The sequence below is a fragment of the Glycomyces sp. NPDC049804 genome, assembly GCF_040674615.1.
In the GTDB taxonomy this organism is placed as follows: Bacteria; Actinomycetota; Actinomycetes; order Mycobacteriales; family Micromonosporaceae; genus Glycomyces; species Glycomyces niveus.
In genome coordinates this window covers 224,488-336,759 of record NZ_JBFAMQ010000006.1, presented here as the reverse complement: position 1 = coordinate 336,759, position 112,272 = coordinate 224,488, and the positions used below count along the sequence as shown (strand labels likewise).

Here is a 112,272-nt window from a genome sequence, read left to right as displayed (position 1 = left end):
GCCGAGACGACCACCACCAGGAGCGACTCCTCGCGGTACACGGCGAAGACGTCCTCCGAGCCGAGGCCCTTGCCCTGGCCGACCAGGTAGGCGGACACGCCGAACACCAGGCCGACCCCCGACAGGGCCGCCCCGACCAGCGCCAGCGGGTGCGTGCGCCGCTGGGCGTGGTTGCGGAGGAGGTCCTCCTCCGGGCGGCCCGCGCGCGGGTCGGCGAGCTTGGCGAGCAGTTCGGCGCGTTCGGCCCGGCGCTGGCGCCAGTCGAGCAGCATGCCGGCGACCGCGAGGATCGCGGCCAAGGGCAGCAGGACCGCGAAGACCACGAAACCCACGGCGAGGAGGCGTTCGATGAACGAGTTGTAGGTGACCTCGTCGCACTGCGCGCCGGGCCTGGGAGTGGTGCCGCAGCGCATCGCCACTGACGCCTGGAGCGCGACGAAACCCAGGACGAGCAGCGCGGCGGCGGCGAAGAGGAACCGCTCGGCGGGCGTCACGGAGAGGAGCTTCGCCTTGCCCGACGACCGGAACGACCGCTTCCAGGCGGCCGCCTCGTCGCTGGAGCTCCAGTTCGCGGCGATCAGGGCCTGGCGCCGTTCGTGGGCGGGGGTGAGCCACTTGGGGCCGGCGAAGCCGAGCAGGGCCATGAGCGCGGCGTAGCCGATGAGGAGCACGAAGATGAGCACGTCCTCGGAGCTGTCGCCCTCGGCGATCGCGATGCCGAGGGCGACGATCCCGAGGATTCCGGCCATGGCGGCGTTGCCCCAGCCGAAGACGGTCAGCTGGGTCGCCGGTTCGCGGGTCACGGAGATGACCTGGTCGGGCGAGGGGACCTCGTGGCGGGACGCGCCGCCGGCGGCGGCCTTGACGAGCGCCCTGGAGGTGGTCAGTTCGCGCAGGAAGACCGCCAGTGCGAAGGCGGCCCATGCGACCAGCGCGAACACCATGATCATGCCGGCGCTCATGCGCGAGAGGTCGTCGATGGCGTGTTCGAGTCCGGGGTCGTTGAACAGGTGCTCCTCGGCGAGGATGGCGCCGATCATCATGAGGACGAAGGCCGACGCCAAGCCGATGAGGAATGCGAACAGGGCGCGAACGCTGGCGCGCGCGACCTCGCCCCCCAGACCGACGGGGTATTCGTGCCAATGCCAGGACCGTTCGTCGTCGCTCACCGGGGGCTCCGTAACTTTGAGGCGATTTCCGCCGCATCGTACGGGAGCGCCGCCACCGATCTTGTTCAATTCCAGTGACGATGTGACGGGTCTGGTCGGGACGGGTTGGGACGCACAGCTTCTTGACGCTGGTCCGCCCGATGCCGAGCCGCTCGGACAGCACCGGCCGGCGCACTCCGGCCCGGTAGGCGGCGACCCGCGCCTCGATCTCGGTCAGGCACTGTTGCAGGGATTGCGGCCGGTGCGACTCCTCAGCGGCGGCGGAACCGGACGCAACTTCGCCGATCGGCGCATGCAATCGCTGTTCCACCGCCGCACGCATGGCGACGACCTCTTGCGCGGGTTCCGTAGAATTCGCGGCACCATGAGTGCTTTCGGTCCGTCGCGTGAATCGGGCGGGCAAAGACGAGAACGGGTTCGCCGGCAATCCACCAGCGGTTGCGGTTGTGAGTAGGAGCAGCGATGGGGCTTCCGAAGCCGGTCGAGAATTGGGCGCGCAAGACCGATGCGGCCGAAGGCGAATGGGCGCGCGAGGCGGTCGACTCCTGGGCCCGGGACATGACATTCTCGCGGCCGTTCAGCTGGGGCGATGCCGAAGCGGCAGTGCTCGCGCGCGACTACCCGCCGCTGCCCGGATCCTTCGTTGTACGCCTGGTCGGCGTGGTCGCCTGGGTCCTCATCGCGCTCATGGGGCTGCCGACCCTCGGAGGCGCAGTGGTCGGTTTCGCGGTGATCGCGGCCGCCGTCGCCCAGGACAGTCAAGCAGCCGCCGACGTTTGGCTCTCGCCTGCGACGATCCTGTACGGGTTCGGGGTGATCAGCGTCGGCTCGTATCTGAGCATATGGTGGCAGACGCGGCGCCGAAGCCCGGTCACGCTCGTCATATCCGGAACCAGCACGCTCGCCGCCGCGGCCTCGTGGGTGATGCTCGCGCTCTCGCCCTTCACGGCCGAGGGCTGGCTGCCGCTGCTGATCATCGCGACGACGGTCATCGGCACGGCCACGTTCCTGCTCGACGCCTTCTCGAAACCGGAAGGGCGGCCGAAGAACCGCAAGCCCCCGCGACGCGGGCCGAAGGGCGACAAGCGGACGCGCGCGATGAAGGCGCGGCAGCGGCTGCTCGAGGTCGTCGTCCACCGCAGGCTGGTCGACCTCGACGAAGCCGACCGGATTCGGGTCGGCGAGATGCCCCTGGGGTACTGGAACGAGCTTGACGGCCTGAGCGAGCGCGAATGGCGGCGAGTGCTCGAGCGCCGCCACGTCGGCTGGCGCGAATTCGACGCGAAAGGCGGAAACCCCGTGCCCACTGCAACCAAGACCGAGACCGAGACCGAGACCGAGGAAGTCTGATGCCGAAGGCCGCCGCCATCCAGCCCAACGAATGGGCGACGACCCACGACAACTTCTCCCCGTTCGAGATCGAGGCGCTCAACCGCGTCGTGCTCGACTACGCGCACGTGGAGCTGGCCCTCGCGAACCGCTGGTACCGGCGCTCGGCGCTGGGGAGGGCCGTGGCCGGGCTCGGTTTCGCGTTCACGATCTTCTCCCTGTGCGCGGCGGTGTCGCTGGGCATCGTCATGCTCACCGGCGCCATCGACAACGAAGCGCTGCTTCCCGTCGCGTGGGCGGGCACCGGCCTGTCCGCCTGCGCAGTCCTCGGCCTTCTCGTGCCGTGGCTGCTGACGCCGTACCGGCAGTGGGACCGGACCATGCACGGCATCACGGTGATGATCATCGTGATCGCGACGCTGTCGCTCGGGGCGGCGCTCTTCCGCACGTGGGAGTTCGCCTCGAACGCCGTGCTGGCCGTGCCGTTCCTCCTGTTGACCGCGTTCGCGGTCGGCGTCATCGTCGTCCACGTCCGGCTGCGGGTCACCGAGAAGCCCCCGGCGGTGGAGGCCGCATCCTTGTCGCCGCGCGACATCGAGGTCCTCCGGAAGGTCCGGCAACGGGCCCTGAAAATCCTGCGGTCCCGGAACGTCGTGGCGTACAAGGACTTCCGCGGCTTCGACGCGGCTCCCTTCGACACCGCTCCCGGCGACGCCCCGTCCGATGCGACCGGCGGCCAGGCCTGAAACCCAGGCCGCCGCCGTCCAGCCCGACGAACGGATGCTGACCGAGATGCAGCCGAAGTCGACCGATCACGCTGACGCACAGAGGTTCTCGCAGACCCCCGCTGATCGCCACCCCTGCCTGTCCGGTCGTCGGCTAGTATCGACGCCCTATCGAAACCCCCGCCCTATGGGATCAGGTCTCTCAATGTCCGGTAAATCATTCAGCGGTCGGCGCATGGAGTCGCGAATCGGCACCTTCCTCGGCCCCGAGCGCACCTCGGTCCTGGTCCGCCGCACGCGGATCATTGGCGCCTGCCTCGGGTTCGCCCTCCTCGCGGTGTCCGTCGTCCTAGGAACCATGGACGGTGGATTCGAGTGGACCGCCTATCACGGCTCGAGCTTCCGCAGCAGCAGCGGCACCGGACTCTCCTACGAGGGCACCGGCGTCGTGTTCGGCCTCGTCTTCCTTCTCGGCCCCCTCAGCGTCGGCTACGCGCTCCGGGCCGGCGCGGGCGATCTGCTGTACCTCGACGGCACTCAGCTGACCGTCGTGAGGCTCGGACGGCGCGTGCCCAAGACCTTCGACCTCTCCCGGGCCCGTTCGGAAGTGCGCCTGGAGAAGGTGCCCGGTTCCCGGCCTGGCAGCGCCGAGGCACGCGAGAACACCGGCAGCCACCGGCCGGTCCTGGTGCTGCTCTCCGAGACCGGGCGCCGCGAAACCGTCATCGAACTCGCCGACCAGCGCAGCCGCGCCATGCGCCTCCGCGATGAGACCCGGGCGCTCGAAGCCGCGATGCGCTTCGGCCTCGACCCCGCGATCCAGCACACCGCAGGCCAGCTCCGCACCCTGCTCCGCTGGACGAGGCTCCCGGTCATCCACGACGCCGCCCCCGATGCGATCCCGGCGAGTCCGCCCGATGCCGCATCAGCCCCGATCGCCCGGACCCGCGTCACCAGCGGGGTCGAAGGCCCGGAAATCGAGGTCGTCGGGCCGGGTCGCGGCTGAGGAGAGCTCACTCCAGCCGACCCGCATTCGCCCGAGCGCAGGCCGCACCGACGATCACCGCCGGCATCAGGCCAAGGACCGGTGCGCGGCCCCTTGTCTGCGATCGCATCTCGGACACCTCACCCTCCTTTTACCTGGGCTGAGAACCTCGTCCGAGGATGCGGTCCGGCGGTTCAACACCGCCGGACCGCCCCGATCGGGCCGGCTCGGACCGAATTGAGCGATCCGGCTGGCTGGCCCTGCGGCTCCTTAATTCAGGGTGAAGCTGATGAACCGGGGCTTGTAGATGCTCGGGTCCGTGTAGTGCGATCCTTCGGCGGTCATGCGACTGTCGAAGGTGTTGACGTTGTAGGACATGACGAACCGGTTGCCGGAACTGATCGTCGGGTGCAGGTGCGCGTTGTACGCGAAGATCCGCTCGTCGTGGTAGGGCTCGCCGAACATGCCCGTCTCAGGCATCGCGTAGACCAGGCTCTGGTTGGTGAAGGGCCCGGCCGGCGAGCAGGAGGTGTAGGCGAACACCTGGTTGTTGAAGGCCAGGGTCGAGTCCTGGGTGACCAGGACGTACTGGTTGTTCCACTTGGTCACCGAGTACTCGTTGGCGATGCCGTTGAGGCCGATGCCCGTGTCGGACTCGTACGCGGTCCACCCGTCGGCGGTCCAGTACTGCCACTTGCCGGTGGCGCCGAGGTCGGAGCCGTGGACGCGGGCGATCCGCTGCTTCTTGTTCGTCGGGGCGTCGGCGATCCCGTAGATGTAGGTGTAGCCGTCGCCCGACTGGCTGGCGGGCAGCAGCGCCGAGCCCCAGGCCCCGGCCTGCGAGGGCAGGGCCTCGACGCTGATCGGGTCCTTGAGGTTGGAGAGCGAGAAGGTGGCGACGACGTTCTGGTCGAAGCGCCAGTCCCAGTCGCCCGAACCGAACCGCAGGTACTCCTGGAAGATCACCTGGAGGTAGTCGGTGCCGTTCTGGCGCGAGATCATCCCGTCGCCGAGCCAGTACCAGTGGTTGGCCTCGGGCGGCGGCATGATCGCCTCCGGGTTCGCGGCGGTGCCGCCCTGGATGGTGGAGAGGCCGCTCCCGTCCTGTCTGACGAAGGTGCTGTTGATGAGCGGCGCGGTGACCGGTCTGGTGCCGTCGCTGTTGAGCGGCCCCAGGAACGTGTCGGAGAACAGCCACAGCAGGTCGCCGTCGGGCAGGCGCACCGAGTAGGTGGAGTCGCCGCCGGTCCAGCCGTCCGGGGTGGACTCGGCGTAGTCGAGGAACTGCTGCTCAGGGGCGACGCCGTCGTCCTGGAGGTTGCTCACGGTCAGGTTCGAGAGGTTGCACGACGGATGGTCGAGCGGGACCAGGGCCCTGACGCGGAACCGGTACTCGCGGCCGTCGCCGTCGGCCTCGACCGAGTTCGTCTGGAGGTCGGTGCGAGTGGCGATGAGGGTGACGACCATCGGGTAGGCGTAGTCGGTGACGCTGATGGTGTTGTTCGCGTCGGGGTAGACCGCGCGTGCGGCCGTCGGGTACTCCGAGAGGCTGCCGGGGCTGCCCTGCGCCGACCAGACCATCGCCACGTACTCGAGGTCGTCGCGGTCCTCGGTGGAGATGGTGAGCCGGGACTGGTAGCCGTCGGCGGGGTCGCCGGAGTTCTGGACGGCCGAGAAGTCGAAGTAGGCGGAGCCGCCCGGTTCGATGTCGGCCGCGTAGGTCTCCTGCGTGCCCATGGGTACGGCGCGGGTGGTGCGGTAGGGGCGGTACTCCCCGAGAAGGTGGTCGTCGGTGCGCGAGTCGCCCATGAGGAAGTCGCGCCAAAGGTCGCGCTCGGTGTCGTTGTAGCCGTAGCCGGCCATGGGGTTCGGCGGGGCACCGCCCTGCTCGGCGGCGAGGCGGTAGTTCGCCACGGAGTAGCCGAGGAGCGTGGAGGGGATGTCGAGCCCGTACGCGGTGAGCACGGCCTTGATCGCCGTGATCGGCGTCGAGTCGTGGTCCCTGATGTGCTCCCAGGTCTTGCGGACCGCCGAGACGCTCCCGGTCTGCTCGTTGAGGTAGAACGCCAGTGTGAAGGTGCTGTACTGGCGTGAGCTGCCGAGCGCTTCGGCGGCGTTGAGGGCGCGCCCCGGGTCACCGAGGTGCTCGGGGATCGCGTGGGCGTACATCATCGCGGCGGTCGGGTTGCGCGGGTCGTACGGCTGGAGGCGGTAGGACATGAGGGTGGCCCACTCGGCGGTGGACTCCATCCACCAGTTCATGGTCTTGAAGTCGCTGCCGCCCATCCAATCGCGCACGTAGGCCCAGCCGATGTCGCCGGTGTCGTCCCAGTACTGGTACTGGACGATGTGGAAGAACTCGTGCCGGGGCAGGTAGTCGTAGTTGTCCGAGTCGTTCAGGCCCGGGTCCGAGGGCAGGATGATCATCGGCTGGCTGTTCGCGCCGAACGGGAGCGTGAACGCGCCGCCGTTGAACCAGCCCTCCTGGGTGTCGTTGAGCCCCACGATGACCGCCCAAGGGCCGCTGCCGGGGTCGACGTCGTAGCCCATCTGCCGGTAGGCCGCCTGGGCCTCGGCGATGGCGTTGATCATGTCGACGACCGCGGTGGGGCGGCCGTTGGCGCCGGCGGCGGCGGGGACGCCGCGGGTGTCTCCGGGGTTGTCCTTGACGTCGTAGAGGAACACGAAGTCGCCGGCGAACGCCTGGCACTCGTAGTCGTGGAAGTTGTAGTTGTAGGAGGAGGCGCAGTCGTCGGCGGCCGCGGTGGCGGCGTCCTCCATGGCGAACGGCTCCATGTCGAGCGACTCGGCGGTGATCTCCTGGCGCACGGCGCCGTTCTCGGCGGCCCGCGCCGAGCCCGCTTCGTAGGGGCCGAACTCGGCGTCACCGTCGTCGGAGAACGCGTCGAAGGCGGCCTGGTCGAACGGCTGGGGCTCGGGGACGCCCTGCTGCTGGAGCTCCTCGGTCTCCGCCTCGGCGTGGGAGGTGGTCTCAGGGGCCGGTTCCGGTGGGGCGGCCTGGGTGGGCTGGATGACCAGCATGCTGACGAATATCGCTGTAGCGCAAGCGATCGGAAGTCTTCTCAAGACTGTCCTCCGTCCGATGGTATCGATACCAGTGAGTATGGCAGCGACCGCCGCATTCGGATAGAGCTCAGTGGAGGCGAATTTTCGCGCCCGCCGCCGCGCCCCGACTCGATGCCGCATCGACCGACCCGCCCGCCTCGCGCGCGACACCACCGAGCCGCCATCGGAGGCCCAACTCCCTGACGCGGGACGGGCGGTCGCCGCTGATGACCCGCGCACCGATGACGCCGGCGCCTACCGGCCCGGCGTTCATGCCTCCTGCCGGAGACGAATCGCAGGCCCTGCGCGTCACCCTCAGAGATCGCTTGCGGGCCTTGGGAAACGACCGTGAAACCGAGGCTGGGCGCGACAGTTTAAAGCCGGGAGTGCCAACAAACCCCCGTCAAACCATTGACTACACATCGATATCTCTCTATAGTTCGAATCGCCGGAAAATCATCAGATGTTTCGGAGCTGGGTCGCAAGATGTGAGCGATAACAAGTATGCGATGAACCTGCGACTTCATGACCCGACGAATCTCAACTAAGGAGGCCAAGATGGCCTGGATGGAAACTCCCAAGAGCCGCAGGCGGATGCTCCTCGGCGGAGCCGGCGTGCTCGCCGGGGCCGCCGCCGCGACCGTCCTCAACCCGTTCACCGGCACGGCCCTAGCCGCCACGGTCGACACCTCCGCCTGGTATGTGCTGGTGAACCGCAACAGTGGCAAGGCCCTGGACGTCAGCGGCGTGTCCACCGCCGACGGGGCCCTGCTGCACCAGTGGACCCGCACGAACGCCAGCAACCAGCAGTTCCAGTTCGTGGACGCCGGCGGCGGCTACTACCGGATCAGGGCGCGGCACTCGGGCAAGGTGCTCGACGTTTCCGGCTGGTCGACCGCCGACGGTGCCGCCATCCACCAGTGGACCGACCACGGAGGCGCCAACCAGCAGTTCCGGCTGGCCGACTCCGACAGCGGCTACGTACGCCTGATCAACCGCAACAGCAACAAGGCGGTCGAGGTCCAGAACGCGGCGACCAACGACGGCGCGGGCGTCGTGCAGTTCAACGACTGGGGCGGCGCCAACCAGCAATGGCAGCTCGCTCGCGTCGACGGCGGCAGTGGCGCCTGCGCGCTTCCGTCGAACTACCGCTGGACATCGACCGGCCCGCTCGCGGAACCGAAGAACGGACAGGTCGCGCTCAAGGACTTCACCGCAGTCCGCCACAACGGCCAGTACCTCGTCTACGCGACCACGCACGACGCCGGAGACGCCTGGAACTCGGTCGTCTTCAGCCCGTTCACCAACTGGTCCGACATGGCCTCGGCCACCCAGACCAGGTTGACGAGCTTCAACCCGGTGGCCCCGACGCTGATCTACTTCGCCCCGAAGAACATCTGGGTGCTCGCCTACCAGTGGGGCTGGCCGTACAAGTTCTCCTACCGCACGTCGACCAACCCCGCCGACCCCAACAGCTGGGGCCCGCACCAGGAGCTCTTCAACGGGGAACTCCCCGTGAACAACCCCATCGACCAGACCCTCATCGCCGACGACCAGAACATGTACCTGTTCTTCGCCAACGACGAAGGCCAGATCTACCGCTCCACCATGCCCCTCGGGAACTTCCCGAGCAGCTTCGGCACGAACTACCAGCTCGTCATGAGCGACACGAAGGCGAACCTGTTCGAGGCGGTCGAGGTCTACAAGGTCCAGGGCCAGAACCAGTACCTCATGATCGTCGAGGCCATGGGCAGCCAGGGCCGCTACTTCCGCTCGTTCACGGCCACCAGCCTGAACGGCACGTGGACGCCGCAGGCCGCCACCGAGGCCAACCCGTTCGCAGGCAAGGCCAACAGTGGCGCCACGTGGACCAACGACATCAGCCACGGCGACCTGGTGCGCACCAACCCCGACCAGACCAAGACCATCGACCCCTGCAACCTGCAGTTCCTCTACCAGGGACGCGACCCCCGCTCTGACGGCATGGACTACGGTCTCCTGCCCTACCGGCCGGGCCTGCTGACCCTGCAGCGCTAGCGGTACGACGCAGGTCCGTCTCGGGGGTTCCTGAGGCAGCGGGCGGGCTCGGTGCGAGACCGAGCCCGCCCGGATCAGACTGCCGTCGGGATCGGCGACCGCGACGGAACGGCCGAATCGGCGAACCTGCGCTAGCTTCGACCGTTCGCCGACACCGTCACCGACCTCGACCCGCGCAGCCGCGTCAGGGAGCCTGCACACCGGCCGAAAGATCGTCTTCCTGCCAGGCGGGCGCTCAGAAAGCCCTTGGATCGTGTTCGGACCCACGTAACGTCGAGTCATGGCAATGGGAACCACGCGTCGATCGCTGATCGGCGTCGGACTCGCTGTCGGGCTCCTGGCGGCGCGTCGACTTGGCCCCTGGTGGTTGACCGCGCGAACGCACCTGGCCGTCGTCCCGGCCGGCTTCGCGGCGTCCAGCGCCATGACGCGCGGACTCCGAGAGCGAGCCGCCGAAAGAGGGGCGCGCGAACCGTCCGGAACGCGCCGGATCAGCGGTGCCCGATGATGGCCGCGCCAAGTCCTCGACCGCGCCGCCACCCGCTCATCGCCGCAGTGGCGTCGTTCAACACGGTCACCGCGGCCTTCGGCGCGGTCGGCCTCACCTTCGGCTGGCTCTCCTTGGGAGCGACGGTCACCAGCCGCCTCCCATGGGAGAGCACGGTGGTCGCCGGTATCGCACTGGGCGCCATCGTCGCCGTACCGAATGCGGCCCTCGCTGCTGCCGCGCTGCGAGGCAGCGCATACTGCGGCCCGCTCTCGATCCTCGCGGGTGTGCTCGTCGTCGGCTGGATCGTCGTCGAGGTCGCCTTCATCCGCGAGTTCAGTCTCTTTCAGCCGTTCTATGCCGCTCTTGGTCTGTCGCAAGTCTGGTTGGGCCGGCGCATCGGCCGATCCGACACCAGAACTTGAGCGGTCAGGTGCCGACCCGGACGACGACGACCGGGCAGGGGGCGTGGTGGACGCAGTACTGGCTGACCGATCCGAGCATGGCCCGGGCGACCTCGTCGCGGCCGTGCTCGCCCACCACGAGCAGGTCGGCGTGCGCGGACTGCCGCAGGAGCGCCTCTGCCGGGTCGCCGAGGACGACCAGGCGGGTCACGGTGACACCGGTGTCGCCTTCGGCCGCGGCGATCGCCGCGTCGAGCGCGGTGCCGGCTTCGGCGGCGATGTCAACGCCCGGCAGCAGGGGGACGGGCGCGCCGAAGCTGATCGGGTACTTCCAGGCGTAGACCGCTTCGACGTCGGCGCCGGTCGCCTTCGCCTGCTCAATCGCCCAGCGCAGTGCCGACCGCGCCGCCGGCGAGCCGTCGACGCCGACGACGATGCGACGACGGGGCCGTGCTCGGTCTGCCTCTTCCACCCGCGTCCTCCCGCTTTCAGGGTGCCCCAGTTCGGCGTCGGGCGCTGGGCCATTGCCTCTATCGCGTGCGGATGTCGGGCGCGACGGATCGGCGTCGCCCTCCGGCTCGTCCTGATAGCGTCGGCATCGAGGGGCATCGCCGCGCTCCCGCCGGGGTCGGTTCCGTCGGGGGATGCGCCGGAGGAGGTGCGGACGTGGACGCCAAGCGAATCCCGACATCACTGAGTCCGACGCTCGCGCTGGGCCTGCTCGGCCACGAGGAGTTCGGGCGGGTCGCCTTCGTTTCGGAGGGCCTGCCGACCATCAGGCCGATCAACCACGTCCTCGTCGAAGGCCTCATCATCGTCCACACAGGGCATCACACGGCGTTCGCCCGAGCGGTCCTCGCCGACCCCGGGACGCATGTGGCCTACCAGGCCGACGCGATCGACAGGCACACGCGGCTGGGCTGGAGCGTCCTCGTGGCCGGCACCGCAGCGGACATCACCGACAGCCGCCGCACCGAGCGCCTCGGCCCCCGCGTCCGCTCCTGGCTGCAGCGCCCGCACGACACCGTCATCGCCATCACCCCGCAAGAGGTCACCGGCCTGCGCCTCACCGTCGAGCACTGAGCCGAACGCCCGGACCGGGCCGTCGGCTCCCGCTCTTGATGAACCGAGGCTCGGGCGGCAACCCGTCCGGAAACGGGCGCGCGTGCGATATGAACGAGTCGAATGCGGGTCCGTGCTCTTCGAGCTTTGGCGCAACCGGGGCGAGGTCCTGACGGCCGGGTTAGAGTCCGAAAGAAAGGGGGGATCGATATGACCGTTCCTGAATCCAGCGGCGGGGTCGTCATCGTCGGCGTGGACGGGTCGCCTTCGTCGCGTCGGGCGCTGCGGTGGGCGGTGGAGCAGGCCGAGGCGACCGGCAAACGCGTGGTGGCAGTGCAGGCGTGGCAGGTGCCCGCCATGTACGGCACCGGAGCGATGGTGATGCCGGGAGTCGACTGGGGCGAGGAGGCCCGCACCGCACTGGAGTCGACCGTCGCGTCCGCCGTCGGAAAGGAGTCGCGGGCGGCGATCGAGCAGCGGGTCGTCGAGGGTCATCCGGCTTCGGCCCTCCTGGACCAGGTCGGGGACGCCGACTCGGATCTGCTCGTCGTGGGCAGCCGGGGCCACGGCGGGTTCGTCGGCATGCTGCTGGGTTCGGTGAGCCTCCATGTCGTGGCCCACGCGCGCTGTCCGGTGGTCGTCGTCCACGACAAGGTGTGACGGTCGCCGACCGGGATCCGCATTGGCATGCGCCGCTGCTCGACCTGTCGTCATCCCCGTCGCTTCGCCGTGTTGCCGGCGTGTGCTCCCGTCAGGTCGAGGGCGATGGCCAGGATCAACGTCGCGGTCCAGGCGTTGACCGGATCAAAGAGCAGGGGTTCGCGCGTACCCACGAGGTTCGCGATGAGCCAGACGATGAACCATATGAGTGTCATGACCGGCCTCCCTTTCGGAATGGCGCTCGGATTTCCCTGGCCCGGTGGGCCACCAGACCGCTGAAAGCCGACCGTCGCGGTCGGCGGGTTCCGATGCTTCCAGTCTGGCAGGCCCTGCCTTGCGCGATAGCCGCTTGGCGAAACGCGGTCGAGGCGGCCGGTTCAGAGCAGACTGAAAGCGTTCTCCTCTTCCTGGGCGTTGTGCAGCCGCATGATCGCGTGCAGACCGTACAGGCCTGCGCGCAGGTCGGTGAGGTCCTCGGGTTCGGGCCGGTCGCGGATGTCGTCGAGGAGGCGTCGCAGGCGACGCACCTGGTGTTCGATCTCGGCGTGGGTGCGGCTGAGCGCACCGACCGGGTCGGGTCCGAGCGCGCGGGCGATGATCGGCAGGAGCTGCTCCTCCTCGGCTCGTTCATGGGGTAGCAGGTCGCGCTCGAGCCGGTCGAGCAGCTCACGCGCCCGGTTCAGGCCGGTGTCGGTGGCGGAGAGGTCGTCGGCGACGGCCCGGATCTGTTCGATCTGCGGGATGAGGGCGTTGTGCTGCTCGAACAACCGCCGGGCCGCAGTGCGGTCGGCCTCCGAGAGAACGACGGTGTGGGTTCGTCCGGGGAGCAGTACCGCCAGCGCCATCATGATGGCGGCGACGTCGATGACTTCCTGCAGGACGGCGCCCACGGTAGGTGTCAGGAGGCCCGCGGCGGCGAGCGCCATGGCCGCGGCGGAGAGCCCCATGCCGGTTCCGGCCGCGCGGCGGGCGATCCGACGGCTGCGGCGTGCGATGAGGATCGCGTCAGCCAGGCCGTCGACGCGGTCGGAGGTGAGCACGACGTCGGCGGCTTCGGCCGAAGCCGTCGCACCCCGGGCGGCGAGGGCGACCCCGGCGCCCGCGGCGGCAAGAGCGGGAGCGTCGTTGATGCCGTCGCCGATCATGATCGTCGGGGCCCGGGACTGCTCGTCTTGGACGATCGCGAGTTTCTCGGCGGGGTCGCGGTCGGCGTAGACGGCGTCGATCCCCACGATCCGTCCTACGGATTCGGCGATGTCGGCTCGGTCGCCGCTGATGAGCACGGTCCGCTGGATGCCGGCCTGTCGCAGCGCGCGCATCATCCGTGGCGCTTCGGCGCGCAACGGGTCGGTGAGCAGGAGGACTCCTGCGGGCCGCCCGTCGACGGCGACGAAGACCGTCAGCGATCCGTCTGCGGCGGCCCGTCGCCTTGCCCGACGGAGCCAAGCAGGAATCGGGTGGTCGCCGATGATCCAGGTGGCCTTGCCGAGGCGGATGTCGCGGCCGTCGACGTTGCCGCGAAGGCCGTAGCCGGGCACTTCTTCGACTCCGGACACCGGGGTGAGGGCGAGGCCGCGGTCGCGGGCGGCGGTGACGATCGCGGCGGCCAGGACGTGCGCGGAGGACTGGTCGAGTGACGCGGCGAGGCGGAGGAGGTCGTCGCCGTCCGTGTTCTCGGCGGTGATCACTTCGCTGATTGCGGGGTGCCCGCGGGTGAGGGTTCCGGTCTTGTCGAACAGGAGCACCCGCCCGTCGGCGAGCTGTTCGAGGGCGGCTCCGCCTTTGACGATGACGCCGTGGCGCGACGCGCGGGAGAGGCCGGACATGATCGCGATGGGGGCGGCCAGCAGCAGGGGGCAGGGGGTCGCGACCACGAGCACCGCGACGGCTCGCACGGGGTCGCCGGAGAAGAACCATGCCAGGCCCGCGACGGCGAGGGTCAGCGGCACGAACGCCACGGCGAAGCGGTCGGCGAGGCGCACGAACGGCGCCGTTGACGCCTGGGCCTGCTCGACCAGTCGCAGCACACCGGTGTAGGCGGATCGGCTCGCGGTTTCGGTCGCGATCATCCGGGCGGGGCGTCCGGCGTTGACGACGCCGCTGCGCACGTCGCCGCCTGCGTGCCGCTCGACCGGCATCGGCTCGCCGGACAGCGCGGACTCGTCGAACGAAGTGGGTTCGAGGAGGCGGCCGTCGACCGGCACGATCTCGCCCGTGCCGACGAGGAGGTGGTCGCCGACGGCGACCTCGGCCACGGGGATCTCGTGGACGCCGTCGTGGTCCTCGCGGCGGGCGATCCGTGGCGCCCGCGTCGCCAGGGCGCTCAGCTCCCGTTCGGCGCGCGCGGAGGCCCTGGCTTCGAGGACGCCGCCGGTGAACAGCATGACCGCGATGATCGCGCCGGCGAGGGGTTCGCGTACGAGCAGGGCGCCGACGAGGGCCAGCCAGGCGACGATGTCCACGGACGGCTGCCGGTGGCGCAGGGCCACCGCGATCGTGAATGTGGAGTGGATCAGGCCGAGCCCGGTCGCGGCGACCCATAGGCCCGCCGCGGTTGCTTCGGCGCCTGCGATCGCGAATGCGACGCCCGCGAGCAGCAGTGCGGTCGCCGTGAGGAGCAGCAGCGCGTCGCGGTGGGTTCGTGACCTGTCGAGGAGCTGCCTGGGCCCTGCGGAATCCATGCCGTCTTCCCTTCGACTCCATGATCGCACTGATAGGACCCGTCCCGGCGCGTCCGCGCCAGGGAGCCGATGGCTGAGCCCGCGGGTGCGGTTCCCGCGGGCAGCGTCCGCTTCAGGCTGGGCGCGAGTCGGCGCCCTGGGGCCGGGAGGCGCCGAGCGCGCCTCTGAGTCGAGCTGCCGCGTATTCGGGTGGCACGGGGTTGACCGCTATCCCCGTGCCCAGCTCGAATCCGGCCGTCGTGGTGAGCCGCGGGAGCACGTCGAGATGCCAGGAGAAGCGTTCGGCGCGCTCTGCACCGCAAGGGGCGCTCAGGACCAGGTAGTTGTAGGGGACATCGCCCAGCAGTGCGCGCAGCGCAGCGAGGAGGCGGCGGACCGTTCGGGCGGTCGCGGCCAGCGTCGCGTCCGATACGTCCGCGAACGACGCTTCGTTCTCGCGCGGCAGCACGCGCACCGCGTAGGGGGCGGTGGACGCGAAGGGGGCGAGGGCGACCACCTGATCGAGTTCGGCGACGACGCGGGTGCCGTCGGCCAGCTCAGCGGTGGTGACATCGGTATGGAGGCTGCTGCCGCGGTCATCGTGGTAGGCGCGGGCGATGTCGAGCCGCTGTCGATGGCGCGGCGGGACGACGGGGAGCGCGGCGATCTGGGAATGCGGGTGGCGCAGGGAGGTTCCCGCGGCGGTGCCGTGGTTGCGGAAGGGCAGCACGAGGCCGCCCGGCCAAGTGTCGCGCAGCGCCCGGGACCGGTCGCGGTAGGCGTCGAAGACGGCCGTGACGGCGGCGTCGTCGAGGTCGGGCAGGTCGAGGTCGTGGTGCGGCGACTCGATGACGACCTCGTGCGAGCCGGTGCCGTCGGCCGTGATGAACGGGCCGCCGAGGCGGCGCCGGGTCAGCCCCGGCCTGGCCGCCAGGAGGGGGAAGCGGTTGGGCACCACTCGGACCGACCAACCCTCGCCCGCGCTGCGCCACACCTCCCCCGGGGTTCGGTCCTCGTTGCCGGGGCAGAAGGGGCAGTCCGGGTCGGTGGCCGAGTCCTGCGGTTCGGCGGCCGGTTCGGGCGTCCGGTGCGGGCGGAGGGCGCGCCTCGGGGCGATGAGGACCCAGTCTCGGGTGAAGGGATCCTGCCGCAGTTCGGGAACCGGCTCGGCCGCTCCGCTTTCATCCTTCGGGGCCCACTTCATCGCCCGCCCCGCAGTGCCGTGCGAAGGAACAGGTGCGGGTTCTCCGCGAACTCCCGCGCGCAGGACGCCGAGCAGAAGCGGTACTGCCTTCCGTCATGGCTCACCTGGTGCTCGGCCCGGGGGCCGAGCCGCATCCCGCACACCGGGTCGCGGTCCTCACCGCTCACCGCTGCCGCCGCCGGTGTGCGCGGCGGCGTGGGGACCTGCTCGAGCAGGTCCGCGTAAAGGCGGAGCTCGTCACCGATGAGACGGGGCAGCAGGAACCGACGCCGGACCCGTTCGCGCCCGGCGAGCGCGAGGTCGCGCCTTGCTTCGCGATCGCTCAGCAGGTCCAAGACGCGCTCGGCGCACGATTCGATGTCGTCGACCAGGTAACCGCCGACACCGTCGGCCAGCTGCAGCGGAATGCCGCCCGCCCGGCCCGCGACGACTGGGGTGCCCTTCCAGATCGCCTCGGTCACCACCAGTCCGAACCCTTCGCGCAGCGACTTCTGGATCACCACGTCGGCATGGCGCTGGAAGGCGTTGACTTCGATGTTGCCCACACCGGTGAGGTTGGTGAACAGGTAGATGTCGGGGTCGTCGGCCGCATCGGTGCTGATCTCGCGGTAGACCTGCCAGCCCTGGGGGTCGTCGAGCGCCATCGAGCCGACCAGTGCCAGTTGGACGTGCGGCATGCGGCGCTTGACGATCCGGTAGGCGGCGATCACGCCGAGCGGGTCCTTCCAGTGGTCGAACCTGGACACCTGCACCAGCAAGGGCCGGGTGACGTCGACGCCGATCCAGTCGAGCACCTCGGTCGCGAGCGCGTCGTCGAGGTTGAGGTTCTTGGGGCTGATCGGGTCGATGGCGGGAGGGATGACCTCCACGCGGCGGGGCGGCGCGTCCGGCGGGGCGAACGAGCCGAGGGTGTACACCGCGGCGTCGTACTCGCTCAGCAGCGGCTTGAGCCTCTCGAGCACCGCCGGGTCGGGTGCCGAGCTGTCGATGTGGCAGCGCCAGACCCACACCGCGTCGCGCCGACCCACGAGGTTGCGCAGCATGAGCGGTTGCGGGTCGTGCACGACGACGATGTCGTAGGACTCAGCGACATGGGCGGCCGCCTTCGCCGAAGTCCGCTCGTAGATCTCCCACTCCGCCCGGGTGACGCCGCGCGTGCCGCCTTGGAGGGCGTTGTGGATCGCTTTGGTCACCGAGAAGAACTCATTGGAGCCGGGGATGGTCTTCCACCTCGCGACGATGCCCAGGTCGCGCAGGAGCGGGATCTCCGACCGCAGGATCTCTGCCACGCCGCCGCCGTAAGCGGTGGCGTTGAGGTGCAGCACGCGCAGCCCCTGGAGGCTCCGCGCCAACCGGCGCAGTTCGTCCACCGCCTCATCGCCCGCACTGGCACGGTAGGTGTCCAGGCTGCTTCGGCCCACTGCGACGTTCTGAAGCATCGCGATTCGCCTCCGGCGCCCGTGCCGCCGAGCCCGCACGCTGCGAGGCGGCTCACGTGGCTGGTCTTGATTCTCACCCTGGACGGTGCGCTGGAAGCCCGCTTCGGCCGGTTGTCCGAATTCGAGCGGATCGCCGGGCCGGGGCGTGCCAGACCGCCTCCACGTTGTTGCGTCCTCACCGTGGGCGGATGTCGTGCCGTATGGGGGTTCACCTGCCCCAGGCCGGCTCGCAGCAGGTACCAAGGCGGAAGGGCTCCTGGGGGCTTTGCCGCTACCGGTACCGCGGCGCTCGCACTCGGGTTAGGGTCCGGGAAGGAGGGCCGTTATGTCCGATCGTGAGACAGCGCACGGGATCATCGTGGTGGGCGTGGACGGATCGACGTCGTCGCGCGAGGCGCTGGAGTGGGCCGTCCGGCAGGCCGGCGTGACCGGAGCGAAGGTCGTCGCAGTACAGGCCTGGCTGGCGCCCACCGACTACGCCACCGGTGGACTGCTGGTCCCCGAGGAGGAATGGGCGACCGAGGCGGAAGCATCGCTGGCGTCCCTCGTCTCCCATGTCGCGGCCGACCAGCCGCAGGTGGAGATCGAGCAGCGGGTCGTCAAGGGGCACCCGGCCGCGGCACTGGTGGAAGCGGCCCGGGACGCCGACTTGCTGGTCGTGGGCAGCCGGGGTCACGGCGGGTTCACCGGGACACTGCTCGGCTCGGTGAGTCACCACGTCTTGCACCGCGCCGGCTGTCCGGTCGTGGTCGTCCGCGGCACTGACGCTCCGGTGGGACCGTCGCACTGAAGTCCGCCCGCCTGCCGTCGGTCGGGTTCTTTGCCGGTGCCGGCCAGGCGCGACTGCACCTCGATGTGCAACGCCGCAGCCCGGCGGGTTCGGGCAACGAGGGGGGATCAGGTTGACCCGGCCTCAAGCGTTGTCGTTGACGACGACCACGGGGCAGTTCGCGTATCGGATGCAGTGGAGGCTCACCGATCCGAGCAGCGCGCCGGCGAACGCGCCCCGGCCGCGGCTGCCCACGACCAGCAGATCGGCGTGCTCGGCCTCGTGCAGCAGCACCGCGGCCGGGTGCCCCTCGACGGCTCGCAGCTCGACCGGCACCCGCGGCCGCGCCTCGCAGGCGGGCGCGGCACTCGATTCGAGCGCCGCCTTGGCATCTGCCGCCCATTGGGCGCCCCGCGGGACCAGCGAGCCGGTGCCGTACCCGCTCGGCGCCCTCCAGGCGAGGACGGCCACGACATTCGAACCGGTCCTCTCGGCCTGCGCAAGGGACCACTGGAGCGCGCGCAGCGATGACGCCGACCCGTCGACGCCCACGACGATCGTGCCCACTGCGGCCTTGCGATCGGACATTCCGCCCCCTCGTTCGGACTCTAACCCGGCCGTCCGGGCGGCCACCCCGATAGCGGTGAAGATCCATGCGGGCTCACCGTCTCGGGATCGGCCGATTCCCGAGACGGGAATCCGGCGGCGGGCCACCCTGGGTAGATGGAAGCAGCACCGAAACGTGATACTGAACGGCTGCGGGGGCGGGTCGCGCTGGTGACCGGCGCTGCGAGCGGCATCGGACGGGCGACCGTCGAACGACTGAGCGCCGAGGGCGCCTCGGTGGTCGCGGCCGACATCCAGGACGCCCCCGGGGAGACGATCGCCGCGAACCTGCGTGAACAAGGCGCACGCGCCGTCTTCCAGCACCATGACGTGGCCGACGAAACCTCTTGGCGGTCCTGCGTCGAGCGGGCCCTCACCGAATTCGGCGGTCTCGACATCCTGGTCAACAACGCTGGCATCGGCGATATCGCCACCATCGAGGAGACCACCGCCGACGACTGGGAGCGCACGATCGCCGTCGACCAGACCGGCGTCTTCCTCGGCATGAAGACCGCGGCCGAAGCGCTCAAGCAGTCAGGGCACGGCTCGATCGTCAACATCAGCTCCATCTTCGGCGCCTCAGGCGGGTTCGGAACCTCGCCGGCGTACCACGCCGCCAAAGGCGCGGTGCGGATCCTGACGAAGAACGCGGCCCTGCACTGGGCGAGGGAGGGGGTGCGCGTGAATTCGGTGCACCCCGGCTTCATCGACACCCCGATGCTGCAGGCCGCCAAAGGAACCGAGTACGAGACCGCGATGATCGACCTCACCCCGGTCGGACGCCTGGGCAGGCCCGAGGAAGTCGCGGCTTGCGTGGCGTTCCTGGCCGGCGACGACGCCTCGTTCATCACCGGCTCCGAACTGTACGTCGACGGCGGGTACCTCGCCAGGTAGCGACCGGAGGCCCGGTCGCGGACCGGCGCAGTGCGGCCCCGCGCCGCGGGAAGCTCCGGGAAGTCCCGGCACCGCCGAACTCGATCCGATCGAAACCGTTACTCCGCCGGCAAGGCCGGAGGAGACTGGAGAGGCCCTGTAGAAGGAGGCCCGCATGGAACAGGGAAAACGCGAGCGCGTCATGGTCGGTATCGACGGCTCACCGACGTCGCTTCGGGCGCTGCGTTGGGCGCTGCGGTACGCCGAGCGAACCGGCGCGAGGATCGAAGCGGTCCACGCGTGGCAGATCCCGACCTCCTATGGAGCGCCGGTGGCGGTGCTGCCCGGCGAGGACTTCGCCGCGACGGCCGAGCGAGCACTGAACGCGGCCGTCGACCGGGAACTCAGTGGTCGGGAGAACCTCGACGTGGAGCGCGTAGCCGAGATGGGGTATCCCCCGAAAGTCCTGGTCGAGCGTTCCAAGACGGCCGATCTCCTGGTCGTCGGCAGCAGGGGCCGCGGCGGCTTCGCCGGGACGTTCCTGGGTTCGGTCAGTCTTCACTGCGTCGCGCATGCGGCCTGCCCAGTCGTGGTGGTGCGCGCGAACGACTAAGGCCGGCCCGCCTGCAGCGGGCCTTGCCGGCCCGGCGAGGTCAAGGCAGGTCCGGGTTGCCGCCTTCGAGCCGGGCTCGCGCTTTGTCGTAGGTCGCCGCGTCGATCTCCCCCGCGGCGTAGCGGCGGTCGAGCGTCTCGCGCGGTGTCTCCCGATACGTCGGCATTCGAGCACCGGATTCCTGATGCGATTCGATCGCTCGGCTGATCCTGATCACCGCCCAGACGAACAGCACCAGGACGGCGGCCCAGAACAGCATCATGAAGCCCATCCACCACCAGTCGCCGCCCGACATCTGGTCGTCCTGCCAATTCATCATCGTGCCCACCCCATTGCTGTTATTCGACTCAAATCCACACTGACCCATCCCGAGCGCATATTCTGGAGATCGGGACTATCGAACAGCCTGTGCGAAGCCGGGACTGCACCGCTGAGACGACCATTCGGGACCTTCGCCCTCATTGGAGGCGGAAATTCGTCCCCGTCGTTCCTTCAGAACGGTCGCGGTACTGAAATCGTGCGGTGCACGGCGATAGGAGCCACCGTTGAGTTTCACGAACCATGAGTTCTGGACCCTGGTCCACGGCATGGTCTTCGGTGCGGTCTTCCTGCTGGGGTTCGCGGGAGGCCTCGAAGGCCTGTGGGCGATGCGCCCGCACCAGCTCACCGCCGCCGGGATCCGCTCCCGGGCCCTGCGCCTCAAGATCGGAACGACCGCCATGGCGATCGCCGCCTGGGGCACCGTGCTCACCGGGACCTGGATCGTCTACCCCTGGTACCGGGAGGAGACGCCCGACAGCCCGAAGTCGGTGCTCCTGGCCGACCCCGCGACCGCGGACTGGCACGAGTTCGGCATGGAGTGGAAAGAGCACATCGCCTGGCTGAGCCCGCTGCTGGCCACGACGGTCGCGTTCATCGTCCTCTACTACGGCGCCGGCCTCATCCGCCACGACCGCCTGCGCCGGACCACGCTCGTCCTGTTCGTGCTCGCGTTCGCCGCCGCGGCGGTCGCCGGGCTGTTCGGCGCGCTCATCACCAAGAGCGCGCCCGTCGTCTAGGAGAATGATCCATGACCGTGCAACCGGACGGCGCCGACGCCCCGGTCCCCGAGCTCGAGGGCCGCATCGACAAGCCCGAGGGGCCCATCAAGGCCGCCCTCCTCGCGGTCGGCATCGGCGCCTTCACCCTCGGACTCCTGACCACGTGCGCCGAGGCCAACGAGGCCGTCAAGGACTTCCTCGACTTCTACGGTCCGGTCGGCCCGCTCTCGGGCAAGACCACCGTCACCGTCGTCGTGTGGCTCGTCGTCTGGGGCGTCCTGCACCTGGCGTACCGGAAGCAGGAGGTCGAATCGCGGAAGGCGCTGGCCGTGTCGCTGGTCCTGATCGGACTAGGGTTGCTGGGGACGTTCCCGGTCTTCTTCACGGCGTTCGCACCATGACCTGACCGTCCATGCCACGGCGACGACAAGACTGGAACCTGAGGAGAGGGCAATGTCAGACCGCCTGCATTCGAGCCGCCCGATCGTTGTCGGCGTCGACGGATCGGCCCCGGCACGCAGAGCGCTGGACTGGGCGATGGCATACGCCGAGTTGAAGGGGGCGCCGGTCCTCGCAGTGCGCGCGTGGCAGGTCCCGTTCTCCTCCGGAGTCGACTCGACGGTGATGACGACGACCGAGTACGTGGCAGCCATGCGACGCGACCTCGAGAAAGCGGTCGACGAAGCCGAACTCGAACACCCCCGGGTACACGTCTCCGCCCTCCTCACGGAAGGGCGCCCCGGCCGGGTCCTGGTCGACCAGTCCGAGCACGCCGACCTCCTCGTGGTCGGCAGCCGCGGACACGGCCGCCTGGTAGGCACGGCCATCGGCTCGGTCAGCCAGTACTGCGTCACCCACGGACACGGCCCGGTCCTCGTCATTCGCGACGACGACTAGTACGGGGCGTCCTGCAACCGCGTGACTACGCCGACTGGTGCAGCACTCGCGCTTTCTCGGTCTGAAACTCCTCTTCGGTGAGTTTCCCGCGATCGTGCAGATCGGCGAGCACCCGCAGCTGCTCAGCGGTGTTGTCCGGGCTGTATTTCGCGACGAACGCGCGACTGCCCTCATCGATCGCCTGCCGCTCGGCCGCGGTCGCACCGGCCGGGCGGGCGATGAGATAGATCAGCGTGCCGAAGAAGGGCAGGAGGATCACGACCACGACCCAGAGGGCCTTGAGCCAGCCCTTGAGGTCGTCCCTGCGGAAGACGTCGAACAGCGCGAAGACCCACATCATCACCAGCGGCAGCCAGATCAGCAGCAGCCAGAAGACATCCCAGAACGACATGTCGTCCCCCTCATTCCAGGTGCGGGACATCCTGTCCCGAGAATCCGGTATGTCAAAACCGCGAGGCGCCTTTCGAGAAACCGCGCTTCCGCCCCCGCAGCGCCGGCTTTCTCACTCCGATACGGCATTCGTCGCGCGAAGTCGCTGCGACCAGGCCTCGCGTTCGCTACGTTGGCATCGAATCCCGAACGGTTGGGGGAGCCGGTGGACGATGAGCCTTTGTCGCGGAGCGAGCGTGCCGAGCTGGAGCGGCTGCGCGCCGAGGTCGCGGCGCGCAAACCGCATGCGAGATCCGGCCGTCGTGGCGCGCGCTGGCTCGGCGCCGTGGTGGTGCTGGTACTGGCCGCGCTGATCGGGATGCTGTCGATCGTGGTCGTCTATGCGCGCGACCAGCTGCTCGACACCGACCGCTACGTGGCGACGGTGGCGCCGCTGGCGGAAGACGACGACGTCCGCGCGGCGGTGTCGGCCCGTGTCGCCGACACCGTGAACGAGAAGCTCGACATCGAGTCCTACGTCGACCAGGCCATGGACGCGATCCAGACACGCGGCGCCCCCGAAAGGCTGGACGCGCTGGCCGCGCCGATCGCCTCGGCCCTCGAGGGGTTCGTGGCCGACCAGGTCCACGCCGTCGTCTACAGCGACCGGTTCGCGCAGCTGTGGACGAGTGCCAACACCACCGCCCACGAGGCCGTCGCCGCGATCTTGCGCGGGGAGACCTCCGAGACGCTCCAAGTGCAGGGGGACACGCTCTACATCGACCTCGGACCGCTCGTCGAGCAGGTCAAATCGGCGCTCGTCGACCGGGGCCTGACGATCGCCGAACGGATACCCGCGGTATCGGTGCAGTTCGCCCTCATCGAGGTCCGCGGTCTCGCGAACGCGCAGGGCGCTGCCGAACTGCTTGATGTGCTCGCATGGGCGATGCCGCTGACGGCGATCGCATTGCTGCTCGCAGGCGTCTACATCGCCCCGAACCGGCGCCGGGCGCTCCTGATCGGGGCCGTGCTGCTGGCCGCTGCCATGCTCGTCCTGCTGATCGCGGTGGCCGTCGCGCGGACGATCACGCTCGCGAACCTCCCTGAGGAGGTCCGCTCGCCCGAAGCGGTGGCTTCGGTCTATGACATCGTGGTCCGCTTCCTGACCGCGGGAGCGCAGACCGCCATCGTCGTGGCCCTCATCGTCGCCCTTGCCGCCTGGCTCGCGGGCCCCGGCGTCGGCGCCGCGGCGATCCGCCGGGCGGCCTCCGGGCTCCTCGACCTCGCCGCCACGGGCCTCGCCCGAAGCGGTCTGCCGCTCGGCCCCGTCCCGGCGTTCCTGGTCAGGAACCGGCGGGCCTTGGAATGGGCAGCGGTCGCACTCGCGCTGGTCTGGCTGATCCTGTGGCCGCACCGAGGCGTCTCGGGGGCGCTGTGGGTCACCCTGACACTCGCCGCGGTCGTGGCCGTCATCGAAGTGCTCGCGAGAACGGAACAGCGGAAACAGATGCCACTCACTGCGGCGCACCCCTGAGCCCACGAGTCGCGAGCGGAGGCGGTGACGGGCCAGGCGGGGGCCGCAGCCTCGGCCGGACCTCTGCAGTCGGGATCCTGCTGGGCGGCCTCTGCGGGTTTCCAGTTTTCCGGGATATCCGCGTTGGTGCGACTTAGCCTCAGGAGGTCATTTTCCAACTCTGGAGGGGGCTTTCAAGCCGATGACCATCATCACCACCAAGAAGCAGCAGCGGGCGAGGACCGTTCGCCATGTGACGGCAAGTGTGGCCGCGGGCGCGGTCGTGGGCCTGGCGGTCGCGGGGGTCGCCGTGGCCGCCAAGCGCACTGAGCGGGTCCTGCCCAAACTGCCGGCGCCCGGCGCGACCATCGAGGCCGAACTGATGTCGAAGGGCATCGAACTGAACGTCGCGAACGAGCGGCTCCGCACCGGCCCCCTCCAGGGCCGCGCCGTCTTCGAGATCGAGGAGCACGGGGTCGAACTGGCCGCCGTGCGAACGAAGATCAAGGAGTTCCGGCTCTCTTCCGCCGACGACCGCGGCGAAATCGCCATCACGGTCGAGCCCCGCCAAGGGGCCGAGCGCGAATCCTCGGCGCTGCGGCGCGCGTCCGCCCAGTCGCCCCGCTTCCAGCACACGCTGACGCTCGCGTGCGTCATCACCATCGACAACCCGCGAGCATTCGGGCTGGATGCCGACAAGCCGCTGAAGCTGAAGTCGAAGTTGCCGGTCGAGCTCTCCGGAAAGCCGTTCGGCTTCCCCGACGACCGTGCGCGATACGGGCTCAAGGGCAAGGCCGCCCTTTCGGTGGTGGGGAGCCCGGCCCGCGACGCCTCGCTGGTGAGGTTCCCGTTGCGGATCCAGCAGTTCTAGCGAACAGACGCGGTGCTGCTGGACCCTCGGGTGCAGCAGCACCGCTGGCTCCGCAATGCCCGCGCCGCGCGGTCCCCGGGCCAGTCGAGCGCCGCCATCCCAACAGGGCCGAGTGCGGACCATCGGCTCGCTTCGCTGGAGGCCCCGGACGCGATTGAGCGTTCCGCACGCCGGCGGAGTACCGTTGCGGTAGAGGTCCTGGCTCATGGATAGGACGCATGTGGTGCCACCGCAGTCGGCGCTGGACGAGATGGACTACGCGGCGCTTTTCGCGGCGACGCCGAGCCCTTACCTGGTGCTGGGATCAGACCTCGTGATCGTGGAGGTCAACCAGGCGTATCTGGCGGCCACCGGCCGCACCCGCGACGACCTCATCGGACAGCACATCTTCGACGCCTTCCCGCCGAACCCGGACGACCCTGAGGCCGACGGCGTGCAGAACCTGAACGCCTCGCTCCATCGCGTCCTCGTCTCACGCAAGCCCGACACGATGGCCCTCCAGAAGTACGACATCCCCATCATGGACCGGCCGGGCGAGTTCGAGGAGCGCTGGTGGTCACCCGTCAACACGCCGCTCCTGGCCCCGGACGGGACGGTTCGGTGGATCATCCACCGCGTGGAGGATGTCACCGCGTTCATCCGCGCCCACGCCCCCGGCAGTCGGTCCTCAATCGAGCGGGAGGCCTTGGAGGCCGAGCTGTACGCTCGGGCACTCGAGCTCCAGCGCGTCAACGAGGAGCTCCGGCTGGCCAACAAACGCGAGCGCCAGGTCGCGCTGACCCTCCAAGAAGCCATGCTGCGCTCCCCCGACCTGCGCCACCACTCCAACGTCGCGGTGCGCTACCTGCCCGCCACGGAGTCGCTGAACGTGGGCGGGGATTGGTACGACCTGGTGGACCTCAGCGACGGCTGCTTCGCGGCGGCCGTCGGCGACGTCGCGGGCCACGGTCTGGAGGCCGCCGCCGTCATGGGCATGCTGCGGAGCGCGCTCAGTGCCGCCATTCGCGCCGTGGAGCGGCCCGCCCAGGCACTGGAGGTCGTGAGCCTGTACTCCCGCTCGGTCGACGAGGCGTTGAACACCACCGCAGTCAAGGTGATGGTCGATCCCCGCAGCAGCCTGATCACCTACAGCAACGCCGGGCATCCGCCACCGGTCCTGGTGCGTCCGAACGGCGACTGCGAGCGGCTGAACAAGGCCGTCGACCCGCCGCTGGGCGCGCTCCCCCTGCACGTCCCCCGCTCCCAAGCCGGGCATTCCTACGCCTCCGGCGACACACTCGTGCTCTACAGCGACGGGTTGATCGAACGTCACGGCGAGGACATCGACGTCGGCATCGACCGCCTCGTCGCGTCGTTGGCGCGCCACAGCGCCAACACTCCCGAGCGCCTGGCCGACGCGGTACTCGCCGACCTCGGCGTCGAGGGCGGCGCACCCGACGACATCGCCCTGGTCGTCATGCGGCTGTGACCGCCGATCGCCACCGGGCTTCCAACGGGCGTCGCCATTCGTGCGGCGCCGACCGGTGCGCGCATCGGCCGGCCGGCCGGGTCACTTCCCCACTGTGAGCCGCAATCCCGTGATCGTCTGCGGTTCGATGGCGATGACCATGTCCAGTGGGTGTTTCATCCAGGACTGGACTTGCAGCCCGATCTGCGTCGCATGCGGTTCGCGGGAGACGTCGGTGGCGGTGCCTGTGACGAGCACGCTCCATCCGAGCCGGGTGCGCGGCTCGATTTCGTCGACCTGGTAGGCCACCTGCAGGCCTGCTCGGCGCCGCACCGCCCTCCCGAGCGCTGAGGTGTGTCGCGTGTAGAGGATGATCCGGCCGTCGAGCAGGACGTGGTTCAGTGGCCTAATGGTCGGGGTGTCGTCGGCGAGAAAGGCGACGCGGCCGAACTCGGCACGGTCGAGCAGGCCGAGCGCGACCTCCGGGTCGAGTTCGACGGGGACTCGCTCGTTCTCCACCGCTTCCCCTCCGAGACGACCAATGCGGATGCGGTCTCCACTGCCGCCGCGGGTCCGCCGCTCCGTGAGTCGACCGTACCAAGGTTCCGGGCCGCAGGCCGTCAAATGTTCGAGCGCGCACCGGCAGCGAGCGCGTCCTTCCTCTGCTTCACTCTCGATTCAATTCGAGAGCGCCGCCGATGCGAGTTCGGTCGCCCAGGAGCGGGCTCGGTCGAGTTCGCCCGGTGCCAGTGGACCGAGGGTCTTCTCGACCTTGAAGCTCGCCGGGCGCGCGAAGATCGTGAATCCGCTGCGGCGCAGTCGGCGAGCTGCGGCTCGAGCGGCCCACCCGGGCACGTGGCTGATCCGCGTGTCGAAGACGACCGCCCGCGTGCCGGGCGCGGCTTCGGCCGCCTCGAGCCATTCCCGGATGCCGATACCGGGGGAGACCAGTCGGTCCGGCGTCATGCCCGCAGCCTCTTGGCGTGAAGTCGGGCGGCTCAACGTGAACCCGTGTGTGGGGGCGCCGAGCACCACCAGGCCGATGGAGGCGTCGATCGACGCCGGTGCCTCGCCGACTTCGTGGAGCTCGACCTCCATGTGCCTTGCGAGCTCCTCGGCGAGGGTCTCGGCGACGGCCCTCGTGTTGCCGAACATCGATTCGTAGATCACCGCGGCTCGCATGCGACCGCCTTTCTGAAGACGAGGAATGAACTTCGGCCGGGACCGGACCTGGAACCGGGCCCGGCCGGATCCCCGAGCGGGGATCCGTGCCGCGCGGATCAGCGCGTGTCGGTGGCCTCCTGCTGTGCGGCGACGGCTGCCCGGCCGGCCTCGAGGCGGGCGATGGGGACGCGGAACGGCGAGCAGGAGACGTAGTCGAGGCCGATGCGGTCGAAGAAGCGGACTGAGGACGGGTCGCCGCCGTGCTCGCCGCAGACGCCGATGGCGAGGTCGCGGTTGGCAGCCCTGCCCTCTGCGACCGCGAGCTCGACGAGGCGGCCGACCCCCTCTTCGTCGAGCGACTCGAACGGGGAGTCGGCGAAGACGCCCTTGGCGAAGTAGACCGGGAAGAAGGAGCCTTCGACATCGTCGCGGGAGAATCCCCAGGTCGTCTGCGTGAGATCGTTGGTACCGAACGAGAAGAACGCGGCACTCTCGGCGATGCGCCCCGCCGTCAGGGCGGCCCGGGGCAGCTCGATCATCGTGCCGATCGCCGCCTCGACGGCGATGCCGGTCTCCTCGGCGACCTCGTCGAGAACGCGCCGGATCCCGGCGTGCATGAGATCGAACTCTTCGACTCCGCCGACGAGCGGCACCATGATCTCCGGCCGCGGGTCACCGCCGGCCCTGATGCGGTCCGTCGCCGCGAGCGCGATGGCGCGGACCTGGACCTCGACCAGCCCAGGGACGGCCAGGCCGAGTCGCACACCGCGCAGTCCGAGCATCGGGTTCTGCTCGTGGAGGCGGCGCACGGCCGCCAGCAGCCGGACGTCGGCCTCGTCGGGCTCGCCGCGCGCTTCGGCGAGCGCGACCTTGACCGACAGCTCGGTGAGGTTGGGCAGAAACTCGTGCAGCGGCGGGTCCAGGAGCCGGATCGTGACGGGCAGCCCGTCCATGGCGGCGAGGAGGCCGGTGAAGTCCCCGAGCTGGAGCGGGAGGAGTTCGGCGAGCGCGCTGCTGCGTTCGTCCTCGGTCTCGGCCGTGACGAGCCGCTCGATCAGGCGGCGGCGCTCGCCGAGGAACATGTGCTCGGTGCGGCACAGGCCGATGCCGCCAGCGCCGAAGCGCCGGGCCCGGGAGGCGTCTTCGGGCGTGTCGGCGTTGGCGTGGACGCCCATGCGGCGGCGTTCGTCGGCGTAGACCATCATGCGGGCGACGGCTTGGACGACGGGGTCGGCGTCACGCTGCTCGGGGGTGAGGCGGCCTTCGAAGTACTCCACGACCGGGGGCGGGACGACCGGGATCGCGCCGGCGAACACGGCTCCGGTGGCGCCGTCGATGGAGAGGATGTCGCCTTCGCGCACGAGGGCGCCGCCAGGTGTCGTGAACTGCTTGCGGTCGTAGTCGATCTGGAGGTCGTCGGCGCCGACGACGCAGGTCTTGCCCATGCCTCGGGCGACGACGGCGGCGTGCGAGGTCTTGCCGCCGCGGCTGGTGAGGACGCCGGCGGCGGCGATGATGCCGGGGAGGTCGTCCGGGCTCGTCTCCCGCCTGACCAGGATGGTCGGGCCTTCGTGCAGTTCGGCGGTGGCGGCGTCGAAGACGGCGGCGCCCACCGCGGCTCCGGGCGAGGCGGGCACGCCGGAGGCGATCGGCTCGGCCTTCGCCTCGCTGTCGAACTGGGAGAACATCAGTTTGGCCAGCTGCTCGCCGGAGACGCGGCCGAGGGCTTCCTCGACGCTGATGCGGCCTTCGTCGACCAGTTGGAGGGCGATGCGGAAGGCGGCTGCGGCGGTGCGCTTGCCGATGCGGGTCTGCAGCATCCACAAGCGGCCGTGCTCGATGGTGAACTCGATGTCGCACAGGTCTTGGTAGTGCGATTCGAGGAGGGCCATGATGCGCGTCAGTTCGGCGTAGGCGGCGGGGTCGAGGTGCTCGAGCTGGGCGAGCGGCACGGGGCTGCGCACGCCGGCGACGACGTCCTCGCCTTGGGCGTTGGCGAGGTAGTCGCCGTAGACGCCGGGAGCGCCGGTGGCGGGGTCGCGGGTGAAGGCGACGCCGGTCCCCGAGTCGGGCCCGAGGTTGCCGTAGACCATCGCCATGACGTTGACGGCGGTGCCGAGGTCCTCGGGGATGCGTTCGCTGCGGCGGTAGACGCGGGCGCGGTCGGTGTTCCAGGAGTCGAAGACGGCGCGGACGGTCATGTCCAGCTGCTCGCGCGGGTCCTGCGGGAAGTCGGCCCCGGTGGCGGCTTTGACGATCCGCTTGTAGTCGTCCACGAGGCCGCGCAGGGCCGCGGCGTCCAGGTCGATGTCGCGCCGCGCTCCGCTTCGGCGCTTGGCGTCGTCCAGGGCGCTGGTGAACGCCTCGGACTCGATGCCCAGGACCGTGGCGCCGAACATCTGGATGAGGCGCCGGTAGGAGTCCCAGGCGAAGCGTTCGCCGCCGGAGGCGGCCAGGCCGATCACGGCCTCGTCGTTGAGGCCGATGTCCAGGACGGTGTCCATCATGCCGGGCATGGAGAACTTCGCCCCTGAGCGGACGGAGACGAGCAGCGGGTCTTCAGGGTCGCCGAGGCGTCTGCCGCGGTCGGCCTCGAGGCGGGCCAGGTGCTCGTCGATCTCTTCGCGCAGGCCCGGGGGGTCGTCGCCGGTGGCGAGGTAGCGGCGGCACGCATCGGTGGTGATGGTGAATCCGGGAGGGACCGGCAGTCCGAGGTTGGTCATCTCGGCGAGCCCGGCGCCCTTGCCGCCGAGGAGGTCCCGCTGGTCTTTGTCGCCTTCGGCGAAGGCGTACACGTACCTGCGCGTCGTTGTGTCCATCGCGGTGTCCTCCTTGGTGTGGTGCCCATGGTTCATCCGATGCAAGACCGGCCCGTCCAGCTTGGGCCGATCGGCGCTCGCGCCGGGGGCTAACGGCCGAAACGTCGGCAGTCGGCCCCCGAAAGGTCGCAGCGCAGGCGTCGGGCGAGCGGGTCCGGGCGGTCCCGTGGGAACCGTGGCCCCCGAAGGGCCTTTAGTCCTTTGCATGGCGGACCTCAGGGGATGGTCCGCGGCCGCGGATCGCCGATACTTGAGGGCATGGACCGAGAACCGATCAGGGTGTTCCTGCTCGACGACCACGAGGTGGTCAGGCGGGGACTGTGCGAACTACTGGAGCGCGACGGCGACATCAAGGTGGTCGGCGAGGCCGCGGACGTGGCGGAAGCCGTCCGGCGCTTCCCCGCGGCACGGCCGGACGTGGCGGTGCTGGACGCGCAACTGCCCGACGGCAGCGGCGTCGACGTGTGCCGCAAGATCAAGGAAACCGACCCGGGCATCGCCGTGGTCATCCTGACCTCGTATGAGGACGACGCGACGCTGTTCGCCGCGATCGAGGCCGGGGCGTCCGGATTCCTGCTCAAGCAGGTGCGCGGCAACGACCTCGTCGAGGGCGTGCGCACGCTCGCCGCCGGAGGGTCGCTGCTGGACGCCCGGATGACCGGCGCGGTGCTGGAGCGGCTGCGAACCGGCCCGCCGACGGCCCCCGAGCTGGACCTGCTCTCCGAGCAGGAGCAGCGCATCCTCGAGCTCATCGGCGACGGGTTGACCAACCGGCAGATCGCCGAGCGGATGCACCTGGCCGAGAAGACCGTGAAGAACTATGTGACCCGTGTGCTCGGCAAGCTCGGCCTGGAGCGGCGCACACAGGCCGCGGTCCTGGCGTCGCGGTTGTTCAGCTGACCGACCGCGGCCCCGCCCTCACTCTGGCGGATCGAGCGGGATCGACCAGCGCAGCTCGGTGCCGGACGGTTCGGCCGGGAATATCGCGAACTCGCCGCCGAGCGACTCGGTCCGGGAAGCGAGGTTCGCCAGTCCCCGGCGCGGCGCCCGCGCAGGGATGCCGACCCCGTCGTCGGACACCCGCATTCGCAGTGCCGCCTCCTCGACCGCGATCGCTACGGTCACACGCCGTGCCTTCGCGTGGCGGGCGGCGTTGGACAGGGCCTCGCGCAGCATGGCGAGCATCTCGATCCGCACCCGCTCGGGCACCTCGTCGTCGACCGGCCCTGAGAACTCCACCTGCGGGGCGAAGCCGAGGTGGTGGCGCACCACTCCGGCCAGGCCCCTGACGGTCTGCGAGAACGCCTGGTCGGTGTCGGTGTGGAGGCTGAAGATCGCCGCGCGCAGATCGGAGATGGCGCCGTCGATCTCGTCGACCGCCGCGTGGACCCGTTCGGCCGCCACCGGCTCGCCGACCAGGTGCACGATCGACTGCAGCTGCAGCCCGGTCGCGAAGAGCCGCTGAATGACCAGGTCGTGGAGGTCGCGCCCGATGCGGTCGCGATCGCGGAAGACGACCAGGCGCTCCCGCTCGGCCTGCGAGGCGGCGAGCTGGCCGTACAACCGGGCGTTGTCGATGGCGACGCCGGCCGCCGCCGCGAGGGCCTTGATGATGTCCTCGTCGTCGTCGGTGAACATGCCGCCGCCGCGCTTGTCGGTCAGATACAGGTTCCCCCAGGCTTTGTCGCCCACCTTCACCGGAACGCCGAGGAACGTCCGCATCGGAGGATGACCGGGCGGGAACCCGACTGAGGCGGGGTGCTGCGAGAGGTCTTCGAGCCGCAGCGGCTCGGGAACCTCGATGATGTGCCCCAGAATGCCCCTGCCGGCAGGCGGTGCCCCGAGTGCGGCGATCTCCTCGGCGGTGAGGCCGTGGGTGCGGAAGTCGGCCAGGCCCCCTGAGTCGTCCAGGACGCCGAGCGCCCCGTAGCGGGCGTCCACCAGCGTGCAGGCCGCGGCCACGATCCGGTCGAGGATCGCCGCGAGCTCGAGGTCGGACCCGATGCTGATGACCGCGTCCAGCAGCGCCCGCAACCGCTCCCGGCCCAGCACGATCTCATCGATCCGCGACGACAACTCCCCCAGCAGGTCGTCGATCGGCAGTTGACGCAGAGGCGGTTGGCCGTGCGGGTCCGGCGGCGCGGGCTTCATGCCCCGATCGTATCGACTTCCGGTCGGAGCACAAGGGATGCCCGGCTTTGGGCCTGCGCAGTGGGGACTTCCGTCCCTGCCGCGCGGCGGCCGCGGCGGCGAGGCTGGAGACGCACCGAAGAACGACTACCCCAACGGAGCCACCGATGGACACCACCCTCCCCGCGGCATTGACCGAGGCGCGCCTGCGCCAGATCGACGCCTACTGGCGCGCCGCCAACTACCTCACCGTCGGCCAGATCTACCTGCTCGACAACCCGCTCCTACGGGAGCCGCTGCGTCCCGAGCACATCAAGCCGCGCCTGCTCGGCCACTGGGGCACCAGCCCCGCCCTCAACCTGGTCTACGCGCATCTCAACCGGTGCATCACCGAGAAGGGGCTCGACATGGTCTACATGGCCGGGCCCGGCCACGGCGGCCCCGCCATGCTCGCCAACACCTGGCTCGAGGGCACCTACTCCGAGCACCACCCGTCCGTCAGCCGCGATGAGGCCGGCATGGCGCGCCTGTTCCGCCAGTTCTCCTTCCCCGGCGGCGTCCCCAGCCACGCCGCGCCCGAGGTGCCCGGCTCCATCCACGAGGGGGGCGAGCTGGGCTACTCGCTCATGCACGCCTACGGGGCCGCTTTCGACAACCCCGACCTCACGGTCGCCTGCGTCATCGGCGACGGCGAGGCCGAGACCGGCCCGCTGGCCGCCTCCTGGCTCTCGAACGTGTTCCTCAACCCCGCTCGTGACGGCGCGGTCCTGCCGATCCTCAACCTCAACGGCTACAAGATCGCCAATCCCACCGTGCTCGACCGCATCCCCCGCGACGACCTCATGTCGATGATGCGCGGCTTCGGCTACGACCCGCACCTGGTGGAAGGGGACGACCCCGCGACGATCCACCGCGCGCTCGCCGCGGCGCTCGACACCGCCTTCGACCGCATCAACGCGATCCAGCACGAGGCCCGCTCCGGCGGCCGTGTGGAACGGCCGCGCTGGCCCATGGTCGTGCTTCGCACCCCGAAGGGCTGGACGGGACCGCGCGAACTCGACGGCAAGCCGGTCGAAGGCACCTGGCGCTCGCACCAGGTCCCCCTGGGGGCGGTCCGGGAGGACCCGGCCCAGCTCGCGGCCCTGGAGGACTGGCTGCGGTCCTACCACCCCGAGGAGCTGTTCGACGCGACCGGCGCCCCGGCCGCCGAACTGCGGTCCGCCGCGCCCCGAGGCGACCGGCGCATGAGCGCCAGCCCGCACGCCAACGGCGGCCTCCTGCTGCGCGACCTGGTGCTCCCGGACTTCCGCGCGTACGGCGTGGCGGTCGACCGGCCCGGCGGGACGGACGCCGAAGCCACGCGGGTCCTCGGCGCATGGGTCCGCGACGTCATCGCCGCCAACCCCGACCGGTTCCGGCTCTTCGGCCCCGACGAGGTTGCCTCCAACCGGCTCGGCGCCGCCTTCGAGGTCACCGACCGCGCCTTCAACGCCCGCATCGAACCCGGCGACGACCACCTCGGCCCTGACGGCCGGGTCATGGAGGTGCTCTCGGAGCACCTGTGCCAGGGCTGGCTCGAGGGCTACCTGCTCACCGGCCGGCACGGGCTGTTCACCAGCTACGAGGCGTTCATCCACCTGGTCGACTCCATGTTCAACCAGCACGCCAAGTGGCTCAAGACCACCAACGGCATCCCGTGGCGGCGCCCGATCGCCTCGCTCAACTACCTCTTGTCGAGCCACGTGTGGCGCCAGGACCACAACGGCTTCTCCCACCAGGACCCCGGCTTCATCGACCACGTGGTCAACAAGAAGGCCGAGGTCGTCCGGGTGTACCTGCCGCCGGACGCCAACACCCTTTTGTCCACGATGGACCACTGCCTGCTGAGCCGCCAGTACGTGAACGTGGTCGTCACCGGGAAGCAGCCGGCCCCGAACTGGCTCACCATGGACGAGGCCGTGCGCCACTGCACGAGGGGCCTGGGCATCTGGGAGTGGGCCTCCAACTGCGCGGACGGCGAACCCGACGTGGTGCTCGCCTGCGCCGGCGACGTGCCCACACTGGAGACCGTCGCCGCGGCCGACCTGCTGCGCCGCCACCTGCCGCACTTGAAGGTCCGCGTCGTCAACGTCGTGGACCTCATGCGGCTCCAGCCCGACACCGAGCACCCGCACGGCATGCCCGACCGGCAGTACGACGCCCTGTTCACCACCGACAAGCCGGTTATCTTCGCCTTCCACGGCTACCCGTGGCTCATCCACCGGCTCACCTACCGCCGCGCCGGGCACGAGCACCTCCACGTTCGCGGCTACAAGGAGGAGGGCACCACGACCACGCCGTTCGACATGGTCATGCTCAACGACCTCGACCGCTTCACCCTCGTCACCGACGTGATCGACCGGGTGCCGGGACTCGGCCAGGCCGCCGCAGGGCTGCGTCAGGAGATGGTCGACGCCCGCCTGGCCTGCCGCGAGTACACCCGCGAGCACGGTGTCGACCACCCGGCCGTCGCCGACTGGCGGCCCGGCCGGCCGCTGTCCTTGTAGCGCAGGGCGAGAGGGGCGGACCGGATCGGTCCGTCCCTCTCGCACTGCCGTCGCGGCGATCCGCGAACCGGGGGACGTACGCTGTCCGGCTCGGGACCATCGTCCCCTGCCGGATCGTCCTCCGCTCGGCCAAGCTGGCGACATGAGCGAACGCAGACAAGCCGCCCCGGGCGAAGCGCCGACAAGGACGGAATCCCGCCGATTCATGGAAAACCCTTGCACGAGTGGAGCACTGCTGTGACCACCGCGATCGACATGAGCGCGCCCCCCGAATACCATCGCATCGCCGCCGCCGAGGTGCTCCTCCTGCTGGGGAGCGATCCCCGCACCGGACTGTCCACAGAAGACGCCAGCGCGCTGCTCGCCCGGACCGGCCCCAACAGCCTGCCCGCCGCCGTTCGCACCAGCCTGCCGGTGCGAATCCTGCGGCAGGTCCACAATCCACTGATATACGTGCTGCTCGCCGCCGGAGCGATCACCGCGGTGCTCGGCGAGTACGTCGACTCGTCCGTGATCTTCGGCGTGGTGATCGTCAACGCGGCCATCGGGCTCGTCCAGGAGTCCAAGGCCGAGGCCGAACTCGCCGGGCTCCGCTCGATGGTCCGCACCGACGCGAGAGTCGTCCGCGACGGGACCGAGCGCACCGTGCCCTCCGAGACGCTGGTCCCCGGCGACCTGGTCAGGCTCGAGGCCGGCGACAAGGTCCCGGCGGACCTGCGCTTGACGCACGCGGTCGAGCTGCGGGTCGACGAGTCGGCGCTGACCGGGGAATCCGAACCGGTGGAGAAGCACGTCGACTCGCTGCCCGCCGTCCTCCCCGTTTCAGACAGGCGCAACATGGCGTACTCCGGCACGCTCGTCACCTCGGGATCCGGCACCGGCGTCGTGTGCGCGACCGGCACCGGCACCCAGCTCGGCGAGATCCACCGGCTCATCGGCGCCGCACACACCCTGACCACGCCGCTGACGGCGAAGCTCGCCGGGTTCAGCCGACTGCTGACCTTCGGCATCCTGTTCTTGGCCGCCGTCACCTTCGCGGTCGGGCTGCTGCGAGGGCACGACGCGGTCGCGATGTTCACCGCGGCGATCGCTCTCGCCGTCGGCGCGATCCCCGAAGGACTCCCCGCCGCGGTCACGGTCACGCTCGCCATCGGCGTGTCCAGAATGGCGCGCCGCCGCGCCGTCATCAGACACCTGCCGACCGTCGAGACGCTCGGCAGCACCACGGTGATCTGCACTGACAAGACCGGCACACTCACCGAGAACCAGATGACGGTGCAAGCGGTCTGGACGCCCAGCGCCCGGTACGCGGTCAGCGGCACCGGCTACGCCCCCGAGGGGACCGTGCGCGACGGCGCGGGCGCAGTCGCGGCCGCCGATCGCGACAGGGCCCTGCACTGGACGCTGCTCACCGGTGCTCTCTGCAACGACGCCAGCCTCGCCGCCCGCGACGGCGTCTGGAGCGTGGTCGGCGATCCGACCGAAGGGGCGATGCTCACGTCCGCCGCGAAAGGGGGCCTCGACACGGACACCGTCCGCACGCGATGGGCCCGAGTCGCGACCCTCCCCTTCAGCGCCGAGCGACAGTTCATGGCCACCGCGCATCTCGACCTCGACGGCACCGCGCTCGTCCTGGTCAAGGGGGCAGTCGAACGGCTGCTCGAGCGCTGCTCGCTGCAGATGGGCGCCGACGGGACGACCCGGCCGCTCGATCACCATTCCGTGACCAGCGCCGCGGCTGAGCTGGCCGAATGCGGGCTCCGCGTGCTCGCCACCGCCATGCGCCCGAACAGCCCGGATCCGCACGGCATCGGGCACCTCGATGAACTCGCCCTCGGCGACGGTCTGGTCTTCACCGGGCTGCAGGCCATGCTCGACCCGCCCCGTGCCGCGGCGGCCACGGCGGTCACGGCCTGCCGGAGCGCGGGCATCGCCGTCAAGATGATCACCGGCGACCACGCGGCCACCGCCACCGCTATCGCCCGCCAAGTGGGGCTGCTGGAGGCCGACGACGCCCGCGCCGTCCTGACCGGCGCCGAGCTGGCCGACGTCCCCGACGACGAGCTCGCCGAGGTGGCGCACCGGACCGGCGTGTTCGCGCGCGTCTCCCCCGAGCAGAAGCTGCGCCTGGTCGCCGCCCTCCAGGAGCGCGGGCACGTGGTCGCCATGACCGGCGACGGCGTCAACGACGCTCCCGCGCTCCGGCAGGCGGGCATCGGCGTCGCCATGGGCGCCGGCGGCACCGACGTCGCCAAAGAGGCCGCCGACATGGTCCTCACCGACGACGACTTCGCGACCGTCGAAGCCGCCGTCGAGGAAGGGCGCGGCGTCTTCGACAACCTGACCAAGTTCATCACCTGGACCCTCCCCACGAACCTCGGCGAGGGCCTGGTGATCCTGGCAGCCATCATGTTCGGGGCGGCGCTGCCGATCCTGCCGAGCCAGATCCTGTGGATCAACATGACCACCGCGGTCGCCCTCGGCCTCATGCTCGCCTTCGAGCCCAAGGAGCCCGGGATCATGACCCGGCCGCCGCGAGAACCCGGCCAGCCGCTGTTCACCGGGGCGCTGATGTTCCGGACCGCGCTGGTCTCGGTCCTGCTCGTGGCCGGAGCGTGGGGGCTGTTCAACTGGGAGCTCGCGAACGGGGCCGACATCGCGCAAGCCCGCACCGCTGCCGTGAACGTCTTCGTCACCGTCCAGGCGTTCTACCTGTTCAGCTGCCGGTCGTTGACGCAACCGCCGTGGCGCGTCGGCCTCTTCTCCAACCCGTGGATCATCGTCGGACTCGCCGTCCAAGCGGTCGGGCAGCTCGCCGTCACCTATGCGCCGGCGATGAACGCGGTGTTCGACACCGCCCCCATCGGCGTCGACGTGTGGCTGCGCATCCTCGCCATCGCCGCGGCGGCGAGTCTCGTAGTGGCCGTTGAGAAAGGGCTGCGGATACGCGCGGACAGCGCCGCTTCGTGAGCGCAGCAACGAGTGCCGGTCGTCACCGCCCCGGTGACGACCTGGCCGGTGCCGAACCGGCCAGGACCGCACCGTCGGCGTGGCCGACGCAGCCCCGGCCAACCGAACGACCCGTGGCCGCGGCTCCCGACGATGAGCGGGCTCCGGTGGCCCCTCTCCTCGGATCGGCGGACAGCGGCGACGTCGGCGCACCCTGGTTCCGCAACCGCGTGGGTCGACCGTCAAGGCGCTGCTACGGTCGAACCGGAGGCGCGAGCTTCCTGCCATGAAACCGAGCCGCCAGCGGCGAGCCGGCCGGCGGTGGACAACCCGGAGGCTGATGTGGGCAACGAGCGGGAGCCGGTTGAGCTGGAGCCGAACGTCGCAATGGGATACCTGATCCACGCCGAGTTCGGGCGGGTCGCGTTCATCGCCGACGACCTGCCGGTCATCAGGCCGTTGAACCACACGGTGATCGACGGCGACATCTTCGTCTACACCCATCACGACTCGGCGTTCGCCCGAACCGTCCGAGCGCAGCCCGGCCTGCCGGTGTCCTACCAATGCGACGAGATCCAGGCCCACGGCCACATCGGATGGAGCGTGCTGGTCACCGGCACCGCGACCGACGTCTCCGACGACCCCCGCCCCTTCCAGGTGGGCAGGCCGATCCAGTCGTGGATCGACCGGCCCCACGACACGGTCATCGCCATCCGCCCCCGCCACGTCACCGGGCTGCGCCTGACCATCGCGCACTGAACCCGCATCCGCTCCTCGTGACCACCGGCCCTCGGAAGGGGGACCTTCGGCCCCTGATCCGACCCCGCGCCCGCGGTGAGACTGGAGACCGAGAGGAAGGAGCGGTCCATGTCGAACCGCAATGGAGAGCAGGGCATCGTCGTCGGCGTCGACGGCTCGGCCTCGTCGAAGCAGGCCCTGCAATGGGCACTCGGCTACGCAGACACGGCGGGCCTGCCGGTGACGGCGGTCCTGGCCTGGGAGATCCCGGCCAACTACGGGACCGCTGCGATGGTGCTGCCCGCGGCCGAATTCGCCGACGAGGCCAAGCGCGAACTCAAGCAGGTGGTCGACGAGGCCGCGGCGGCCCACCCCGAAGTGCGCGTGGAGCGGCGCGTCGTCGAAGGCCACCCCGCGAAGATCCTCCTCAAGGAGGCCGAGCACGCGCAGATGCTGGTGGTCGGTTCGCGCGGCCACGGCGGGTTCGTCGGAGCGATCCTCGGCTCGGTGAGCCAGCACTGCGTCACCCACGCCCACTGCCCGGTCCTGGTGTTCCGCGGCACCGAGTGAGGCCGGTGCGGAGCGGCGAGGGTGCGCCGCTCCGCACCGCAGTGAAGGGAGGCCCGCCGTGAGGGTGGCCGTGTTCAGCACCAAGCCGTACGACAAGACGTCCTTGAGCGGCGCCGACCGCAGCGGCGCCCACGACCTGGTGTTCCTGGAGTCACGCCTGAACCGCGACACCGCCGCGCTGGCCGAGGGCTGCGAAGCGGTGTGCGCGTTCGTGAACGACGACCTCGACGCCGCGGCACTGCGGGTCCTGGCCGAGCGCGGGGTGCGGTTCGCCGCGCTGCGGTCGGCCGGATTCAACCACGTCGACCTGCGGGCCGCCGCCGAGGCCGGGATCGCGGTCGCGCGGGTGCCGGACTACTCGCCGTACGCGGTCGCCGAGCACTGCGCGGCGTTGGTCCTTGCGCTCAACCGCAAGACGCACCGCGCCTACAACCGCGTCCGCGAGCACAACTTCGCACTGACGGGCCTCCTCGGCTTCGATCTGCACGGCCGCACCGTCGGTGTCGTCGGGACCGGGAGGATCGGGCGGTGCTTCATCAGGATCATGGCCGGGTTCGGCTGCAGGGTCCTCGCCTGCGACCCGTACCCGAGCGATGCGGCTCGCGGGGCCGGCGCCGAGTACGTGTCCCTTGAGGAGCTCCTGGCGGCGTCGGACATCGTGTCCCTCCATTGCCCGCTCACACCCGAGACGTTCCATCTGGTCGACCGCGAGCGGATCGCGCTCATGCGCCCGGGGGCGATGCTGGTGAACACCAGCCGCGGGGCGCTCGTGGAAACGGGCGCGGTGATCGAGGGCCTCAAGAGCGGCCGGATCGGCCACCTCGGACTGGACGTGTACGAGGAGGAGGCCGGGCTGTTCTTCGAGGACCTGTCCGACCAGGTCATCGGCGACGACGCCTTCGACCGGCTCAACGCCTTCCCGAACGTGCTCATCACCGGGCACCAGGCGTTCTTCACCGCCGAGGCCATCGAGGCGATCGCCGCCACGACGATCGCGAACCTGACGGCGTTCGAACGCGACGGCGCCGGTCTCCATCCGGTGACGCTCGACCAAGGAGCGATCCGCGAACCGAACATCACAGCAGGACCGCTGGAGCGACCTCCGGCGCGAACCTCTTCAGTCTCATAAGGAGCAATCAATGATGGACCGGCAACCTGAACGCATCGTGGTGGCGATCGACGGCTCGCGGGCGTCCTTGGACGCGCTGCGGTGGGCGATAGACCATGCCGATCGGCTCGGTGCGGTCGTCGAGGCGCTGCACGTCTGGCAGATACCCAACGAGTACGGCGTGCCGATCCCCGACATGCCCGGAGAGTCCTTCGAGGACACCGCCAAGCGCGCGCTGCAAGGGTCGATCGACGAAGTCCTCGTCGACCGGACCGATGCGCCCCTCGAAGCGGTGACGATGCAGGGGTATCCGCCCAAGGTCCTCGTCGAACGCTCGCAGACCGCCGACCTCCTGGTCGTCGGCAGCCGCGGCCGCGGGGCGCTGGCGGGGACGCTGCTCGGCTCGGTCAGCCTCCACTGCGTGACCCACGCCGGCTGCCCGGTCGTCGTGGTCCGCGACTGAACACCGGCCGAACCTGAACGGGCCGCGACCGCTGGTCGCGGCCCGTCGGCGTCTCCCCGCGCCGGACCGAAGGGACCCAGGTCCCTGCGTTCGGGGCGTTTGGTCGCTGTGGCGGATCCGCCCTGGGTGGTGGCATGGACAGGTGAACCGACTTCTGGAGGAAACCATGGACACCAAGCCCCGAGTGGTCGCCGTCGGCGCAGGCCTGGCCGGCATGGAAACGCTCTTCACCCTTCGCCGGCGCCTGGGCGACCGGGTCGAGCTGGCACTGGTGGCGGACCGGGACGACTTCGAATTCCGGCCCGGCACCGTCTACGTGCCCTTCGGCGGCGCCGAAGACGACCTGCAGATCCCGGTCGCGTCGCCGGCACAGCGGCAGGGAATCACGGTGGAGCACGGCGCGGTGGCGTGGGTCGAGACCGAGCCGAAGCGGCTCGTGCTCACCGACGGGCGCACCCTCGACTACGACTTCCTGGTCCTGGCCACAGGCGCGGCGATGCGGCCCGAGCGGGTCCCGGGCCTCGCCGAGCACGCCCACCTCGTCGGTTCCCTGCACCAGATGCGCGAGCTCGGCCGGACACTGCGGCGCTTGCGCGACGCGGCCGTCGACGGTTCGCCGCAGCACGCGCTGTTCCTGGTCCCGCCGGGCAACTGCTGGCCCGGTCCGGTGTACGAGCTCGCGTTCATGCTGGAGACCTGGCTGCGCCGCTCCCGCGTCCGCGACCGGGTCTGCCTGACGTTCGCCACGTTCGAAGACCGCTACATGGAGGCGCTCGGCGCCGGCCTGCACCCCGTGATCGGCGAGAAGTTCGCCTCGCGCGGCATCATCAGCCACGCCAGATCGGTCGTCACGGAGGTCGAGCCGCACCGGGTCCGCTTCGCCGACGGCACCGCGCACACCTTCGACGTGCTCGTCTCCACCGCGCCCCACGCCGCCGCCGTCGACTACGAGGGTTTGCCCAAGGACCGCAACGGGTTCCTGCTGACCGACGCCGAAACCCGGCGGGTGCGGCGCACCGACGCCGTCTACGCCCCCGGCGACGCCGGTGACTTCCCCGTCAAGCTCGGCTACCTCTCGCTGCTCCAGGCCGACGCGGTCGCCGACGACATCGCCGCGCGCATCGACCCCGCCTCGGTGGCGGAGCCCCGCCGGTTCGACCCTGTCGGGCTGTTCGTCCTCGAAATGCTCGACGAGGCGGTGTTCGCGCGGACGCCCCTGGCGATGACCGGCGAGCCCGACCGGTCCGGCGAGGGGCGACGCGTGGGCGTCTCCCCCATCTGGCACCTGGGCAAGAAGACGCTCGGCGCCTACCTGCCTCAGCGGTTCCGGGCGGGACATCCCGTCCACGGCGGTCTCCGACAGGACGCGGTGAGCCTCGGCTTGAGGGGCTTGTCGAAGGCCATGTCGGAGCCGGTGGAGGAGAGCTGACCCCGGCCTTCCGCGCCGATCGTTCCAGGCGGCCGTCCCGGGAGGGGACGGCCGCCTTTCCCGCTCCCGCGGTGGGACCTTCGTCCCTGCAAGACCCGCCCTCCGCCCTCTCCATGACCGTCCTGAACTGCGGTTTCATTGAAATGTCACCGGAACGCGGTGCCCGAATCGAAAGGAACTCCGATGGCCACCGTCAACGCCACCGAGCGAACCGCCACCACGACCACCCCTGCCGCCTACGTCTGGGCCGGCCTGCGCATCGCTTTGGGCTGGGTCTTCCTGTGGGCCTTCCTGGACAAGACCTTCGGCCTCGGGTTCGCCACCGAGAAGGAGGCCGCCTGGCTCGAGGGCGGCAGCCCGACCGCCGGGTTCCTCACCCACGGCACCAAGGGCCCCTTCGCCGAGTTCTACCAGGGCATGGCCGGCAACGCCTTCGCCGACTGGCTCTTCATGCTCGGACTCCTCGGCATCGGCCTCGCCCTCCTCCTGGGCATCGGCATGCGCGTCGCCGCCGCCACCGGCGCCCTCCTGTTGATCCTGATGTGGACCGCGGCGCTGTGGCCCGAGAACAACCCGTTCATGGACGACCACCTCATCTACGCCGGACTCCTGATCGGCCTCGCCCTCGCCCGCGCCGAGGACACCCTCGGCCTCGGCAAGAGCTGGGGCGACCTTCCCGTCGTCAAACGGCATCCCTTGCTCAAGTAACGCCAAATGATGCGGGTCGCGACCTTGCGGTCGCGACCCGCCTTCACTGGTGCCGCAAAGGACGAGACCTGGGCGATCATGACCGCTTCACGGAAGCGAAAACCCACCCACGCGGGTCAAGTGCAGCTCGCTGCTAACTCGTCGAAACTGAAAGTGCTCGCCTGGGGCGCTGGCTGCGGCGCATCCGCCCCGATCCTCAGCAAGCCCTCGGATGCGCAGTCGAATCCGGTGCCACGTAATGGCACCGGCTCTACCGGTCCGAGTGGCCTGACGACCTCAAGGACCGCGCGGAAGAGCAGACGCTCAGGCCTAGCACACCTGAGCATCTCCGACTGCGCAGGCGACACAGCGACTCCGACGGTTTTCACCACCGCAGGCGCCGCAGTGGGGCACTCTGTCATGATGCGACACGCACTGTCCAAAATATCCACCACCGCTGCTCTCGGCTTGGCCGGCGCTGCCGCACTCGCGGTCCCGGCCCAGGCGCAAGAGCAGTGGACACCGCCGGCCCTCGAACTCGCCTCGGCCACTTGCAACGCCGACTTCGAGTGGGAACTCGAGTGGTCGCTCACCGACACCACCGACACCGTCAATGCACCAGACGACTACACCTACACCGTCGCCGAAGTCCTCACCCAGATCGGCGCCGACGACTTCGGCCCCTGGGAGGACGCCGCACTGGACGGCTCCCTGCAAGTCGGCGCCGTCCTGCCCCGGACCGGCGAAGGTTCGCTCACCGCCGTGCAAACCGTCCCCGGCGACACCGAACGAGTCAAGCTCAAAGCCCAATCCGACCGCACCGTCACCGCCGACGGCAAACGCAACGAGGGCCGAGGGTTGAAGAACGCACTCCAGCACGCGGTCGAGCTGGGCGACTGCACCGCGCCGCTGCCGCCCGAACCCGAAGCGATCCCCGAGGTCGACTACGGCGTCGGCATCGTCGTCAACGACGGCGTGGCGCCCGAGCCGGAAGCTGAGGACGTCGATGCGGAGTGGATCGTCGACATCGGCGTCCCGCCCGGGGTCGCGGACCCCTCGACGCAGTACGAGATCGCCGTGGTCACGAGCCTGGGCGGCGGTACCGGAACCGGGACCAGCGGCAACCCCGAAGTGCAGACCGGCCAGATGGGTGTAGGGGACTCGACGGTCCGTATCGCGGCCGTCGGTGACATCACCGTACCCGAGGACGTCTTCCTTGAGCTCACCGTCGAAGACAGCGCGCCGCCGACACTCCTGCTCGAAGTCGAACTGCCCGCGATCGACGCCGCGCCGAGCACGGATCCGACCCCGTCAGCCGACCCGGTCGCGAACTCGCCGGACTCGGCCACGGACGCAAGTGCCGACTCAGACCGCGATTCGACCGCGCCGACGCTGCCGACAACGGGCCTGCCCCTCGCCGCGTTCGTCGCCGTCGCTGTGGCGCTTCTCGGCGCAGGCATGTTGGCACTCAAGCGAAGCCGGACGCGAGAGGGCCGGGCCTGAGTGCCCTGACATTCCTGGTGGCCATCTGACATACCGGTGGCCCGGCCCAAGGCCGGGCCACCGTCGCATACCAAGAGTCCGATCTACCCAAACGGCACTGCCGCAGCGAGCGGGCGAACGGGCCTGATAACGGCCGCCCGGGATGCTCAAACACACCAGGGTCGCTCCGTAGTCGCCTGTCCCCGTTCGATACGGATACCTGCACTGGTCGGGCGCTCATTCACCGCCGCCGCCACCGTCGCTCCCTCCGGAGTCGGCTCCGGCGATCGCCGACCCGTCGAAGCCGCCGCCTCCACCACCCCAGTTGCCGTAGGCCGAGCGGGCGGTGCGGGGACGTACGCGATCGCCCCAAGGTTCGCTGATGCGCCCGGTCCGATGGTCGGTGCCGAAAAGCGCGAGCCAAGCCGACGCGAAGTCCCCGGGCAGGTTGTGCTCATGGCGCACGCGCTTCCAGCGCTTGGCGACCGCCGCATCGGCGAATCCGAGGGACGGCTCGTCCCAGACCGGCACCGCCGCAGGGACGTCATCACTCTTCAGCCTGCCAGCGATCGACTCCAGCGACACGGCCCAGAATGCAAGCCCGTCAACCTTCAGGACAGGCTTCCCTTCGACCCACTTGAGCCGCACCCCGTCTGCCTCGCTGTTCAGGATGCGCACACCACGCCGCCCACTGGGGACCACGGCCCACCTTCTGCTCCTCCCCCACTCCCACAGCTGATTGACCGGGTCATGCGGGTCCTCGTACCAGGGCCGATCGTGCCCAGGGGCGAACTTCCGAATCGACTGCAGCTCCGCCTCGTACCCCGCGCTCGCCTCCAGCAACCCATCCAGTGCTTCGCGCTGCGGTCCGAACGCCTCCACAAGACGTCTGGCGTTCCGCGGGTCCCTCGACTTGAGCTCCGCCGCCGAGCCCGCCCAATCGCTCAGGCCGGCGATGATCTCGGCCTGACGGGCCACGTACGCTCGCGCCGCTTCGAGCCACCGCCGAATCCGCTTCGGCGGCTGCGCACGCCATTCCGACCGCTGCAGAGTGGAGTACCCCCACCCGGACAGCACCTGCAGAGCGTCAGGAGGCTCGATGTGGAGGGGGTGAGTCGGCTCGACCGGTGGCGACAGCGGCACCGCGACGGGCGCCACCTTGCGTGCCTCTTCCCGGAGATCCTCGCAAAGCCAATTGACTCGGGCGGGGAAATAGACGACTTGCGCGAGAGGTTGACGGGCACGGAAGTACCAATCGGAGCCGCCGGGCCACTGCCCCCGCAGCACACGCGCCTCGGGCGCCTCGAACGACTCACGAACGGCGTCGATCCCCGCACCGACGCCCTCGAGCCCCTGAGGAAGGTCCTGGGGAAAACCGCGCAGCCGACGACGCCGCTCGGCCGACAGCCACGGATAGCGCATGAGAGGCATCCCCAAGTCTGGCAGGAGGTCCCCGGGACCGGTCCCGCCCGGAACCCCGGCCGGTGAAGCCGGTGAGACTGGGGAGCCTTCCGTGATCGTCGACCACAGCTGCCCGCACCACTGCTCGTCGAACGTCGTGGTGAAGTCCTACTGCTGCCTCCAGTCGCGTTGAACGTCATGCGCGAACTTGAAGCAGCCTGCTGAGCAGGGCCCCAACCCGGGCTGATCCCGGACGCCAGGGTCAGTCCTGCAGGCGTTCGAAGGCGCTGCGGACCTGGCCGTCGCTGACCTCGGCTTCGACGCTTCCGGGCGGGCCGAGGTCGGCGTAGTAGTACGAGTACTCCAGGACCTCCGGGCAGGGGTCGCCGTCGAACTGCACGGTGTAGGAATCGATCCGCTCGCCGGTCCTGAGCTCGTAGACCTCGACCTTGATGCGGGTCGCATAGAAGTCGACTTCCCGGTAGCCCCCGACGGCGGCGTCGCTCTCGTAGAAGCAGGATTCGAGGTGCTCGCCCTTCTCGGGACCCTCGACGCAGACGACCAACTGGGTGGCGTCGACGGTGTCAGAGGTCCATTCAGCGGGGAAGTCGTACTGCCCCGGACTCAGCCCGATCACCCACATCGGATGCGGACTCCCGCCCTCGTGCGCCGGGGCGTCACGCCAGGGCGCGGGGGGCCCGCAGTACTCGTCGGCTTCGAGCAGGGCGGTCACCCTCGCGTACTCGATGCGGGAGTCGACGGCGTACAGCTCGTCGACGGCGGCCTGATGTTCGGCATGGTCGGGATACTCGGTGAGGAACCGCTGATATACCGCCTGCGACCCGGTGAGATCGTCAGCTGAACGGTAGCGGGCGCAGGCGAGGAGGCGGAGCGGTACGGCTTCGGCGGCCGCGGCGATCGGTTCGGTGAGTGCAGGCGCCTCCCAGATCTGCTCGCCGATCCAGTCGTCGATGGCAAGAGCGTCGCAGGCATCGGTGTCCTGGTCGAGGTCGGCCATGAACTGCTCGACCGTTTCGCGGACGCGATCGGTCTGGCCCGGGGAGTCCTCGAGGGTATCGATGAGCTGTTGGAAACCGGACTCGAGTTCGGAGTAGGTGGCGGCACCGCCTCCCCGGGCGGCGTCGAAGAGCATCCCGGCGCGCTCCACTCCGGCGCCGTCCCAGCGCGCCTCGGGGTGGTCCATGTAGGTCAGCATCGTGTCGGCACCGAGTTCAGCGCCCTCGGCGCGGGCCTCGTTGAGCAGGCGGCACGCCGCCGACTGCTCTTCCCCTTCGAGGACCTTGGCGCCGAAGGCGATCCGATGCCACGGCCCGAGCCGATCGAGGGTCTCGACGGCCGCTTCGCAGTCACCTGCGGCGTGGGCGTCCTCGGCGCTGCGCACCGCCAGCCAGGCGTCGGTCCGGAACCCGGCGAGCACGAGCAGGGCGAGCCCGGCCGCGCCGATCGCGAGCAGGCGTGCGCGTCGGCGGTCACCGAGCAGCGCGGGGTCGGTGCCGCGGGTGAGGTACCAGGCGTGCAGGCACACCAGGAGCCACCAAAGTCCGAACAGGAGTCGCCATGGCAGGCTGTCGGGCTCGGCGGCGAGAGCGAAGAGCAGGAACGCGGTGCCGGTGATCGCGGTGGCCGCCAGGCGGCGGCGGCGCATGAGCAGGTAGCCGAACCCGAGCGCGGTGGCGTTCGCGGCGACGGCGGCGATCGGGTCGACCGGTCTGGGGACGAACGGGGGCCGTGCCCGCCGCTCCAATCGAGGCGGCAGCGGCGACGACGAATGCGGATCCTCGGGGTACACGGGCGCTCCTCGGTCGATGGCATCCCAGAACACCACGAGCGGTCAGGGACCGGTCCCGGGCGAGGCGCTCGGCCCCGGGTCAGAGCGCCCGCAAGGCCGCGGTCAGGAAATCGAGGCCCGCGAAGAAGGTGTCGGTCTCCCAGGGCGGCTCGCAGACGGCCCGTGCCACGTAAGCGGTTCCCATGCTGACCGCTTGCAAGCAGATCCCACGAGCGGGCCGCATCCGTCAACACCCGCTCAGGCTCGCAGTCGGCGGCGTCGAGGCCGGGAGGTAGACCTCAGGCGCGGGCTTGTAGGCCTCGGCGGATGCGCTCGGAGGGGCTTCGTAGAAGAAAGCCTGGCGAAGTCGTTGAGCCGCAATAGCACAGCACGGCTGGCGTTGGAGAGGTCGATGACCGGGAAGTGCCAAGCGAGGCGTACCACGCTGGCACGGAAGCGAGGATCTAGAGGTTGTCGGCGCCGCGGAGGCCGTGCTCGATCCGGCTCCAGGCGCTCGCACTCTTGCCCGTCAGCTCTGCGGTGCGACAGATACTCAAGCCTCGAAACCTTGCACCGGGTCATGATGCGTTCGCCGCACGCTTTCGTCAACGCCACCAAGGTGACCACGCCCAAACCCGTGAGCGTGGCCGCGACCGGGGCGGGGTCGGCGACTGTCATCTCTTGTTCGGGTTTGGATCCGGATTCGTTGACGGCGGGCTGCTTGTATGTGAGGACGTGCCGGGCCCCGGCCGCCGTCTCGAAGTTCGCAGGCGAACCACGGTGCCTTCGGCGTCGAGCCGGGTGTCGGGCCAGTCGAAGTAGGTGCCGCGGTAGGTCGCGTGCTCGGGTTCGGCGAGCACGCGAGGGCGGGGCGAATCTGGTCGGGGTGGTCAACGCGGGCTTCGCGTTCGGCTTCGATCACGGCGATGGCCTTGAACGGTCAGGAGCGTGTGGCGCCCGCCGGCCAGAACCGGCGGACGGGTACCCCGCGCGCTTCGGCGCCAGCGACGGCGTCCGCGGTGCCGCCGTACTTCCCCGCCGGGGACGGCTCGCCGTCCCACACGGCCCACAGGACGTCGACGGAGTCGAGCATGGCCGCGTTCGCGGCTTCGTACGCGTCCATCGAGGACGCGTCCGCGGCATAGCGGACCGTGTGTGCCTGCCGGACGAGCACGTCGAACGTCGGCAGGTGTGTTTCGCTGACGCGGGTGTCGCGGTAGTCGGGGCCGGGCAGGAGCGCTTCAAGGAGACCGCCGGTGTCCAAGATGGTTTGCGCGAAGATCGCATCGGCGCCTTCAGCGAGGCAGGAGACGCCGACGAGTTCCTGCCCGGTGCGCTCCTCTTCGCTCAAAGCGGTCGCGAATGCGTCCTTGATGAGGTTTGCCGTATCCGGTGACAGGTTCATGTGCCCCGTGATGCCGATTCGCACCATGCTCTCCTCAGTGTCGGGCCAGCGCCGATGCCAGTTCGGCTCGTCGACCGTGGCAAAGGAGAGTGCCGCCGCGGCGATCTGCGACCGGTAATGGTCGAGCCGGGCTGAACGCATATTCGGGCCTTCTTGCAGTGCCTGCACAGCGTAACGGGCGGCTTGTCCGGGACGGTCTGCGGCGTACATGACAAGCGCACAGTGCGCGAGGTTGAGCGCGTGCCCTCTCGGGCCCGGTTTCGCTTGCTCAATGCCGCTCTGAACGCGTTCCTGGGCCGCGTTGTCGCGCTCGCGGCCGGGCCTTAGCTTCGCCTCCGGGGCGGGCCGCCGCCTCCGAGCGATGGCGGCCCGACCCCCTGCTTTCACCAGCCTCGCTGAAACCGGTGAAGCCCATCGGGCACCGGCTGAGCGGTACGGCATGTCGCAGGAGCTTCCAAAATGCAGGGACCGTGGGAGCATGAGCGATATGCGCCCCAAAGTCACCCGTCTGCTCCAGCTCCTGCGGGCCCCGTTCGTCGTCGCGGCCGGGCTCCTGTCCGCGAACTATGTGATACCAGGGTTCACGCTCCCCACGGAACCTGAAGCGCTCGTCACCGTGGTCCCGGTCGCGACCGGATTGGTGCTCCTCAGCGCATGGCCGTTCCTTGCCTTGCAGCGACGGTGGGTGGCAGCGAAATACCGCACCGACTGGCAGCGCGTCATGGCAGCTGCCGAACGTTCCTGGTCGTCACCGCACGTGTCGGTGCTGTGGAGGTGCGTCGCGATGAGCTGGACTCTCACTGCCCTGTGGATCCTCGGCCCTGTTCCGCTCGCCATGTACGCCGCTTCGCAGATCGCCGACCGCGCTGGCTGGCCCACTACGTCAGGCGGGCCGGTCGCGACCAGTATCGCCGGCCTCATCGTCGCACTCCTGGCGAAGCTCACCTACCAGCTCTCCAACACGGACGGGCGCCGAGCGATCCTGCTCGGCCTGTTCAGTGCCGCTCTGGCGTGGGCGGGCCTCGTCGCCGCGTCGAAACTCGTCGACGGCGCGCACCTCGGCACGGCCGATCTGCAGGAGACACTGCTGACGGCAGGCATCGCCGCGGTCGTGTTCTTCGCGCTACCGAAAGCCGCTGTGGTCCGACTCGGCGGCGACGTCGAATGGGCGAAGACGATGGCAGTCAACGGGTACCGGTATTGGGCTTCAGGCATCACGATCTTCGGCACGTGGTACGGCCTCGCGGCGTCGTTCGTCGGTGGGGCGTTCCTGCTGTGGCTCACGACCTGGTTCGCCCCGAACGTGCTACCGATCCCGCTGCGCTTCGACGATATCGGGGCGCTACTCGCAGCGGCCGCGCTCGTCACGGTCGCGCGGCTTCCGGCGATCGTCCTCGCTCGCTTCATCGGTGACCTGCCGGCGATGTACCCGGGCCAGCGGTACCTTCGCGTAAACGCCCTTACCGGACGCGTCGACGACCGTTTGCGCGCCCAGGGTGCGCGACGCCGAGAGACGGCCGACGTCCCGCCGTACCACGGTGAGCACGCCAGAGAAATCACCCATATGACGGGGTGGAGTGGCGGCACTTGGTATACGTCGATTTCCCGTTCTGGGGCAGCCGTCGAGGCGGGCTACGGCATGTGGACGTTCCGGCGCACCGAGTGGCAGGAGACGACGAGTTCCGGCGGTGGTTCAGGGAGCGGCTACTCCGTGACCTCCGGTTCCAGCGGCAGCTACCTCGCGACCTTGTCCTGGCGATAAAGCCAGCGCGGCAACGGCCTCTCGTAAGCCACAGTGGCCGATACAAACTCATCTTCACGACGCAGGTCGACCCCACCCCCAACGACCACAACACGGCTTCAAGGTCTCTACAACCCGCTCTCACCAGGGGAATACTGCGATCTCCCGACTGAACTCGTTGGTAGGCAACCGAACTCGTTGAATCGGAGCGCCCATGAGCGGCACTTACAATCGACGCGTCCACTCGGCCGGGCCGCTCAGGCGGCCCGGCCTCGCCCCCACCGCGAAGCGATGCATCCATGGATGCCTGCGTTCGTGCGAATTGCGATCTCGGCAGCGACACCGAACCAACGCGGCGAACGGACCGGATAACGACCGTTCTGAGTCGAGGGACAGTCCTTCGCGCCGGGCGGTGACAACGTAGTAGTCGAGCATGCCGTTCTCGTAGCAGCGCAGGTAGTTCCGGGCCCAGGAGATGCGGAACTCGGTCTGGGCGATCCAGCGGTCGAGCTGGCGCCACACGTGGTCGCCGATCGACTCGACGGCGACGTCGGTGAACCCGGCGGCGGTCAGGTCCGCGGCCAGGTCTCCCACTGGGCGGATGATGTCGACGCCGGTGGCGACGGGCTCCAGGAGGTCGGCGATCTGGGCCGTGTCGGCGCCATCGGGCGCGAAGAATGTCGCGATCGCGATGCGTCCGCCGGGTACCAGGACTCGGTGTGCCTCGCGTGCGACGGCGGCGAGGTCGTCGACGTGCTGGAGCACTTCTACGGAAAAGACGGCGTCCACGGAGCGGTCGCCCCAGGGGAGGTCGGTGACCGAGCCTTGGACGAATGCGAGCGCGCCGTCCAAGGCCTTGATCGCGCCGGCGTTGACGGTGCGCGCCCGTTCGAGCTGGGCTGCGGAGCGGTCGATGCCGGTCACGAGGACGTCGAACTCGGTGACGACCTGGGCGGCGCCGACCCCCATGCCGCAGCCGAGTTCCACGAGTCGGTTGCCGGGCTCGAGTTCGAGGGTCCTGGCGACCTGGCGGTACAGCTCGGCGTGGCTCTCGAGGCGCTCTTCGACGGTGATCTCGCGATCGGGTTCGAGGTCGCCCCAGTATCCGAAGTTGATGAACGACCCCGAGAAGATGGACAGCGAACCGAGGTCGAATTGGCCGTAGGTGAGATCGCGTTTCGCCTGAACGTCAGGATCCGGTTCCATACCGAAGGATTCTGGCACGGGCCCGAGCTGTGGACACGGGTTTGCTCGGACGCGTCGGCGGTCGGTGACAGCCGTGTTTCGCCTGCACCTCGCCGTCAGACGAGGATGAAGCCTCGGAGTTCGGAGACTGCCGCCTGTTCTTTGTGTGGGCTGGCGAAGTCATAGGGCTCCCCTGCCGCGAGTTCGGGGAGGAGGAGGGTGGCGGTGGCGATGTGCCAGGCATCCATGGCCCGAAAGCGGTGGGTCGTGACGATTTCGAAGGCTTGGTCCTCGACCTCGGGTTTCGGGGCGGTGATGGTCGTGATCGGGCCGTCGGGGCCTGTCCACGACCTCCCAGGTGTCGAGGAGCGGTCGCTTTTCCCGGCCGCTCGACATCGATCGGAACGCGGCCGGGAAATCGTGACACAATTTCCAGTGCGGCACAAATCCCGCCGCATCCTCAAGATGATCGGTCAATTCCGACTGGTGTTTCGCGGTCCGTAGCTCGGCCAATGCTGATCCTCGACTGGACTGGTCCAGCTCACGTCCCGCGGCCGTTCACCAGTCGATGCAAGTTCAGTAACCATTGCCCGCGCCCAACCTGCTGTGCACAGCATCCGGTTCGCGAACGTGACATCACCAGCGCGGATCGCTTCGAACGGTCGATGCAGCTCGCGTGCGTGAACCCGGCTCATTCGTATCGCCGCGGCCGAGGAGGGTTGCCACAGGCCGTGAAACTGCTGCTACCGACATCGGTGTTCGTAGCCGTTGAGGGCTTGGGCGGCTTTGGCGAGCTGGGTGACCTGGTTCGGGTCGCAGCGCACCTGGTCGAAGATTGCCCAGGTTTTGAGCTGGGCGAACATGCGTTCGCCAGGGCCGCGGAGCCGGCCGGAGACGGCGCCGGCTGCGGCTATTTGGCTGGAAGCCATCGCTGAGGATGCCCGTTTGATTCCCGAGGTTCGGTTCGGCGCGCTCGCGTACAGCGTCCAATGCGCCCCGAGAACGCCGCGGCTGCGCATTTGGCGGCGGCGGTAGGACTCCTCAACGAGTTCCCCGTCGCGGTCCTGCGTCAGCCTGCAGCGCCGAAGCCGCTGACCGGTGACGTGCCGCCGGAGATTCGCGCGGTGTTCGCCGAGATGGACCGGGCCGCGTTCAAAGAGACGGTGGTGTTCGGATTGCTCAAGGTATCCACGATGGTCTGGCAGGACCCACGGAACTGCGCGCCCCATTGCTTACCGCCGCGCTCGGGCATGCCGACCCCGCGCTGCGTTTGGACGGCGCTAAGCAGCCGCGGACGTTCGCAGGTAGATCCTTCCCCGCGTTAGTTATCGATGGTCATTGTGCGGCAACATTGAGCATCGTTCTCGACAGCGAATGGCTCGTAAATTGGCTCCGCAAACCCGTCCATAATCGACGAAGTTTGACGGGCCGTGGCCATGGGGGTACGAGACCCGCCCGGGTCATGTCACAGATGCGTACGCACCCGAGAACGGGGTCGAAGCCGCGGTACTGCGTCTGCTCCATGAGGGTTCGTCCTTCCGTTCGTGCCGCGGGGCGTTGAGGAACTGCATCCAGAACGTTAGCGTCCAGCCGCATGTCACGGCGTCCCTCGCCTCGCGCTGGCAGTGGCCTGAACTGGGCGCTGACGCGCGATGCTGTCGCCAGCGGCATCCTTTTCCTGCCGGAGTCCCGCCGGTGTTCCGCCTTGTACGGCACTCATACTGCTGGAAAAATTGCCTAATTGTCGGATCAAGTCGGCATCGTCCACGGCAGCAGCAGGCCGAGGCGAGACAACGCCCCAGGCAGAGCGCTCGCCGGGCTCGCCGTTCCTCCGGGCGGCGTCACGCACGCCAGGAGACTGCAATCCTCACCCAGCGAATGAAAGGCCCCGTTGTGCCCAGCCGAAAACCAGCGGCCCTGCCCTTTGCCCTCGCCCTCCTCGGACTCGCGGCGTGCACTGCCGAAGCCGGACCCACGGTATCCGGCGGAGAACTCGCCGACCTGGCCGCGGACGCCCTGGAGAAGCAGACCGGATCACGTCCCGACCTCGACTGCGACGACGACTCGATCATCGTCAGTGAAGGCAAGGAGGTCGACTGCGTGGCGACCTCCACCGAGACCGGCGCCGAATACGACGCCACCATCACCTTCACCAGCGTCGAAGGCAGGGACTACGAGATCAGCGTGGAAGTGGCCTCCGAGCCCAACAACGCCCCCAGCGAGGCCCCGACCTCCGATCCCGCCGAGGCCGACACCTCAGCACCGGCCGCCGACGCGAACAGCATCGTGGTTCCCGCCCCAGAATTCGCCGCGGCGGTCGCGGACGCGGTGGCGGCCGAATGGGGGGCGGGCAACGACATCGACTGTGGCGACGCCGCCACGAGGACCCTGTATGAGGGAGCGATCCACTCCTGCGTGCTGATCGACGTCTCAACAGACGCGGAGTACGCCATCACCATCACTGTCACCAGCATCGACGTCGAAGCCGGCAGCTTCAACTTCGAAGCCGTGGTGGATGAGACACCGTTGAACCGTTAGGAGACCATGCGCTGCCGGGCAGCCCCACGACCCGGCAGCCCGAACCCGCAGCCGCAATCGACAAGTGCCTGACTCGTTGGAATCCCACGAGGTGACCTACCCAGCGCCGCCCGTACCCCCTCTTGCCCTTACCCGAGCACATGCTCGGGATCACCGTCGCGGCCGTGATGCTCGTTTGGGTCCTGCTCGGTGTCGCGTACAAAGGATGGCGCCGAGGTTGTGCATTGCGCCCGGGTCGCCCGCTGCAGCTCGCTCTCGAGCGCCCGCCCCTGAATCGCCGCCGAAGCTGCTGCTTCCGCCCTCATCCCGGCCTTCCCTGCCTTGGACGGCTACGCGGCGCGTTCGAGAGCGGCGCTGAGGTAGGCGTGGAGGGCCTGCTTGATTTCGTGGGTGACGTTCGGGAGCTCGTTGTCGCCGGCGGCCATGAGCATCGGGAGCACGCCGCGGAACATGTGGACGGCGACGGCGACGATGAGGCGGCGCTCGTCGGGCGGTAGGTGCGGGGCGCGGTCGGCGAAGATGCGGTCGAGGTGCTGGAAGATCAGCTTCTGAGCGGGTCGTTTGGCCTGGGCGAGTTCGGGAGTGATGCCCGGGTCCGCGAGGAGGGTGTGAAAGCCGGGGTTGGCGCGGTCGAAGGCGATGATCGGATCGAGAACCCGGTCGAGCAGTTCGGCGAGCGGCAGGGAGGCGCCATCGATGGCGAACGCGGACCCGTGGGCGATGCCGAGGCGTTCGACGTAGCGGGTCATGAGGGCTTCGGCGATCTCCTGCTTGCTGTGAAAGAACTGGTAGAGCGTGCCCGGTGAGGCTCCCGCGGCGGCGGCAATCGCGTTCGTGCTCGTCTTCGCGTAGCCGTGGGTCGCGAAGACCTCGGCGGCGGCGTCGAGGAGCTCGGCCATGCGTCTCTCGCCCCGGGCCTGACGTTTGCGGGCGGGTTTGGTTGTGTCGTCGGCCATAGGCACCTCTCAGACTTGATATTACGAGTCTTCGCTCGTATTTTTATTTACGAGCGCTCACTCGTATTTTCAGTCTACGCCGGTCAGGAGACCCCATGACCCCGCACGCGCCACCCCGCCCAGCCTCCCTCATGCACCGCTTGGGCCGCTTCACCTTCCACCGCCGCCGTGCGATCCTCACCGCCTCGCTCCTCGTCCTGCTCGCCGCCGCGTTCATCGCCTCCGGGACGATGAACACGCTCGTTCTCTCCCGATTCCAAGTCCCCGGGTCTGAATCGATCACTACTGGCGAGCGCCTGGATCGGGACTTCTCCACCGGCTCGGCGAACGTCCTGCTGCTGGTCACCGCAGCCGACGGCGACGTCGACTCGCCCGCCAGCGCCGAAGCCGGGGCCGCGCTGGCCGCGGCTTTCGCGGACGCCGATCAGGTGGAGCGGGTGCATTCGTACTGGGACGGCGCATCGCCGACGCTGCGCAGCGAGGACGGATCGCAGGCGCTCGTGACCGCTTACGTCCCAGGTGAAGTGACGTTCATCCGGGAAGAGGTCCTGCCACGGCTCAAGGCTGAGTTCGAACATGAGGACGGGCCGATCACGGTTGCGGTCGGCGGTTCGGACGAGCTGTTCCGCGAGGCCGCGCAGATCGCACGCCAGGACTTCCTACTCGCCGAGGCGATCGTCATCCCCGGGCTCCTGGTGCTCCTGATCGCGATCTACCGCCGCCCGGCCGCCGCGTTCCTCACCGTTGGCGTGGGGCTGTTCGCGCTGGCGGTGTCCTTGGCGGCCATACGGTTCGTCGCCGCTCAGGTGGAGGTCTCGACGTTCGCGGCAAACCTGATCCTGGTCATGGCGATGGGCCTGGCCGTGGACTACTGCCTGTTCATCGTCAATCGCTTCCGCGAGGAGATTCTGCTGCACGATCGGGTTGAGGCGGTGGCGCGTACTGTCGCTAGCGCTGGGCGCACGGTCGTCTTCAGCGCCGTCACGGTCGCAGCGAGCCTGTCGATGCTGCTGCTGATGCCGTTCCCGTTCCTGCGGTCGTTCGCTTACGCGGGCATCATCGTGCCGCTCGCGGCCGTGATCGGCGCGGTCGTGGCACTCCCTGCGGCCCTTGCGGTCTGGGGCCATCGGGTCGAGCGCCGGAGGGCGCCGCGCCCTATCGGCGAGGGCCGGTGGTACAAACTCGCGAACGCGGTCATGCGCCGTCCGTTCCTCTGGGGCGCAGCGGCACTCGTGCTGGTGCTGACGCTGGCGTCGCCGCTGCTCGGCATCCGCTTCGGCGTCCCCGACGAGAGGGCGCTCCCGGCCGACGCGCCGATTCGGGTGGTGTCCGACCAGGTCACGGCGAACTTCACCGCGGAGGAGACCGATGCCCTGCTGGTCCACGCGGAGGACGCCGACGAAGCGGCGCTCGCCGCCTACGCCGCCGCCCTATCAGCAGTCGACGGCATCGCGCAGGTCGATACGGCCGCAGGCAGGTTCGCCGACGGCAGCCTCGTCGGTCCCGCCGACGCGGCGCGGTTCGAATGGCGCGACGGCGACACGTGGCTCTCGGCCGTCCCCACCGCCGAGGCCATGCGCGACGACCCATACGCCATGGTCGGCGAGGTCCGCGCCGTCGAAGCACCGTTCACTGCCACGGTCGGCGGCTATCCCGCGGACCTCGCCGACTTCCGGGACGCGCTGCTCGACAGGCTCCCCGCCCTCCTCGGCCTCATCGTTCTGATCACCGTCGCGATTCTGTTCCTCATGACCGGCAGCGTCATCGCCCCGCTCAAAGCCACCGTCCTCAACGGACTGTCGATGGCGGCGATGTTCGGGGCCATGGTGTGGGTCTTCCAGGAGGGGCACCTCTCCGGGCTCCTCGGATTCACCCCGCAGGGCTCGTTCGAGCCGTCCGTGCCGATCTTGATGTTCTGCATCGCCTATGGGCTCTCGATGGACTACGAGGTGTTCATGCTCGCCCGCATCAAAGAGGAGTACGACCGCACCGGCGACCGGACCGGCTCGATCGCCGCCGGCCTCCAAAGGTCCGCTCCCCTGGTGACCGCCGCGGCCGTGGTCCTGGCGTTTTCGTTCGCGGTCTATGCGACCGGGGACGTCACGTTCCTCAAGATGCTCGGCATCGGCATGGCCCTCGCGGTCGTCGTGGACGCCACCGTCATCCGCGGCATTCTCCTGCCCGCGGTCATGCGCCTGACCGGCCGCGCCAACTGGTGGGCGCCGGCCCTGCTGCGACGCCTGCACGACCGGATCGGCCTCCGCGAGGGATGACGGAGCCGCTCAGCGGCAGTAGCCGTCAGCCCTTTCAAAGTGACAAGGCGAGGGCCGGACCCGCTCAGGAATTTGAGAAAGCCCTGCTAGGGGTCCGGTAGCCGCCGCACTCCGCTTGAGCGCGGCGGCTTTGCCATCCCTGGCGTCGGTCGTACCCCATTCACAGCGAGGAGACTCGGTGCGTTGGCCCGGATGAGAGCCGCATCCGTGCTAGTTGTAGAAGTTCTCGATGCCGTAGAAGTGCCCGATCGCAACGTCCTGCCTAAAGTTTTGTGACCTGAGGAGGTTGGCGTTGGCTTCGTTGTCAATGAAGAGATTCTCGGTGAGAACCGCAGACATCTTCGTGTTGACGAGCACATAGAAGCCCGCAGTCTTCGTCCCCCGATCGGTGATCGAGGCGGTTTCGCGCATCCAGGCGATGGTTCTGCGGTGCACGTTGGAATGGAACGTCCGGGTGTGGTCCGTTGCGTCTGGTTCGCGGTAACTCTCGAAACCGCTCCCGCCTCCGGAGTTGATGTGGATGCTCAGGAACACGTCAGCCCCCCAGCTGTTCGCGTCGGTCACCCGGTACTCGAGGCTTCGGGTGATATCCGAACTGCGGGACATCCGTGTCTGGTACCCGTGGTCGTCCAAAATGGCTTTCGTGCGTTTGGCGATATCGAGAGTGAGGTCCTTCTCCTCGAGGCGGTTCGCGACTGCGCCGGGGTCGGTGCCTCCGTGGCCGGGATCGAGGTAGATCTTGCGGTTCGCGTTGGGGCTGACTTCCTGGGCTTGCGCAGCGTTGCCCGCGAAAGGCAGCGCTGCGAGTCCGATAGTCCCTGCGATCAGTGCGGACCGTCGCGAAACATTTCGTTGTGGCATTGCTTATGGCTCCGTTCAGGAGAGGGACTCGCGCTTCGGGAGGTGGTCTCGTCGGTTTCGCGCGAGTCGCGCGAAACCCGCCGAATGTCCATCGAGAATTCAGTGACGCGGTACAGATCTGGATGGTCGAGGGGAGCACCGGCGGGGTTCAAAGGCGCCGGCGAGCTCGTCACGCGTAGGTCATCAGTTGTCGCGGATGTTTCGGTACCGCCGCGGGATGTAATCCTGTTCCCGCAGTGAGGCGGGGGACACCTGGATGTGCCGCATGTCGGACGCGGGCGTCGCCAGATCGTAGATCCAGATGTTCCCGTTGTCGCCTCGCATGTGGTACAGCATGCAATGGTCGTTGTAGGCGTTGAGGACGTCGCCGGGCTTGAGCTCGCTCCACGCTATCTGGGCCGCGATGTCGGGGATGCTCCTGGTGCTGTGGCCCGGGGTGGAGGTGTGCCAGGCCATCGAGACGAAGCCCGAGCAATCCTGCCGGTACGTGTGGTCGCCTTCGATGTCGCTGGCCCGGCTGCCGCCGTCGTACGGGATATCGCGGAGGAACCAGTTGCGAGCCCGGTTCATCACTTCGTCGCGGGTGACGATGCCCCGGTACGCCGCGTTCGCCGGGCTGCCGACGGCGAGCACGGGGATCGCGGCGGCGGAAGCCACGGCGGCGGCCTGAATCAGGCCGCGCCGCGAGAGCAGCGGTCGTTCGGTCATGGAGTTCTCCTCTGACAGATGGCCGGTCGGGAAGTCCGGTCGGCGTGACTTCCATCCTTCGTGGATCCGACCCCCCGGTCGAGGCGGAACGGAGGCGGGATAGCGGCAGGATGCCGACGTGCTCCCGTGGGGTTTGCCGCAGACCATGACCGGAAACCGGCAGCAGAATGCAAAGCCATATGGAATCCGAGACCTGCGTGAGCCTTTGAGGCGTCCCAGATCGCGGAGGTTCGCATCGCGCTGTCGGCGTTCAGCGGGATCCGCATCAGCGCTGAGCGCTGGTCGAATCGCTATGATTGCGGCATGTCCGGTGCAACGCCTGAAGTCAACCTTCGGGCGTTTCGACTGCGGGCGATGCTGACGCAGGAGGAACTCGCGCTCAAAGCCGGCGTGGGCGTCCGCACGATCCGTGACATCGAATCCGGCAGGGTGCGGCCCCAGCCGAGGACGCTGCGGCTGCTCTGCAAGGCCTTGAACCTGGACGAGCGCGGCCGGGCGCTGCTCATCGGGAGTGCCGGCAACGCGGGAACGGTGCCCCGCGAGCTGCCCAGGGCGCTGCCCGGTTTCGCCGGCCGGGAAGAGCACCTGGGCTCGGTCCTCACCGCCGTCGACGAAGGAGCCGCGGTGGTCGCCGTGCACGGCATGGCCGGCGTCGGCAAGACCGCATTGGCCGTGCGCATCGCGCACGAACTCGCGCCCCGATATCCCGACGGGCAGTTGTTCGTGGACCTTCGCGGGTACACCGATCCCGCCGGGTCGCGCCCGGACCTCGTGTCCGTACTGACGCGGGCGCTCGGGTCCCTCAATGTCGACGAGCGGGACGTCCCGGCAGACCCCAGCGAGCTCGCCGCCTACTACCGCAGCACGATCGCCGACCGGAGTGTGCTCCTGGTATTCGACAACGCCTCCGACGCCGAACAGGTCGAAGCGCTCCTTCCCGGAACGGCGAGCAGCCTCGTCCTGACGACCAGCCGACGCGACCTGTCGCGACTGGCCGGTGCGTTCTCCGTCCCGCTCGAACCGCCGCCGATGCCCGAAGCCGTGGCCATGCTCGGAGCGGCGGCCGGCCGGATCACCGCAGACGGGGCCGTATCGGTCGCCGAGCGCTGCGGGCGACTCCCTCTGGCCTTGGGCCTGGCGGCAGCCCGCCTGCGCAGTCGTCCCCAGTGGCGAGTAGAGGACCTACTGGCGCGACTCGACCACGAGGATCGGCTGCTCGACGAACTCGACATGGGGCACCGGGGCGTCGCCGCGGCCCTCCGCACCTCGTACCTCGAGCTCGACGCTGCTCACCGCCGCCTGCTGCGACGGCTCAGCCTGGTCCCCGGTGACGACGTTGACGCCCACGCCGCCGCGGCGCTGTGCGCGGTCGACGAGGAGCGGGCATCGGCGATGCTGGAATCCCTTGTAGAAGTTCACCTCGTAGAGACACGGGCACCGGGGCGGTACCGGATGCACGACCTGGTGCGACTCTTCGCGACCAGACTCGCGGAACTGGAAGAGACCGAGGACGACCGGAACGCCGCCCTAGCCAGAATGCTCGAGGTCTACCTCCACTTCGCTTACCAGGCCGCGAGTCACATCACCTCGCCGTTCCAGGAGCACTTCACCGAGGAGGCGGCAGCGCATGACGCCGGGCTGCCCGGATTCGTCGATCACGAAGGCGCCGTCGCCTGGTTCGAAGCCGAGCGCGGCAATCTGGCCGCGGCGGTGCGTGCAGCGAGCGCCGGACCGGCATGGCATCTCGCCACCGCGTTCAGCGCCTTCCGGATGCACGACAGGGACTCCGAGTTGCACCTCGCGATCAACCAGACGGCCCTGAACCTCGCCCGCGATCTGGGCGACGAGCGGAAGGAAGCCCGCTCGCTGGGCGACCGCGGCCGGCAGCTCGCATTCGCGGGCAGGCGCGACGAGGCGATCGACTGCCTCGAACGGTCCGCCGTCGTCACAAGGCGACTCGGCGACACCGGCGCCGCCACATGGGCGCTCAGGAACGTCGGTCTGATGCACCGGCAGTCCGGACGGTTCACGGACGCCCTCGGGGTCTACCACGAGGCGCTCATCCTGGCGGAAGCCATCTCGGACGCGACCGCAATCGTGCACATCAACCTGAACATGGTCGTCCCGCTGCTGCATCTCGGACGGCTCGCTGAAGCCGAGCAATGCATTGTGGAGGCCGAGCGGCTCATGGACGTCGACGACGTCTACAACCGCAGCCGCATCGAGAACTTCCGCGGCGTCTTCGTCCGCGAGCACGGCGATCCGGCCGCCGCCCTGGTCCTGCACTCCGCCTGCCTGGAGCGGTGCCGGCAGAGGGGCATCCGGGAAGGGCTCACTCCGGTGCTCGTCGAGCTCGGCGAGGACCTGCTGCACCTGGGGCGCGGTGCCGAGGCCGTCGCGCACCTGCAGCAGGCGGTCGAGTACGCGGAAGAACTGGCGTACCCGGCTCTCGAACGCATGGCCCGCAACAGCCTCGGCCGTGCCCTCACCGCCACGGGCGATCCCGACGCGGCGCTCGGACACCACCAGCGGGCAGCGTCCCTCGCCGAGTCCCATGAGGACGCCTACGAACTCGCGCGAGCCCACCACGGCCTCGCCGTCGCCCACCGCGACCTAGGAGCGTCGTCCGCGGCGGAGCGGCATCTGCGCCATGCGGCCCGAGGGTTCGAGGACTGCGGAACGCCGGAGGCGGCGCTCGTCGCCAAGGAACTCGACCGCATCACGCAGCGGTGACCAACGTTGCCGGCGGGCGATTCAGCACGACGGACGGAGAATCCAGCTGCCGCCGACCTGGACTTGACGATGGCGGACCTCCAGCACCGCCTGCATCGATCCTCCCGCCTTCATCGGCAGCGGGTGATCGCTGGCACCGGACCTCAGGCCGGGCGGTGTCGCCGGTGGAACCGACAATATCGACTTCGGGGGCGCCGTCCTGCCGGTTTCCCGCCGGTATGCCGCCTTGAATACCGGCGTATCCCGGCGCACATTGGACGGGGTGCCGGCGGAGCCGCAGTCGCGTTCGCCGGCCAGTCTCCTACAGAACGGGTACACATGCAGCTCAATGTGAAACGACGCGCGCGCAAGGCGTTCGCAGCAGGGTTCGCTGCCGTGGCGGCGGCCGGGACCGGGGTGTTCGCGGTGCAGTTCTCGGCAGCCGCCGAGAACCCATCGGCCGCGCAGACGTGCGTCAGGGAGGCGCTCCCGATTCCCGACGGGCTCGTCTCGACCCGCGTCAGCGCGATGAGCGACGACGGCTCAGTCATCGCCTATTACGCCCTGCCGCTCGACCAGAGCTGGCCCGACGGGCTCGGGGCCTACCCGCGCCTGTACGCCGACGGCGAGGTCACCGACGTGCCCATGCCCGGCAACCACCCGCGGATCCGAGACGTGAACTCCCTCGGGAACGGCACCGGGTATTCGACGAATGCCCAGGGACGCGACGTCCCCTACGTCTGGAGCGACGGCGTCCTCGAAAAGCTCCCGATCGCCTCGGCAGGCGGACGGGCCGAGGGGATCAACGAGCACGGCGACATCGTCGGCAACGTCCACACCGTCAACGGCGGCGTCCCGCTCCTGTGGCCCGCCGACGGCTCGGCTCGTGTCCGGCTGCCGCTGCCCGCCGGCGCGACTTCGGGCTACGCCCATGACATCGGCGACGACGGCACAATCATCGGGGCCGTCTACAACGAGAACGGCACCGCCACGGCCTACCGGTGGGGCGCCGACGGCGTCAACGAGCCGCTGCCGGTCCCCGCAGGGGCCGACCCGACCAAGGCGTTCTCCATCGCCGTGGACATCAACGGCGACTGGGCCTCTGGCCAGTTCTTCGCACCCGGCGCGGGCACGCAGGCCCTAGGCGTCCGCTGGAACCTCGCCGAGGGCACCGCCGAGCGGACCCTCCTCGACCGCGACGTGGCCGTCAGCGCCACCGGCATCGTCGCCGGCTACCTGCCCGGCACCCCCGACATCGCGGCCTTCCAGGACGGCGACACGGTCGTCGAACTCCACGGCGTCATCCCCCCTGAGAAGCGCGAAATGCAGGAGTACGCGCAGGAGATCAGCGCCGACGGCACGGTGATCGCCGGCGACATCTACATCGGCGACGACGAAGCGGGCTTGGCGAACTACAACGCGGTCGTCTGGACCTGCCACAGGTCCTGACACCCCGACCTGAAGACAGCGCCGGGGTGGGACCGTTCGGTCCCGCCCCGGCGCCCGTCGGCGCCCGGGTCGATGCCCTGGCGCTGATCGGGTCAGCGGCCACGTTCGCACTCTCGGCCAAGCAATCCCTCTGTGCCCCAGAGTGATCGGGCCTGCAACCGATTCACTGAGCAAACTGGATCCAAGTGATCACGGCGCCTTCCAGGTCCATCCAGGCCAGCAGCGGGACGAACTCGCCAGTCTCGTTGGTCTTGGCCCCGACGTTGCGCTGCGCGAGCGTCACCGATCGGTCGTGGTCGACTACCGAGAGCAGATGCACGCGTTTCCCTTCATCGTTCTTGGAACCGCGCAAGGTCTTGCCGTCAACCACGACCGCCCGCAGACCCGAGGGCTCCTCCCTGGTCGATCCGGCGCGACGGGCGAATAGCCAGGCGCCGACGGCCCGGTCGAGCGCGTCGCCGTCGATGCGGGCCAGCACGCCGGTCAAGCACCGGCGCGAGGGTACTCTCCTGCGGCCCAAAGGGTGACGGCGGATGCCGAGCGCGGCCAATATCTCGGTCGGGGTGTCAGCGGCCCACTCGCAGACCGCCTCGACCGTGACCGACCCGGCGCACACGGCCGCCGCGCACAGCGCCAGCAGACTCGTCAACGAGTACCAGCGGCCGCACCGCCCGCGCGGGTCAGGCACCCAGGAGAGATACCGGAGCAGGTCAGGGACCTCGTCAAGTTGATCTCGCCCAACTTCAGAGGGTGTCGGCGATGGGGGAGGATAGCGGAGAAGGCACGGTTCTCCTTGGTGTTCAACAGGATTCAGCACCCGAATGATTACCTGAGCCGTGCCTGCACTCTCATTGCGCCCCAGACCGTCTCACGCCAGCGAACCCGACATCGCTGTCCTTCGCCCGAGCCCGAAGCGAATACCGGGACCGTGTAGGTCTTTCGCCACCACTGCTGTTGTAGGAGAGCACCATGCACTTCGCGATTGAGCTGTTTCCCGGCGAGCAAGCCGATCATCAGGTCCGTCAAGTCTGGGCCGCTCTCGACCGGGAAGGCATTCGATCGTTGGGCGGGGACCCCGAGTCAATGTACCGGCCGCATGTCTCGTTGTCCGTGTTCGAGCAGGGCGATCCGGCCGAAGTGGCGCAGACCCTCCAGCCGATCCTCAGCCGGAGCATCGGCCTGCCGCTACCGTTGGTGTCGCTGGGGTTCTTCCCCCCTGCAGAGGCGGCCCCAGTCTTCCTCGGTGTCGCCCCATCAGCCCGATTCCTCAAGCTACACAGCGAGGTTAATGAGGCGATCGACTCGATCGTGGACGGCATCTGTCCCTGCTACCGGCCTGACGCTCTCCTGCCGCACTGCACTCTCGCAATGAGAGTCGCCGAGAAAGCGAAGGCGCTCGAGATCGCGGCAGGCTTTGAGCTTCCGATCATGGCCCGGGTCGGCAGTGCCCACCTCGTTGAAGTGCCAGGAGGACGGATCGCTGCAAGACTGGACACCGAGGCGTGATGCATCGAGGAAGACATCCCACAGCGCGGGCGCAGGGACACATCTTCAAACCGGATCACGACGTAACCGACATCGACGGCTTTCGCCCATGCCCCGGCCCGTGCCCTGCGGCCCCACCAGCACAATATCAACCCGACACCTTCTCGTGAAAGCCGTGGGGTGATGCGCGAGAATGAGTCACATGGTCGACAAGGACAATGACGCCCGGACACGTTGGTGGCCCTGGATTGTCGTCGCCTTGGTTGCGATTATGGGCGGTTGGCTTCTGGCGTGGCTCCTGGTTCTCCCGATGGCTGGTAGCAATCCGGACGCTCAAGTCAATGCGGTCCAGGCGACCTTTACTATCGCGTTTGGTCTCGGCGGTCTTGTGGGTCTGGCGTTGATAGCTCGGCGACAATGGCATCAGGAACGCGCGCATCGCCTCCAAGAGCGCATTCATGAGCACGACCGGTTCGATGCTCGGGAGCGTCGAATCACCGAGCAGTACATCAAGGCCATTGAGCAGCTTGGCCATGAGAAGACGCCGGTTCGGCTCGGAGGGTTGTACGCGCTCGATAGGCTCGGTCGAGACCATCCCGAACATCGACAAGCAATTGCCGAGGTTTGGTGCGCGTACCTGCGTCGGCGGTATCTTCCTCCATCGGACCTGGTCGACGCGACTGTCGGAGAGGTGTCACCGCGAGATATCGGGGTGCAGGAACCATCGACTTCGGACCAGGACGCCTATGACGAGGCCGAGGTCCGCATGACCGCGCAACGTTTGCTCGCAAGCCACCTCAAAGATCCACGTCCTCACGATCAACGAGATGGGGGCCTGCCGGCGGAGTGCCGGCAGTATTGGCGTCTGGACCGGCTCGACCTCAACGGAGCGACGCTGATCAACGCTGACTTCAGCGGCTGTACACTGCCACCGGTCGACGCCTACCGAGCGCTGTTCATCAATCGGACCAGCTTCGAGTTCACACACTTCACCAGCGACGCGCGGTTCGACGATGCTCGATTCCGCGGCGAAGCCTGGTTCTCGATCACGCGCTTCGCCGGTGACGCTCGGTTCGATCGGGCGCACTTCGCCGATATCGCCTGGTTCCCGGAGGCACAGTTCGCCGACTTTACCCGGTTCGCAGAGGCGCGTTTCGATGACGATGCCGCGTTCTTCGATGCCCGCTTCGAAGTCAACGTCGATTTTGACAAGGCGCACTTCGAGGGTGAGGCCCTCTTTATGAGAGCGGTGTTCGTCCGCAACGGCGGTTTCGAAAGCACCTGCTTTGCGGACGGCGCGACCTTCAGCAGCGCCCGATTCGAAGGCCTCGCAGCGTTCGGTGCGTCCAAGTTTGGAAGCTCGGCCCAGTTCGATCAGGCCCACTTCGCAAGGAATGCCAGGTTTACCCAAGCTGGATTCGCTGACAGCGCGTGGTTCAAGAACGCACACTTCGGCGACGATGCATGGTTTCTCGGGGCACGCTTCGATGGTCGCGCCGAGTTCATCGGCATTGAGCTCGAACCGGGCGTCAACGCAGAGATGGACGGTGCGGTGACCTCGCGGATCAAGTTCGAAAGCCCCGGACCAGGGTCCAGCCACAAGTGGCCGCCCGGGTGGGTTCACCGCGACGCCGAGGACGGAACCTGGCCATTGACCTGGGTTCAGAATTCGGCTATGCAGGAGAGTCCTTCCGGCGGATTTCGTCGTGCCTGAGGCGAACTTCCCTGCGGGAATGAGGGGTATATATCAGGGCGTGGGTGAATGCCGGTGTTCTGTGGGGTGAGAGTGGTTGGGGTGCAATAGCAGTGCAGGCACGGGCCTGGGTGATCATACGGGTGCTGAATCCTGTTGAACACCAAGGAGAACCGTGCCTGTTCCCGTATCCTCTCCCATCGTCGGCAGCTTCGCGAAGCTGGGATCCGGTCGCACCTGGTCAGGGGCACCACTTTCCGTGAGGACGCCTCCCGTCTGCGCACCAAGAACGCGCCCCGCGCCATGGCCACCTCCGCAACCTCGCTATCGGCACCCTCCGGTTGTCCGGAGTCGACAACCTCGCCAAAGCCACCAGACACAACGCCCGAAACCTCTACAGATCACTGCCATTCATTGGAATCACATCATTCCCGACACGACGAGCTTTCGCCCACGCCCTGACCTCTGAGACCCGCTCACCCCCAGCGGCTTGCGCAAGGGGCGGTGGCAAGGTCGCCCCATCTCGATTCTCGATGAGTGCGGCCAGGTGCTCGTCTTAGACCTGGGAGTAGGCCGCGTCGACATCGCGCCTTGCCCGACGCAATGCCGGTCTGCCGCGAACGTGTCGATTCCACGCTGCTGCAGCGTCCCCGGTCGACGAGGCGATCGACGGGAAGCTGGCAGGATCGGCCCGCTCACCCCAGGGGGACGAGGTTCAGCTGTTCGGCGACCGCCGCCTCCGGCACGCCGCAGTACGCGTATCCCCGGGTGGCGAGGATCAGATGCCGCAGACTCGCCGCTTGGTCCCCTCGGCGCCGCTGGGCCTCGGCGAGGCCGTGATGCGCCCGTGCGAGTTCGTAAGCGTCCTCATGAGACTCGGCGAGGGCGGCAGCGCGCTCGTGCTGCCCGATCGCGGTCTCGGGGCGGCCCGCGGCCGTGAGTGCGCGGCCGAGGCCGTTCCGGGCGGACCGCTCCAGCGACGGGTCGGCCAGTTTCACCGCGTACTCGACGGCTCTGTCCAGGTGGGCGGTGGCGTCGGGAACGCGGCCGGCGCGCAGGAGGTCCTCGGCCAGTTCGATCAGCGTCGCGGCGACGTCAACCGTGGTGTCCTCGCCTCGGTAGGCTGCAAGGCACCGGGCGTGCACGGCCGCGGCTTCCGCCGGGGCGCCGCGCTCGCGGATGAGCACGCCGCGGAAGACCTCGATGCGGGTGCGGTAGTGGTCATCCCCGGCGTCCAGCCGGCACTCCGCTTCCGCCAGCCGACGCTCGGCTTCCGCGAACCGCCCGAGTCGCAGCAGCGGGACGACCATGTTCGTCCTGATGAGCGCCGCGGCCGCGGTGTCCGCTGCCGCTTCCGCTTCGGCCAGCGCGGTTTCGTGCGCCGCCAGCGATTCGGCGAACCGCCCGGTGCGCCGGTGGAGGATGCCGATGTTGGCCAATGTCAGGGCCGCGTCGCCGAACTCGCCCAGGTCGCGTTTGAGCGCGACGGACCGCTCGAGGCAGCCGATCGCCTCCCGGTGCCTGCCGGCCGCCAGCAGCCGCCGCCCGGCGTCCCCGAGCGTGAACGCCTCCTTGAGGCCGTCTCCGGTGCGACGGGCGATGTCCAGAGCGATCCGGTTGACCGTGGCGTGCGAGCCGATGTCGGTGTCGTGCACGAAGAACGCGTTGAACGCAGCGGCCAGGTGCCAGGCCTGTTCGCTTCGCCCCATGCGGGCCGCCGCTGTCACGGCCGCCTCCAGATTGCCGCGCTCTGCGTGGAACCACGACAGCGCGCCGGCCTGGTCCGCGAAGCCGGGGAGACCGGCGTCGTGCGCCGCCGCGCCTTCGGTGAACCGGCGCTTGTTCGGGTGCACCCGCGCCGCCGCCTGGTACGCGAAGTGCACGTAGACGCCGAGCATCCGGAGGAAGGCCTCGTCCAGTTCGCTCTCGGCCTCTTCCAGTTTCGCGAGCTGGATCGCGAAGAGCCTCACCAAGTCGTGCAGCCGGTAGCGACCGGGCGACCGAGACTGCACCAGATGCACGTCCACAAGCGACTCCAGTATCGCGGCCGCTTGCGCCTCGCCGACCCCGCACAGCGCGCCCGCAGTATGGGCGTCGAGGTCGTCGCCCGGGAGGAGGCCGAGCCGCCGCAGCATGCACTGGTGGTCCGGGTCGAGTTCGAGGTACGAGGCGCGCAGCGCCGCGGCGACACCGCGGTGTCCCATGTCGAGTTCGCTGAGCAACCGGTCCTCGTGGTCGAGCCGCGCCAGCAGGTCCTCGGCCCGCCAGAGGGGCCGGCTGCGCAGGCGCGCCGCCGCCAGCCCCATGGCCAGCGGCAGTCGCCCGCAGCGCTCCGCGATCGCGACGGCCTCATCCTCGGTGATCCGGTCGACGCCGGCGCTGAGCATCGCCACGGCCTCGCCCATGGGTGGCGGTTCGAGCGGCACCGAGTACGCGCCCGCCAGAGTGGACAGGCCACGGCGGCTCGTCGCCAGGACGAGGCTTCCCTGCGTCCCCGGCAGCATCGCCTCCACCTGCTCCGCGCTCGCGGCGTTGTCGAGCACTAGGAGCATTCGGCGGTCGGCGACGGCGCTGCGGTACCGGGCTGTGAGTTCGTCGATCTCCTCGGGGAGGTCCCGCTCGTCCGCGCCGAGGCGGCGCAGCAGGCTCGTCAGCATCGACGCCAGGCCCGGACGGGATCCTACGGCGTGGGTGAACCCGTGGAGGTCGACGAACAACTGTCCGTCGGTGTACCGGGGGGAGAGTGCGTGGGCGGCCTGTACCGCGAGTGAGGTCTTCCCTACGCCCGCCATGCCGTGAACTGCGACGACGGCCGCTTCGCTTGCCGCGGTCAGGATCGCGTCCAGGTGCGCGTCCCGGCCCGCGAAACCGGGGAGCGTGTGCGGGAGCTCGCGGGGCACCGCCGCGGTCCGGATCGAGGACGCGTCGAGCAGTGGCCGGTCCCCCTCGTCCAGCCGCAGCGCCTCGATGAGGAGGCGCTGAGTCCGCGGCTGAGGGCGGACCTTTCCCGACTCGATGTCGCGGATCGTGCGGATGCCCACGCCCGCTTTGAAAGCGAGCTCTTCCTGCGTCATCATCGCGCGCAACCGGAGCGGCCGGAGACCGCCAGCGGGTCCGGGCGCCCGATCAGCCATGACGCCACGGCAGGTTCGCCCGGCCGACGGCGGGCTGGTTCGATGTGGACCGAATGCCGGTGCGGTAGCCCGCGTGCTCGAGGTTGATCCGGTACGGTTCTCCGAGGTTGCGCCGCAAGCGGTGCAGGCATTCCAGCAATGCCTTCCGGGCTTGGTCCGGCGGGAGTTCAGTCCAGATCGCGTCGGTGAGGGTATCGACCGAGACGGCCCGTCCTGCCCCGGCCAACAGGGCCGCGAGCGGCCTTCGCTGGAGCGGCGCGCGGAGTTTGAGGGGCCCGCCGCCCTCGGGCAACACTTCCATCGGATCAAACACTCGGAACCGCAGCGCGTCCAGGCCTGCCTGCACTCGTTCACCGACCTCGCAGAGAAAGTACGTGTCGAGCCCAGAATAGTGCAAAACCGCAGTCGGCACGGTACGCCCGCGGCGGGGCCCGAGCCGGTGTAAGTCGGCTGTAATCGTCGATCGGCATGTTGCTCTCAGCGGTCCGCGATGCGGCCGTGAAACCGCAATGGAACGACTCGCGACCGGCACGGCCGCCGTGGGCATCATCTTCGAGATCTATTGGGCTCCCTTAGTGGCTCCCTAACTTGATTTTTAAGCTTGTGCGCTGGTGAGGTGGCCCCGCGTGAGCATGAGCGAAGCCCTTGCTTGATGATTCTTGTTGCGACACAAGGAATCACATACAGCAAGGGCTTCGGTTGTCTATTCTTCCTGATGATGGCCTCGGCGATGGCACGGGGTCGTTGCAGGCGCTTCGCGTCGGCTTCCACGGCTGCTTGACCACTCGATCTGATGCGCTGTTCGAGCTGACCGACGCTGTGTTGTGCCAGGGCAGCCCGGTGACTTCACTACCGGTGTTGTCGCTGGCCGGAACGTTCCGTCGAGGCCACGGTGGACTCTACGACGCGCTCAACTCCGGGCACGTTGACGCTGATCGGCTGCGGCGCCTGCTGGCGGAGCGGCCGATCACGAAGGTGCGCGGGCGGATCGTGCTTGCGGTCGATGTCACCGGATGGCTGCTCCCGGATGCGAACTGCTCGCCGGGCCGCTTGTACTGCCATGTGACCGGACACGGCCGCGGCCAGGACCAGATGGTGCCCGGATGGGCCTACTCCTTCATCGCCGCACTCGAACCCGGGCGGACTTCATGGACCCAGATCCTGGACGCGCAGCGGCTGGGACCCGATGACGACGCCGCCGAGGTCACGGCCGTTCAAGTGCGCTGCACTGTCGAGCGACTCGTACCGGCCGGGCAGCACCGAAGCGGCGAAGCGCCGATCGCGATCGTGGTCGACGCCGGCTACGACGTCCCCCGCCTGGCATTCCAGTTGCGTGACCTGCCGGTGGTCGTGATCGGCCGGCTCCGCTCGGACCGGGTCCTCTACCGGGCCGCCCCGGCCTATGCCGGAATCGGTCGGCCCCAGCGGCACGGGGCACCGTTCCGCCTGACCGATCCCTCCACCTGGGAAGCACCCGAGGCCCAGACCGTCACTGACACCGCCCGATACGGGAAGTTCGAGGCGCGGGCGTGGGAGGGTCTGCATCCCTGGCTCAAACAGCGGTCCGCCTGGATCGACCACCACGAAACACTGCCGGTCATCGAGGGCGCCGTGATCCGCATCCAGTCCGAGCGCCTGCCTCAGACGGGCACGCCCGAGCCGGTCTGGCTCTGGACCTCCGCGCACGACTTCGACGACGAGCTGCTCGACAGTCTGTGGTCGGCATGGCTGCGCCGCTTCGACATCGAGCACACCTTCCGGTTCCTCAAACAAACCCTGGGATGGACCGTTCCCCAGGTCCGTGATCCTGAGGCCGCCGACCGCTGGACCTGGCTGATCATCGCCGCCTTCACCCAACTGGCCGCAGCGAGGTCGCCGGCCATGGCTTCGGCGGAGCCGGTGCCGCGCAGGCGGCAGTCGCGCAGGACTTTCCAGGTCTTCATCCTCGCGGAGGCGTGCTCGATGCGGGCGCGGATCTTCCGGGGGGAGGCGTTGTGCGCTTCCTTCCAGTCGACGAGGGGTTCGTCCTTCTGCTTGCGCCGGTGCGGGACATGGGCTCTGGTGCCGCGGTAACCGCCGTCGGCGATGACGGTCGCTGTGCGAGTGGCGTGGTCGACGCCGGAGGCGGTGATGGCGACCGAGTCGTTGCGGTTTCCCGGCAGCGGGGTGCCGACCGCGACCACCAGCTGCGTGTCGGCGTGGATGACGACCTGGTGGTTGGTGGAGTACCGGTAGTTCTTCGACTTCGCCGCCACTGTGTGGTCTCTGGTCGGGACCGGGGTGCCGTCAACGATCAGCACCGTTTCAGGCGCGTACCGCTGCCTCGGGCGCAACGCGAGCTTGGGGCGAGGTCGTCGATGACGCGGTCGGCGGCCGACTTCGACGTTCCGAACAGCGCCGCGATCTGGCGCATGGTCAGGTTCGTGCGCCAGTATGCGGCGACCAGCAAGACCCGGTCAGCGAAGCCGAGCTTCCAGGGGCGGCCCTTGCATGCGGGGTCGGCCCCCTCTGCGCGCAGCTGACGGATAAGTCGGGCGAACTGCCTCGCCGACAGTCCGCTGAAGAGCTCGACCATGGTCTCGTCCACGCATTGATCACACCTGGCACTCAGGCATGATCCCCTGCGCCCCAACAACATCCTTGAGAGCCATTAGGGTATTCGCCATGATGCTGATCTCCGGCGGAGTACCCGCCCCGAACGCCCCTGTCCTGCGCACGGGAGGCGTGCCGCTCGTACCGCGCGGGTTCATCTGGCCCACCTGCGCCGAGTGCGAGGGGGCCATGCAGTTCCTCGCGCACGTGCCCATTGACGGCGGCGCGGTCGCGGTGTTCTACTGCCAGAACGACCCCGGCATGTGCGACGACTGGGACGCCACTTCCGGCGGCAACCAGGCGTTCCTGTTCGCCGGGGAACTGCATGCGGCCGCCGCCCCGACCGAAGGCGAGACGCTCCTCGGCGCGGTCACATCACTGCTCCCAGACGATACGGTCGCGCCCAATGGCAATGGAGTACTCGGGCAGCTCAGCGGGGAGCCGGAGTGGATCCAGAACGATGAGACCCCCACCTGCCCGAGTTGCGCTGATCCCATGAAGTTCATGGTCTCGCTCGAAGAGGGACTCCACCACGTCACAGCCTCGAACTTCGGTGGCGGCGGCCGCGGATACGTCTTCACGTGCCAAGGCTGCTCCGAGGCCGCGTTCCTCTGGCAGCGCTGAAACCCAGTACGGCAAGCTCCCGAAGCCATTGCACCGAGCACCCTCTCGAACTGCTTACGGGACAACCCTTCGCGCCGTTCCGGAGCGGCGTGTTCGATCTTCAATCACATCTAGCCAGGCTAAGCACAGTCCGCGGTAGAGGTCCAGGTGCGACTGCGCCGCGGCTTCCCAGGTGTAGGCCGCGGAGAGGGCGCGCCCGGCTTCGATTCGATCGCGTCCGGACAAGGCGTCGTCGAGCCGGTCGGCGAGGGCGTGCGGGTCGTCTGCGTAGTCGACGGCAGCACCGAACACCTCGCGGAGGACGGGGAGGTCACCGACGACGGTGGGGACTCCGGCTGCGAGTGCTTCCATGGCGGCGAGGCCGAAACCTTCCTTGATCGAGGGGAACGCGAAGGCGTCGGCCGCGGCGACCAGGCCGGGGAGGTCGTCGTCGGGGACCGGGCCGAGAACGACCGGCTCCACCTCCAGTTCACGGGCGCGTTCGTCCCAGCGGTGCCGGTAGTCGCGGTAGTCGAACAGGGTCTCGCCCCCGGCGATCGCCAGGGCGAGATCCGGGCGGCGTTTGCGCAGCAGCGCATAGGCTTCGAGGAGTTCGAGGGAGCCTTTGCGGGGTTCGATACCGCCGACGGTAAGCACGTACCGGCCGAGCCGGTCCTTCCAGCCGCGGCGGGCGGCCGCGGCTGCGGGCGCGTCGCCTGCGGCGAGAGCGAAGCGGGCGGCGTCGACGCCGTTGGGGATGACGGCGGCCTCGATGCCCCAGCCCTCGCGCAGTTCGGCGGCGACGGCCGCGGAGACGCACACGTGCGCGCGCGGCCTGACGATCGCGCGTTCGTGGCAGGCCGCGAGCTCGGGAGTGGTGAAGTGGTCGATGTGGTGGACGGTGCGGATGCAGTCTTCGACGGCGTTGGCGCTGATGCAGTCCTGAGCGTGAACGATGTCGTACCCGGTCGGGTCGAAGGCGTCGCGCAGGGCCTCGATGGAGCGGAGGATGCGCGGGCCGACCGCCTCGCCCTCGACATCAGGGAAAGGGACGATCCGTTGGCACACCCGGGGGTCGACGGCGCGGAAGAACCCGGCGTCGCCGCCTCTGCCGAGCGTCCACACGGTGACGTCCTGCCCGAGCGCGGCGAGGGCTTCGGCGAGCGCGAGCGTATGGACGACGCCACCGCGCGGCTTGGAGGAGTAAGTGAGCAGCGCGATCCTCATCGGTACAGCTCCGGTCTGCGTTCGGCGAGGTGGTCGAGGACCTTGCGGGCGGTGTCGATCTCGGCGGCGACGTCGAGTTCGGTGGTGACGAGCCCGGCTTTGGACCAGGTGCGGGCGCGGATGTCGCCGCCTGGTCCGACCACTTTGGCCTGTCCGAGGAAGCGCAGGCCGCCGAGGGATCCGGTGAGGTTGGCGGAGGCGAGGACGACCTGGTTCTCGGCAGCGCGGGCCTGGTCGTAGAGGTCGAACAGCCGCGACTGGCGGTCGTCCCTCATTCGGGCGGCACGGTTGGTGATGCTCGTGGGCCACGCGCTCAGACAGGCGAGGATCTCGGCGCCGTCGAGCGCGAGCGACCTCGCCGACTCGGGGAAGGTCTTGTCGTAGTCGATGAGCATGCCGAGGCGCCCGACGGGGGTGTCGAAGGCGGCGAAGCGGTCGCCGGGGCTGTAGGCGCCCTGCTCGTGGACGGGCTGGTGGACTTTCCGGTGGACCCCGAGCACGCCGTCGCCGCTGACGCAGACGGCGGTGTTGTAGTACCGGCCGCCGTCTGCTTCCCGGAATCCGAAGCAGACGGTCATCGCCGCAGCGGACGCGGCGATCCGCGCGATGTGCGCATCGTCGATCGCCAGCGCCGGGGGCAGCGAGTCGGGTTCGGCCGTGTGGACGTCGGAGAGGTAGCCGCCGAGGGCGGCGTCGGGCAGGACGAGGAGGTGCACGCCGTCGCGGCGGGCATGGTCGATGAGGGCGTCGATGCGCTGGAGGTCGAAGTCGAGGTCACGGCCGAAGGCGGCCGCGACCGCGCCGATCCGCGTCAGGCCCATGTCGCCGCTGCGGTCGGTCCCATGGTCGCCGCGTACGCCTCGGGCCTGCGGTCCCTGAGGTGCCCCATGGAGCGGCGGGCGGTCGCGAGTGCCTGCTCGACGTCCACATCGGCCACGGCCAGTCCTGCCGCCACGCCGGTGTCGGCGAGGAGCTCGCCGCCGGGGTCCACGATCTTCGCGCTTGCCACGAACCGCAGTCTGCCAAACGTGCCGGATTGGTTCGCGGAGACCCACACGATCTGGTTCTCGAGGGCGCGGGCGCGGTCGAAGAGGTCGAAGCGGCGCTTCCAGCGGTCGGCTTCGAGCGTGGGGGCGGGGTTGGTGGCGCTGCCGGGCCAGGCGGAGACGCACACGATGATGTCGGCGCCGTCGAGGGCGAGGGCCCTGGCGGATTCGGGGAAGGCCTTGTCGTAGCAGATCATCATGCCGATCCGGCCGACCGGGGTGTCGAAGGCGCGGAAGCCGTCGCCGGCGCCGTAGTTGCGGTCCTCGTGGAGGGGCTGGTGGACTTTGCGGTGGTTGCCGAGGACGTCGCCGCCGGAGACGCAGACGACGCTGTTGTAGAGGAGGCCGTCGCCGCCGTCCTCGCAGTATCCGGCGGTGACGACGAGGTCGCCGGCGAGGTCGGCGAGCCGGGCGATCTCGGGGCCGTCGACGCGCAGCGGGGGCGGGGAGTCGGCGGTGCCGTCGAGGCTGAGGAGGTATCCGCCAAGCGCGGCTTCGGGGAAGGCGAGGAGGCGGACGCCGCGTTCGCGGGCTTCGGCGACGGTCGCCTCGATGCGGGTGAAGTCGGCTTCGAGGTCGCGGTCGAACGTGTCCGCGACCGCGGCGATGCGCAAGGCGCTCATGCGGTTCCCAATCCTGTCACTGGTCCTTGGAGGGCTTCGGTGGTCTCGCCGTCGGGCCAGCGCAGTCGCACGCCGCTGCCGGCGGTGAGGCGGCCGCATTCGGCGCCGGTGGCGGGTCCGGCCGGGAGGGGTGCGGCTCCGGGGTCGTCGGCGGTGAGCATGGCGAATCCGGGGAAGCAGGTGAGCCAGTCCCCCATGGTCGCGCCCGGGGGCCGGGGGACGGCGGCGATGTCGAGTTCGGCGGCGCATCCGGCGGCTTCGGCCATCATGCCGAGGGTGCCTGTGATGCCGGCCATGGAGACGTCCTTGGCGGCGGCGGGCCGGGCGAGTCCGACCGCGCCGATCATGGTCCGCAGCTCCCCTGGGGTGCGGCTGGAGGTCGAGTCCCATTGACGGCCGGTGTATCCGGGCCGCCAGTCGCCGCCGAGGTCGGCGGTGAGGCTGATGCGCTGCCCAGGTCTGCCGCCGCCTCCGGGAACCGGGTTCGCGGTGCGGCCGATCGCGGTGACCGAGAGTGCGGCGGGGGTGCCAAGCTGGGTGTGGCCGCCGAGGACGGGGATGCCGTAGGCCTCGGCGGCGCGGCGCAGGCCGGTGAGGACGCGGTGAACAAAGGACCGGTCCCGCCCGGCGACGGCGTCGAGCAGGCCGATCGGGTCGGCGCCCATGGCGGCGAGGTCGTTGGCGTTGACCAGAACCGCGCACCATCCGGCCCATTCGGGGTCGCGTTCGACCATGGCCGGGATGATCGCGTCGGTGCAGGCGACGAGGTCGGAGCCGGGCAGGGGGGCGCCGTCGTCGCCAAGGAATCCGGCACCGCCGCCGGCCCAGCCGGACAGGAGTGGCGCGAGGTCGCTCTTGGTGACGGCGGCGAGGCGTGCGATGCGGTCGATCGGCCAGCGCATGAGCGCGTGGTCGGCCCCGGCGACGTCGACGGTGCGGATCTCGTTCCAGCCCAGGCGGGTGAAGAGGCGGACGTTGGCGCGTTGGACCGTGGCCTCGAAGCGGAGGACCCCGGCTTGTTCGGCGTAGGCGCAGGCGGCGCGGACGAGGGCTTTGCCCGTGCCGTAGGCGCGGCGGTCGCCGGGGCGGACGACGAGTCTGCCGCCTTGCCACCAGGCGAGGTCGGGGCCGGGTCCGGCGGGGCCGAGCCGGACGCCGCCAAGGACGGTCCCGTCGCGGCCGCGGGCGATGAGCACGGTGGTGCGGGGGTCCTCGTCGCGCCAGTCCGCATCGGACTGGTCGAACAGGCCTTGCTCCTCGACGAAGGCGCTGTGGCGCAGTGCTTTGTAGGCGGCCAGGTCCGTTGCGTCGCCGGCGGTTTCGATGGTGAACGGCGGGGTGGGTGGGGCGGTGGTGGAGCCGGCGAGGATGTCGCCGATGGTCGCTTTCATGTCAGCCTCCCACGGTGCTGAGGACGCCGCAGGCGCCGCAGGCGGCGCAGCCGGCCTCTTGCCCGGTGCCGGTCATGCCCGCCGCGCGCAGGTGAGCGGCGACGCGGCCGGTGATGTCGGCCACGAGGCGCGGCGGGGGCGCGGTGGCGCCGTCGCGGCGGGCGAGGGTGCCGAGCATGGGGCGCATGGGGACAACGAACGGGTAGACCCCGCGTTCGATGAGTCCCCGCGCGCCTTCGACCAGCTCGTCCGGGTCTTCCCCCAGACCCACGAGGAGATAGGTGGAGACTCGGTTCCACCCGAAGACCCGGACGGCCTGGTCCCATGCCGCCTCGTACTCGCTCAGCGGCACGGTCGACTTGCCGGGCATCCATTTGCGGCGGACGTCGTCGTCCAGTGTTTCGACGTGGATGCCGATGCTGGTCGCGCCCGCCTCCTTCAGTTCGGTCAGGACGCCGAGGTCGGCGGGCGGTTCGATCTGGACTTGGATCGGCAGGCCGGGTACGGCCCCCAGGACCGCGGCGACGCTGCGCACAAGGTTGCGCGCGCCCCGGTCGGGGCCTTTGGTGGTGCCGGTGGTCATGACCATCTGCTTGACGCCGTCGAGGCGGACTGCGGCCTCGGCGACCTCGGCGAGCTGGGCCGGGGTTTTCGCGGCCACGGTCGCCCCGGCGTTGAGCGATTCCTCGATGGTGCAGAAGCGGCATCGCTGGTCTTCGACGTAGCGGATGCAGGTCTGGACCACGGTGGTGGCCAGGACATCGCGGCCGTGGAGCAGCGCGATGTGCCGGTAGGGCACGCCGTCGGCGGTCGTCAGGTCGTAGAACGCGGGGCGGCGCACCGGTTCGACGGCGATGCCGAGGTCGCGGCGGCCCTTGTAGGCGCGGCCGTCGCGGACCGTGTAGGGACTGTCGGGGTTGAGCGGGATGGCGGCGTTCCGTCCGTCGACGACCAGATGGCCGTCGTCGCTCGGCCCGGCTCCCTTGCGGCGGGAAACGGGTGCCTCCATCCGCAGTCCGCGGACGGCCATGTCCGCGCGGATGTCCAATGCGGGATCGGCCGTGCCGGTCGCCTGCTTGCTCATTGCTGCCTCCTCAGTCCTGTCGGTCCGCGACGTGCCGGCGGTTCACCACATGTAGGTGGAGTTGATGATCGCGCCCTTGTGGGCGTAGTGGATGAGGGCGTCCTGCACGTCGAGCGGGTGGGTCGGGATGACGCCTTCGATGAGGTCTTCCTCGCGCAGGCCGTGCAGCGAGAGTCCGAAGCGGCAGCAGTAGACCTTGCCGCCTTCCTTGATGAAGGTCTTGAGCGAGTCGTTGATGTTGTGCTCGCCGGGGAACGCGGAGTTTCCGGTGGTGGGGAAGCCGCGCGTGGCCATGCAGTTCATCGCACCGGGCCCGTAGAAGTAGATGGCCGATTCGAAGCCCTTGCGCTGGGCCCTGGTGGCCTGGAGGATCGCCACGAAGCTCACCGAGGACTCGTGGGCGATGCCGTGGACGAGCGTGAAGTACGCCTGCCCCTCCTCGGCCTGGTAGTCGGGGAAGACCTTGGTGCCGCCGTAGAGGTTCGATCCCTCCGGCAGCGACGGGTGCGGGATCTCCGCGAGGCTCTGCTGCTCGAGTTCGGTCAGGTCGGTCATGATTCAGTCCATTCCGTAGAGTCGGTCGAAATTGTCGTTGAAGAGCTGTCGTGACAATTCGCCGTCGCCTGCAGCGGCGGCGATCTTGTGGTATTCCCCGGCGAAGTCGCCCCAGGGAAGGTCACTGGCGAAGAGCACCCGGTCGGCACCGATGCCGTGCCGTTCGATCTGCTCGAACAGGAATCGCGGCGCGAACCCGATCGACCAGGACAGGTCGGTGTAGACCCGCTTTCCCGATGCGATCCAGTCGAAGAAACGGGATCCGGCCAGTTTCAGATGTCCGCTCATCCCTCCCCCGAAATGGACGAGGTGAATGGCGACAGTGTCGCCGTAGCGGTCGACCAGGGTGCCCACTTCGTCGATGTCGGAGGCGGCCCCGGGCGAGGTGTGGACGTGGACGACGAGGTCGTGCGCGGCCGCGGCGGCGAAGATCGCGTCCAGTTGGGGCCGGCAGTCCTCGGCTGTCGGCCCTCCGCCGAGCAGGAAGCTCGTCTTGAGTGCCTTCACGCCCGGCTCGGCGGCCAGTTGCAGGGCTTTCACCGTCCGTTCGGCATCGCCCGGTTTCGGGGACACCCAGAGCCCAGCGGTGATCCGGTCGTCCGAGGCGGCCGCCTCGACCACGAGCTCGTTGAACCCGAACGCGAGGTCGGGGTCGGGGACGCCGTAGTTCGGGAGCACCAGCGCCCGCTCCACGCCTTCGGCGTCGAGGTCCGCGATAAGATCCTGAATAGAGGAACGGGCAGTGACGTCGGGCCTGATTGCAGGCCCGCCGTAGAATCCATATCCGGGCATCGCACCGAGATGCCGGTGCGCGTCTCGGATCCATCGTTCGCTCATGACCGATATTCAAGCGGCCGTTGATGACCGAGCGATTGCATCGGGAACAAATAGCGATTGCCGTCAATTGCAGAACTGTTTCGGAAACTTCTCCACGGCGACTTGATAACTTTTCAAGCGGACATGCGAAAAAGACCGTGCCCCTGAAAGAGTCATCTCTATAAGGGGCACGGCCTCGCGGTATTGGAGTATTAGGCGATCGTTCGCGGCGCCGTCCATTCGGCGCTTCGATCCGGTGCGGCCGGCGGCGGGCCGGCGATCCAGGGCACGTCCAGCGCCGGGGCGGCGGCGTGGGCGGCGATCCGCTCGGCGAGGAAGCCGGCGTCGGCGCCGACCCCGGAAAAGCGGCCCGATCCCCACGTCCACTGCCACGGCAGCCCCAGGAAGTACAGGCCCGGTACGGGGGTGACACCGCGGCGGTGAACCGGGTAGCCGCGGCCGTTGAAGACCGGCGCCTCGATCCAGCGCAGGTCCTGCCCGAAGCCGGTGCACCACACCACGGCCGCGATCTCCTCGGCGGCCAGGTCGATCACGGTCGGGTCCTCATTCGCGGGCTCCCACACCGGCGTGTAGCGCGCTTCGGTCGGGGCCGCGAGCCCGGCGGCCCCGATGTAGGCGTCGATGGCGTCCTTGATGGACTCCGAGACGCGGTCGGCGCTGTCGAGGTTGGCCTTGAGGTCGCCGTCGAAGCGGACGGTCTCGCCGCTGACGGACTCCATGCGGCCGTGCAGTCGCATGCCGGCGGCGGCGAAGGCCCGCAGGTCGATGTCCCGGCCGCCGTCGCGGCCGGTCACGTAGTGGTTGGTGCGCAACCGGACCGAGTCCGGGTCGTCGAAGTCCTCGACCGAGCGCCGGTAGTGTCCCATGTCGTCGAGCCAGTCGACGACGTCCCGGCCCCGGTAGAACCGCGCCACCCGCGGCGCGTTCCCGGTCGCCAGGTGCACCCGCCGTCCGGCCAGGTGCAGGTCCTCAGCGATCTGCGCCCCGGACTGGCCGCTGCCCACGACCAGGACCGCGCCTTCGGGCAGGGCGCCGGGATTGCGGTAGTCGGCCGCGTGGATCTGCCGGATGCGCTCGGGCAGCCGCTCGCCCATCCGCGGGACCAGCGAAACCTGGTACGGCCCGGTCGCGGCCACAACCTGGTCGGCGGTGAGCGTCCCCGCCGACGTCTCGACGGCGAACCTGCCCGAGGACGTGCGCCGCAGCCGCCGGACTTCGACGCCTTCGGCCAGCGGCACGTCGAAGGACTTCGCGTAGGCCTCGATGTAGTCCGTGATCTGGTCCTTGACCATGAACCCGTGCGGATCGTCGCCCTTGTAGGGGAAGCCGGGCAGCAGGCACTGCCAGTTCGGCGTCACCAAGCTGAAGGAGTCCCAGCGCCGGGTGCGCCACTCGTGGCCGACGCGCTCGCGCTCCAATACGATATGGTCGATCCCCCGCTGCACCAGGTGGAAGCTCATCGACAGGCCGGCCTGCCCGCCGCCCACGACGACCACCGTCCGGTGGAGCCCTTCGAGCGTTCGTTCCATCGCGTGTCCTCTCTGCACCGCCGGGGCGGCGAGCACGGGCCCCGACCGCCGGGTCATGCGAACAGTGAAGCCCCGCAACATGATGAGGAGGTTTCATCGGGAACGGCGTGGCGTCAACGGACCCGCACTGCGGAAATCTGCGCTTCATCGGGCCGCGACATAGTCGTGGTGGACGGTCCAATTACCGGGCGGAGCGCCGAGCCGGTGGCTCGGCGCTCCGCCCGTTCATCGCGATCGGTTGGCGGATGGTCCACTGCTGGTTCGAACCACCGGTGCAGGTCCAAAGGATGAGCCTGGTTCCGTTGTGGGTGCCGCCTCCGAAGGCATCCAGGCAGAGTCGGTTGCGAGCGTTGAAGACGCCGCCAGCGCAGAAACCCGCGGGCCCGACTGGTGCCGTCCCGGAGCCGCGACGGCCGAAATGACGTCCCCCTACGTGCCACAACAAGGCCGCGACCTGGGTGATGAGTCGTAGTAAGCGGGATCAAGGCCGACAATACATTAGTATTTACGAATATTATTCACATTTGTTGCGACGGGCGCACCGCCGACAAGACAGGGCGAACCGGCGGCCAGGAGTCGCTGGTAGTCGTCGGGCTCCAGGCGGTCGCGGATCGCGCACGGCTGGCCGTTGCGGGAGGTAGCGGCCAGCTTGGAGACTCCCGGCCCGACTGGTGCCGTTCCGGGGCCGCGGCGGCCGAAATGACGTCCCGTACGCGTGCCAACAATGCCGTGACCTGCGGTGATGAGTTGTAGTAAGCGGTCCTAAGGTCCACTAACCTAACAACCGGGACACTCAGACGTTTTCATCTCATACCAAGTGATCCGTTTTTGGTTATGACGTAATCGGTCCGATCAACTAGGGCTCGGCGTGGCGAGGTGCTCGCCGAGAAGCCGCCCTCCGTCGATCAGCGGCCTCATCCCATTCCGGAGTCGCCACTCGCCAATCCTTTCGAGGAGGCTCGCGAGTAGCCACCGATCCGCCACACCGAGTGTGCAGGTGACCGTGGCGGCATGGGCATCCCCCGGCGGATTCGCCGCCACCCTGGCGATCGGCGCGGTCGCCGGCCTCCGGCGGTCCGCGCCGATCGACTCGCCCCGACGGAGGCCCTGGCCTCGCTGAGCCACCGCCGAGACACTTCCGAAACACCCTAGGCGGGTACGAACTGCCACTGTTGGTTGGCCCCGCCGTTGGCGGTCCATTGCACTACCTGCGCCCCATCGGTGGTCGCCCGGCCGTAGACGTCGGCCACCAGTCCGCTGTTACGGGCGGCGATCGTGTAGTAGCCGTCACCAGTGGGGCGCAGGTACCACATCTGGTTGGTGCCGCCGTTGGCGGACCACTGCTGCAGCTGCAGGCCCTCCGTGCTGCTGCCGGCGTTAACGTCGAGCACCCTTCCGGAGGCGGTGTAGCGCAAGATGTAGGCGTCTTGCGTGGTGCTGATCGTCCACGTGGGAGTGCCGCTCTGCTGGATCGCCTTGGCGCCGTCGGCGGTGGAGTTGCCGGCGATGGCGAGGGGCTTGCCGCTGTTGCGGTTGACGATGCGGTAGGTCCCGGGTGCGGGTCCGGTTTCGGTTCCGCCGATGGTGAAGTACTCGACCGCGTCGGTGAAGAGGGTGCTGCCGGACTTCGCCGTCGACAGCTCCAGGTACACGCGGCTACCGGTGGCGGGCGCGGTGAAGGACACCGACTGGGTGACCCGCGAGCCGAGCGGGATGGTCAGGTTGGTGCTGTCCGACGCGACGACCGTGCCGGTCGGGCTGTCGAGCCGGGCGATCCAGGTGAAGTCCACCGAGGTGCCGGCGAAGCCGTCGTTGAACACGGTGATGGTGCGGGTGACCGTGGCGTTCCGGGCGTAGTTGGGCACGGCCTGCGGCAGCGGGAAGGTGCCGTTCGCGTCCGAGACGCCGGAGGCCGACCAGTACGGGAGGTCGACTGCGGCTACCGGGTTGAACGCCGCCTGCACGCGCTGGATCTGCGGGTTGCTCCAGGGGTCCGGGAGGTTGTCCACGCCGTAGACAGGGCGACCGCCCTCCTCCGGGATGAAGTCGGTGGTCCGCACTCCGGGCACGACGCTGGCCCAGGCGGACAGCAGCGTATACGGACGCAGGTCGCTGGCGTTCTTGCCGCGCTTGGCCAGGGTTGCCGTGGCGAACCACTCGAAGCCCTGCTTGGTGTTGCATGCCGGCCAGATGTACTCGCCCTCGCCGTCGGGCCGCCCGTTCACGGTCTTCAGGCCCTCCCCGTACCTGCCGAAGCCGTCGACGTAGTGCGGGATCACCGCGAAGTTGGCGTACGTCATCCCGGGATACCCGTTGAGATTCCCGTCGACGCCCACCTCGACGATGACCGGCCGGGTGCCGTCGTTGCCGTTCATCGCCGCGTACAGGTCCTTCTCGAACTGCTCGGAATCCTGGCCGCTCTGGTTCGGCTCGTTGGACTGACTCCAGCGGATGATCGCGGGGTGGTTGCGATCGCGCAGGACCAGTGCACGGGCGTGGTTGACCATATTGTCGTGCCCGGCGATCCAATCCTGCTTGCCAGAGGAGCCGCGAATCGCGGTCTCGCCGATGATCATCAGGCCCATCTCGTCGGCGACATCCAACATGTACGGGCTCGCGGGCTCCTGGTGGATGCGCACCACGTTGAAGTTCAGCCGCTGGTAGTTCTCCACTGCCTGCGGCCAGCCGCCGTTGCCGGGCGACGGGGGCAGGAAGCCGGGCAGGGTGTCGTAGGCGTCGCCCTTGCCGCCGTTGTTGATCCGGTCGTAGTCGGCGCCCTGGAGGTTGTCGCCGCGGAAGTTCACGCGCACGCCGTTGAGGTAGTAGTAGTCACCGTTCTGGGTGGCCTCCCGGAACCCGAACCGGTACGTGGCGTCGCTGGGGTGCCCGTCATCGGTGACGGCATGCACCGTCAGCCGGTGCAGCTGCGCCCGGTACCCCGACCGGTACGGCACGTTGGGCCGCCAGTACGAGGTGCTGTCGAGGTTCCACGCGACCGGCCCGACGGTCACGGTCGCGGTCGAGCGGGCCGCCACGGTGACCGTACGGCTGGGCAGTTCAGGGTAGGTGAAAGCCGTTCCGTTGTGGGACGACAGCGACCCGGTCAGCGTCACCGACCGGGAACTGCCCGACGTGTTCCGCACCGACACGTCGTAGCTCAACGTCTTGTTCGCCACCGACGTACGCACGAATGTGTCGCTGACGTACACCGCCGGGTACACCCGCAGGAACGCGGACCGGAAGATCCCTTGCGGTATCGCCTCGCACCAGTCGGCGGCGTCGGGCACCAGGTACCGGCCGTTGGATGCCTTCAGCGCGCCGCGGCCCTTCACGTTCACCGTGATCGTGTGGGTGGTGCCGGGCGCCGCGTATGCGCTGATGTCGAAGTTCGACGGGGTGAACGCCGTCGTCTGGGTGGCGGCCACGCGGCCGTCGACCGACAGTGTCGCCTGGTGATTGACGGCGCCGAACTCGATCCAGGTCGACTGCGGCTGCCCTGAGTCCGGCACGGTGATGCTGCGCGAGTACACCGCCTCGTTCACGTCGGTGAATCCTTGTTTGTACCAGCCGCCGCCGGGCACGCTGATCGACGTCGGCGCCCGGCCCGCCGGGGTGAAGCTCCACGTTCCGGCGAGATCGATGGAAGTGAGCGCGGCATTGCCGGCCGACACGCCATCGGTCGCGGCCGCCCCGACGGCGGCACCGGCTCCATCCGGCATCGACGCGTAGATCGCGGCGGCCGGGAGGACGGCCGCGGTCTGGAGGAGGCGGCGACGGGAGAGGTTGGGTTGGTCGGGTTGAGAGGCCATGGGGGGCTCCTTCGTTCAGGTCCGGTGGGGGTGGGGCCGGGCTTGTGGGCGGCCGGAGCCTCTGGCACGAGGACTCCGGCGGCCGACTCATTTGTCTTCGTGCCGCCTGTGATCGGCATGGGCGAGGGCCACTGCCAGTGAATCGACGCAGACAACGGCCCTCGAAGCCCGACGGTTTGCGGGCGCCGAAGTTCAGGCGAAGAACCGAACACAAGCGCCTCCGTCTGCCCCGAGCGGCCAGCAGCATTACATCAGACGTCATACCTTACACGATTAGATAGACGAATGTCTATTTCGTGATGACTGCATTACTCAGTGGTCCATCCTTGAAAGTTGACCTTCGCGGACGATGATGGCTCGGCTCCGTTGCGGCGCTTAGGTTCCGGCTACATCCGGAAGCAGCCTCTCGCGTGATTTCCGTTGTTGTACAAGAAAACACAAGAGCGGCTGCGGAAGCTGGCCCACTGCAGGAGGCGTTCGGCTCGGGGACCCGAGGCGGTGGTCGATGCGATGGCCGACCTGTGCACGGGGAGGCCAGCTCGCCTCAACGCCCGGGAACTACATGCGCGGGCTGCTGGCACCGCTGGTGCGGAAGAACTGCGCCTCCATCGCCGAGTGGGCCGGGCACGCCAGCCCGGACCAGTGGCGCTGCCTGGTCGAACGCGCGGCCTGGGACGAGCAGGCGCTTCGGGCGCACCTGGCGACCCTGGCCGTCGAATGCCTCGGCGACCAGGACATTTTGAACTCCGAAGTGCGCAACCTCTGGATCGCTGCCGCATGCCCGGCACCGATCCTCGCAAAACCCTGCGGCGCAACAAGCTCCAAGAGTGAAGCGTTCGCCAGGGTCTCCCACCCTCGGCTCAGACTGCGGCAGAACGGATCTCTCCACAGGGGCGGGCGGCCGGAGCCGCCCGCCCCTCATGACCACACCATTTGCCCACCGATCATTACTCGGCCTTAAGCACATCGACACAGAAGGTAGGACTATGAAAAAGAAGGCCCCGGTTTCCCGAGACCTTCGAATCTGTGCGCGAGGGGGGACTTGAACCCCCACGTCCGTTAAAGGACACTAGCACCTCAAGCTAGCGCGTCTGCCATTCCGCCACCCGCGCGTGCACAGTGAGTTTATATGCGATTGTGTTGAGCTGCCAGTTTGTTCTTTTCGATCGCCCCGGCAACGAGATGAAACTTTACACGATGCTTTCGGGGGTTCGCCAAGGGGGGTTCGCGGTCGGGCGGGGGTGCCGGCGGCGGCTAGGCTGGGGGGCATGACCGTGACCGCGCCTCGACTCCCCGACGCGGCGTTGACACATTGGGATCTCGGGCAGATCTACCAGATGCAGCGGGTCCAGACCGGGCTGATGAACCGGTCGTGGCGGGTCGATACGTCGTCCGGGTCTTATCTGCTGAAGTTGTTCCGGGACGTCACCGGCCCTGAGCTGCAGTTTCAGTTCCATGTGCTGCAGACCCTGGGGGCTTCGGGCGTGCCGGTGGTGCTGCCGGTGCTCAGCCGGGACGGGCGGACCACCATCTTCTTGGAGGGCGAGGAGTTCGGCGTCTTCCCGTGGGTGGGGGGACGGCACCGGTCCGGTTTGTCCATGTCGAGGGAGGCTTGCCGGGATCTCGGGTCGGTCATCGGCAGGTTGCATCGGACCTTGCACTCCGCCATTCCTGCTGACCGGGCTCCTAAGGCTGAGAACCCACCGACGACTGAGGCTGCGTTGCAGAAGGTCGACCGGTTGTTGGAGCTGGTCGCGGCCGGGCGGGGTGACAAGACCGGGTTCGAGGCGATTGCCGAGCAGACGCTGCGGTTGAAGCGGGGGCTGCTGGTGAGGCTCGGGGACCGGCGACCGCCGGATCTGTTGCCGCAATACACGGGGTACACGCACGGGGACCTGCACCCGCACAATGTCTTGCACGGGCCGGACGACCGGATCTCGGCGATCCTGGACTGGGACCGGCTGGTGGTGTCCTCGTACGCCAGGGAGATGGCGCGGGCGGCGGTGTTCTACTTCACGTATGGCGATGAGCGCGGGCTGGATTGTGATCGGATCCGGGCGTTCGCCGGAGGTTATCGGTCAGTCTTCGACGTCGGGGAGCCCGAGATCGGGTTGGCCACGCACCAGCTGTGGTGGGACCGGCTGACCGACAACTGGGTCATCGAGTGGCACTATGTGCGGCACAACTCGGCGTGCGACCACCTGCTGCCGGGGCAGACGGGCCTCGTGAAGTGGTGGACGATCCACTACTCGCAGGTGGAGCAGGCCTTGATGGGGCGCTGAGGAAGTCGCTGGATTATCCGTATTGCTTTTGTCACAATCGGATCCATGACTTCTCTTCCGCTCTTGCACCTAGAAGGCGGCCCGCTCGAGCGCGGGCGGCAGCACGGCGAGGCCCTGCGGGAGGCGATCCGCACCAACGTCGCGGTGTACCGGTCCCGGATGCTCACCTCGGGCGTGCCGAAGGACGAGCTGGCGGAGCGTTCGCAGCGGTTCCTGGAGCAGTTCACGCGGTATGACGCGGACTACCGGGCGACCATGGACGGCATCGCCGAAGGGTCGGGGCAGGACATGCTCGACATCGTGCTGCTCAACGCCCGGTACGAGCTGCTGTACAGCGCCTGGAGCGAGTTCGGGCGGCCCACGGTCGACAGCATCCGGTCCGAGTGCACCTCGTTCGGCGGCTCTGACGGCGTGTTCACCTCCGGCGGCACCCAGATCGGGCAGAACTGGGACTGGTTCACCGGTGTCGAAGGGGCCTTGCTGCGGTGGGAGCACGATGATGTGGCGGTGATCGGGTTCACCGAGGCCGGTGTCGCCGGGGCCAAGATCGGGCTCAACAGCGCCGGGATCGGCCTGTGCATCAACGGACTCGGAGCGTCGGCCGACGACTGGCGGCTCGACACCGTGCCGTTCCACCTGCGGGCGCGGCGGGTCCTGGAGTCGAAGACGCTTGGGGAGGCCGTCGGGCATGCCCTCGCGCCTCGGCCTGCCTGCTCGGCCAACTTCTTCATGGGGAGTGCGGCGGACGGGGTCCTGACCGTTGAGACCTCTCCCCTGGGTTCACGGGTGATCTACGAGGACGGAGCTGCTCCCCTGGTGCACGCCAACCACTTCCGGGATCCCGCTGCGCTCGGGGTCTACGAGAGCTGGCTCGAGACTGGGCGGGTGTCGACCTACCACCGCTGCGACCGGATGGAGACCCTGCTCGCCAAGGAGTCGCCGGTGTCCCGCGAGCGGCTGTACGCCGCCATGCGCGACCACGAGGGCGGGCCGCTCGCGCTCTGCCGTCACCCGGTCGAGACCGATCCCGTTGAGCTGCAGACGCACACGGCGTTCGCCGCGCACCTGGAGCTCGACGCCAAGCGGTTCTCGTACACGTGGGGCCCGCCCTGCGAGTCCGAGTTCGCGACGGTGAGCCTCTAGCGGGGCGTCGGCTGGGACAGCTCCCAGCAGGCCACTGCGGTCGCTGCGGCGACGTTGAGCGAGTCGACGCCCGCGTGCATGGGGATCACCACGGTGCGGTCGCACGCCTCCAGTGCGGCCGCGGTCAGGCCGGGGCCTTCGGCGCCGAACATCAGGGCGGGGCGCACGCGCTCCTCGGCGGTCACCTGGCCGATGTCGATCGCGCCGCGCGAGGGGCTGAGGCCGTGGAGGGTGAAGCCGGCCTCGCGGACCTGGGCGAGGCCGCTCGGCCACGGTTCCAGGTAGGCGTACGGGACCGCGAACACCTCCCCCATGCTCACGCGCACGCTCCGGCGGTACAGCGGGTCCGCGCAGTCGGGAGCCAGGAGGACGCCGTCGAAGCCGAGTCCTGCCGCGACCCTGAAAACGGCGCCGATGTTGGTGTGGTTGTTCAAGCCTTCGAGGACGACCAGGCGCTTGACGCTCTTGAGGAGTTCGGCCGGCGCGGGGAGTTCCTTGCGGTGGAACGAGGCCAGCGCGCCGCGGTGCACGTGGAAGCCGGTCACGGACTCGAGGACGTCCGGCCCCGCGGTGTAGCAGGGCGCGTCCTCGGCGAGGTGCGCGAGCTGGTCGGCGCGCTTGGCGTCGATGAGCATCGAGCGCATCCGGTAGCCGGCGCGCAGCGCCCGGCCGATGACCTGGTGGCCCTCGGCGATGAAGAGGCCGTGGGGCTGCTCGAAGCGGGTCCGCAGGGCCAGGTCGGTGAGGGCGCGGTAGTCGCCGAGGCGGTCGTCCTCGGGGTCTTCGATGGTGATGACGTCGGGCACCCGGTGATTCTGCCCTACGGGTGCGCGAACGCCCGGGGTGCCTGCTCTCGAGAGCGGCTCCCCGGGCGTCGGGTACTGCTAGGCGGGCGCGGGCGGGAGCTCGTCCCGGGTCTTGCCTTCGCCGAGGTCCTGGACCTCGCGGGCGGCCTGCTGGGCCGCCTCGAGGGCCTGGGCGGCGGAGTCGTCGAGTTCGAGGGCGCTGGTGTCGACCTCGACCTCCTCCTCCTGGGAGGGGCCGGAGGAGTCTGCGCCGCCGAAGGCGTTGCCGATGCCGCCGAGGGCCTTGGTGAGCTCGGCGGGGATGACCCACACCTTGTTGGCGTCGCCCTGGGCGATCGTGGGCAGCGTCTGGAGGTACTGGTAGGTCAGGAGCCGGTCGGTGGGCTTGGCGTTGTGGATGGCCGCGAAGACCGTCTGGATCGCCTTGGCCTCACCGTCGGCGCGCAGGACGGCGGCGTCGCGCTCGCCCTTGGCCCGCAGGACCGCGGACTGCTGCTCGCCCTCGGCCATGAGGATCGAGGAGCGCTTGGTGCCCTCGGCGTTGAGGATGGCGGCGCGGCGGTCGCGCTCGGCGCGCATCTGCTTCTCCATGGCGTCGCGGATGCTCAGCGGCGGCTCGATGGAGCGCAGTTCGACTCGGGTGACCTTGAGGCCCCACTTGTCGGTGGCCTTGTCGAGCTCGGCGGCGAGGCGGGCGTTGATCTCCTCGCGGCTGGTGAGGGTCTTCTCCAGGTCCATGGAGCCGACGACGTTGCGGAGGGTGGTGGTGGTCAGCTGCTCGACGCCGGCGAGGTAGTCGTCGATGTTGTACACGGCCGCGGTGGGCTGCGTGATGATGTAGTACAGGACGGTGTCGATCTGCACGCCGAGGTTGTCGGCGGTGATCACCGGCTGGGGCGGGAAGTTGACGACGCGCTCGCGAAGGTCCACTTTGGCGCGGACGTTGTCGACGAACGGCACCAGGAGCCGGGGCCCGGGCTCCAGGGTGCGGCGGTACTTGCCGAGGCGTTCGATGATGTAGTTCCACTGCTGGGGAACGATCTTGATCGAGCGGAACAGCACGATGATGAAGAAGATCGCGACTATCAGCAGCAGTATGCCTACGGCGTCCATATTGTTCTCAGCCTCCAGTGTCTGGGATCGGCGGGCTCTTCACTTGGCTTCGGGTCTTCGTGCGGCAAGGCTATACGGGGGCTACCAGTCAGCCCTGCTTCCAGACGATGACGCTGGCTCCCTTGATTTCTACCACTGTCACGCTCATCCCGGGTTCCAGCGACTGGTCGGGCTCGAGGGGGAATGCGGTCCAGTTGGCGCCCTCGATCTCGACGAGGCCGCCGTCGGCGTCGACCTTCTTGACGACGCGGGCCTGGGCGCCCTCGATGGCGCGGGAGCCGAAGGCGCGGGGGGTGCTGTCGCCGCGGGAGTCGTTTTCGAGGGCCTGCTTCAGGAAGGGGCGCAGGCCGAACAGGGACACGACCGAGCCGGCGCCGAAGAGCACGGCCTGGAGCCAGAAGGGGGCGCCGAGGGAGGCGCCGATGCCGGCGAGGACGGCGCCGACGCCGACCATGGCGAGGACCAGGGTGCCGGTGAAGAGCTCGATGGCGCCGAGGATCACAGCGGCGATGATCCAATAGAAGACGGGTTCCACACCACAAGCATGTCATGCGGAAGCGACCTGCGGTGATTACGGGCCGGGCCCGCGTCCGTGCGGACGCGGGCCCGGTCGATCCGCGCTTAGCGGCTGCGGTGCTTCTCGGGGGCCGGGGGCCGGCGGGCGGGGCAGCAGCCCTCGACCATCGGGTCCCAGACCGGGAGCTTGCCGAGGCGCTGCAGGGGCGCGCCCTGGACGCGTTCGGCGATGAGGTCGCGGAACATGCCGACGATGTCCGCGCCGACTTCGGGCGTGCCCGCCCGCAGGTAGCGCAGGCCGAGTTCGGCGGCGGTGTCCTTGGCCTCGTTGTCGAGGTCCCACAGCACCTCGATGTGGTCGGAGAGGAACCCGACCGGGCTGACCACGACGGTGTCGACGCCTTCGGAGGCGAGGACCTTGAGGTGGTCGTTGATGTCGGGCTCGAGCCACGGCATCGACGGCGGGCCGGAGCGGGACTGCCAGACCACGTCGAACGGCCCGGTCCAGCCGGCGTGCGACGCGACGAGCGCGGCGGCCTCGGCGACCTGGTCGGAGTAGCGGGCGCCCTCGGGGCCCGAGCACTCCTCCATGACGTCGGGGATCGAGTGCGCGGTGAAGACCACGCGGGTCTTCGACCGGTCCTCGATCTCCCCCAGGCTCTGCTCGAGCTGCGCGGCGAAGCCGCCGACGAAGCCCGGGTGGTCGAAGAAGTGGCGGATCTTGTCGATCACCGGCGCGGTGTCGCCGACGGCGGCGCGCGCGGCGTTGATGTCCTCCACGTACTGGCGGCACGAGGAGTACGAGCCGTAGGCGCTGGTGCACAGGGCGAGGGCGCGCTTGACGCCGTCGCCGGTCATCTGCGTGACGGCGTCGACGAGCATCGGCGGCCAGTTGCGGTTGCCCCAGTAGATCGGCAGGTCGATCCCGCTCGCGCGGAACTCCTGGCGCAGGGCCTCGAGGACTTCGCGGCACCACTGGTTGATCGGCGAGATGCCGCCGAAGTGGTAGTAGTGCTCGGCGACCTCGGCGAGGCGCTCGTCGGGGATGCCGCGACCGCGGGTGACGTTGCGAAGGAACGGGAGCACGTCGCCGGGGCCCTCCGGGCCGCCGAACGAGACGAGCAGGACGGCGTCGTAGCCATTCATGGTCATGGCGGCTCCGCTACTGCTCGGTGCGCTCGACCCCGACGGCGTGGAAGCCGCCGTCGACGTGGAGGATCTCGCCGCTCGTGGCCGGGAACAGGTCGGACAGGAGCGCCGCGCAGGCCTTGGCGACCGGCTCGGAGTCCGTGAGGGACCAGCCCAGCGGGGCGCGGGTGGTCCACGCCTCCTCGAAGGCCTCGAAGCCGGGGATGGACTTGGCGGCCATGGTTCGCTGCGGCCCCGCTGAGACGAGGTTGACGCGGATGCCCTTCGGGCCCAGGTCGCGCGCGAGGTAGCGGTTGGCGGACTCGAGGCCGGCCTTGGCGACGCCCATCCAGTCGTAGACGGGCCAGGCCTGGCTGGCGTCGAAGGTGAGGCCGACGATGGAGCCTCCGTTCCCCATCAGCGGCAGGCAGGCCATGGCGAGGGCCTTGTAGGAGAAGGTCGAGACCTGCAGCGCGGTCGCGACGTCCTCCCACGGGGTGTTGAGGAAGTTCCCGCCGAGTGCCGACGGCGGGGCGTAGGCGATGGCGTGCAGGACCCCGTCGATGCCGTCGACGTGCTCGCGGACCTTCGCCTCGAGCCCGGCGAGCTGCTCGGGGTCGGTGGCGTCGAGCTCGATGACGGGGGCGGGCGTGGGGAGCTTCTTGGCGATCCGCTCGACCAGGGACATGCGCCCGAATCCGGTGAGGACCACTTCGGCGCCCTGCTCCTGCGCGTACTTGGCCACGCCGAAGCCGAGGGACTGCTCGGTGATCACCCCGGTGATCAGCAGCCGCTTGCCGTCCAAGAATCCAGTCATCTGTTCCTCCGTCGTTATTCGTGCTTGCAAATACTGTGGCCCGCGAGGGGGCTAGTGGCCCATGCCGAGGCCGCCGTCGACGGGGATGACCGCGCCGTTGACATAGCCGGCGTCGTCGCCCGCGAGCCAGGTGACGGCCCCGGCGATCTCCTCGGCCGTCGCGAACCGCTTGGCGGGGATCGAGTCGAGGTAGGCCTTGCGCTGGGCCTCGGGGAGCGCGTCGGTCATGTCGGTCTGGACGAAGCCGGGGGCGACGACGTTCGCGGTGATGTTGCGCGAGCCGAGTTCGCGGGTGATGGAGCGGCTGAGGCCGACCAGGCCGGCCTTGGACGCGGCGTAGTTCGTCTGCCCGGCGTTGCCGTAGAGGCCGACGACCGAGGAGATGAAGATCATCCGGCCGAACTTGGCGCGCAGCATCTTCGAGGAGGCGCGCTTGGCGACCCGCCACGCGCCCTTGAGGTTCGTGTCGACCACGCGCTCGAACTGCTCGTCGCTCATGCGGAGCAGGAGGGTGTCGTCGGTGATGCCGGCGTTGGCGACGAGGATCTCGACGGGGCCGAACTTGTCCTCGACCTCGGTGAACGCGGCGTCGACCGAGGCGGTGTCGGTGATGTCGCACTGCACGCCGTAGAGGCCGTCGGGGGCGCCGGTGCCGCGGTGGGTGACGGCGACGTTGTCGCCCTGGGCCGCGAAGGCTTTGGCGATAGCGAGACCGATCCCGCGATTGCCTCCGGTGACGAGGACCGTGCGCGCCATTGTTCGAACTCCTCAAGTTTATTTGTATGAAGCCACCGACGATCGTAGCGACGGGCCCCTTCCGCGGCGAAGGGGCCTTCACGCGCCGTGTGGTTCGGGCCTCAGGTCGGGCCGGGCCCTAGGTGAGGCGGGAGGTCCAGGCGAGGCTGAGTCCGGCGGCCGCGAACAGCAGGATCATCGCGGTCCCGATGAACCACTGGGAGACGTCGCGGGCGATGGTCTGGTGCGCGAGCGAGGACTCCATGTCCTCGTAGACCGAGCGCAGCTCCTCGGCGGTGGCGGCCTCGTAGAAGTTCCCGCCGGAACCGTCGGCGAGCGCGGCGAGGGCGTCGCGGTCGACGGGCACTGAGACGAGCTCCTGGTCGAGCTCGATCACGCCCTCGTCGGTGCCGAAGGCGACGGTGGAGACGGGGATGTTCGCGGCGGAGGCGGCCTCGGTGGCCTCCTCGACGGTGCGCCCGGCCGTGCGGTAGCCGTCGGACATGAGCAGGATGCGCGCGGGCGGGAGCGTCCCGGACTCGTCGGCGGGGACCTGCTGCACGGCCTGCAGGGAGGCGAAGACCGCTTCGCCGGTGGCGGTGGCCTCGGCAAGGTTGAGGCCGAGGATCGCGGAGGCGACGCTGGCGTGGTCCTTGGTGGGCGGCACGTTCACCGAGGCGAACCCGGCGAAGGAGACGAGGCCGACGTTGTACTGCTCGGGCAGGTCGCTGACGAACCCCGCGGCGGCCTCCTTCGCGGCCTCGATGCGGGTCGGCGACACGTCTTCGGACATCATGGACAGTGAGACGTCGATGGCGAGGATGATCGTGGCCCGCTCCTGCGGCTCGTCGACGTCCACGGCCGGGCGGGCCATGCCGCCCACGAGCACCGCCAGCGCGATGACGAGGAGCCCGGCCGGGAGGTGGCGGCGCCAGCCGGGGACCTTCGGCACGAGCTTCGCCAGGAGCGAGGCGTTGGCGAACCTGACGGCGATCCGCTGGCGGGCGAACTGGGCCCAGACGTAGACCGCGGCGAGCGCGGCGACGGCGATGAGCGCCAGAAGCCACATCGGTTCGAGCAGGCGGATCAACACTTCTCCTTGGTCGGTAGGCGGCGCTAGCGGTAGGCGGCGAGGTGGCGGCGCTGCGCGATGAACGCGGCGATGTCGCGCAGCCAGTCGGAGCCGGTCGAGAGGCGAAGGTGGGCCGCGCCGCCGGCGCGGATGCCCGCGGCGATGCGGTCGCGCTGCTCGGCGGCGGCCGCGGCGTAGCGGGCGCGGAAGCGCGCGTTGCCGGTCTGGACTTCGACGGTGGCGCCGGTCTCGGGGTCGATGAGGTCGAGGACGCCGACATCGGGGAGGGCGAGTTCGGCGGGGTCAAGGATCTCGACGCAGAGGACCTGCTGGCGGACGGCGAGGCGGCGGAGTTCTCTCACCCAGCGGGCTTCGCCTTCGGGACTGCGCTCATGTTCTCTCTGGCCTTCGTCCTCCAAGAAGTCGGAGATGACGATGGCGAGGCCGCGGCGGCGGGCGTGGCGGCGGGTCTTGTCGATGAGTTCGGCCAGGTCGCCGGCGCCTTGGCCGCGCGGGAGCGTGGTGACGGTGCGCAGGAGGGAGCGGGCGCCGCCGCGGCCGGGGCGCGGCGGGATTGCTCTGGCCGGGCCGCCTTCGGTGACGACGGCGCCGATGCGGTTGCCGCCGCGTCCGGCGAGGTAGGCGAAGGCGGCGACGGCGCCTTCGGCGAGTTCGCGCTTGAGCATGCCGACGGTGCCGAAGTCGAGGCTCGGGGAGAGGTCGACGGCGAGCCAGGTCTCGAGTTCGCGGTCGGCGATGGTGGTGCGCACGTGCGGCACCGTGGTGCGGGCGGTGACGGGCCAGTCCATGCGGCGCACGTCGTCGCCGGCGCGGTATTCGCGGGCCTCGCCGGGCTCGGAGCCGGGCCCGGGCAGCAGGCCTAGGTAGTCGCCGTGCAGGAGCCCGTCGAGGCGGCGGGTGACGTTGAGCTGCAGGCGGTCGAGGGCGCGCAGGTCGTGTTCCACGGGTGTCGCGGTCCTCACCAGGCGCCCGGCTGCTGGGGCTGGTAGGGGGGCGGGGATTCGGGCCGCGGCGCGGCGTCCTGGCGGGGGCTCACCGTCGGAGCGGGGACGGCGGCGAGGAGTTGGCCCACGAGCTGGTCGGTGACCACGCCGTCGGCCATGGCGTCGTAGGAGAGGACGAGGCGGTGGCGCAGGACGTCGGGGGCGATGTCGTCGAGGTCCTGCGGCAGGGCGTAGTCGCGGCCGCGCAGGAGCGCGATGGCGCGGGTGGCGCGGATGAGGCCGAGGGAGGCGCGGGGGCTGGCCCCGTACTGGATGTGGTGCGCGATGGCGCCGAGTCCGGCCTGGGCGGGGTTGCGGGTGGCCATGACGATGCGCACGGCGTAGTCGACCAGGGCGTTGTGGATGAACACGCCGTCGGCGGCCTGCTGGAGGCGCAGGAGGTCGTCGGTATCGAGGATGCGTTCGGGCACGGGCGTGTCGACGCCCATGCGGAAGACGATCTCGCGTTCTTCGGCGTCGGTGGGGTAGCCGACGTTGATCTTGAAGAGGAAGCGGTCGCGCTGGGCCTCGGGGAGGGGGTAGACGCCTTCCTGCTCGATGGGGTTCTGGGTGGCCATGACCAGGAACGGCTTGGGCAGGACGCGGGTCTGGCCGCCGATGGAGATGCGGCCTTCGGCCATGACCTCGAGCATCGCGGACTGGACTTTGGCGGGGGCGCGGTTGATCTCGTCGGCGAGGACGAAGTTGGTGTTGACCGGGCCCCATTCGACGTCGAAGGACTCCGAGGACTGGCGGTAGATGCGGGTGCCGACGATGTCGGCCGGGACCAGGTCGGGCGTGAACTGGATGCGCTGGAAGTCCGCACCCACGACCCGGGCCATGGTCTCTACGGCGAGGGTCTTGGCGACGCCGGGCACGCCTTCGATGAGGCAGTGGCCCCGGGCCAGCAGCGCGGCGAACATGCGCTCGACGAGGGCGTCCTGGCCGACGATGACCTTCTTGATCTCGAACAGCGCCTTCTCGAGCAAGGCGGCGTTCTCCGCCGGGGTGGAGGACCCGGACTTGCGGTCGGAACGGTCGGCGTCGGCTGATCCCATGTCGGTTCCTTCACGAGCGGTCGGTCTGGTGCTGTCGATACTAATTCGCCCGTTCGAGGATGGCAGGGGGCTGCGCGGACCGGTTCGGCGCGGCCGGTGAAGCTTGCGAGCCCGGCACTGGGCGACGCTGTGAAGCTTGCCAGTCGGCGCTGAGCGCGGCCGTGAAACTTGCGAGTCGGCGCTGAGCACGGCCGCACCGCGATTTGTCGGGAACCCGACAGTTCTCTCCGATCCCCTTGTGGCGCAGGGGGTCTAGACTGCCACGACCTCGGCTCGGCAAACGGTGACGTGGTATTTGCCCAGAAGCGTGACACGCCGCGCGGATTCAATCCGTTGCTGCGAAATGTCGGAGCGCTATGCTTTCACCAACCCGCGCGACTTCCCCCGTGGTCGCGCGGGTCTTTTGCTGCCCGGAACAAGCCTCCCGGCCATGCCGCAAGACCATGCGGCACCGCGCGCCGCGCCGCGGCGCACACCGGGTTTGCGTGGGAGGCGCGGCCGCCTCGGCGGCTCTAGAATTCCCTCATGCCCCGCCGCCGCCAGGCCCTGCTGCTCCCCGGACGCAACTACAGCGTTCAAGGGCCGCTGCTGATGTACACCCACGTGGCCTTGCAGTCCCGTGGCGCCCATACGTACCCGCTGGTGTGGAAGGGCGTCGACCAGCTCGCGGCCGACCCGCAGGGCATGATCGAGGGCGTGTGCGAGCAGACCGAGGCCGTGCTCGACCGGGTCCACAACGACGACCCGCCGCTGCTGGTCGGCAAGTCGCTCGGCACGTCCGCCGCGATCCTCGCGGCGCACCACGGGCTGCCGGCGATCTGGTTCACGCCGTTTCTCCAGCACTACCCGATCGTGCAGGCCCTGCGCCGCTCGACCGCCCCGTACCTGCTGGTGGGCGGCACCGCCGACCCGGCGTGGAACACCGCGCTCGCCCGCGAGCTGCCCGGCGAGGTCTGCGAGATCCGCGGGGCCGACCACGGCATGTTCATCCGCGGCCGGCCGCTCGTGGAGTCGGCGCACGCGATGGCGGACGTGATCGAGGCCGTGGAGGCGTTCATCGACACGGCGGTGTGGCCCCGCACCGGATGAGGCGGTCCACATTTACGGCTCGCGAGTGCCGCCGGGGCGGGACTTGGCGGACAATCGCGCTGTGACTTCAGATCCAGCAGCGCCGGCCGAAGGACCCGTCTGCTCGTCGCGCGGCTGCCGCGAGACGGCGACCTGGATGCTGCTGTGGCGCAATCCGCGCATCCACGGCAGCGACCGGGTGAAGCGCTGGGCCGCTTGCGACGAGCACGAGCCGGTGCTGCGCGAGTTCCTCACGGCGCGCGGATTCCCTTGCGAGACTCAGAGGTTGGCATGACCGAGCGTGGAATGATCGAGCGATGAACGCGAGAGCCGTCCCGGTGTGGGACCTGTGGCCGGAGGGGATCTCCTGGCAGCCCATGTCGCCGAAGCTGCGCACGGTCTGGGTGCTGCGGAGCCTCCTCAACGTCCTCGTCCTGGCCGTCATCGCCGCGGTCCCGCTGACGATCTGGCTCGGCTGGGACGGCCTCCTGTGGACGATCGCCGGGTACGTGCTGCTCGCGGGCCTGCGCGCGCTCACCGTGGTGCGCACGGTCCGGACCTGGGGGTACGCCGAACGCGACCAGGACCTGCTGGTGCGCCACGGGCTGCTGACGCGCCGGCTGAGCATCGTCCCCTACGGCCGCATCCAGCTCATCGACCTCTCGGCCGGGCCGGTCGAGCGGATGTTCGGCCTCACCACGGTGCAGGTGCGCACCGCGGCGCTGGCCTCGACCACCGAGGTGCCCGGGCTCGACCCGCAGATCGCCGCCGCGCTCCGCGACCGGCTCGCCGTGCGCGCCGCCGAGGTCCGGGAGGGACTGTGAGCGCGGAGGCCGGACCGGTCCACGACGACGAGCCCGCTCCCCCGCTGGCTCCCGAGCCGTACGGGCCCGCGCCGTACACGCCGGGCGCGCCGCCCGAGGGCGTGCAGCGTCAGCGCCTGCACCCGCTCACGCCGCTGCTGGAGAGCGTGCGGTTCCTCACGGCGGTCGCGGCGGCGGTGGGCGTCCAGATGTTCACGTCCCGGAACTTCCTGTTCGCGGTGTACGCGGCGGTGGCGGCGGCGGTCGTGGGCGGCATCGCGAGCCTGATCGCGCTCCAGTACCGGGGCTTCGTGATCTGGGGCCGGGAGCTGCACATCTACGGGGGTGTGTTCACGCGCAGCCACCGCACGGTGCCGCTCGACCGGCTCCAGTCGGTGGACCTGGTGCGGCCGCTGCAGGCGCGGCTGTTCAGATTGGCGCAGTTGAACATCGAGGTCGCGGGAGGCGATGGGACGGACGCGAAGCTCGCATACCTCAAGCACGACCGGGCCCTGGAGCTGCGTTCGGAGCTGCTCTCGATCGCGGGAAGGCCCGGGGCCGCGCCGCGGACCGAGTCCACTGAGGAGTCCACTGAGGAGGTACCGGAGGGACCGGCGCCGCTGGCGCCGATGGTGACGGTGCGCAAGCTCGCCCTGGCGTCGCTGCTGGAGGCGCTGCCGGTGCAGCTGACGGCGCTGCTGGTGTTCGGGACCGCGTTCGCGGTGACCGGGTCGATCTTCGGCTTCTCGAAGGTGGCGACGGCGCTGTGGTTCGGCGTCTTCGCCCCGGCGCTGTTCGGCTACCTCCAGAGCACGGTCTCGACCGTCAACCGGTTCCTGCGCAACAGCCGGTTCCGGATCACCCGCGACGGTGGGAACCTGCTCATCGAGCGGGGCCTGACGGACACGAGCCACGAGACGGTGCCGGTGGACCGGGTGACGGCCGTGTGCTTCGACGAGCCGATCCTGTGGCGACGCAAGGACTGGCGACGCGTCGAGGTGTGGACGGCGGCGGTGTCGCAGCAGATCAACGTCCTCAAGTCGACGACTGCGCTGCCTGTCGGCGCCCCCGCGGAAGTCGCGGCCGTCGCGGCCGAGGCGGTGCCGGAGCTGCCGTCGGTGTTCGAGGTGGAACGGCCGCCGCGCCGGGCGCGGTGGCGGATGCCGTTGCGGTGGAAGCGGACCGGCACGCTCCTGGACGAGAAGGTGTTCGTGGCGCGGCACGGCTGGTGGGTCAACACGCATGTGGCCGTGCCGTACGCGCGCATCCAGTCGGTGCGGGTCGTGCAGGGGCCGATCCAGCGGATGCAGGGGCTCGCGACGGTGCACGCGATGACGGCCGGGAGCGTCGGGCACACGGCGAAGGCGGCGCACCGCGACGTCCGTGAAGCCGTCGCGATGGCCGCCGAGCTGCGGAAGCGGGCCGATGCGGCCGCGGCGCTCGAAGCGCCGCGGCTGTCGTAGCGGACCAGCGCCGGCAGGCGCCTGCGCTCTGACTAGAGCCGGCAGGCGTCGATGTTCGAGGCCAGGATGCCGCGGGCGCCGATCTCGTAGAGGGCGTCCATGACGCGGTGCAGGTCGGCGCGCTCGGTCATCGACTGGACCGCGACCCACCCTTCCCGATGCAGCGGGGAGACCGTCGGCGACTCGATGCCGGGCGTCAGCTCGACGGCGGCCTCGAGGAGTTCGGCGCGCACGTCGTAGGCGAGCATCACGTACGAGCGGGCCACGAGCACGCCGCGCAGGCGGCGCAGCAGCTGCTCGACGGCCGGGGCCTGGCCGTTGCCGGCCTTGCGGACCAAGACGGCCTCGGAGCGCATGATCGGGTCGCCGAACACGGCGAGCCCGGCCTGCTTGAGGGTCGTGCCGGTCTCGACCACGTCGGCGATGGCGTCGGCGACGCCGAGGGCGATGGCGTTCTCGACCGCGCCCGCGAGCTTGACGATCTCGGCCTTGACCCCGTGCTTCTCGAGGTCGGTGCGCACGACCCCGGGGAACGAGGTCGCGATGCGCTTGCCGTCGAGCCCGGCGACGGTGTCGACGGTGCCCGGGCGGGCGGCGTAGCGGAACGTGGAGCGGCCGAAGCCGAGCGCGAGGACCTCTTCGACCTCCTCGCCGGAGTTGACGGCGAGGTCCTGGCCGGTGATGCCGAGGTCGAGGTCGCCGGAGGCGACGTAGGTGGCGATGTCGCTGGGGCGCAGGTAGAAGAACTCGACGTCGTTGACGGCGTCGAGGGATTGGAGGTCGCGGCTGGAGCCGCGCTGGCGGTAACCCGCCTCGGTGAGCATGTCGGTGGCGCCCTGGGAGAGCGATCCCTTGTTGGGCACGGCGATGCGGAGCATGCGGATGGGCCTTTCGGAAGCTGGTTAGAGGTACCGGTACACGTCGTCGAGGCTGATGCCGCGGGCGACCATCATCACCTGGAGGTGGTAGAGGAGCTGGGAGATCTCCTCGGCCGCGGCCTCGTCCGACTCGTATTCGGCGGCCATCCAGACCTCGGCCGCCTCTTCGACGATCTTCTTGCCGATGGCATGGACGCCGGCGTCGAGCTGGGCGACGGTGCCCGATCCCTCGGGTCGGGTGGCGGCTTTGTCGGCGAGTTCGGCGTAGAGCTGCTCGAAGGTCTTCACGGCCGGAATTCTACGTGGCGGGCCTGACCGGGGCGACCGCGAACCGCCCGGGCTTACCGCTGGCCGGGACGGTGAGACCGGGCTCGCAGCCGCAGGCGTCGCCATTCGCACGGTTTCGCAACCTTTGCCCCACCGCGACCACCCGATCGAGTGAACACCGCCGATAACGGGCGTATCGGAACTAGACATTAATTGGGGCACATGCTCTAATTAACGAATCGACATTCGTCAACGTCTGGCCGATGTCGACGGCTGACACCATGACCTCAAGAAAGGCGTGCCCCCATGCGACGCAGATCGCTCCTTTCGGCCGCGCTGGCCGCTCCCCTCGCCACCGCCGGCGCCGTCGGCGCCCTCCAGTCCCCCGCCCAGGCCGCCACCTGGAGCTCCTCCGACCGGTGGGGCAGCTGGCAGAACGGCGCCTACACCCTCTACAACAACGTCTGGGGCAACGGCTACGGCCCGCAGTCGATCTGGGCGAACTCGTACAGCAACTGGGGCGTGTGGGCCAACCACCCGAACACCGGCGGCATCAAGTCGTACCCGAACGTCTCCTACACGCTGGGGCGCACCGTCTCCAACATGGGGAACGTCGGCAGCTCCTTCAACGCGACCGTGCCCGGCTCCGGTTCGGGCCTGGCGTACAACACGACCTACGACGTGTGGGGCAACGGGCACGCCCACGAGATCATGATCTGGACGCAGTGGACGTCCAACGTCGGCCCCATCGGCGGCTACGTCACCAACGTCAACCTCGGCGGCCGCAACTGGAACTACCACCAGGGCCACAACGGCGCCAACCCCGTCTACAGCTTCATGGCGACGAGCCAGTTCACCAGCGGCACCGTGAACATCACCCCGATCTGCCAGTGGCTGGTCAACCAGGGCCGGATGCCGAACGTCCGCATCGACCAGATCCAGCTCGGCTGGGAGATCACCTCGTCCTCGGGCGGGCGCGACTTCCGGATGAACAGCTACTCGCTCTGGACCTAGCCTGAGCCCGAAGGCGTCTTGCCCCGCGAATCTGCGGTGCAAGACGCCTATTTCCTTGCCGTCCTGGGTAAACTCCCAATGACCGACCGAGGGAGGCGCGACCATGAAGTCGAAGCACGAGAAGCCGAACGAGACCGAAGCGGCGGGCGAGACGGACGCGCTGCGCCTGTCCGACCTCGAGAACGAGGCCGTCCCCGTCGAAGCGCTCGACGAGTCCTACGCCTCTGACGACGACCTCTGGCCCGCCCCGCGCAACGTCCGCCGCGGACTCGCGCTCGCCGGGGTCGGCGTGGTGCTGGTCGCCGCCGCCGTCATCGGCGCCAAGATCGCCTACGACCGCCGCAAGTCCGCCCGCGGCTACCGCCGGGCCGTCTCGGCGCTCGAGGACGCGCGCGACGCGCTCCTCTCAGCGGCCTCCGAGCTGCCCGAGCGCGGACGCGAAGTCCTGCACCGGGTCACCGACCGCTGAGCTGAGCCCCCGCCGGGTCAGGCCTTGCGGTCGAGCCTGCCCCGGAAGTGCCCCTGCACGACCCGGTAGGCCTGCTTGGGCCGGCGGTACTCGTCGATGAGGCCCTTGTCGTTCACGCCGCGCGGGCGGGTGAGCGCCATGCGCCGCAGCTCGGTGGTCTTGAAGTCGCCGAGCACCCAGATCGCCAGCCCCGAGATGCGGTCCTGGCCGCCGAGCAGGTGCCCCACCACCGTGTCCAGGTGGCGGGCCTGGTAGTCCTCGGTCCACAGCGAGCCGTGCGAGTCGTTCCAACCGGGCACCGCCCCCGCGCCGATCTCGGAGATGACGAGCGGCTTGTCGGCGAACCCGAGGGCGTCCACGTGCGCGCTGATGCGGTCGAGCTCGCCCGGGATGTCGGGCAGGTCGCCGTAGTACCAGCCGGGGTAGGCGTTCGCGCCGACTACGTCGACCAGGTCGAAGCACTTGTCGTCGTGGGCGTTGATGCTCGCGTAGGTGACCAGCCGGTCGGGGTCGAGCTCGCGCAGGCGGCCCAGCAGCCGCGCGTACACCGGGTGGCCTTCGTCGGACCAGCTCGGGCACTCGTTCAGGATGCCCCACAGGATGATCGAGGGGTGGTTCTGCGAGGCGGCGACCATCTCTCCGATGTGCTCGAGCTGCGCGTCGATGAACGCGGGGTCGGTGAGGTGCTCGACCGGGTACTGCCAGCCGATCGACTCGCACCACACGAGGACGCCGGCCTCGTCGCACAGGTCGAGGAACAGCGGGTCGAGCGGGTAGTGGCTGCCGCGCACGAAGTTGCAGCCGAGGTCCTTGAGCTGCTGCACGTCGTTGACGAGCAGGGCTTCGGGCTGGGTGTGGCCGAACTGCGGATGGGCCTCGTGGCGGTTGACGCCCAGGAGGGTGACGGGCTCGCCGTTGAGCGTGATCCGCCCGGCCTCGGTGCGGACTTCGCGGAGGCCGAAGCGCTCGCGCAGGTCGTCCTCGCCGAGGCTCACGCTCACGGTGCTCAGGTTGGGCTCTTCAGGCGACCACGGTGCGGCCCAAGGGAGTTCGAGGACACGTTCGAGGGTGCCGGTGGTGTCGAGCGCGACCGTCTCGGCGAGGACGGCACGGCCGTCGCACTCGATCTCGAGCGGTACCGAGGCCGGGGCGTCGGCGGTGTAGTCGATCCGGACGCTGACGCGCCGGTCGGCGGTCGAGGCGGTGGCGATCCGCAGGCCCTCGACGCGGACCGGGCCGAGCCGGTGCAGCTCGACGCTGCGCGAGATGCCGCCGTACGCGTACCAGTCGAAGTGCTCCATGTGGAGCGGGGAGCGCTCGTCGAACCGGTTGTCGACGAGGACGACGATCTCGGCGGTGCCCGCGTCGGCCTCGGACTCGGCGGTGAAGCGCGAGAAGCCGCCGGCGTGCTCGCGGACGAGTTCGCCGTTCCAGAAGACGCGGCACCAGTGCTGCACGCCGTCGAAGACGAGGCGTTGGCGCCCGGCCGCGACGCCGGTGCGGATGCGGTAGGCGGCCAGGCCGCGTTCGCCAGCGTAGACGGGGGTGGCGTCGAAGCAGCCCGGTACGGCCATCAACGCGTCGAACTCGATCCGGTCGACCTCGACGGCGTCGGGGTCGACCTCGCCCAGGAACGTGAAGTCCCAGATGCCGTCGAGCGCGGCGACCTCGCGCCGTTCGTGAGTGGCGAACCTGCGGGCCAAGGCGGCCTCCTCCAGTGGTCTCGGCAGATGCGGGACCGATCCTAGGCGAGCGGTTGCCAAAGGGGAAGGGCTTGAGACCGACCTGTGACTACGTAGTCCTGCGCTTCTCGCGGAACGCCTTCTGGCGGCAGGCCGCCGAACAGTACTTCGCGGGGCGACCGGTGGCGGTCTCGGGAAGCGGGCCGCCGCAGACCGGACAGTTCCGTTTCGTTTCGTTACGAAGTTCGGTAACCGCCGGAGTTTCGTTACGGATCTCAGGGTTTCGTTGCGCGCGGAAGCCGTCCCAGAGGACTTCCAGAAGCCGTTGGGCGCGTGCGGGATCGTCGATCCTGGCCGTGCAGCCGGTGAGCAGGGCGCGCACGTCCTCGACGTCGAGGTCGACCCTGACGACGCCCGCCCGCTGCGCCCGCGCGAGCAGGAGCGAGAGCGGGGTGTCGAGCACGCAGCGGCCGATCGCCTTGGAGGGCTCCTGCCAGTCGCCGCGTGCGACCAGGGCCTCGCAGATCGCCCTGTTCGCGAGGGCCTGCTCAGTGATGAACCGCAGGTAGGAGAAGAAGGCCGTTTCGGGGTCGGGCATGGCCAGTGCCCGCTCGCCGTACTCCCCCAGCTGGCCGAGCCGCTGGTCGAGGACGGTGGCGAGGAGCGCGTCCTTGGTCGGGAAGTGCCGGTAGACGGTGCCCGCGCCGACGCCGGCGGCGACGGCGATCTCGTTGAGGGACACCGCGGCGCCGCGTTCGGCGAAGAGCCGGTCGGCCGTCTCGAGGACGTTCTGGCGGTTGCGCTGGGAGTCGGCGCGTTCGGCGCGTTGGGCGGTGGCGGGCATGGGTCCCCCTCTCGTGGACTCGCTTAAACGGGTGTAGTGTTCCGTTTCAGAAACCGGGTCGCCGCTCCCGATAGTAGTCGGCGCGCCCCGTGAGCGAAAGGAACACCCATGCCCGCATCCGAGAAGACCGTCCTCGTGACCGGCGCGACCGGCCGCCAGGGCGGGGCCGTCGCCGCCCGCCTGCTCGCCGACGGCTGGCACGTGCGAGCCCTCACCCGCGACCCCGGTGGCGCGAAGGCCAAGACGCTCGAAGAGGCCGGGGCCGAAGTCGTCGCAGGCGACCTCGACGACCGGGCCTCGCTCGACGCCGCCGCGGCGGGCGCCTTCGGCGTCTTCAGCGTGCACGCCGGAGCCTACGAGGGCGGCCCCTACGGCCACGACCTCGACCACGAGCGCCGCAGCGCCGCGAACATCGCCGCCGCCGCGAAGGCCGCGGGCGTCGCGCACCTCGTGCACTCGTCCTCGATCGGCGTCGGCGGCCCCCTCGAAGCCGTGATGGACATGCTGCAGCGCAAGGCCGAAGCCGAGCGCGCGATCGGCGCCAGCGGGGTGCCGCACACGATCCTTCGCCCGAGCTCGTTCATGGAGAACACCTTCGACTCCTTCCGCGAGCTGCAGGACGGCGCGCTGGTCTCGATGCTCAACGCCGACACGCTCGAGCCGCACGTCGCCGCCGACGACATCGCCGCCTTCGCCGCGATCGCCTTCGCCGACCCGGAACGGCACCGGGGGCAGGTGTACGAGCTGGCCGGCGACAACCTCGGCCAGACTGAGAAGGCCGCGCTCATCGGCCGCGTCGTCGGACGCGAGGTGCCCTACATCGGCATCACGGTCGACCAGGTGGCCGCGGACAGCCCGTCCACCGCGAAGATGCTGGGCATCCTCAACGCGCACCCCCTGCCCGTCGACATCGAGGCGCTGCGCGAGATCCACCCCGGCCTGCTCACGTTCGAGCAGTGGATGACCGGGATCGGCAAGCCGTTGGTCGACGCGTACTTCGCGCGGATCGACGCTAAGTGAGCCGCTGAGTCAAGTGGACGGTCACCGCCTCGCCCGCCGCGCTCTTGCCGATGGCCTTGCACAGCGCGGCCCGCACCGGGAGCCAGTGCGGACCCGAGCCGGAGGGCATGAGCGTCGCGGCGAAGTCGTGGCCGTCCATCGTCCCGGTCACCCTCACGGCCCTGCGGGTGCCGAGCAGTTCGGCCGAGCCGGGCACGGTCAGGAAGGTCGCGAACGCGCCGTCCTTCTCGATGGGCGCGGTGAACGTGCAGTCCATGGTCTGCGGTTCGGGCATGGCGTCTCCTCCGGTAGTGGATACCGGTAGGGACGAGGCCCGGGCCTTGAATTCATCGTGTCCGGGCCGTTCCGGGACGGGCGGGCGGGTTGCGCCCGTCCGTCCACTGCGGCAGGATCGGGGCGACCCCCGAACGCGAAGGCCCGCCCATGCAGCCCCCTCCTCTGTACCGCGCCCATCTCACTGCCGCCTCCGCAGTGCTCGCGGCCGTGCTCGCCGCGCTCAACGGGCGCTACGACTACCACCGCGACGAGCTGTACTTCCGGATGCTCGAGCCCGCATGGGGGTACGTGGACCAGCCGCCGCTCACGCCGCTGCTCGGGAGGGCCGCCATCGCGGTGCTCGGGGATTCCCTGTGGGCCTTGAGGTTCCCGTCGATCCTGTGCATGGTCGGGCTCCTGTGGATCAGCGCGCTGCTGACGCGCGAACTCGGCGGCGGCAGGGCCGCGCAGGCCCTCTGCGCTTGGGGCCTGTCGTTCGCCGGGGTCGCGCTCGCGTTCGGGCACCAGCTCACGACGAACGCGGTCGACCTGCTGGTGTGGACGGCGGCGCTGCTGTTCGCGGTGCGGGCGCTCCTGCGCGGCGAGCGGTGGTGGCTCGCGGTCGGCGCGGTGGCCGGGATCGGCCTGTACAACAAGCACCTGGTCGTGCTGCTGCTCCTCAGCCTCGGCCTCGCGCTGCTCGCCGTCGGCCCTCGGCAGGCGCTGGCCTCGAAATGGCTGTGGGCGGGCGCGGCCTTGGCGCTCGTCATCGGCTCGCCGAACCTGGTCTACCAGGCGGCGCACGGCTGGCCGCAGCTCGAGATGGCCTCGGCCATCAACGAGACGGACGGGACCGAGAACCGCATCCTCCTGCTGCCCTTCCAATTCCTGCTGCTGGGGCTGTTCCTCGTGCCGGTCTGGATCGCCGGGATCGTCGCGCTCCTGCGGCGGCCGGAGTGGCGGCCCGTGCGGGCGCTCGCGGTCGCGTATCCGATCCTGCTGGCGCTCACGCTGGCGAGCGGCGGCCAGTTCTACTACCCGATGGGCCTGGTCGTCGCGTTGTACGCGGTCGGATGCGTCCCGGTCGCGAACTGGGCGGCGACGCGGAGCCGCCGCCTGACGCTGGTGATCGGCGTGGGGCTCAACAGCGCGGTCTCGGCGCTCGTCGCGCTGCCGCTGCTCCCGGTCGGGGTCGTCGGCGCGACGCCGGTCCCGGCGATGAACAGCTCGGTTCCCGACGGCGTCGGGTGGCGGGCGTACACCGATCAGGTGGAGGCCGTGGTCGACGCGCTGCCCGCCGCGGACGGGGCTCGCGCAGCGATCCTGACGTCGAACTACGGCGAGGCCGGGGCGCTCGTGCGGTACGGGGAAGGGCTGCCGCCGGTCTACAGCGGCCACAACGCCCTCCACGCGTACGGCCCGCCTCCGGCGGAAACGGACACGGTGGTCACCGTCGGCATGGACCTCGCGGCGCTGCTCCCCCACTTCGACTCATGCGAGCAGGCCGGATACCTCGACAACGGCGTGGGCGTCGAGAACGAGGAGCAGGGGCGGCCGATCGCCGTCTGCCGCGGCCCGGTCCAGGCGTGGGACGCGCTCTGGCCGGAATTCCAGCACTACAGCTAGGCGGCGGCTTTGCGCAAAGGAGGCCCGACTCGCCGGTAACGAAGAATAATCGGGTTCGAGGAGGTGAGGGCCATGGGACAAGCCAGAGAGGTATTGGACCGGATGACCGAAGCGGCCGTCGGGCAACACGACGTCGAGGCCGCCGTCGAGCTGTACAGCGACGACGCGGTGGTGGTGACGCCCGACGCCGGAACCGTCACGGGCCACGAGAACATCGCCGAGTACTGGCACCAGTTCATCGACGCGTTCCCGGACAGCGCCTACGAACGGATCATGAAGCTCGAATCCGACGGAAGGGCCGTCGACGAGGGGTACTTCGTAGGCACCAACACCGGTGACATGAAGATGCCCACGGGCGAGACGATCCCGGCCACCGGCAAGAAGGTGAGGCTGCGGAGCTGCGACATCGCCACCGTCAAGGACGGCAAGATCACCGAGCACCACCTGTACTTCGACGAATCGGAGTTCATGCGGCAGATCGGGTTGTCACCGCAGTGACGAGAAGCTGCCGATACGCGTGCGGGCCCTGCCGATCCGGCAGGGCCCGCGCGCGTTCGCGTTCCTAGTCCAGCGAGCGGATCGCCAGCGCGGCGCCGAGGGCGGCGACGACCGCCTCGTAGCCCTTGTCCTCGGTGGAGTCGGGGTAGCCGGCGCGGGCGAGGGCCTGCTCCTGGTTGTCGACGGTGAGCACGCCGTGGGCGACGGGGGTCGACTCGTCGAGCGCGACCCGGGTCAGCCCTTCGGTGACGGACTTGCACACGTAGTCGAAGTGCGCGGTGCCGCCACGGATGACGGTGCCGAGGGCGACCACGGCGTCGTACCGGCGGGCGAGGGCCTGCGCCGCGATCGGGAGCTCGACGGCCCCGGCCACGTGCAGGACCTTGACGTCGGCGACCTTCGCGTCGGCGGCCGCGTCGAGGGCGCGCTTGAGCAACTGGCCGACGATCTCGGTGTTCCAGTCCGTGGCGACGACGCCGAGGGTGAGCCCGGCGGCGTCGGGGACGTTGAGCTCGGGTGCTCCGTGTCCGGCCATGGTTATGCGGCTCCCTTGGTGGCGAGGACGGGCGCGGGCAGGTCGCTGAGCAGGTGGCCCATGCGGTCGCGCTTGGTCGTCAGGTAGGCGAGGTTGTCGGGCGTGGCGTAGGTCGGCAGGGCGACCCGGTCGATGACCTCGAGGCCGTGGCCTTCGATGCCGGCGCGCTTCTCCGGGTTGTTGGTGAGCAGGCGCATCGACTTGACGCCGAGGTCCTCGAGGATCTGCGCGCCGATGGCCCAGTCGCGGGCGTCGGCGGGCAGCCCCAGTTCGAGGTTCGCGTCGACGGTGTCGCGGCCCTGGTCCTGGAGCTGGTAGGCCTGGAGTTTGTGGACCAGGCCGATGCCGCGCCCCTCGTGGCCGCGCATGTAGAGGACGACGCCGCGGCCTTCGGCCTCGACGGCGCGGAGCGCGGCCTGCAGCTGGGGGCCGCAGTCGCAGCGCAGGGAGCCGAAGGCGTCGCCGGTCAGGCATTCGGAGTGGACGCGCACGAGCACGTCTTCGCCGTCGCCGATGTCGCCCTTGACGAGGGCGACGTGCTCGTTGCCGTCGAAGACGGCGCGGTAGCCGATGGCGGTGAACTGGCCGGACTCGAGCGGGAGGCGGGCTTCGGCGAGGCGCTTGACGTGGACCTCGTTGCGCTGGCGCCACTCGGCGAGGTCGGCGACGGTGATGAGGACGAGACCGTGCTGGTCGGCGAAGGCGCGCAGCTCGGGCAGGCGCATCATCGAGCCGTCGTCGTTGACCATCTCGGAGATGGCGGCGACCGGCTGCTTGCCGGCGAGGCGGGCGAGGTCGACGGAGGCCTCGGTGTGGCCGCGGCGGACGAGGACGCCGCCGTCCTTGGCACGCAGCGGGACGACGTGGCCGGGCCGGTTGAGGTCGGTCGCCAGGGTCCCGGGGTCGCTGAGGACCCGGATGGTCTGGGCGCGGTCGGCGGCCGAGATGCCGGTGGTCACGCCCTTGCGGGCGTCCACGGAGACGGCGAACGCGGTGCCCTTGTAGTCCTGGTTGGTGTGGTGCGCCGGGGGCAGGTCGAGCCGGTCGGCGGTGTCCGAGGGCATCGCGACGCAGATGTAGCCGCCGGTGTAGCGCACGGTGAACGCCAGGAGCTCGGTCGTCGCGTCCTCGGCGGCGAAGACGATGTCGCCTTCGTTCTCGCGGTCGGTGTCGTCGGCGACGATGACGGGCTTGCCCGCCGCGATCGCGGCGATGGCGTCCTCGACGGAGTCCAGGTGGATCTCGTTCATGACAGGCTCCCGGCTGACTGGAGGAGTTTTTCGACGTGCTTGGCGACGACGTCGGTCTCGATGTGGACCGGGTCGCCGACCTGCTTGCGGCCCAGGGTGGTCGCGTCGAGCGTGGTGGGGATGAGGCCGACGGTGAATTCGTCGCCTTCGATGTGGGCGACGGTGAGGGAGGTGCCGTCGATGGTGATGGAGCCCTTCTCGACCACGTACTTGGCGAGGCCTTCGGGAAGGCGGAAGGTGACTTCCTCCCATTCGGCGGCGGGCGTGCGCTTGACGATCTCGGCGACGCCGTCGACGTGGCCCTGCACGAGGTGCCCGCCGAGTCGGGTGGTGAGGGTGGCGGCGCGTTCGAGGTTGACGGGATCGCCGACTTGGAGCTTGCCGATGACCGAGCGGCGGTAGGTCTCCTCCATGACGTCGGCGGTGAAGACGTCGCCTTCGACGCTGACGACGGTGAGGCAGACGCCGTTGACGCTGATGGAGTCGCCGAGGGCGGCGTCGGAGGTGACGATGGGCCCGCGGACGGCCAGGAACGCTTCACTGGCCTTGACGACTTCGCCGAGTTCTTCGACGATTCCGGTGAACACGGTGTGGATCTCCCTACCTTGCGACTCGAATCTTCGGTACGCAGGCGGGGGCAAGGGAATGGCTCGCAGGGGCCACCAGTGGCCTCCCGCGTTGCGTCTGCTCCCATCCGGACTTTGACCGTCGGTCCTGGATTCTCACCAGGTCAACCGTCCGCTGGATGCGGACGGGTCGCGGACTCGCGGCTGTCGCCGCTCACCGCCGGCTCGGAATTGCACCGACCCCGCTGACGCGCGTTTGCTACAAGGAATTGTGCCACGGCATTATTCCGCCGCGATCCCCTCTGTGACGCACCCTACTGATCCGGGGCGTCGTCACCGGTCGTTCGTCCAGAAGACGGGACGGCGGCTGGTGCGGCCGGGCGCGCGGCCCTCGGGGAAGGCCACGTAGTTGCCGGGGTGGGACTTGGCGACGCTCTTGAGGGTGGTGGCCTCCGCGACGGCCTCGTAGGCGTCGGCGAAGCGGCGCACGGTGGAGAGGGCGACGCCGGTGGAGAGGGTGGGCAGGCGGGAGCGGGTGAGGCGGCGGGAGGTGCGGTCGGCGTGCTCGATGTAGCCGCGTTCGACGTCGCGCGGTTCGCACAGGGCCCTGACGCGGCGGGCGAAGTGGTCGTTGAGGAAGCCGGTGACGGCTTCGGCGTGCTCGGGCAGGCACAGGATGGTGAAGTCGTCGCCGCCGACGTGGCCGAGGAAGACCGGGGCGGCGCCGGCGTCGCCTGCGGCGGCGTAGACGCATTCGGCGAGAGCGCGGATGAACTCGTCGCCGCGCACGAACCCGTACACGTCGTTGACCGCTTTGAACTGGTCGATGTCGATGTAGCACAGGGCGAACGGGTCGCCGCGTTTGATCCAGGACTGGAGTTCGCGGAGGATCCGGTCGTTGCCGGGCATGCCGGTGAGCGGGGAGGACTCGCGGACCTCGCGGTGGCGGCGGATGGCCGAGTCGATGCGGGCGGAGACCTCGGCGGGGTCGAAGGGCTTGGCGATGTAGTCGTCGGCGCCGGCCTTGAGCCCGGCGATCTTGTCGGCCGAGGAGGGCTGGGCGCCGAGGAGGATGATCGGCAGGCTCGCGGTGGCCGGGTCGGCGCGGAGCTGGCGGGTGAGGGCGAGGCCGTCGATGAACGGGAGGTCGGCTTCGAGCAGGACGATGCCGGGGCGGCGCAGCGCGATGCCGGCGAGCGCCTGGTAGCCGTCGCGGGCGAGGGCGGTGTCGAAGCCGTCGGCCCGCAGCCGCGCGGCGAGGAATTCGGCGATCTCGGGGTCGGCGTCGCTGATGAGGACGAGTTCAGGGGTGTTAGCCACAGCGTCTACTCGCTGCGGGGCGGGGGTGGGTGGCGAGCGGGAGCATGGCGTGTCATCCGGATGATCGCGCCGCGTCGGCGCGGGCGCGCAGGCGCCGGGCCGCT

General features: G+C 69.4%; 100 protein-coding genes, 1 tRNA gene, 4 pseudogenes and 1 riboswitch (2 of these 106 cut by a window edge). Of the genes and pseudogenes, 47 read left to right on the top strand and 58 right to left on the bottom strand.

Annotated features, from left to right (window positions below; all coding sequences use genetic code 11):
• On the bottom strand, nucleotides 1–1,169 hold the 5' portion of the coding sequence (locus AB0K52_RS12660; protein ID WP_363530376.1) for a hypothetical protein. It extends 202 nt beyond the left edge of the window; only the first 1,169 of its 1,371 coding nucleotides appear in the window; its start codon is at nucleotides 1,167–1,169; the stop codon falls past the left edge of the window.
• A gap of 82 nt (nucleotides 1,170–1,251) precedes the next feature.
• On the opposite strand from AB0K52_RS12660, the gene AB0K52_RS12655 reads away from it, so the two are divergent.
• The 4 genes from AB0K52_RS12655 to AB0K52_RS12640 all read left to right on the top strand — a co-directional run bounded on the left by AB0K52_RS12655 (nucleotide 1,252) and on the right by AB0K52_RS12640 (nucleotide 4,229).
• The gene (locus AB0K52_RS12655) at nucleotides 1,252–1,623 is read left to right on the top strand and encodes a hypothetical protein (protein ID WP_363530375.1); all 372 of its coding nucleotides are present in this window, start codon (nucleotides 1,252–1,254) and stop codon (nucleotides 1,621–1,623) included.
• A gap of 8 nt (nucleotides 1,624–1,631) precedes the next feature.
• Nucleotides 1,632–2,519 carry a hypothetical protein gene (locus AB0K52_RS12650; RefSeq protein WP_363530372.1) on the top strand — a complete coding sequence of 296 codons (888 nt, stop codon included), beginning with the start codon at nucleotides 1,632–1,634 and terminating at the stop codon, nucleotides 2,517–2,519.
• The gene (locus tag AB0K52_RS12645; protein ID WP_363530370.1) at nucleotides 2,519–3,244 is read left to right on the top strand and encodes a hypothetical protein; all 726 of its coding nucleotides are present in this window, start codon (nucleotides 2,519–2,521) and stop codon (nucleotides 3,242–3,244) included. The genes AB0K52_RS12650 and AB0K52_RS12645 overlap by 1 nt, the downstream gene beginning before the upstream one ends.
• Before the next feature lie 214 nt (nucleotides 3,245–3,458).
• The gene (locus AB0K52_RS12640) at nucleotides 3,459–4,229 is read left to right on the top strand and encodes a hypothetical protein (RefSeq protein WP_363530367.1); all 771 of its coding nucleotides are present in this window, start codon (nucleotides 3,459–3,461) and stop codon (nucleotides 4,227–4,229) included.
• A gap of 249 nt (nucleotides 4,230–4,478) precedes the next feature.
• Here AB0K52_RS12640 and AB0K52_RS12635 read toward each other — a convergent pair whose 3' ends face one another.
• The gene (locus AB0K52_RS12635; RefSeq protein WP_363530364.1) at nucleotides 4,479–7,250 is read right to left on the bottom strand and encodes a DUF5005 domain-containing protein; all 2,772 of its coding nucleotides are present in this window, start codon (nucleotides 7,248–7,250) and stop codon (nucleotides 4,479–4,481) included.
• Between the two features lie 582 nt (nucleotides 7,251–7,832).
• Here AB0K52_RS12635 and AB0K52_RS12630 point away from each other — a divergent pair.
• Nucleotides 7,833–9,311 (top strand): non-reducing end alpha-L-arabinofuranosidase family hydrolase, encoded by a 1,479-nt coding sequence (locus AB0K52_RS12630; protein ID WP_363530361.1) that lies wholly within the window; start codon nucleotides 7,833–7,835, stop codon nucleotides 9,309–9,311.
• A gap of 555 nt (nucleotides 9,312–9,866) precedes the next feature.
• Entirely contained in the window at nucleotides 9,867–10,223 is a 357-nt protein-coding gene (locus AB0K52_RS12625) for a hypothetical protein (RefSeq protein WP_363530358.1), read from the top strand.
• Between the two features lie 4 nt (nucleotides 10,224–10,227).
• Here AB0K52_RS12625 and AB0K52_RS12620 read toward each other — a convergent pair whose 3' ends face one another.
• Nucleotides 10,228–10,674 (bottom strand): universal stress protein, encoded by a 447-nt coding sequence (locus tag AB0K52_RS12620; protein ID WP_363530355.1) that lies wholly within the window; start codon nucleotides 10,672–10,674, stop codon nucleotides 10,228–10,230.
• A gap of 194 nt (nucleotides 10,675–10,868) precedes the next feature.
• On the opposite strand from AB0K52_RS12620, the gene AB0K52_RS12615 reads away from it, so the two are divergent.
• Both AB0K52_RS12615 and AB0K52_RS12610 read left to right on the top strand, forming a co-directional pair.
• Nucleotides 10,869–11,285: a pyridoxamine 5'-phosphate oxidase family protein gene (locus AB0K52_RS12615; protein WP_363530353.1), complete on the top strand. Its 417-nt coding sequence runs from the start codon at nucleotides 10,869–10,871 to the stop codon at nucleotides 11,283–11,285.
• 189 nt (nucleotides 11,286–11,474) lie between these two features.
• Nucleotides 11,475–11,924, top strand: a complete 450-nt coding sequence (locus tag AB0K52_RS12610; RefSeq protein ID WP_363530350.1) for a universal stress protein — start codon at nucleotides 11,475–11,477, stop codon at nucleotides 11,922–11,924.
• Between the two features lie 50 nt (nucleotides 11,925–11,974).
• On the opposite strand, the gene AB0K52_RS12605 is transcribed toward AB0K52_RS12610, so the two are convergent.
• From AB0K52_RS12605 to AB0K52_RS12590, 4 genes are all read right to left on the bottom strand, one after another.
• Nucleotides 11,975–12,139 (bottom strand): hypothetical protein, encoded by a 165-nt coding sequence (locus AB0K52_RS12605; protein WP_363530347.1) that lies wholly within the window; start codon nucleotides 12,137–12,139, stop codon nucleotides 11,975–11,977.
• Nucleotides 12,140–12,301: 162 nt separating this feature from the next.
• Entirely contained in the window at nucleotides 12,302–14,605 is a 2,304-nt protein-coding gene (locus AB0K52_RS12600) for a heavy metal translocating P-type ATPase (protein ID WP_363530344.1), read from the bottom strand.
• Nucleotides 14,606–14,717: 112 nt separating this feature from the next.
• Nucleotides 14,718–15,788 carry a galactose-1-phosphate uridylyltransferase gene (gene galT / locus AB0K52_RS12595; RefSeq protein ID WP_363530341.1) on the bottom strand — a complete coding sequence of 357 codons (1,071 nt, stop codon included), beginning with the start codon at nucleotides 15,786–15,788 and terminating at the stop codon, nucleotides 14,718–14,720.
• Entirely contained in the window at nucleotides 15,785–17,227 is a 1,443-nt protein-coding gene (locus AB0K52_RS12590; RefSeq protein WP_363530338.1) for a glycosyltransferase, read from the bottom strand. Before AB0K52_RS12590 ends, galT begins: the two co-directional genes overlap by 4 nt.
• 325 nt (nucleotides 17,228–17,552) lie before the next feature.
• On the opposite strand from AB0K52_RS12590, the gene AB0K52_RS12585 reads away from it, so the two are divergent.
• Nucleotides 17,553–18,017, top strand: a complete 465-nt coding sequence (locus tag AB0K52_RS12585) for a universal stress protein (protein WP_363530335.1) — start codon at nucleotides 17,553–17,555, stop codon at nucleotides 18,015–18,017.
• 123 nt (nucleotides 18,018–18,140) lie between these two features.
• On the opposite strand, the gene AB0K52_RS12580 is transcribed toward AB0K52_RS12585, so the two are convergent.
• Nucleotides 18,141–18,584, bottom strand: coding sequence for a universal stress protein (locus AB0K52_RS12580; RefSeq protein WP_363530332.1), 444 nt, complete (start codon nucleotides 18,582–18,584; stop codon nucleotides 18,141–18,143).
• A gap of 135 nt (nucleotides 18,585–18,719) precedes the next feature.
• Here AB0K52_RS12580 and AB0K52_RS12575 point away from each other — a divergent pair, with 135 nt between their 5' ends.
• Together AB0K52_RS12575 and AB0K52_RS12570 are read left to right on the top strand one after the other, a co-directional pair.
• The gene (locus AB0K52_RS12575) at nucleotides 18,720–19,496 is read left to right on the top strand and encodes a glucose 1-dehydrogenase (protein ID WP_363530329.1); all 777 of its coding nucleotides are present in this window, start codon (nucleotides 18,720–18,722) and stop codon (nucleotides 19,494–19,496) included.
• Between the two features lie 154 nt (nucleotides 19,497–19,650).
• A complete protein-coding gene (locus AB0K52_RS12570; protein ID WP_363530326.1) occupies nucleotides 19,651–20,088 on the top strand; it encodes a universal stress protein in 438 nt (145 codons plus the stop codon).
• Between the two features lie 40 nt (nucleotides 20,089–20,128).
• Here the strand turns inward: AB0K52_RS12570 and AB0K52_RS12565 are convergent, their stop codons facing one another.
• Nucleotides 20,129–20,416, bottom strand: coding sequence for a hypothetical protein (locus AB0K52_RS12565; RefSeq protein ID WP_363530323.1), 288 nt, complete (start codon nucleotides 20,414–20,416; stop codon nucleotides 20,129–20,131).
• Between the two features lie 217 nt (nucleotides 20,417–20,633).
• Here AB0K52_RS12565 and AB0K52_RS12560 point away from each other — a divergent pair, with 217 nt between their 5' ends.
• From AB0K52_RS12560 to AB0K52_RS12550, 3 genes are read left to right on the top strand one after another with little or no spacing between them, the layout of a single operon-like run.
• Nucleotides 20,634–21,146 carry a hypothetical protein gene (locus AB0K52_RS12560; protein WP_363530320.1) on the top strand — a complete coding sequence of 171 codons (513 nt, stop codon included), beginning with the start codon at nucleotides 20,634–20,636 and terminating at the stop codon, nucleotides 21,144–21,146.
• A gap of 11 nt (nucleotides 21,147–21,157) precedes the next feature.
• On the top strand, nucleotides 21,158–21,529 hold the full coding sequence (locus AB0K52_RS12555; protein WP_363530318.1) for a hypothetical protein: 372 nt from the start codon (nucleotides 21,158–21,160) through the stop codon (nucleotides 21,527–21,529).
• A 52-nt stretch (nucleotides 21,530–21,581) separates the two neighbouring features.
• A complete protein-coding gene (locus AB0K52_RS12550) occupies nucleotides 21,582–22,025 on the top strand; it encodes a universal stress protein (RefSeq protein ID WP_363530315.1) in 444 nt (147 codons plus the stop codon).
• A 25-nt stretch (nucleotides 22,026–22,050) separates the two neighbouring features.
• Here the strand turns inward: AB0K52_RS12550 and AB0K52_RS12545 are convergent, their stop codons facing one another.
• Nucleotides 22,051–22,416 carry an SHOCT domain-containing protein gene (locus tag AB0K52_RS12545; protein WP_363530312.1) on the bottom strand — a complete coding sequence of 122 codons (366 nt, stop codon included), beginning with the start codon at nucleotides 22,414–22,416 and terminating at the stop codon, nucleotides 22,051–22,053.
• A gap of 204 nt (nucleotides 22,417–22,620) precedes the next feature.
• Between AB0K52_RS12545 and AB0K52_RS12540 the strand changes: the two genes are divergently transcribed.
• The 3 genes from AB0K52_RS12540 (at nucleotide 22,621) to AB0K52_RS12530 (ending at nucleotide 26,246) form a co-directional block, all read left to right on the top strand.
• Nucleotides 22,621–23,928: a hypothetical protein gene (locus AB0K52_RS12540; protein WP_363530309.1), complete on the top strand. Its 1,308-nt coding sequence runs from the start codon at nucleotides 22,621–22,623 to the stop codon at nucleotides 23,926–23,928.
• Between the two features lie 181 nt (nucleotides 23,929–24,109).
• Entirely contained in the window at nucleotides 24,110–24,778 is a 669-nt protein-coding gene (locus AB0K52_RS12535) for a hypothetical protein (protein ID WP_363530306.1), read from the top strand.
• A 250-nt stretch (nucleotides 24,779–25,028) separates the two neighbouring features.
• Entirely contained in the window at nucleotides 25,029–26,246 is a 1,218-nt protein-coding gene (locus tag AB0K52_RS12530; protein WP_363530580.1) for a SpoIIE family protein phosphatase, read from the top strand.
• A gap of 81 nt (nucleotides 26,247–26,327) precedes the next feature.
• Here AB0K52_RS12530 and AB0K52_RS12525 read toward each other — a convergent pair whose 3' ends face one another.
• The 3 genes from AB0K52_RS12525 to ppdK all read right to left on the bottom strand — a co-directional run bounded on the left by AB0K52_RS12525 (nucleotide 26,328) and on the right by ppdK (nucleotide 30,208).
• Nucleotides 26,328–26,744 (bottom strand): pyridoxamine 5'-phosphate oxidase family protein, encoded by a 417-nt coding sequence (locus AB0K52_RS12525; RefSeq protein ID WP_363530303.1) that lies wholly within the window; start codon nucleotides 26,742–26,744, stop codon nucleotides 26,328–26,330.
• 159 nt (nucleotides 26,745–26,903) lie between these two features.
• Entirely contained in the window at nucleotides 26,904–27,407 is a 504-nt protein-coding gene (locus tag AB0K52_RS12520) for a flavodoxin domain-containing protein (RefSeq protein WP_363530300.1), read from the bottom strand.
• A gap of 98 nt (nucleotides 27,408–27,505) precedes the next feature.
• On the bottom strand, nucleotides 27,506–30,208 hold the full coding sequence (gene ppdK, locus AB0K52_RS12515; protein ID WP_363530297.1) for a pyruvate, phosphate dikinase: 2,703 nt from the start codon (nucleotides 30,206–30,208) through the stop codon (nucleotides 27,506–27,508).
• 258 nt (nucleotides 30,209–30,466) lie between these two features.
• Here ppdK and AB0K52_RS12510 point away from each other — a divergent pair, with 258 nt between their 5' ends.
• Nucleotides 30,467–31,108, top strand: coding sequence for a response regulator transcription factor (locus AB0K52_RS12510; protein ID WP_363530294.1), 642 nt, complete (start codon nucleotides 30,467–30,469; stop codon nucleotides 31,106–31,108).
• 18 nt (nucleotides 31,109–31,126) lie between these two features.
• On the opposite strand, the gene AB0K52_RS12505 is transcribed toward AB0K52_RS12510, so the two are convergent.
• Nucleotides 31,127–32,359 (bottom strand): GAF domain-containing protein, encoded by a 1,233-nt coding sequence (locus tag AB0K52_RS12505; RefSeq protein WP_363530291.1) that lies wholly within the window; start codon nucleotides 32,357–32,359, stop codon nucleotides 31,127–31,129.
• A 146-nt stretch (nucleotides 32,360–32,505) separates the two neighbouring features.
• Here AB0K52_RS12505 and AB0K52_RS12500 point away from each other — a divergent pair, with 146 nt between their 5' ends.
• The 9 genes and pseudogenes from AB0K52_RS12500 (at nucleotide 32,506) to AB0K52_RS12460 (ending at nucleotide 44,331) form a co-directional block, all read left to right on the top strand.
• On the top strand, nucleotides 32,506–34,884 hold the full coding sequence (locus AB0K52_RS12500) for a phosphoketolase family protein (protein WP_363530288.1): 2,379 nt from the start codon (nucleotides 32,506–32,508) through the stop codon (nucleotides 34,882–34,884).
• A 237-nt stretch (nucleotides 34,885–35,121) separates the two neighbouring features.
• Nucleotides 35,122–37,854 (top strand): cation-transporting P-type ATPase, encoded by a 2,733-nt coding sequence (locus tag AB0K52_RS12495; protein WP_363530285.1) that lies wholly within the window; start codon nucleotides 35,122–35,124, stop codon nucleotides 37,852–37,854.
• A 366-nt stretch (nucleotides 37,855–38,220) separates the two neighbouring features.
• Complete coding sequence (locus AB0K52_RS12490; protein ID WP_363530282.1) at nucleotides 38,221–38,592, top strand: pyridoxamine 5'-phosphate oxidase family protein; 372 nt, start codon at nucleotides 38,221–38,223, stop codon at nucleotides 38,590–38,592.
• 108 nt (nucleotides 38,593–38,700) lie between these two features.
• Entirely contained in the window at nucleotides 38,701–39,141 is a 441-nt protein-coding gene (locus tag AB0K52_RS12485) for a universal stress protein (protein ID WP_363530279.1), read from the top strand.
• Nucleotides 39,142–39,199: 58 nt separating this feature from the next.
• Nucleotides 39,200–40,183 (top strand): annotated as a pseudogene (locus AB0K52_RS12480) (2-hydroxyacid dehydrogenase); the annotation flags it as partial.
• A 97-nt stretch (nucleotides 40,184–40,280) separates the two neighbouring features.
• Nucleotides 40,281–40,712 (top strand): universal stress protein, encoded by a 432-nt coding sequence (locus AB0K52_RS12475; RefSeq protein ID WP_363530276.1) that lies wholly within the window; start codon nucleotides 40,281–40,283, stop codon nucleotides 40,710–40,712.
• Between the two features lie 166 nt (nucleotides 40,713–40,878).
• Nucleotides 40,879–42,141, top strand: a complete 1,263-nt coding sequence (locus AB0K52_RS12470; RefSeq protein WP_363530273.1) for an FAD-dependent oxidoreductase — start codon at nucleotides 40,879–40,881, stop codon at nucleotides 42,139–42,141.
• Nucleotides 42,142–42,324: 183 nt separating this feature from the next.
• Nucleotides 42,325–42,849 carry a hypothetical protein gene (locus tag AB0K52_RS12465; protein ID WP_363530270.1) on the top strand — a complete coding sequence of 175 codons (525 nt, stop codon included), beginning with the start codon at nucleotides 42,325–42,327 and terminating at the stop codon, nucleotides 42,847–42,849.
• A gap of 402 nt (nucleotides 42,850–43,251) precedes the next feature.
• Nucleotides 43,252–44,331, top strand: a complete 1,080-nt coding sequence (locus tag AB0K52_RS12460; protein WP_363530267.1) for a hypothetical protein — start codon at nucleotides 43,252–43,254, stop codon at nucleotides 44,329–44,331.
• A 216-nt stretch (nucleotides 44,332–44,547) separates the two neighbouring features.
• Here AB0K52_RS12460 and AB0K52_RS12455 read toward each other — a convergent pair whose 3' ends face one another.
• The 3 genes from AB0K52_RS12455 to AB0K52_RS12445 form a co-directional block, all read right to left on the bottom strand.
• Complete coding sequence (locus AB0K52_RS12455; protein WP_363530264.1) at nucleotides 44,548–45,732, bottom strand: hypothetical protein; 1,185 nt, start codon at nucleotides 45,730–45,732, stop codon at nucleotides 44,548–44,550.
• Nucleotides 45,733–45,973: 241 nt separating this feature from the next.
• On the bottom strand, nucleotides 45,974–47,521 hold the full coding sequence (locus tag AB0K52_RS12450) for a hypothetical protein (protein WP_363530261.1): 1,548 nt from the start codon (nucleotides 47,519–47,521) through the stop codon (nucleotides 45,974–45,976).
• 919 nt (nucleotides 47,522–48,440) lie between these two features.
• Entirely contained in the window at nucleotides 48,441–49,115 is a 675-nt protein-coding gene (locus AB0K52_RS12445; protein ID WP_363530258.1) for a hypothetical protein, read from the bottom strand.
• 268 nt (nucleotides 49,116–49,383) lie between these two features.
• On the opposite strand from AB0K52_RS12445, the gene AB0K52_RS12440 reads away from it, so the two are divergent.
• A complete protein-coding gene (locus tag AB0K52_RS12440; protein WP_363530255.1) occupies nucleotides 49,384–50,667 on the top strand; it encodes a hypothetical protein in 1,284 nt (427 codons plus the stop codon).
• 204 nt (nucleotides 50,668–50,871) lie between these two features.
• Here AB0K52_RS12440 and AB0K52_RS12435 read toward each other — a convergent pair whose 3' ends face one another.
• The 4 genes and pseudogenes from AB0K52_RS12435 to AB0K52_RS12420 form a co-directional block, all read right to left on the bottom strand.
• Entirely contained in the window at nucleotides 50,872–51,852 is a 981-nt protein-coding gene (locus AB0K52_RS12435) for a methyltransferase domain-containing protein (protein WP_363530252.1), read from the bottom strand.
• A gap of 95 nt (nucleotides 51,853–51,947) precedes the next feature.
• Nucleotides 51,948–52,079, bottom strand: coding sequence for a hypothetical protein (locus tag AB0K52_RS12430; protein ID WP_363530249.1), 132 nt, complete (start codon nucleotides 52,077–52,079; stop codon nucleotides 51,948–51,950).
• Nucleotides 52,080–52,574: 495 nt separating this feature from the next.
• A pseudogene (locus AB0K52_RS12425) lies at nucleotides 52,575–52,718 on the bottom strand (IS5/IS1182 family transposase); the annotation flags it as partial.
• Nucleotides 52,719–52,900: 182 nt separating this feature from the next.
• Complete coding sequence (locus tag AB0K52_RS12420) at nucleotides 52,901–53,083, bottom strand: hypothetical protein (protein ID WP_363530246.1); 183 nt, start codon at nucleotides 53,081–53,083, stop codon at nucleotides 52,901–52,903.
• Nucleotides 53,084–53,724: 641 nt separating this feature from the next.
• Here AB0K52_RS12420 and AB0K52_RS12415 point away from each other — a divergent pair.
• Nucleotides 53,725–54,369: a DUF4333 domain-containing protein gene (locus AB0K52_RS12415; RefSeq protein WP_363530243.1), complete on the top strand. Its 645-nt coding sequence runs from the start codon at nucleotides 53,725–53,727 to the stop codon at nucleotides 54,367–54,369.
• Nucleotides 54,370–54,698: 329 nt separating this feature from the next.
• On the opposite strand, the gene AB0K52_RS12410 is transcribed toward AB0K52_RS12415, so the two are convergent.
• On the bottom strand, nucleotides 54,699–55,325 hold the full coding sequence (locus AB0K52_RS12410; RefSeq protein ID WP_363530240.1) for a TetR/AcrR family transcriptional regulator: 627 nt from the start codon (nucleotides 55,323–55,325) through the stop codon (nucleotides 54,699–54,701).
• Between the two features lie 95 nt (nucleotides 55,326–55,420).
• Between AB0K52_RS12410 and AB0K52_RS12405 the strand changes: the two genes are divergently transcribed.
• Nucleotides 55,421–57,598, top strand: a complete 2,178-nt coding sequence (locus AB0K52_RS12405; RefSeq protein WP_363530237.1) for an MMPL family transporter — start codon at nucleotides 55,421–55,423, stop codon at nucleotides 57,596–57,598.
• A gap of 210 nt (nucleotides 57,599–57,808) precedes the next feature.
• On the opposite strand, the gene AB0K52_RS12400 is transcribed toward AB0K52_RS12405, so the two are convergent.
• On the bottom strand, nucleotides 57,809–58,459 hold the full coding sequence (locus tag AB0K52_RS12400; protein ID WP_363530234.1) for an N-acetylmuramoyl-L-alanine amidase: 651 nt from the start codon (nucleotides 58,457–58,459) through the stop codon (nucleotides 57,809–57,811).
• Between the two features lie 183 nt (nucleotides 58,460–58,642).
• Nucleotides 58,643–59,167, bottom strand: coding sequence for a twin-arginine translocation signal domain-containing protein (locus tag AB0K52_RS12395; protein ID WP_363530231.1), 525 nt, complete (start codon nucleotides 59,165–59,167; stop codon nucleotides 58,643–58,645).
• 303 nt (nucleotides 59,168–59,470) lie between these two features.
• Here AB0K52_RS12395 and AB0K52_RS12390 point away from each other — a divergent pair, with 303 nt between their 5' ends.
• Nucleotides 59,471–61,900 carry a tetratricopeptide repeat protein gene (locus AB0K52_RS12390; protein ID WP_363530228.1) on the top strand — a complete coding sequence of 810 codons (2,430 nt, stop codon included), beginning with the start codon at nucleotides 59,471–59,473 and terminating at the stop codon, nucleotides 61,898–61,900.
• Nucleotides 61,901–62,218: 318 nt separating this feature from the next.
• A complete protein-coding gene (locus AB0K52_RS12385; RefSeq protein WP_363530225.1) occupies nucleotides 62,219–63,328 on the top strand; it encodes a hypothetical protein in 1,110 nt (369 codons plus the stop codon).
• A 163-nt stretch (nucleotides 63,329–63,491) separates the two neighbouring features.
• Here the strand turns inward: AB0K52_RS12385 and AB0K52_RS12380 are convergent, their stop codons facing one another.
• A complete protein-coding gene (locus AB0K52_RS12380) occupies nucleotides 63,492–64,145 on the bottom strand; it encodes a transposase family protein (RefSeq protein WP_363530222.1) in 654 nt (217 codons plus the stop codon).
• Between the two features lie 152 nt (nucleotides 64,146–64,297).
• On the opposite strand from AB0K52_RS12380, the gene AB0K52_RS12375 reads away from it, so the two are divergent.
• On the top strand, nucleotides 64,298–64,834 hold the full coding sequence (locus tag AB0K52_RS12375) for a 2'-5' RNA ligase family protein (protein ID WP_363530219.1): 537 nt from the start codon (nucleotides 64,298–64,300) through the stop codon (nucleotides 64,832–64,834).
• Between the two features lie 181 nt (nucleotides 64,835–65,015).
• The gene (locus tag AB0K52_RS12370; RefSeq protein WP_363530216.1) at nucleotides 65,016–66,527 is read left to right on the top strand and encodes a pentapeptide repeat-containing protein; all 1,512 of its coding nucleotides are present in this window, start codon (nucleotides 65,016–65,018) and stop codon (nucleotides 66,525–66,527) included.
• A gap of 674 nt (nucleotides 66,528–67,201) precedes the next feature.
• Here AB0K52_RS12370 and AB0K52_RS12365 read toward each other — a convergent pair.
• Both AB0K52_RS12365 and AB0K52_RS12360 read right to left on the bottom strand, forming a co-directional pair.
• Nucleotides 67,202–69,640 carry an NB-ARC domain-containing protein gene (locus tag AB0K52_RS12365; protein ID WP_363530213.1) on the bottom strand — a complete coding sequence of 813 codons (2,439 nt, stop codon included), beginning with the start codon at nucleotides 69,638–69,640 and terminating at the stop codon, nucleotides 67,202–67,204.
• Nucleotides 69,633–69,986 carry a hypothetical protein gene (locus tag AB0K52_RS12360; RefSeq protein WP_363530211.1) on the bottom strand — a complete coding sequence of 118 codons (354 nt, stop codon included), beginning with the start codon at nucleotides 69,984–69,986 and terminating at the stop codon, nucleotides 69,633–69,635. The genes AB0K52_RS12365 and AB0K52_RS12360 overlap by 8 nt, the downstream gene beginning before the upstream one ends.
• A 299-nt stretch (nucleotides 69,987–70,285) precedes the next feature.
• On the opposite strand from AB0K52_RS12360, the pseudogene AB0K52_RS12355 reads away from it, so the two are divergent.
• A pseudogene (locus AB0K52_RS12355) lies at nucleotides 70,286–71,476 on the top strand (transposase); the annotation flags it as partial.
• Between the two features lie 59 nt (nucleotides 71,477–71,535).
• Here AB0K52_RS12355 and AB0K52_RS12350 read toward each other — a convergent pair.
• Nucleotides 71,536–72,247 (bottom strand): annotated as a pseudogene (locus AB0K52_RS12350) (transposase); the annotation flags it as partial.
• Between the two features lie 57 nt (nucleotides 72,248–72,304).
• On the opposite strand from AB0K52_RS12350, the gene AB0K52_RS12345 reads away from it, so the two are divergent.
• Nucleotides 72,305–72,856, top strand: a complete 552-nt coding sequence (locus AB0K52_RS12345; protein WP_363530208.1) for a hypothetical protein — start codon at nucleotides 72,305–72,307, stop codon at nucleotides 72,854–72,856.
• 54 nt (nucleotides 72,857–72,910) lie between these two features.
• Here the strand turns inward: AB0K52_RS12345 and AB0K52_RS12340 are convergent, their stop codons facing one another.
• From AB0K52_RS12340 to AB0K52_RS12290, 11 genes are all read right to left on the bottom strand, one after another.
• Nucleotides 72,911–74,062, bottom strand: a complete 1,152-nt coding sequence (locus AB0K52_RS12340; protein ID WP_363530205.1) for an MSMEG_0565 family glycosyltransferase — start codon at nucleotides 74,060–74,062, stop codon at nucleotides 72,911–72,913.
• On the bottom strand, nucleotides 74,059–74,883 hold the full coding sequence (locus AB0K52_RS12335; protein ID WP_363530203.1) for a carbon-nitrogen hydrolase family protein: 825 nt from the start codon (nucleotides 74,881–74,883) through the stop codon (nucleotides 74,059–74,061). Before AB0K52_RS12335 ends, AB0K52_RS12340 begins: the two co-directional genes overlap by 4 nt.
• Complete coding sequence (locus AB0K52_RS12330) at nucleotides 74,874–75,731, bottom strand: carbon-nitrogen hydrolase family protein (RefSeq protein WP_363530200.1); 858 nt, start codon at nucleotides 75,729–75,731, stop codon at nucleotides 74,874–74,876. Before AB0K52_RS12330 ends, AB0K52_RS12335 begins: the two co-directional genes overlap by 10 nt.
• Nucleotides 75,728–77,122 (bottom strand): MSMEG_0567/sll0787 family protein, encoded by a 1,395-nt coding sequence (locus AB0K52_RS12325; protein ID WP_363530197.1) that lies wholly within the window; start codon nucleotides 77,120–77,122, stop codon nucleotides 75,728–75,730. Before AB0K52_RS12325 ends, AB0K52_RS12330 begins: the two co-directional genes overlap by 4 nt.
• A gap of 1 nt (nucleotide 77,123) precedes the next feature.
• Nucleotides 77,124–78,206 (bottom strand): MSMEG_0568 family radical SAM protein, encoded by a 1,083-nt coding sequence (locus AB0K52_RS12320; RefSeq protein WP_363530194.1) that lies wholly within the window; start codon nucleotides 78,204–78,206, stop codon nucleotides 77,124–77,126.
• Between the two features lie 42 nt (nucleotides 78,207–78,248).
• Nucleotides 78,249–78,761 carry an MSMEG_0572/Sll0783 family nitrogen starvation response protein gene (locus AB0K52_RS12315; RefSeq protein ID WP_363530191.1) on the bottom strand — a complete coding sequence of 171 codons (513 nt, stop codon included), beginning with the start codon at nucleotides 78,759–78,761 and terminating at the stop codon, nucleotides 78,249–78,251.
• A 3-nt stretch (nucleotides 78,762–78,764) separates the two neighbouring features.
• Nucleotides 78,765–79,598 carry an amidohydrolase family protein gene (locus tag AB0K52_RS12310; RefSeq protein WP_363530188.1) on the bottom strand — a complete coding sequence of 278 codons (834 nt, stop codon included), beginning with the start codon at nucleotides 79,596–79,598 and terminating at the stop codon, nucleotides 78,765–78,767.
• A gap of 191 nt (nucleotides 79,599–79,789) precedes the next feature.
• Nucleotides 79,790–81,127, bottom strand: coding sequence for an MSMEG_0569 family flavin-dependent oxidoreductase (locus AB0K52_RS12305; RefSeq protein ID WP_363530185.1), 1,338 nt, complete (start codon nucleotides 81,125–81,127; stop codon nucleotides 79,790–79,792).
• 181 nt (nucleotides 81,128–81,308) lie between these two features.
• On the bottom strand, nucleotides 81,309–81,569 hold the full coding sequence (locus tag AB0K52_RS12300; RefSeq protein ID WP_363530577.1) for an RICIN domain-containing protein: 261 nt from the start codon (nucleotides 81,567–81,569) through the stop codon (nucleotides 81,309–81,311).
• A gap of 706 nt (nucleotides 81,570–82,275) precedes the next feature.
• Complete coding sequence (locus AB0K52_RS12295) at nucleotides 82,276–84,846, bottom strand: RICIN domain-containing protein (RefSeq protein WP_363530574.1); 2,571 nt, start codon at nucleotides 84,844–84,846, stop codon at nucleotides 82,276–82,278.
• A 1,117-nt stretch (nucleotides 84,847–85,963) separates the two neighbouring features.
• Nucleotides 85,964–86,048, bottom strand: a tRNA-Leu gene (locus tag AB0K52_RS12290).
• Between the two features lie 156 nt (nucleotides 86,049–86,204).
• Between AB0K52_RS12290 and AB0K52_RS12285 the strand changes: the two genes are divergently transcribed.
• Together AB0K52_RS12285 and AB0K52_RS12280 are read left to right on the top strand one after the other, a co-directional pair.
• Complete coding sequence (locus tag AB0K52_RS12285) at nucleotides 86,205–87,218, top strand: phosphotransferase (RefSeq protein ID WP_363530182.1); 1,014 nt, start codon at nucleotides 86,205–86,207, stop codon at nucleotides 87,216–87,218.
• Between the two features lie 45 nt (nucleotides 87,219–87,263).
• Nucleotides 87,264–88,361 carry a C45 family peptidase gene (locus AB0K52_RS12280; protein WP_363530179.1) on the top strand — a complete coding sequence of 366 codons (1,098 nt, stop codon included), beginning with the start codon at nucleotides 87,264–87,266 and terminating at the stop codon, nucleotides 88,359–88,361.
• On the opposite strand, the gene AB0K52_RS12275 is transcribed toward AB0K52_RS12280, so the two are convergent.
• The 9 genes from AB0K52_RS12275 to AB0K52_RS12235 all read right to left on the bottom strand — a co-directional run bounded on the left by AB0K52_RS12275 (nucleotide 88,358) and on the right by AB0K52_RS12235 (nucleotide 96,610).
• Nucleotides 88,358–89,167 carry an RNA methyltransferase gene (locus AB0K52_RS12275; RefSeq protein ID WP_363530176.1) on the bottom strand — a complete coding sequence of 270 codons (810 nt, stop codon included), beginning with the start codon at nucleotides 89,165–89,167 and terminating at the stop codon, nucleotides 88,358–88,360. The two genes, AB0K52_RS12280 and AB0K52_RS12275, sit on opposite strands and share 4 nt — an antisense overlap.
• 78 nt (nucleotides 89,168–89,245) lie before the next feature.
• A complete protein-coding gene (locus AB0K52_RS12270) occupies nucleotides 89,246–90,280 on the bottom strand; it encodes an SPFH domain-containing protein (RefSeq protein WP_363530173.1) in 1,035 nt (344 codons plus the stop codon).
• Between the two features lie 88 nt (nucleotides 90,281–90,368).
• A complete protein-coding gene (locus AB0K52_RS12265) occupies nucleotides 90,369–90,815 on the bottom strand; it encodes an NfeD family protein (protein ID WP_363530170.1) in 447 nt (148 codons plus the stop codon).
• 86 nt (nucleotides 90,816–90,901) lie between these two features.
• The gene (locus AB0K52_RS12260) at nucleotides 90,902–91,942 is read right to left on the bottom strand and encodes a ferrochelatase (RefSeq protein WP_363530571.1); all 1,041 of its coding nucleotides are present in this window, start codon (nucleotides 91,940–91,942) and stop codon (nucleotides 90,902–90,904) included.
• A gap of 16 nt (nucleotides 91,943–91,958) precedes the next feature.
• Nucleotides 91,959–92,741, bottom strand: coding sequence for an enoyl-ACP reductase FabI (gene fabI, locus AB0K52_RS12255; RefSeq protein ID WP_208496024.1), 783 nt, complete (start codon nucleotides 92,739–92,741; stop codon nucleotides 91,959–91,961).
• 51 nt (nucleotides 92,742–92,792) lie between these two features.
• Nucleotides 92,793–93,497 carry a beta-ketoacyl-ACP reductase gene (locus tag AB0K52_RS12250; protein WP_363530166.1) on the bottom strand — a complete coding sequence of 235 codons (705 nt, stop codon included), beginning with the start codon at nucleotides 93,495–93,497 and terminating at the stop codon, nucleotides 92,793–92,795.
• A 118-nt stretch (nucleotides 93,498–93,615) separates the two neighbouring features.
• Nucleotides 93,616–94,566 (bottom strand): VWA domain-containing protein, encoded by a 951-nt coding sequence (locus AB0K52_RS12245; RefSeq protein WP_363530163.1) that lies wholly within the window; start codon nucleotides 94,564–94,566, stop codon nucleotides 93,616–93,618.
• A gap of 26 nt (nucleotides 94,567–94,592) precedes the next feature.
• Nucleotides 94,593–95,513, bottom strand: a complete 921-nt coding sequence (locus AB0K52_RS12240) for a DUF58 domain-containing protein (protein WP_363530160.1) — start codon at nucleotides 95,511–95,513, stop codon at nucleotides 94,593–94,595.
• Between the two features lie 14 nt (nucleotides 95,514–95,527).
• Nucleotides 95,528–96,610: a MoxR family ATPase gene (locus AB0K52_RS12235; RefSeq protein ID WP_363530157.1), complete on the bottom strand. Its 1,083-nt coding sequence runs from the start codon at nucleotides 96,608–96,610 to the stop codon at nucleotides 95,528–95,530.
• A 525-nt stretch (nucleotides 96,611–97,135) separates the two neighbouring features.
• On the opposite strand from AB0K52_RS12235, the gene AB0K52_RS12230 reads away from it, so the two are divergent.
• The 4 genes from AB0K52_RS12230 (at nucleotide 97,136) to AB0K52_RS12215 (ending at nucleotide 99,944) form a co-directional block, all read left to right on the top strand.
• Nucleotides 97,136–97,699: an alpha/beta hydrolase gene (locus AB0K52_RS12230; protein ID WP_363530154.1), complete on the top strand. Its 564-nt coding sequence runs from the start codon at nucleotides 97,136–97,138 to the stop codon at nucleotides 97,697–97,699.
• A 61-nt stretch (nucleotides 97,700–97,760) separates the two neighbouring features.
• Nucleotides 97,761–97,973: a hypothetical protein gene (locus AB0K52_RS12225; protein ID WP_363530151.1), complete on the top strand. Its 213-nt coding sequence runs from the start codon at nucleotides 97,761–97,763 to the stop codon at nucleotides 97,971–97,973.
• A 22-nt stretch (nucleotides 97,974–97,995) separates the two neighbouring features.
• Nucleotides 97,996–98,502 (top strand): PH domain-containing protein, encoded by a 507-nt coding sequence (locus tag AB0K52_RS12220; RefSeq protein WP_363530148.1) that lies wholly within the window; start codon nucleotides 97,996–97,998, stop codon nucleotides 98,500–98,502.
• Nucleotides 98,499–99,944, top strand: a complete 1,446-nt coding sequence (locus tag AB0K52_RS12215; RefSeq protein WP_363530145.1) for a PH domain-containing protein — start codon at nucleotides 98,499–98,501, stop codon at nucleotides 99,942–99,944. The genes AB0K52_RS12220 and AB0K52_RS12215 overlap by 4 nt, the downstream gene beginning before the upstream one ends.
• Nucleotides 99,945–99,976: 32 nt before the next feature.
• On the opposite strand, the gene hisG is transcribed toward AB0K52_RS12215, so the two are convergent.
• A complete protein-coding gene (hisG, locus tag AB0K52_RS12210; protein WP_363530143.1) occupies nucleotides 99,977–100,822 on the bottom strand; it encodes an ATP phosphoribosyltransferase in 846 nt (281 codons plus the stop codon).
• A 24-nt stretch (nucleotides 100,823–100,846) separates the two neighbouring features.
• Nucleotides 100,847–101,110 carry a phosphoribosyl-ATP diphosphatase gene (locus AB0K52_RS12205; protein ID WP_270109719.1) on the bottom strand — a complete coding sequence of 88 codons (264 nt, stop codon included), beginning with the start codon at nucleotides 101,108–101,110 and terminating at the stop codon, nucleotides 100,847–100,849.
• Between the two features lie 285 nt (nucleotides 101,111–101,395).
• Between AB0K52_RS12205 and AB0K52_RS12200 the strand changes: the two genes are divergently transcribed.
• Nucleotides 101,396–102,103 (top strand): hypothetical protein, encoded by a 708-nt coding sequence (locus AB0K52_RS12200; RefSeq protein WP_363530140.1) that lies wholly within the window; start codon nucleotides 101,396–101,398, stop codon nucleotides 102,101–102,103.
• A 103-nt stretch (nucleotides 102,104–102,206) separates the two neighbouring features.
• Nucleotides 102,207–102,572, top strand: coding sequence for a hypothetical protein (locus AB0K52_RS12195; RefSeq protein WP_363530137.1), 366 nt, complete (start codon nucleotides 102,207–102,209; stop codon nucleotides 102,570–102,572).
• A 17-nt stretch (nucleotides 102,573–102,589) separates the two neighbouring features.
• On the opposite strand, the gene AB0K52_RS12190 is transcribed toward AB0K52_RS12195, so the two are convergent.
• A complete protein-coding gene (locus AB0K52_RS12190; protein ID WP_363530134.1) occupies nucleotides 102,590–104,275 on the bottom strand; it encodes a glycoside hydrolase family 2 TIM barrel-domain containing protein in 1,686 nt (561 codons plus the stop codon).
• Between the two features lie 88 nt (nucleotides 104,276–104,363).
• Nucleotides 104,364–105,098: a TetR/AcrR family transcriptional regulator gene (locus AB0K52_RS12185; RefSeq protein ID WP_363530132.1), complete on the bottom strand. Its 735-nt coding sequence runs from the start codon at nucleotides 105,096–105,098 to the stop codon at nucleotides 104,364–104,366.
• A gap of 108 nt (nucleotides 105,099–105,206) precedes the next feature.
• Between AB0K52_RS12185 and AB0K52_RS12180 the strand changes: the two genes are divergently transcribed.
• Nucleotides 105,207–106,118: an NmrA family NAD(P)-binding protein gene (locus tag AB0K52_RS12180; RefSeq protein WP_363530129.1), complete on the top strand. Its 912-nt coding sequence runs from the start codon at nucleotides 105,207–105,209 to the stop codon at nucleotides 106,116–106,118.
• Here AB0K52_RS12180 and AB0K52_RS12175 read toward each other — a convergent pair.
• Entirely contained in the window at nucleotides 106,111–106,392 is a 282-nt protein-coding gene (locus tag AB0K52_RS12175) for a DUF1905 domain-containing protein (protein ID WP_363530126.1), read from the bottom strand. The two genes, AB0K52_RS12180 and AB0K52_RS12175, sit on opposite strands and share 8 nt — an antisense overlap.
• Before the next feature lie 149 nt (nucleotides 106,393–106,541).
• Here AB0K52_RS12175 and AB0K52_RS12170 point away from each other — a divergent pair, with 149 nt between their 5' ends.
• Entirely contained in the window at nucleotides 106,542–107,999 is a 1,458-nt protein-coding gene (locus AB0K52_RS12170; protein ID WP_363530124.1) for a glycosyltransferase family 39 protein, read from the top strand.
• A gap of 72 nt (nucleotides 108,000–108,071) precedes the next feature.
• Nucleotides 108,072–108,497: a nuclear transport factor 2 family protein gene (locus AB0K52_RS12165; RefSeq protein WP_363530121.1), complete on the top strand. Its 426-nt coding sequence runs from the start codon at nucleotides 108,072–108,074 to the stop codon at nucleotides 108,495–108,497.
• A gap of 64 nt (nucleotides 108,498–108,561) precedes the next feature.
• Here the strand turns inward: AB0K52_RS12165 and ribH are convergent, their stop codons facing one another.
• The 5 genes from ribH to rpe all read right to left on the bottom strand — a co-directional run.
• On the bottom strand, nucleotides 108,562–109,032 hold the full coding sequence (gene ribH, locus AB0K52_RS12160) for a 6,7-dimethyl-8-ribityllumazine synthase (protein ID WP_363530118.1): 471 nt from the start codon (nucleotides 109,030–109,032) through the stop codon (nucleotides 108,562–108,564).
• Nucleotides 109,033–109,034: 2 nt separating this feature from the next.
• Nucleotides 109,035–110,282: a bifunctional 3,4-dihydroxy-2-butanone-4-phosphate synthase/GTP cyclohydrolase II gene (locus AB0K52_RS12155; protein WP_363530115.1), complete on the bottom strand. Its 1,248-nt coding sequence runs from the start codon at nucleotides 110,280–110,282 to the stop codon at nucleotides 109,035–109,037.
• Nucleotides 110,279–110,869 (bottom strand): riboflavin synthase, encoded by a 591-nt coding sequence (locus AB0K52_RS12150; protein ID WP_363530112.1) that lies wholly within the window; start codon nucleotides 110,867–110,869, stop codon nucleotides 110,279–110,281. The genes AB0K52_RS12155 and AB0K52_RS12150 overlap by 4 nt, the downstream gene beginning before the upstream one ends.
• Nucleotides 110,870–110,960: 91 nt before the next feature.
• Nucleotides 110,961–111,102: riboswitch (FMN riboswitch) on the bottom strand.
• A 79-nt stretch (nucleotides 111,103–111,181) separates the two neighbouring features.
• On the bottom strand, nucleotides 111,182–112,168 hold the full coding sequence (locus AB0K52_RS12145) for a response regulator (protein WP_363530109.1): 987 nt from the start codon (nucleotides 112,166–112,168) through the stop codon (nucleotides 111,182–111,184).
• 52 nt (nucleotides 112,169–112,220) lie between these two features.
• On the bottom strand, nucleotides 112,221–112,272 hold the 3' portion of the coding sequence (rpe, locus tag AB0K52_RS12140) for a ribulose-phosphate 3-epimerase (protein WP_363530106.1). The gene runs 644 nt beyond the window's last position; 52 of the gene's 696 nt are visible here — the last part of the coding sequence; the start codon falls outside the window, past its right edge; the stop codon is at nucleotides 112,221–112,223.

Bases quoted from the DNA above. Each gene is read 5' to 3' on its own strand.
- AB0K52_RS12650 (WP_363530372.1), top strand. From the start codon at position 1,632: ATGGGGCTTCCGAAGCCGGTCGAGAATTGGGCGCGCAAGACCGATGCG.
- AB0K52_RS12645 (WP_363530370.1), top strand. From the start codon at position 2,519: ATGCCGAAGGCCGCCGCCATCCAGCCCAACGAATGGGCGACGACCCAC.
- AB0K52_RS12640 (WP_363530367.1), top strand. From the start codon at position 3,459: ATGGAGTCGCGAATCGGCACCTTCCTCGGCCCCGAGCGCACCTCGGTC.
- AB0K52_RS12635 (WP_363530364.1), bottom strand. From the start codon at position 7,250: ATGCTGGTCATCCAGCCCACCCAGGCCGCCCCACCGGAACCGGCCCCT.
- AB0K52_RS12630 (WP_363530361.1), top strand. From the start codon at position 7,833: ATGGCCTGGATGGAAACTCCCAAGAGCCGCAGGCGGATGCTCCTCGGC.
- AB0K52_RS12610 (WP_363530350.1), top strand. From the start codon at position 11,475: ATGACCGTTCCTGAATCCAGCGGCGGGGTCGTCATCGTCGGCGTGGAC.
- AB0K52_RS12605 (WP_363530347.1), bottom strand. From the start codon at position 12,139: ATGACACTCATATGGTTCATCGTCTGGCTCATCGCGAACCTCGTGGGT.
- AB0K52_RS12600 (WP_363530344.1), bottom strand. From the start codon at position 14,605: ATGGATTCCGCAGGGCCCAGGCAGCTCCTCGACAGGTCACGAACCCAC.
- galT (WP_363530341.1), bottom strand. From the start codon at position 15,788: ATGAAGTGGGCCCCGAAGGATGAAAGCGGAGCGGCCGAGCCGGTTCCC.
- AB0K52_RS12590 (WP_363530338.1), bottom strand. From the start codon at position 17,227: ATGCTTCAGAACGTCGCAGTGGGCCGAAGCAGCCTGGACACCTACCGT.
- AB0K52_RS12585 (WP_363530335.1), top strand. From the start codon at position 17,553: ATGTCCGATCGTGAGACAGCGCACGGGATCATCGTGGTGGGCGTGGAC.
- AB0K52_RS12580 (WP_363530332.1), bottom strand. From the start codon at position 18,584: ATGTCCGATCGCAAGGCCGCAGTGGGCACGATCGTCGTGGGCGTCGAC.
- AB0K52_RS12575 (WP_363530329.1), top strand. From the start codon at position 18,720: ATGGAAGCAGCACCGAAACGTGATACTGAACGGCTGCGGGGGCGGGTC.
- AB0K52_RS12570 (WP_363530326.1), top strand. From the start codon at position 19,651: ATGGAACAGGGAAAACGCGAGCGCGTCATGGTCGGTATCGACGGCTCA.
- AB0K52_RS12555 (WP_363530318.1), top strand. From the start codon at position 21,158: ATGACCGTGCAACCGGACGGCGCCGACGCCCCGGTCCCCGAGCTCGAG.
- AB0K52_RS12550 (WP_363530315.1), top strand. From the start codon at position 21,582: ATGTCAGACCGCCTGCATTCGAGCCGCCCGATCGTTGTCGGCGTCGAC.
- AB0K52_RS12545 (WP_363530312.1), bottom strand. From the start codon at position 22,416: ATGTCGTTCTGGGATGTCTTCTGGCTGCTGCTGATCTGGCTGCCGCTG.
- AB0K52_RS12535 (WP_363530306.1), top strand. From the start codon at position 24,110: ATGACCATCATCACCACCAAGAAGCAGCAGCGGGCGAGGACCGTTCGC.
- AB0K52_RS12530 (WP_363530580.1), top strand. From the start codon at position 25,029: ATGGACTACGCGGCGCTTTTCGCGGCGACGCCGAGCCCTTACCTGGTG.
- AB0K52_RS12520 (WP_363530300.1), bottom strand. From the start codon at position 27,407: ATGCGAGCCGCGGTGATCTACGAATCGATGTTCGGCAACACGAGGGCC.
- ppdK (WP_363530297.1), bottom strand. From the start codon at position 30,208: ATGGACACAACGACGCGCAGGTACGTGTACGCCTTCGCCGAAGGCGAC.
- AB0K52_RS12510 (WP_363530294.1), top strand. From the start codon at position 30,467: ATGGACCGAGAACCGATCAGGGTGTTCCTGCTCGACGACCACGAGGTG.
- AB0K52_RS12505 (WP_363530291.1), bottom strand. From the start codon at position 32,359: ATGAAGCCCGCGCCGCCGGACCCGCACGGCCAACCGCCTCTGCGTCAA.
- AB0K52_RS12500 (WP_363530288.1), top strand. From the start codon at position 32,506: ATGGACACCACCCTCCCCGCGGCATTGACCGAGGCGCGCCTGCGCCAG.
- AB0K52_RS12490 (WP_363530282.1), top strand. From the start codon at position 38,221: ATGGGATACCTGATCCACGCCGAGTTCGGGCGGGTCGCGTTCATCGCC.
- AB0K52_RS12485 (WP_363530279.1), top strand. From the start codon at position 38,701: ATGTCGAACCGCAATGGAGAGCAGGGCATCGTCGTCGGCGTCGACGGC.
- AB0K52_RS12475 (WP_363530276.1), top strand. From the start codon at position 40,281: ATGATGGACCGGCAACCTGAACGCATCGTGGTGGCGATCGACGGCTCG.
- AB0K52_RS12470 (WP_363530273.1), top strand. From the start codon at position 40,879: ATGGACACCAAGCCCCGAGTGGTCGCCGTCGGCGCAGGCCTGGCCGGC.
- AB0K52_RS12465 (WP_363530270.1), top strand. From the start codon at position 42,325: ATGGCCACCGTCAACGCCACCGAGCGAACCGCCACCACGACCACCCCT.
- AB0K52_RS12460 (WP_363530267.1), top strand. From the start codon at position 43,252: ATGCGACACGCACTGTCCAAAATATCCACCACCGCTGCTCTCGGCTTG.
- AB0K52_RS12455 (WP_363530264.1), bottom strand. From the start codon at position 45,732: ATGCGCTATCCGTGGCTGTCGGCCGAGCGGCGTCGTCGGCTGCGCGGT.
- AB0K52_RS12445 (WP_363530258.1), bottom strand. From the start codon at position 49,115: ATGTACGCCGCAGACCGTCCCGGACAAGCCGCCCGTTACGCTGTGCAG.
- AB0K52_RS12440 (WP_363530255.1), top strand. From the start codon at position 49,384: ATGAGCGATATGCGCCCCAAAGTCACCCGTCTGCTCCAGCTCCTGCGG.
- AB0K52_RS12435 (WP_363530252.1), bottom strand. From the start codon at position 51,852: ATGGAACCGGATCCTGACGTTCAGGCGAAACGCGATCTCACCTACGGC.
- AB0K52_RS12430 (WP_363530249.1), bottom strand. From the start codon at position 52,079: ATGGATGCCTGGCACATCGCCACCGCCACCCTCCTCCTCCCCGAACTC.
- AB0K52_RS12420 (WP_363530246.1), bottom strand. From the start codon at position 53,083: ATGCCCGAGCGCGGCGGTAAGCAATGGGGCGCGCAGTTCCGTGGGTCC.
- AB0K52_RS12410 (WP_363530240.1), bottom strand. From the start codon at position 55,325: ATGGCCGACGACACAACCAAACCCGCCCGCAAACGTCAGGCCCGGGGC.
- AB0K52_RS12405 (WP_363530237.1), top strand. From the start codon at position 55,421: ATGACCCCGCACGCGCCACCCCGCCCAGCCTCCCTCATGCACCGCTTG.
- AB0K52_RS12400 (WP_363530234.1), bottom strand. From the start codon at position 58,459: ATGCCACAACGAAATGTTTCGCGACGGTCCGCACTGATCGCAGGGACT.
- AB0K52_RS12395 (WP_363530231.1), bottom strand. From the start codon at position 59,167: ATGACCGAACGACCGCTGCTCTCGCGGCGCGGCCTGATTCAGGCCGCC.
- AB0K52_RS12390 (WP_363530228.1), top strand. From the start codon at position 59,471: ATGTCCGGTGCAACGCCTGAAGTCAACCTTCGGGCGTTTCGACTGCGG.
- AB0K52_RS12385 (WP_363530225.1), top strand. From the start codon at position 62,219: ATGCAGCTCAATGTGAAACGACGCGCGCGCAAGGCGTTCGCAGCAGGG.
- AB0K52_RS12375 (WP_363530219.1), top strand. From the start codon at position 64,298: ATGCACTTCGCGATTGAGCTGTTTCCCGGCGAGCAAGCCGATCATCAG.
- AB0K52_RS12370 (WP_363530216.1), top strand. From the start codon at position 65,016: ATGGTCGACAAGGACAATGACGCCCGGACACGTTGGTGGCCCTGGATT.
- AB0K52_RS12365 (WP_363530213.1), bottom strand. From the start codon at position 69,640: ATGGCTGATCGGGCGCCCGGACCCGCTGGCGGTCTCCGGCCGCTCCGG.
- AB0K52_RS12345 (WP_363530208.1), top strand. From the start codon at position 72,305: ATGATGCTGATCTCCGGCGGAGTACCCGCCCCGAACGCCCCTGTCCTG.
- AB0K52_RS12340 (WP_363530205.1), bottom strand. From the start codon at position 74,062: ATGAGGATCGCGCTGCTCACTTACTCCTCCAAGCCGCGCGGTGGCGTC.
- AB0K52_RS12335 (WP_363530203.1), bottom strand. From the start codon at position 74,883: ATGGGCCTGACGCGGATCGGCGCGGTCGCGGCCGCCTTCGGCCGTGAC.
- AB0K52_RS12330 (WP_363530200.1), bottom strand. From the start codon at position 75,731: ATGAGCGCCTTGCGCATCGCCGCGGTCGCGGACACGTTCGACCGCGAC.
- AB0K52_RS12325 (WP_363530197.1), bottom strand. From the start codon at position 77,122: ATGAAAGCGACCATCGGCGACATCCTCGCCGGCTCCACCACCGCCCCA.
- AB0K52_RS12320 (WP_363530194.1), bottom strand. From the start codon at position 78,206: ATGAGCAAGCAGGCGACCGGCACGGCCGATCCCGCATTGGACATCCGC.
- AB0K52_RS12315 (WP_363530191.1), bottom strand. From the start codon at position 78,761: ATGACCGACCTGACCGAACTCGAGCAGCAGAGCCTCGCGGAGATCCCG.
- AB0K52_RS12310 (WP_363530188.1), bottom strand. From the start codon at position 79,598: ATGAGCGAACGATGGATCCGAGACGCGCACCGGCATCTCGGTGCGATG.
- AB0K52_RS12305 (WP_363530185.1), bottom strand. From the start codon at position 81,127: ATGGAACGAACGCTCGAAGGGCTCCACCGGACGGTGGTCGTCGTGGGC.
- AB0K52_RS12295 (WP_363530574.1), bottom strand. From the start codon at position 84,846: ATGCCGGATGGAGCCGGTGCCGCCGTCGGGGCGGCCGCGACCGATGGC.
- AB0K52_RS12285 (WP_363530182.1), top strand. From the start codon at position 86,205: ATGACCGTGACCGCGCCTCGACTCCCCGACGCGGCGTTGACACATTGG.
- AB0K52_RS12280 (WP_363530179.1), top strand. From the start codon at position 87,264: ATGACTTCTCTTCCGCTCTTGCACCTAGAAGGCGGCCCGCTCGAGCGC.
- AB0K52_RS12270 (WP_363530173.1), bottom strand. From the start codon at position 90,280: ATGGACGCCGTAGGCATACTGCTGCTGATAGTCGCGATCTTCTTCATC.
- AB0K52_RS12260 (WP_363530571.1), bottom strand. From the start codon at position 91,942: ATGAATGGCTACGACGCCGTCCTGCTCGTCTCGTTCGGCGGCCCGGAG.
- fabI (WP_208496024.1), bottom strand. From the start codon at position 92,741: ATGACTGGATTCTTGGACGGCAAGCGGCTGCTGATCACCGGGGTGATC.
- AB0K52_RS12250 (WP_363530166.1), bottom strand. From the start codon at position 93,497: ATGGCGCGCACGGTCCTCGTCACCGGAGGCAATCGCGGGATCGGTCTC.
- AB0K52_RS12235 (WP_363530157.1), bottom strand. From the start codon at position 96,610: ATGGGATCAGCCGACGCCGACCGTTCCGACCGCAAGTCCGGGTCCTCC.
- AB0K52_RS12230 (WP_363530154.1), top strand. From the start codon at position 97,136: ATGCCCCGCCGCCGCCAGGCCCTGCTGCTCCCCGGACGCAACTACAGC.
- AB0K52_RS12220 (WP_363530148.1), top strand. From the start codon at position 97,996: ATGAACGCGAGAGCCGTCCCGGTGTGGGACCTGTGGCCGGAGGGGATC.
- hisG (WP_363530143.1), bottom strand. From the start codon at position 100,822: ATGCTCCGCATCGCCGTGCCCAACAAGGGATCGCTCTCCCAGGGCGCC.
- AB0K52_RS12200 (WP_363530140.1), top strand. From the start codon at position 101,396: ATGCGACGCAGATCGCTCCTTTCGGCCGCGCTGGCCGCTCCCCTCGCC.
- AB0K52_RS12195 (WP_363530137.1), top strand. From the start codon at position 102,207: ATGAAGTCGAAGCACGAGAAGCCGAACGAGACCGAAGCGGCGGGCGAG.
- AB0K52_RS12185 (WP_363530132.1), bottom strand. From the start codon at position 105,098: ATGCCCGCCACCGCCCAACGCGCCGAACGCGCCGACTCCCAGCGCAAC.
- AB0K52_RS12180 (WP_363530129.1), top strand. From the start codon at position 105,207: ATGCCCGCATCCGAGAAGACCGTCCTCGTGACCGGCGCGACCGGCCGC.
- AB0K52_RS12175 (WP_363530126.1), bottom strand. From the start codon at position 106,392: ATGCCCGAACCGCAGACCATGGACTGCACGTTCACCGCGCCCATCGAG.
- AB0K52_RS12170 (WP_363530124.1), top strand. From the start codon at position 106,542: ATGCAGCCCCCTCCTCTGTACCGCGCCCATCTCACTGCCGCCTCCGCA.
- AB0K52_RS12165 (WP_363530121.1), top strand. From the start codon at position 108,072: ATGGGACAAGCCAGAGAGGTATTGGACCGGATGACCGAAGCGGCCGTC.
- ribH (WP_363530118.1), bottom strand. From the start codon at position 109,032: ATGGCCGGACACGGAGCACCCGAGCTCAACGTCCCCGACGCCGCCGGG.
- AB0K52_RS12155 (WP_363530115.1), bottom strand. From the start codon at position 110,282: ATGAACGAGATCCACCTGGACTCCGTCGAGGACGCCATCGCCGCGATC.